We start from the raw sequence: 115,343 nt of genomic DNA, 5'->3' as shown, positions 1-115,343 counted from the left end.
TTGGTTTTGCGCCAAGGCTTCAAGGTTAGCTTTTTCTAACTGTTGTAAGCGTACAGATTGGTCTTTGACCATTGCTTTGACTTTGGCATCTTGTAGCGCTTTATTTTTTGCCAATTGTTCAATGGTCAATGGATTCGCATCTTGAGGTTGACCATTGGGATTGACGGTTGCCGCCACTTTAATGATGCCCGGTTTATTGGCAGGAATGGTATGCGGCACAGGATTGGGAGGAGGTGTTGCAGTCGTTGCTTGAGCAGCAGGGGCTACAGCAGGTGCAGGAGCCGGTTCTTCAGCCCATGCAGTTGAACAAATTAAAGATAAGCCCAGTAAACTAGAAACAACGACGCGCATGAACCTTATCCTTTAGGAAATGCTTTGTTAAATGGTTTGACATCAATTTGGCCATAAACCCCTTCTTTGAGGAAAGGTTCATCTGCCAACCATTGGTCTAGGGCTTCACGACTATCAAAATCGACAATGATCGTACTGCCATAAAAACCAGCTTGCGGGTTTGCCGGATCTTTAGGCATCGCACCTGCAACAATCAGACGACCTTCATCATCAAGTTTTTGTAGACGTTCAAGATGTTGAGGACGAACCGCAAGGCGCTTTTCCACTGTACCTTCATTATCTGTACAGCTTACGACGAATAATGGCATGACTTTTCCTGATTTTTGACCAAATGGATTATTCTGAGGTCTTAAAGTATTTACGCAATACAATAAACTGAATAATGATAAAGGAAAACATCACGATCATGTCACCAAAAGCAGTGAATTCACCCCAATATTTTCCGTCTGCAAACAAATAAGCGAAAAAGGTGTGTAAACATGACATCACCACGAACATTGCAGCCCATGCATAGTTCAATCGTTTCCAACCGACAGCGGTTAAATTTAAGACTGGACCAAATAAACGTTCGATGAGTGGTTTCTTATCTTTACTAAATAGTGGAGAAAGTAAAAACGCCCCTGCGAAAACTAAGTTCAGTAAAACGGCTTTTAAACGAATATAAAAATCATCGCTTAGCATCAGGGTAATACCACCAAATATCACGGTCATGAACAACACAATCCATTGTTGTTTATCTAGACGGAATTTTTGCATGACAAACAATGCACCATAAACCACAAGCATGGAAATGATGAGACCTGATGTTGCCACAAGAATGTTATTGTTATCGACACCCCCAGCAGAACCAATCAATTGTAATAATGGGTGCTGCGTATCTTTTGGATCTACAGTTTTATATAAATAAAAGAAAATAATGAGTGGCACAAAGTCTAAAAGTGCTTTCATGTTAGAGTATCTAAATCTGATCAAATAAATGACATAGTATAGAGATGCAAGGCGTAGATTTACATACACACAGTAATATTTCTGATGGTACTTTGTCACCAGAGGCTCTGGTGCAGGCCGCAAGTGCTATTGGAATTCATACGCTGGCTTTGACTGATCACGATACGATGGACGGATTGTTGGCTGCAGAGCAGGTTGCGCATGAATTAAAGCTGCAATTAATCTCTGGTGTGGAGATTTCTAGCCAGTGGTCGAGACCTGCGACCAAAAAAAGTTATGGTGTGCATATCGTCGCTTTAAATATGCAAAATCCTGCGCCCATACAAGCCTTATTGATGGATCAAAAGCGTATTCGAGCGGAACGTGCTCGGCAGATTTGTGACTTACTGATACCGTTAATTGGTCAAGATATTTATAGCGATGTGATTGCCAAGGTCGACCAGATTCCAGATCGGGTAACACGTACCCATATTGCCAAAACTTTGGTGGAAAAGGGGGTAGTTTCACGTCCACAACAAGCTTTTGATAAATATATTAAAGAAGGCAAAAAAGCTTTTGTAAAATTTGAAGGTCCAAGTCTTGTTGAGACCATTGAGGTGATTCATGCCAGTGGTGGCTTTGCAGTGTTAGCGCATCCAACGCGTTATGATTTATCTGCGACCAATATTCGTTATTTGATTGAAATCTTTGCTGAAGCGGGCGGTGATGCAGTGGAATTACCACCGGCAATTGAGCCATTATCGACTCGTCAAATGGTGGATCGTATGATTGCTGCCTTTAACTTGAAAGTTTCTGTTGGCAGTGATTTTCATGGTGACAATATGCCATGGATTAAACTTGGCAACATCCCTCGAGTGAAAGAGGGGCAAGTTGGAATTTGGGAGAGCTTTGCTTAAAGCTTTGCGCGATGATTGCTCTCACTTACATATCTTCGATATACCAAAAAAGTGTACGACAAAGCTATGTAAGCGAGGGTTTAGACCCATTGATCAATTACAGTAAATTGTGATCTTTGGCTTGAATCGGTGGTGGGGTGGGTTTTCCTAAAGTCCCCAGTAATTCAATTTCAATAGTACGCACCATCGAGTCCAATGGAAGGTCATTACTTTGTGTACCAAAGGGCTCTTCAATCTCTGAACTCAGCGCATCTAAGCCTAAAAAGGTATAGGCCAAAATCCCCACTAAAAGGGGAGTCGCTAGACCTAAAGTAGACCCCAAGCTAAAGGGTAAGACAAAACAGAAAAAATAAACGGTTCGATTCAGCAAGACCGAATAAGCAAACGGTAATGGCGTAGTGGCAATACGGTCACAGCCGGTTTGTACGGTACTGAGTTCCATCACATGCTGATTCATCTGGGTATAAATAATATCTGAAATTTCACCATCTTTGAGCGCCTGCATCAGCTCCCATTGAATCAAACTCAATGTGTACTGCGGTGCATTGGCTTGTTGGTATAACTGAGTGATGGCATTCGCGCTCATGCCGCTGGTTTCAACTAGTTCAGTGGGGTTGGCGGTTTGATGGCGGAGTCGGTCACGCAAAACATTGGCAAACACAATCACATGTTGGATCACACGTTCACGACGGCCTTGACTGAGTAAACGGCAGTCACGGTCAAAATGGCGTGCATTGGCAATCAAAATGCCCCATAAACGCCGAGCTTCCCACCAACGGTCATAGCAGGCTGAGTTTTTAAAGCCTAAGAAAATCGACAGCACGACACCAATTAGGGTAAAGCCGACCAAAGGAAATTCGGTAAAATGAAAGATATCGACATAGGATAAGCCGCCCACAATGGCAGACAGCAACATAACGATCCCGAGCGGCGGTAAAACCTTAGGTAAAATCGTTCCTCGCCAAGAAAATAGCAGTTTAAAAATACTCGGTTGGTCACGGACGATCATGTTCGAATGATAATTTCTAGTTTTAAAAAATTATGATGATCTTCGGGTTTGCTCAAGCACTTGTCAATAACTGTTTCATGCAGATAAGTGTGCTTGGAGCAAGCCATGTTCAGCAAAGGAAAAACTCCCTTCTGTGGAGATAATGCAATGATCGATCAGTTGAATTTCTACCAGCTGACAAGCCTGCTGAATGAGTCGAGTCAATTCCAGATCGGCAGCAGAGGGTTCTGCACGACCGAAAGGATGATTATGTGCAATGACGATACTGCTGGCGTGTTCAGAAATGGCATAACGCAGCAGTTGATTGATGGAAATTTCACAGGTATTGAGGCTGCCATAAAAAAGTTTTTTAAAGTTTATTTTTCTTAAATGCGCATCTAGACAAAGCACGCCAAAGACTTCTTGACGTTCCGATAAAAATTCAAAGCGAAGAAAATTTTGTAATTGTTCAGAATGTTGCAATTCTAAGGCTTCATTTTGAAAATGCTGACTCACATAGCGTTTTCCGAGTTCTTTTACCGCCATGAGCTGAGCATATTTACTGTTTCCAATGCCATGAAACTGGCGTAAATCCTCAAGTGACGCATTCATTAGCGCTTGCAACTGACCAAAATGTTGGATCAGGAGTCGTGCGAGTTCGACAGCAGAGTGCTGCTGGGAACCAGAGCGTAGGAAAATAGCCAGTAGCTCAGCATCGGATAAACTTTGTGCGCCTTGTTGAATCAGGCGCTCACGTGGGCGCTCTTGTTCAGGCCAATTTTTAATTGAATTATTCATTATTCTTAGACTTTTTTATTATCAGTCAATCGGCTTTTTCACAGCAGATTGTTGGGTCAGTGCATATTTAATGCTATTGTGAGCGCCACTGCAACAGATAGGTAGCCTGTTCGTGAGCTTTGATTTAAGTGTAATGCCCACAAAAAATATTCTTTTAGGTGTCACTGGTGGTATCGCAGCCTATAAAAGTGCCATTCTTGTCCGTCGGTTAAAAGATGCCGGATTTGATGTGCGCGTGGTGATGACTCAAGGTGCGCAAGCCTTTGTGACCCCGCTAACGTTTCAGGCGCTTTCAGGCAACCCTGTACATACCGAATTACTCAATCCTGAAGCAGAAGCGGGCATGGGGCATATTGAATTGGCACGTTGGGCTGATTTGGTGTTGGTTGCTCCTGCAAGTTGCGACACGCTGGCAAAATTTGCGGCGGGTTTAGCAGATGATCTTCTTTCGACACTTTATCTTGCTACAAAAGCACCCGTCTGGGTTGCCCCAGCAATGAATCAGCAAATGTGGGCAGCCAAAGCGACACAGCGTAATTTAAATACACTGGTTGAAGATGGCGTACATGTGATAATGCCCGATGCCGGTTCTCAAGCATGTGGAGATGTGGGCTTAGGACGCATGCCTGAGCCAGAAGATTTGGCAGATCAAGTGGCGGCCTATTTTCATCAAGCACAGCGAGCCATTGCTGAAAAATTTGGCATGCTTGCTGGCAAACATGTGGCGATTACAGCTGGTCCTACACGTGAGTCGATAGATCCTGTACGTTATATTTCCAACCATAGCACAGGTAAAATGGGGTTCGCACTGGCAGCGGCTTGTTATGCGGCTGGGGCTAAAGTAACGCTGATCGCAGGACCCGTAAGTTTAGATACACCAAATGGTGTACGACGGATTAATGTGCAGTCTGCAATTAAAATGTTAGAGACCAGTCTGCAAATGTTAGATGAAGGCTGTGATATTTTTATCGCAACAGCAGCTGTTGCCGATTATCGCGTGGCAGAAGTTGCAGAGCATAAAATCAAAAAAGCTGGTGATGAACTCAATGTAGCATTAATTAAAAACCCAGATATCGTTGCAACAATTGCGCAGCAGTCAAAACGTCCATTTATGGTTGGATTTGCTGCCGAGACACGCAATGTCGAGGAGTATGCCGCAGGCAAACTTGTGGCGAAAAAACTCGATATGATCGCTTGCAATGATGTCTCACGTAAAGATATTGGTTTTGCTTCTGATGAAAACGCCATGACCGTGTTCTTCGCAGATCAATATCAAATGGAAAAGCGTGATTTAGAGAAAGCGTCAAAACAAGAAATTGCACAGCAATTGGTGGAAGCCATACATGATGCGCTACATCATGAGCCTGAAACGGACGATGAATAATTTCAGTTGATTCCTCAAAATCCCCGCAATGTTCGGGGATTTTTTATGGCGCTTTTATGATGTTTTGTTTAAGGCTCTATATTGGATAAATTACGATGGGTTCAGTTTCATGTTGAAAATTTGAAGGCTAGGAAACCACTACCAAAATGGTCATTTTCAACAAAAATATGTCAGCAAAAGACCAAGGCTGTCAGTGTTTTAAAACATCAAAAATGCAATTTAAGTGATTGATATCAAAATTAAATATAAAATTGAGAAATCTTGATAATTTGGCTTGTACTGTGTGTTTTATTAGCTATTATGAAGCAAACAATGAGGAATGTTTGGATCGGAATTTGTGATCGGTCTGACTTTTTCATCAAGAATAAATGCATCATGGGGGATGCAATATGTTTCGATGGCTCACCATTTTTTTACTGTTAAGTTTGGCTGGTTGTAGTTATTTTGTCTCGACAGATGAATTATCTCGGCAGATTGAGCAGCAGATGCAGCACGAGTTTGATCAGAATCCAGATTATCGGCAGTACCATTTACGGATTCAAAATATAAAAGTATTAGAACGTAAGGGATTAAGTTTTAAGGCTCAGGCGACGTTGCAATACGATGGTCAGCCTTATACTGTTTTGGTCGATATTTACAAAGATTTGCAAGGTTATGCATGGAAAATAGATGAAGAACAATTTGCCTTCATTGACGAAGCTGAAATCGCAAAATATCAGGCGCAGTTAGATCAAGAGTTGAATCATTTGGTTGAGGAATTGGAACAGCCAACCGAGGAGGTTGAGCCTGTTACATCGGCGCCTGAGAGCTATGTGGGTTTGCGTGAGGAAGAAGATCCATCCGATTATCAATGGACTGGCTATGATGATGAACCTTTTCCCAAAGGGAACATTACGGTCAATAGTCATTGAGCAATGATGTGACTGTTTAGATGATTTAGCTGAGTTGTGACGATGTTGCTAAACACGTAATTTGTGAAGCTTGACAAATAAAAAAGCCCGCAAAGTAGTGGGCTTTTACTTTTAGAAGATTAATCTTCTAAAACGACTTTAGGATGATCACGTAAATAGTCTTCTGTACGTTGCATTGCATCCTTAATATTTTGGATGGCATTTTCCACATCGGCAAAGGTTTTGGCATTGCCACCACTTAAAGCCTGACGCCATTTTCGAGCACCCGGCAGGTTCTGGAATAAACCTAAAATATGACGGGTAATGATAGAAAGCGGCGCACCTTCTTCCATACGTTTAGCAATATATGGCAGCATCTGATCAATAATATCGAAACGGTTGGGTAATTCGAGATCCCAAAGCTGACCGATCTCAGCCAATAAGTACGGGTTGTGATAAGCCTCACGGCCAATCATCACGCCATCAACATGTTGTAAATGTTGCTGTGTTTCAGCAAAGGTTTTCACCCCGCCATTAATTTCGATCAATAAATTTGGACGTTCTTGTTTCAGACGATAAACATCTTCATAACGTAAAGGTGGCACATCACGGTTTTCTTTTGGCGACAAACCTTGCAGCAGGGCAATACGAGCATGCACGATAAAATTGTTACAGCCAGTCTTTGCAACCGTATCAACAAAATGCAGCATTTCTTCATAAGACTGCATGTCATCAATCCCGATGCGGTGTTTCACAGTCACTGGAATATCAACAGCATTTCGCATTTCAGTAATACATTCTGCCACCAAATCAGGCTCTGCCATCAAGCATGCGCCAATTTTATTGTTCTGAACGCGGTCACTTGGGCAGCCGACATTGAGGTTCACTTCATCATAGCCCCAGTCCTGTGCCATCTTGGTACAGGTCGCTAAATCTTTAGGATTTGAACCGCCAAGTTGTAACACAATCGGGTGTTCTTCGTTGTTATAGTCCAAATGACGATTGGCACCGCCAAATAAAATCGCACCTGTGGTGACCATCTCGGTGTAGAGAATCACATTGGGGTTAAACAAACGTGCAAAGAAACGATAGTCACGAGTCGTCCAATCCATCATTGGCGCAACACTAATTCGTGGTTGAAGTTTATTTTCAATGGGTTGGAGATCAGTCATTAAAAAAACACGCCTTAAAAGAACAAGATGGAAGAACGAAATGGAAAATGGTGAAAAAATTACAAAAGCAGTCCGAAATACGATGAAAAAAACCGCATTTCAAGACGCGCGCAATATTAGCATAAATTGTGGTTTGGGACATGGTCTTGCTAGCGTGACGAATTCAAGGTCAGGCTAGAAAGAGTCGGAAGTGTTGCTTAAGTAATTTAAATTTTTATGTGATTAATCTATAATTTTATAAACTTTATTGTATGGTTTCTCAGCAGATTTAACTGCCTGCCTTTATGTCTTTATTTTCCCAATATCTATTGCAACGCCAGTTTTGTATCTCGTTTGAATATCTAACGACGCAAAAACCGCATTGTGTCCCAACGACATTTGCAGGCTTTCCTGTGTGCATGACATTGGCTGACCGAGTACAAAGTGACACGGATATTGCTCCTTTAGAAGCAATGCAAGACTACCCTCAAAGCATTGAAAAAATTCTGCATTATTCGGGGAAAGGTCGAGATATCTCAGATTTTCAAACTTTTCTGAAAGATGCTCAGCAGCACGGGGTAGAGAATTTACTTTTGCTCAGTGGTGATAAACTCAAGCAGCATCAGGATGGGGCAAATGATCCGACTCTACGGAGCCGTTATTTAGAGTCTGTCAATCAAGTCATGGCAGCCAAAGACTATGGCGGGTTTTATTTAGGGGTAGCATTTAATCCTTTTAAATATGCAGAAGCAGAAAAGGATGCGCAGTATTTTAAACTGAATAAAAAAATTCAAGCTGGCGCTGACTATGTGATTACACAGTTGGGCTTTGACATGGATGTGTTGATTAGTTACCAACGCTACATGCAGCAATATTATCCACGTATACCTGTATTGGCTTGTGTCATGCCGCTGACATTTGCCCGTGCCCGTTTTATGGCCAAGCAAAAAGTTGCAGGCATCGTGCTTTCAGCAGATGTATTAAATTTTTTGCAACAAGAACAGCAAACTGATGTCATACAAGCTGAACAAAATGTCTATGACCGCTGTGCCTTACAAATATTAATGTGTCAGCATTTGGGCTATGCAGGGGTTCATTTATCGGCTTGCCATAAAGCAGAAGAACAAGAGAAGTTGCAAAAAGCAATTTTGCAATTTGCCACATTAACGTTTGCACAATGTTTAGCAAAATGGAAAATGCTTTGGCGCTCTAGTGTTGAGGTGAACTTCCAACCGACGGGCGCAAATAACCATAAGGCTCCAGTTGAACAGGTTTTGAAATATAAAAGTATGCATGTCATGCATGAGTTATTTTTTAGTTCAAAACTGGCCAAAGGGGCGGGATCTTATATTTTTTCGGCCAAATTATGGCAAAAACCGAAAGCCGATGCGGCCTTGCTGAAAACAGAATTTATTAGTAAACATGGCATTGTAGGCTGTGAAAGTTGTGGACAATGTCGTTTAGGCGAAACCTTATATATTTGTCCTGAAACCTGTCCCAAAGGATTAGCCAATGGACCCTGTGGTGGCTCCAACCTTGACCGCTGTGAGTTTGAAGACCGTGAGTGTATACACTCGGTCAAAGCGCGGTTGGCGAAAGCCGTCGGTCAAGAAAAAATGCTGAAGCAAGAGCTCATCCCTACCGTTGCAATTGAAACTCGGCACAGTAGTTCTTGGAAAAACTGGTTCGTTCCACCGACATCGCCACCAACAGAACATTAATTCACTTAAAGCATTATTCAGTCTGAAACTTTATAAATGTGAATCTTTCAGGCGCTAATCATTCTAAAAATCAGACGAATAGTCGTATAAAAAAATGAAAAAGATGAAATAAACAATTAAGATCAACAGCAGATGAAAATCAAAAATTAAAAATAGAAATGTGAAGAATTTGGGGAATACCACATGATGAAACAAACCTGCTTAGGATTAGCTTTAGTTTTTACATTGTCAGGCACAACAGGCTGTTCAGTTGTCATGGCAAGCAAGCAGCCAAACAAGAAAAATACCGAAATGATTCAACAAGGGCTATCTCGTAACTTGGTGATTGCTGAATTTGGCGCACCAATCACCTCTGAATATAAAAATGGCAAACGTTATGAAATTTATACCTTTACCCAAGGTTATTCGACTGCCAGTAAAGTCGGACGTGCATTTTGGCATGGTGCTGCAGATGTGGCGACCGTGGGGTTATGGGAACTTTTAGGAACACCTACCGAATCCGTTTTTAATGGAAAGAAAATGTCCTATGAATTGATTTTTGATGAAAATGATCTGTTAGAACGTTATACCTATCTCACACAAGATGAAACCAAATAGTTGAATACAGAGATATTTTGATTGCATGCCGGTAAACAATTGCGCTAAGTTCAAATGGTAGAAAAATAAACGAATTATCCATTGGAATTTAGCAGGCATGATGCTACTTGAAGAAATATTTAAAAGTAAAAAGTCGGAACATAACGACCAATTTAATTTACGCATTCATCGAGGTTTAAGTTGGCTGAAAAAGTCGATTGATCTTCAAGATGACCTCGATTTGCAATTTATCAGTTTGTGGGTGTCCTTCAACGCAATATATGCGCAAGACTTACAGATTGCGCAGGACAAGCAAAGCTTAAGGCAGTTTTTATATGTGATTTGCCAAAAGGATGCAGAGCATAAAATCAATAATATTTTATGGGAGCGTTTTAGTCAGCCGATACGGTTGTTTTTGGATAATCTCTATGTTTATCAGGGTTTTTGGGATTATCAAAATCAAAAAATTAGCCATGACGCATGCAAAGAGGGCTTGGCGCATGAAAAACAGAAAGTACTACGCGCGCTTAAAGAAAAAGATTCCGTTGATATTTTAATGGTGCTGTTCAATCGCATGTATACGCTACACAATCAAATGGTTCATGGCGGCGCGACCTATAAAAGTTCGGTCAATCGGAAACAGCTTCAAGATGGCTGCACAATACTGTCGGCACTCTTACCGGTGTTTATGGTGATTCTTTTGGAAAATGCAGAAACCTTAAATTTAGGCAAACCCTTTTATCCTGTGGTGCAGGTCAGTTAATTTCAAAAACATAAAGCCACAGTAATGTGGCTTTAGAGTAATGATCCATACATTTCATTGTGGATATTTTAGTTGACGCGCAGTATAGAGTTGATCGATCAAGACAAAAAATCCAGCAACAATGACTAAGGCAATCCCTGTCATGCAGGTGGTGGTCCAGCCGCCATGATGCCATGCAAATACGCCCAAAGCTGAGCCACATGCACCACCGACAAAATAAAAAGTCATGTAAATTGAATTAATTCGAGATCGTGCAATCGGGTTGAGTTGGAAAATAATATTTTGATTACAGCTATGCACCATTGCCAAACCGAGGTTGATTAGACCATAGCCCAAAATATAAAAGGCGAGGGAGCTTCCACCCATATACAGCAGTCCCCAACTGAGGGCTAAGATGCTACAACCGAGCCAGGTTAATTTTCGGTTGAAACCCAAATCCGCCCAACGCCCAATCCATTGTGTTGATAGGGCACCAAACACACCAACTAACGTTACAACACCGACCCAAACATCTGCCAAATGAAAAGGTGGCTCAGTCAGTAACATGGCAATGGTGGAAAACAGCATACTCATCGCAGCAAAGACACAGCCCCCAATCAGAGATCGGAAAATTAACAGTGGCTCATGTTTGAGTAATGCGCCCATGGATTGGAAAACTTGGCTGTAGGGCATCCGTGTGATGCTGACCACAGGCAGACGCTTTTTAAGTAAGACGGCTAATACCAACATCAAGAGAGCACTGAGGATGTAAATCGATTTCCAATGAAACAGATAGGACAATAAGCCAGAGAGACTGGTCGATAACAGAATGCCGACCAATAACCCACTCATTAAAAAGCCAACAACTGCCCCAATTTTTTCAGGTCGAATCGCAACCGTGACCAAAGGGATGAGGACCTGAGCAGCCACTGAAAATAGCCCGGTGATAATGGTTCCTGCCCAAAGCATGTATAGATTGGTTGAAAAAGCACAGAGGGCTAAACCGACAGTTGCACCAAGCATGAGCAGAGGAATAAATTTGGCTTTATTCACAATATCGCCAATCGGCACAATAAACAGTAGACCCAAAGCATAAGAAATTTGCGCAAAGGTGACGGTTAGCGCCACCTCTGATTGTGGAATTTGAAAGCTTTGTTGGATAGAAGCGACTAAAGGTTGGCAATAATAATTGGCACCCGCACATAAACCACATGCAGCAGCCATAAGCCACAACAAAGTTTTATCATGGCTAATGTCGATCGAGGCTTTCATAAATTTTCCAGATTTTGGGCGGAAGCGTATGCAAAGAATTTGCTGCCACGCTGTTGTGGTCACTATAAGGAAAATCAAACAGGTCTTAAAGTGTTTCTCTGTGAATAGTATCCAAGTAGGGGTTTAGGATTTCTTACTGAGACTGATCATCAAGACACCCAGCATATTCAGACCGCAACCGACCCATTGCCATAGGTTTAAATGTTCATTCAACAACGCGACAGCCAGTAAAATCGTTAAAATGGGCCCGATAGAGGCAATCATAGCCGATTGTGCAGCCCCAAGTCGGACGATACTTTGCATCATCAAAATGGTTGGAAGTACGGTAACCAATAGTCCGAGCGCTAAACCATACAGCCAGACATGACTCGGGAGTTGTTGAAGCAAAGCAATGGGCTGCGATGTTGCAAATAGAAAATGAATAATCGTCCCAACGCAGGCAATGCTCAGGGCTAGACCGGTAAAGTGTAAAGAACCAAACTTTTGCATGAGGCCAGGCGTGAGCAATAAGTAAATTGCAAATAGCACGGCGCTGGCAAAAACCAAACTACATCCGAGCCAAAAGTACTGATCATGTGGTGTGGCATTTTGTTCTTGTAGCATCACTAAAACTGTCCCGCCATAACTTAAAATCAGGGCAAGAATGGTTTTAAAACTTAGTGGCTTTTTGAATAAAACAGCGGAAGCCAGCACGGTTAATGTGGGATATAGGAAAAGTATAATTCGTTCAAGCGAAGCACTGATATACATCAAGCCACGGAAGTCGAGCCAGCTCGAAAAGTAATAGCCGATTAATCCTGAAATGAGTAAGAGCACCCAATCTTTTCGTTGAATCGTTTGATAAGAACGTCGACTCAGCCATGCAATGACCAAGAAAAACGGCAATGCACTCATCATGCGTAAAGCCATGAGGACTGTGGCATCGACAAGAGGAGAAAGTGCATAGGCTTGCTTAATAAAAATTGCTTTGGTACTAAACAAGAAGGCAGCAATCAGCGCAAAAATTGCACCGATGAAGTGCGGACTAAGGTTTCTTGACATAAGTTAAGGTGTGCCTAATAACGACTGAACGAATTCGACAGCATTGTTCCGATAAATTTGAACTGTCATTTTGATTATAAAAAATGCATCGTGTGAGTAAAAATGCAAAAAAAGAATAGTACTTATTCCTTTATGCATAAGGGATTGCTAGATCAAACATGAAAAACAGCGGAAGAAATGACCAATTTGGTTTTGACTTTTTTAATATCAACATGACTCGGGAGGTCAAATATATCAGGCTGAAACATTTAAGGTGAAAATTGCACATAAATGGTGCAATAGTGTTTTTTTGGGATAGAAAGTCAGTAGCGATATCATGATGCTAAATATTCAAAAAATTATTTTTTTAGCTAAAAACGTCAATTCTAAGTTAAGGCGAAGCATCAGGTGGGGAGAGCAAGATCTCAATAAACCCGAAACGTGCGCAAAAATCCATCGGATATTCAAGCTGACCGATTTGACGAGACTGTGGCAGAAAAAAGTCAGTTTTCAATGCAGGTCAGCACGTCAAAACTGTCAAATGAGTCAACGAGCTGATGCAGTCTGCATGAAAGAGTGGCTTTACCTGACTTAAGTCGATTTTTCACGACACGTTCAGGTCATTAGTTGTCGAATGAAAATGTCACAATGATCAACGCACTGAAACAATCAGCACTAAAATCAGCGAAATTATTTATGTTTTTGGTCTTAAGTAATATTAAAAAGTTATAAATAGGATAAAAATGAGTAATAAATCGACAAATAAAACTGAATAAATGAAATATCGCACTATTCTTTTCATGAATCATGAGTTCAAAATATGGGTATTTATTAAATAAATATTGGGTAGTATTTTAAAAAAGTTCAATTAGAATCCAAAAATTGTACAAAAACACATCCTGAGGGGAGACATCGCGGATTGCGATGTTTACTTAAGAAAAATTAGCTTGAGGAACGCTCATGCAGATCGGAATTCCAGCCGAAACTGTTGTCGGTGAAAATCGCGTCGCTGCGACGCCTGAAACAGTAAAGAAGTTGATCAGCGCTGGTCATAGCGTCGTTATTGAACGTGGAGCAGGGGTAAACGCTGCTTACATCGATAGTGCCTATGAACAAGTTGGTGCCAAAATTACGGATGATGCCTATACCGGTAGTCAAATGATTTTGAAAGTTCGTGCGCCTAAAGGTGACGAAATTCAAAAACTCACAGCGGGTACCACCGTTGTGGGGATGTTTGACCCTTACCGCAACACCGAACTTGACCAATTTGCGTCACAAAACGTGTCTGCATTTGCATTGGAACTTTTGCCACGAACCCTTTCTCGTGCGCAAAACATGGACGTACTTTCATCTCAAGCCAACCTTTCAGGTTATAAATCTGTGCTTTTGGCTGCGGCTGAATATCAACGTATGTTCCCAATGCTGATGACAGCAGCAGGTACAGTAAAACCTGCACGTGTTGTGATCATGGGCGTAGGTGTTGCAGGATTACAAGCCATTGCAACAGCGAAACGTTTAGGTGCCGTAGTTGAAGCAACTGACTTACGTCCTACAGCACGTGACCAAGTTGAATCTTTGGGTGGTAAATGGTTAGACGTACCAATGTCACCAGAAGAGCAACAAAAAGCAGCTGATGCTGCGAAAAATGGTTATGGCTGGATGCCGGGTGAAGACTACATTCGCGACCAAGCGATTATTGTTGATAAAGCCGTATCGAATGCTGACATCGTGATTACGACTGCATTATTGCCGGGTCGTGACGCACCACGTTTAATCAAAGCAGAAACTGTTGCCAAAATGAAACCAGGCTCAATCATTTTAGATATGGCGGTTGAAACAGGCGGGAACGTTGAAGGTTCTGTCTGCGGCGAAAATGTTGTGACTGCAAATGGTGTGAAAATTCTTGGTATTCCAAATATTCCTTCAACAGTTTCGACTGAAGCGTCGGCACTGTACGCACGTAACGTTTTGAATTTCATTGAAACCCTGTTTGATAGCGAAAAGAACTTCGCAATTAACCCTGAAGAAGAAATTCAAAAAGCACTACTTGTCACTCATGGCGGCCAAGTGCTGCTGAAACGTGGTTAAGGAGAATCATCATGGTTGAAACGATTACTATTTTTGTCTTGGCAATCTTTGTTGGTTACTACGTGGTTTGGGGGGTAACACCTGCGCTACACACACCATTAATGGCTGTAACCAATGCTTTGTCATCGATCATTATCGTTGGTGCGATGATTCAAACCGTTGGTATCCCAGGTATTGTGGATGCAAGCGTACAGTTCCAAAGCATTAACGTAGTGAGTATTTTAGGTGCAATTGCCGTTTTCCTTGCAAGTATCAACATTTTTGGTGGCTTTGCAGTGACTGCACGTATGCTTGAAATGTTCAAACCTAAGCAAAAGAAAAAAGAGGGTTAATCCATGGAATTCATTAAAGAATATGCGGATTGGTTCTATTTGATTGGTGCCGTTCTTTTTATCTTAACGTTGCGCGGTTTGTCTGGTCCAAAAACTGCGATTCAGGGTAACCGTTACGGCATGATCGCAATGGCGATTGCTGTAATCACCACATTCTTTGTCGCAGATCATCCCGTGATTTGGATGATTGTGGGTGCAATGGTGTTGGGTGCAGTCGTTGGTATTGCACGTGCAAAAACAGTTCCGATGACGCAAATGCCTGAAACTGTGGCACTGATGCACTCATTGGTCGGTTTGGCTGCGGTACTGATTGCGATCGCTGCGATTCTACACAACAACCTATTGACTGCGGCATTCGCGGAGAATGAAGCGGTATTAACAGCAGCGGGTGTAGAACATGCCCACATGAGCAAAGTTCATTTATTTGAATTGTTTGTAGGCTGTTTCGTTGGTGCGATTACATTCACAGCGTCGGTATTTGCTTACGGTAAATTGGCTGCGAAGAAATGGGCAAAAACCATTTCAGGTGGATGGGTAAAACCTGTTCAAGCCTTAATTTTCCTTGCGATGTTGGCGTGTGGTATCTACTTCTTTACCACAGGCAACATGAACGCATTCTGGGCAATGACTGTTCTTGCACTTGCATTTGGTTGGGTATGGATTGCACCTGTAGGCGGTGGTGATATGCCAGTGGTGGTATCGCTACTGAACTCATTCTCAGGCTGGGCTGCAGCAGGGATTGGTTTCACGCTTGAAAACAACATGCTGATTGTTGCAGGTTCACTGGTTGGTTCATCGGGTGCAATTCTGTCTTACATCATGTGTAAAGCCATGAACCGTTCAATCATCAACGTTTTGTTTGGTGGTGCAATGGGTGGTACAGCAGTAGCGGCGACAGATAATGGTGAAAAAGCACAGCGTAATCACCGTTCAGGTTCTGCAGACGATGCTGGCTTCTTGATGTCAAATGCGGACAGCGTGGTGATCGTACCGGGTTATGGTATGGCGCAAGGTCGTGCACAAAATGCCGTGAAGGAATTGTGTGAAATCTTAAAAGAGCAAGGTGTAAAAGTTCGTTTTGCGATTCACCCTGTGGCAGGTCGTATGCCGGGCCACATGAACGTACTTTTAGCTGAAGCTGACGTTGCATATGAAGACATTCTTGAAATGGACGAGATCAACTCAGACTTCCCAGCAACAGATGTAGTACTGGTGATTGGTGCGAATGACGTTGTGAACCCAGCGGCAAAAGACGATCCAAGTTCTCCAATTTACGGCATGCCAATCCTTGAAGCACATAAAGCACGTACCATTATGGTGATCAAACGCTCTATGGCTACAGGTTACGCAGGTCTAGATAATGACTTGTTCTATAACGATAAAACGATGATGATCTTCGGTGATGCGAAGAAAGTTGTGGAAGATATGACAAAAGCCATTAATGGCGGTGGTCATTAATCCATATTGCCAAAGTCCCGCTGTGATAAAGCGGGATTGAGGAAGATTTAAACCACCTTCGGGTGGTTTTTTGTTTTCTTCGCTTTTATTTTCTTGGCTTTTGATTAATGAATGCTTCACACTAAAAGTGCACAAATATTTAGCGCATCAGGTGCTTGAATCAAATTGATGCGTGTTTTGAAACCAAGGTACAGATCGATGAGCTGTTTTGTTCCATTAAATTCGATCTCAGTGATTCAAAATATTGTCGCGAACTGGTTTTGTGACGCAATGCATTGAAAAATAATTAATTGTCTGAAATTTGGTATTCTTTTTGCACAGCATGGTTATTCTTGGGGGAATAATCATGAAAAAAACATACTTGATGGCACTGTTTCTGAGTGTCCTGACATCGACTGCATGGGCAGTTGACCCGCAAATCGCCAGTAATATTCAAGAAATTCGTATCTCGCTCGACAGTATTTGGGTGGTAATGGGCGGTATCTTGGTGTTCTTTATGCAAGCCGGATTTGCCATGATCGAAAGTGGTTCAGTTCGCAGTAAAAATACCGTGAATGTACTCATGAAAAACTACATGGATGCCTGCTTGGGTGGTCTGGTGTTTTGGTTGGTGGGTTTTGGTCTGATGTTTGGGGTCAATACCACGGGCTGGTTTGGCTTCAGTTATTTTGCACCCGATCAACTGGATGATTGGCACTGGAACCTTCTATTTTTCCAAATGATGTTTGCTGCAACGGCAACCACTATTGCCAGTGGTGCAATGGCGGAGCGGATTCATTTTGTGGCTTATGTGGTGAGTGCGGCCGTTGTGTCAGGTCTGATTTATCCTGTCTTCGGTAGTTGGGCATGGGGCAGTTTATTTGGCGGAGACGGTTGGTTAAAAGCACTCGGGTTTATCGACTTTGCAGGTTCGACCGTGGTGCATTCTATGGGCGGCTGGGTGGCTTTAGCTGGCATCATCGTACTGGGCCCACGTTTGGGACGATTTAGACGCAATGGGCAAAGCCATTATTTACCGGGGCATAACTTACCTTTAGTGGCATTAGGTGGTTTTATTTTATGGTTAGCATGGTTTGGTTTTAATGCAGGCTCGACCATTAATGCCAATGTCAGCGTAGGACGTATTGCTTTAAATACGCATCTTGCTGCGTGTGCGGCAGCGGTTGCATATATGTTGCTCTGCCTCATTCGATCTAAAGCGATTTTGATCCGCAGTACGATCAATGCCTCACTGGGTGGCTTGGTTGCCATTACGGCAGGCTGTGCAACGATGTCTCCACTGTATGCGGTCATCACCGGTTTATGTGCAGGTGTCATGGTGACCTTCCTGCCAATGCTCATGGAAAAAATGAAACTGGATGATGTGGTGGATGCGGTGACGGTACATGGTTTCTGTGGCGCATGGGGAACATTGGCGGCAGGGATATTCCTTGAAAATAATATGTTTAATGGCGATGTCATCGCGATACAAGGGCTTGGGGTGATTGCAGCCTTTTTATGGGGTTTTGGCGTTGCGTTCATTGTATTTAAGGTCTTGGACAAATTGTTGGGTGGCTTACGGGTGAGTAAGCAACATGAACAACGGGGTTTGGACTATACCGAACATGCTGAATTGTCTTATCCCGAGTTTCAAAAAGATGTGACTTTTGAAACGGATGATATGACCAAGCGTCATTAACAGGAGTAAAGCAATGAGCACCGAACTGTTGAATTTGGCACAACGCCGCGAAGCTTTAGAAAAAGGCTTACAACAATTTATTCATGGGACGTTACTCGACAGTGCGCTACGGCACTGGGAGCAGCAGTACAGCATGAAACCGTCATTTGTCTTGAATCGCTTCTTAAATGATATCTGTACCACAGAGGAGCTTCGCTTTTATCGTAAAGATATGCTGAAGCAAGTTTTGTATGAGTTATCTACTTTAGAAAAGCAGGAACTGTTAAGGGTTGAAAAACCGCAGGAGCAGGTGCAAGAAGACGAGCTCATTGCAGAGACCATTAGCGAGGCCTTTTTAGGCTTTATCGAGTCAGTCATGCTGACGGTGAAATCTACAGATCAGGCTGATTTCACCCAAGATGTGATTGAGCAATTAGAAGAAATCGGGCTGGCAATTGCGGCAAATGCACATATTAATTCAGCGAATTTTGTCGAGTTTTTGCCCTTGACTAGTTATGCCAAAGTTTTAACGAGCATTTATGAAGTGTATTGTGACTTTTATGGCCCGATGCGTGCAGACCAAGTTTATGCACAAACCAAGCTGAAAATTAAAGCCAATTATCCTGAGGTGGATTTACATCAACTGCTTTAGTGCAGTGGTAAAACACCATGAAGCTGATCGTTCGTGGTGTATAAAATCAAGGGATAAAAAAAGCGACCTAATTAGGTCGCTTTTTTCTGGAAGCTTAAGCTACAGTTTCTGGAGCTGTACGCCATAAGCTTTCTAAATCATAGAATTTACGTGCTGTAGGTAACATCACATGTACCACTACAAAACCGAGATCAATCAGGATCCATTCTGCATCACGTTCACCTTCAACGCCAATCGGGCGGAATCCAGCTTTACGTGCTTCTTCTGCCACGTTGTCTGCAAGAGACTTAATGTGACGAGTTGAAGTACCGCTCGCAATTACAATCGCATCTGCGACATTGCTGATTGCTTTGATATCAAGTTCAACAATATCTTTGGCTTTTACATCTTCAAGTGCTTCACGTACAACAGCTAAACAAGCTTGTACATCTTTGATATTTGCGAGATCGTGAGAATTAGAAGCGCTGGGCGATGGTTCTAAATTCATAGAGGGTATGATTTCCTGACAATTTTACATGTTCTAATATAGCGGTTTTGTTGATGAATTTCAAATCAACACGTCATTGACCATTGGCTAAATGAGGGAAGTATTTGTCTTTCCACGCAAAAGAATGTGATGAGTTGCTTCGTGGTCGGTATTCAGCCGCGATGTAACCTGTATATTGGCTTTGATCTAACCATTTAAAAATCTCAGCAAATGGAATCTGCGCTGAGTCAGGTTCATGTCGCCCCGGACAGTCAGCAAACTGTATGTGACCGATATCCTGAATATTTTCTGCCAAAGTACTGAGAATATCTTCACCCATCATCGCCATGTGGTAGCAGTCATATTGCATCTTCAAAGTAGAGTGTTGTACAGCTTCAAGCATTTCCTGAGCTTGGGCAATATTTTGCACCAAAAAGCGCGGCATATCAGTGCCATTAATCATTTCAAATACCGGTTGAATATGATGTTCAGACAACATGTGGCACGCCAGTTTGAGGTTGCTCGACAAGGTATTTAAACATGGGAGCAGGTCAGCATCTTGTGGCTGTTTGCCGGCTAAAATATTGACACTTGGTACATTTAACGCAGTGGCATAGCGAATGCATTGTTCTAAGGCTTGATGAAATTGATTTTCACGCCCCGGAACTCCCGCAAGACCATCACCACCTTGCATCAAATCACCCGCAGGGACATTGATTAAACACAGGCTTAAATCATTGATGGTGAGTTGGGTTTGGATTTGCTCAATACTCAGCTCATACGGAAACTGAATTTCTACATGCTTAAAACCGTGTTCACGAGCCAAAGCAAAACGCTCTAACAACGGCACTTCGGTAAAAATCATGGATAAATTAACCGCGAGCTGTGTCATGTATATCGTCCTTGAAGCAATTCACTTCTAAAGTGGGAGTTGTTAGTTTTGTTCGACATGTTGAATGATGGTGGCTAAATCTTTTTCTGCAAAACCATTGTCCTGATGGGCTTTGAGTTGCGATAAAGCAAGGCTGGCAACAGGGATGCTTAATTCAAACTGGGCAGCCAGTTGGACTGCATTATTCAGGTCTTTAGATAAAGTTTGAACTTTCCATTGCACAGGCTCGAACTGATGCGTTGCCATGCGTGGGGTTAAAATCTGAAAAGGCTTTGAATCTGCAAAACCACCAGCAAGTGCTGGTGCTAATAAAGAGGTGTCTACACCTGATTTCTCGGCCAGTGCGACAGCTTCTGCGATTAACGTGCTATTGGCAGCGACGATTAGCTGATTACAAATTTTGGTGGCTTGACCTGTACCTGAGTCGCCCATGCGAGTAACACGTTGAGATAAAACATTGTAGATCAGACTCAAATCTTGAATCGTTTGAGCATCACCACCGGCAAAGATGACCAAGGTGCCTTGTTCAGCACCTGCTGTGCCCCCCGAAACAGGAGAGTCAATCCAAGTGACTTGTTTCAACTTTGCAGCATGAGCCAATTGATGGGTTTGATTCACAGAAAGACTCGAAAAATCGACAATAATTTGTCCTGCCGCTAAATGATTTTCGATGCTTGCATACACCGCGGCAACAGCAGCATCATCTGCGAGACAAGATAAAACCACAGGATAATGGGCAATCTTGTCCAATTGAAGCGCCGTCGCGCCAATCGCAACCAACTCATCACACGCAGCGGCAGTTCTGTTCCACACCGCAACTTCAAATCCTGCCTGAATGAGGCGCGTGGCCATGCGGCTACCCATCAGCCCCATACCTAGAAATGCAATTTTTGTATTACGATCAAACGCCATGTGCTGTACTCAATCTATCCTGTGTGACTATTTTACTTATATTGGCGTGGTAAAAACTGAACCTCTGGGTTCTTGTCTTTTTTACGTGCCAATTGGCTGTTTTTGCCGAGCAGTAATTTAAATTGCCAGATTTTTTCTAAGCGTAAAGACCGTTTTGGACTATGTTCCATGGCATCTAGCACTTGTTTTGCTGCTGCCAAAGCATCTGGAGAACGTTGTGATAATTCTTCGGCTAACTGCTGTGCCTGAAGCAAGGGCTGTTCATTTAAATGCGTCACTAAGCCAATATTCTTGGCATATTCTGCGTCAAAAATACGTGCTGTAAGGGTTAATTCCTTGGCTAAATCCAGTCCAATCACACCTTTCAGTGAGCGAGTTAAGCCCATGTCGGGTACTAAGCCCCAACGACTTTCCATAATCGACATTTGCGTTTTCGGGTGGGCAATACGGATATCGGCAGCCAAGGCAAGTTGCATGCCTGCACCAAAACAAAAGCCTTCAAGTGCGGCAATCACCGGCACAGGAAGTTGTTGCCAAATCAGAAAGGCTTTTTGAAATAAACTTTGACCGGGTTTTAATAGTTCCCATGCGGCGTAGGCACGATTTTTCGGATCATTGAGGTCAGCCAAATCAATGCCAGCACTAAATACATTGGCTTCACCCGTTAAAATGACACAGCGTAAGCTACGATCTTTTTTTAATTTTTCAGCAATGCTGACCAATTCTTTGAGCAATGCAAAGCTCATTGCATTACGTTTTTCTGGACGGTTTAAGTAAACCGTTGCAATGCCATTATTTTTTTCTACACGTAATAAAGCCATGGTAATTACTCTTGTTGTTTCTGCGCCCGAGCATAGCATGCACCCTGACAGGATACATGACAGTGCAGTCACAACAGAAGCTAGACGGCACTGACTTTAGTCGGACTGCGCTTAATTATTTTGTTTGGCTAAGATTTGTTGAGCTGCGTGTTCAACTTGCGCCATGACATTTTTTAACTCATCGAAACGGTTCAGGGTTTCTTGGACAAAAGCGTCATCCGCTTTACGGCGTTCCTTACGTAAGGTCGATACAAATTGCTCAAATTGACCTGAAACCTCTTGGAGGGTCGGAGCGCCCACATAGCGGGTTGCGCCATAAAGCCGATGTAGCACATGCTCTAATTGTGGAAAATCTTCATCTTCGATGAGCTGTGCCATTTCATGGATTTCTTGCTCAAAGCTATCGACGAGCATTTTCAGTAAATCGACTGCAAGATCTTCTTTATTCGCGGCCAACTGCAAGCTTTGCTGCCAATCTAAAATACTCGGCTCTAGGGCTTCAATCACCGAACTGCGCTCTAAAACCGGCACTTTCTTAAAGTTATCAGTAGTCCACTGGGTCAAGATTTGAATAATTTGATCCATTTGAATGGGCTTGGTGACATAGTCATCCATACCACTTTGCAGAAGCTTTTGTTTTTCATCAGAGAGCGCATGTGCCGTCAATGCAATAATTGGAAGGCGCTTATGATTTTCAAAAGTCGACTCAAGCGAACGAATGGCACGCGTGGTATCGACACCTGACATCACTGGCATTTGAATATCCATAAAGATGAGGTCAAAAGCCGTCAAACCTTGCTCTTGGCGAGCTTGAATGATTTCAATGGCTTCTTGTCCACTCAAAGCCTTGGTGGTTTTCACATTCAACTCAGAGAGCAGGGCTTCAAGCACAATCAGGTTTGGCAAATGGTCGTCGACAGCTAAAATGTGCAGACCTTGACCATTAAATTCTTCATGTTGCTCCTGATCAAACCAAGGCTCATTACTCAACAACTGAATCAGCGCTGTACGGCTGAGCGGTTGATGCAATGGACGTGCACGGTACTCGTTCAACATGTTTGGATCGAGCATCATTTGGTAGCCATAAACTGCTAAGTTACCGCTATAACGATGACGAATTTCTTTCAGTAAGGCTTCGGAGTCACCACTGTGATCGACGATCAACCAGGTATTTTCATTGGTTTTTAGCTGATTGAGTCGACTAAATAAATCAAGGATCGACTGCGTTTCAATATGTTCAACATCATAATTTTCTAAGTAATGACGCAGGACATTGGCGGTTGCTGGATGTGCTAAGTAGGAAACGACTTGTAGATTGCTAAATTGTGGATGCACAATTTCAATTTCTTCATCGACCACAAAGCGCGCAGTAAACCAGAAGGTTGAACCTTTTTCCGTTGGGGCACGTTCTTGGTTATCTTCAAAACCAATTTGTCCATGCATCAGGCTGACCAATTGTTTGGAGATGGCAAGGCCTAAACCTGTACCACCAAATTGGCGGGTCACAGATGCATCACCTTGCGAAAAGGATTCAAACAGTTTCTTACGGTCGGTACCGCTTAAGCCAATTCCACTGTCTTGGACACTAAAGTGCAGCAGACATTGACCGATGTCATCGTGCTCCATACGGACACGGACAATAATTTCACCATCTGGAGTGAATTTAATTGCATTTGAGATTAAGTTGGTCAAAATTTGCTTGAAGCGTAGGACATCACCAACCACAAATTTCGGCACATTGTCCGCATAGTAGAAGGTCATATCGATGTGTTTTTGTGCTGCCAATGGCGACAACATATCCATCACATCAAAGACGGCTTCTTCTAAGTCGAATTGCGCAGTTTCGAGTTCTAGTTTGCCTGCATCGATTTTCGAGAAATCAAGCACGTCATTAATTAAAGCCAATAAATGCGCAGAAGATTTACGAATCGTTTGTAGATATAAATTTTGTTCATTACTGAGGTTGCCTTGGCGCAGTAAAAGATGAATAAAGCCATCAATACTGTTCAGCGGTGTGCGCAGTTCATGGGAAATATTGGCCAAAAACACCGATTTTGATTGGTTGGCTTGAATTGCTTGGTCACGTGCTTGACGGTAGGTAATATTTTGCACTTCTAAAGTATCAAGCGTGCGTCTTAAGTCATCTTCCGTTTGTTCGGTATGTTCACGTAGCTCTAAGAAACTGAAATGTAAGCGTTTAACCACATTGGCTATATCACGCTGTAATAACCGGAGTTCTCCAGTACTGTTAATGATCATGTGCTGATCTAGAGTGTCGGCATTTAAACGTTGTAACTGCATGCGAATTTCGTACATTGGTGCGATCCAACGACGTGAATAAAAATTCAAACACAGCAAAAGTAATAAGAGCGTCAATAAACCCGTTGCAATCAACACGATTAACACGCGATAGCGGGCAATTTGCAGCGGTTGATTGTCCAGTTCAATGCTTAACCATGCTGGGGTCTGGGTTGAATCTGAAATTTTCAGGGCATAAATATGGTTACCCTGATGTGCAATCGGTCCAATAAAAGATGCTTTACTGTTTAAAGCAGGCCAAATATCTTGATCTTGAAAGCCAATGCTCAGGCGGTTGTTGCCTTTGAGATCTAAAATCGCGGCACGAATCAAATGTTTTTCGTTCAACATGCTTTGCATGGCATTACGAGCTTGATCAAACTGCCAAGGGTAATGATTCAGCAAATCAATCGCAGATTCTGACGTGGGTTGATAGCGTGTCAGAATCGCGACAGCCATTTGTTTTTGTTGTGCTTTGGCTGCATTGGAGGTTTCTGTTATTACCAACATCGCACCGACACAAGCCAAAATGGTGATCGGCACGAAAATAAGTGCAATCAACTGACCATAGGCATGATTTAAGTGTAGGCGTTTAAAAAGCTTTTTGTTGATATTTGACATGGTTTAAGCAGTTTATTCCTTATGCCCCGAATATTAGCATGGATTATTTAAAACTGATTGTGCTTTAATCACTTTCGCGAAAAAGCGAGGCAAATGGGTGCAGGCAAAGGCATTTTTTCATACAATAGGCGCACCTCGATATAGGTGTGAATAATGAGTAATACAACCCCTGATTTTCAAGCAGACGATTTTTTATTAGACCATTATGTCGGCAACACGCCGTTAGTGCGTTTACAGCGTCTGGCAAGTCATACTCAAGCAACAGTATTAGCCAAGTTAGAAGGCAATAACCCAGCGGGTTCGGTCAAAGATCGCCCTGCATATAACATGATTATGCAAGCGGAAAAGCGTGGTCAGATTAAACCGGGTGATACGTTGATTGAAGCGACGAGCGGAAACACAGGGATTGCTTTAGCTATGGTTGCAGCAATGCGTGGCTATAAAATGACCTTGATCATGCCTGCAAGTTCTAGCCAAGAGCGTAAAGATGCCATGCGTGCCTACGGCGCTGAACTGATCGAATCAGAAAACATGGAAGAAGCACGTGATCTTGCCCTTCAAATGGAAAAAGACGGCAAAGGTTTAGTCCTAAACCAGTTTGGTAACCCAGACAATGTGGAAGCACATTACCTTACTACTGGGCCTGAAATTTGGAAACAAACAGGCGGTAAAATTACACATTTCGTCAGCTCAATGGGAACCACTGGGACCATTATGGGGATTTCGAAATATTTAAAAGAACAAAATCCGGATATTCAAATTGTCGGTTTACAACCGTCTGAAGGCTCAAATATTGCTGGTATTCGCCGTTGGCCACAAGAATATCTTCCTACGATTTTTGACCCTTCACGTGTTGATCGCATTATGGATATTCCGCAAATTGAAGCGGAAAAAACGGCTCGTCGTTTAGCACGTACAGAAGGTATCAGTGCAGGTACATCATCGGGTGGTGCGGTATGGGCTTCAGTTAAATTGGCTGAAGAAAATCCGGATGCCGTGATTGTTTGCATCGTATGTGACCGTGGTGACCGCTACTTGTCTACTGGTCTATTCTCTGTTGTTGATCCTGAATAATTACAGTGGCCGATCGGCACTGGTGAGTACTTATGCGTTTACCTGTTTTAATTTTTGATATCGAAACACTGACAGATTTGAAGTCAGGTGCGCATTTGTATGGACTGGATCTGCCTGAGGTGGATCTAGATGCTGCGCTGACTAAACTGCGTCGCCAAGAGGCGGGCACGGATTTTCAGCGTTTGGCCTTGCATGAAATTGTCTGTATCTCTGGACTATGGATTGATGAAAAGGGCATGAAGTTGTTTTCATTTAGCCGTGAAGACAATAGCGAAGCTGAAATTTTAAAAAAATTCGTTTCTATTTTTGAAAAGCGTCATCCGACCTTGGTTAGTTGGAACGGTTCGCAGTTTGATTTGCCTGTAATTTTGTTCCGTGCCATGTATCACGGACTATCTGCACCAAGTTTGTTCGATCAGGGCGAGATTGATACGCAAAAGCGCTATAATAACTACCAGAATCGTTATCATCATCGTCATGTAGATTTGATGGATGTCATGGCCATGTTCCATGGTCGTCATTTTCAAAAACTTGATGATGCAGCACATTTACTTGGTTTCCCCGGTAAACGTGGTGATGGTGGCTACCATGTGCCTGAATATGTACGTGAACAACAGTGGACAGAACTGACCAGCTACTGTGAAGGCGATGTGCTCAATACATGGTTGATTTATTTACGCTGGCTGTTGCTGAAAGGACAGTTATTGTTAAATGATCATCAGCACTTGATTCAAAGTACGATTCAATATTTACAAACTCAGCCGCAACACGCTGACTTTTTATTGGTATGGCAGCAAACCTCGCAACGTACCGAATTCACCCAATCTGATTTCCCATCTTCCACACATTAGGTACGCATGAAACACAAAGCCAAACCCCAAAAAGCCCAACAACCCATTTATACATTTCAGGTTGAATCGCTTTCACATGAGGGGCGAGGCATAGCGCACTTTGGGACGCATCCAGATCATCCTGCAGAAAAACACGGTAAGAAAGTCTTTATCCGTTATGCCTTGCCGGGTGAAACAGTGCGTACGCGTATTACCAATGTCGTTAAGCGTCTTGAAGAAGCAGACAGTCTGGAATTGCTGAGTGAAGAGTCGTCTCTACGGGTAAAACCAGCCTGTCCACATTATGGGGTCTGTGGTGGTTGTAGCATGCAGCATATTCATCCCGACGAGCAAATTCGTTTAAAACAAGACGTTTTACAATCACATTTGCAACATTTTGCAGGGATACAACCTGATCAATGGTTAGCTCCGTTACGTTCATTGCGTGAAGATTACCGTCGCAAAGCGCGTATCGGTGTGCGTTACCTACCTGCAAAAGATAAGCTCGTGGTCGGCTTTCGTGAGAGCCAGTCAAATAAACTGACTTCGATTGACCGTTGTATGGTGTTGGATCGTGAGTTTGGCTCAATCACCACACTCAAACAATTGTTACAAAGTTTGCAAGGTAAAGCAGATATTGGGCATATGGAACTGGCCATGGGAGATCAAGAAATTGCCCTCCTGATTCGTCATACGGCGGAACTTTGCGCGGAAGATGTCAACCAATTAGTAAAATTTGCGTTACATAAAGAGTGGCAACTGTACTTACAACCTGAAGGGCCAGACAGCTTACATCGTGTGGATCATCCCGATGCACCGATGCGTCTGCACTATGGTCTAAGTGACTTTGCTGTGGAATTTGGCTTTAATCCTCAGGACTTCACACAAGTGAATTCCACGATTAATCCGCAAATGGTGAAACTGGCATGTGAATTGCTTCAGTTACAACAAGGTGAGCGAGTTCTAGATCTGTTTTGTGGTTTAGGAAACTTTTCTTTACCACTTGCTCAATGTGTGGGTTCAACGGGTCAAGTCGTTGCAGTTGAAGGGAGTGAAGAAATGGTTCAGCGTGGTGCAGAAAATGCACAAAACAATGGCCTTTCGCAACTGAAATTTTATTCACAAGATTTAACAAAAGATTTTTCGCATCATTCTTGGGCAAAACAAGGATTTGATGCATTATTGATAGACCCACCACGATCTGGTGCAGAAGAAATAATGCGTTATGTGCCCAAATTTGGTGCAAAAAGAATCGTTTATGTGTCATGTAATCCTGCAACACTAGCACGCGATGCTGGAATGCTGGTACAACAAGGCTACCGTTTGAAAAAAGCGGGTGTCATGGACATGTTTACCCATACAGGGCATGTCGAATCGATTGCTTTGTTCGAAAAAGAAAATCAGATAAACGATTAAAAGTTATGAAGCGTAGAAAACTAGGAGTAGGGTATGGTCACAGTACGTGAACAATTACCTGGACGTCTCAATGAGCTGTCTCAGGAAACGACTGTAGAACATGCCGAGCAAGCACAGCATGATTTAGCTGAATGGCTAGAGCGTGTGAGTGGCATGTTTGACGGGGCTCCTCTAAAGCAACTCGAAGAAGTTGCACATCTGACCTTACAGAATGAACTTGAAACAACGGTCAACCATCGCTCAAATACCTTCTATACGGGTATTGAAATGGCGGATATTCTTGCTCATCTGTATGCGGATGAAGATACGTTATCAGCAGCCATGCTGTATCGAAGTGTTCGTGAAGGCGTAACCAGTTTAGAAGAAGTCCAAAGCAAATTTGGCGATCAAGTGCATGCTTTGGTCAAAGGCACGCTTGCCATGGGTAAGTTGTCTGATTTGATTGAGCAAAATAAACGTCTAGAAGATCATTTTAATAATAACCAACGTGAACATTTGACCGGCATTTATAAAATGCTGATTTCGGTGACCGAAGATGTTCGTGTTGTATTAATCAAACTTTCTGAACGTACCTATGCATTACGTGAGTTGGCGCACTCAACCAAAGAGCGACAAGAGCGTGTCGCACGAGAAATTTTAACTATTTACTCGCCGCTCGCGCACCGTTTAGGGATTGCACAGCTCAAGTGGGAGCTTGAAGATCTTGCTTTCCGTTATCTAGCACCTGAACGCTATAAAGAAATTGCCTCTTTACTGAATGAAAAACGTTTAGAGCGTGAGCAATATATTCAGTTCGTGACAGAAAAGTTGCGTAAAGAACTATTAGATCATGGCATTGAGGCCGAGATTAATGGTCGGGTGAAACACATTTATTCGATTTATCGAAAAATGAAGAGTAAGAACCTGAGCTTTGATCAGCTTTATGACATTCGAGCAGTTCGCGTTTTGGTGGATAATGTACCTGAGTGTTATCACACACTGGGGATCGTTCATCAGATTTGGCGTCATATTCCGCATCAGTTCGATGATTATATTACTAACCCGAAAGCCAATGGCTATCGCTCACTGCATACGGCCGTGATTGCAGAGAACAAATCTTTAGAAGTGCAAATTCGTACGCATAATATGCACGAAGAAGCTGAACTCGGGGTGTGTTCGCACTTTAACTATAAAGAAGGTTCTAAAACCACAGATTATTCATTTAATCATCGCTTACATTCTTTACGTGCAGTGCTTGAACATTATCAAGAACGAAATGATGCTAGCGCCCATAAAGAAGATGAGGCTTCTGAAAACTTCGAACAAATCCAAGAGTTTGAAGATTTTGAGAAAATCTATGTGTTCAGTCGTGATGGTGATATCAAAGAATTACCACGCGGTTCGACCGTGCTTGACTTTGCCTATCATGTGCATACTGAAGTGGGCAACAAATGCTATGCAGCACGGGTGAACCAACGTTATGTACCTTTAACCTATACCCTAAAAACTGGGGAACAGGTCGAGATTTTAACCAAGAAAGATCGTGAGCCTAACCGAGATTGGTTGGTAAACTCGCTGGGTTATATCAAGACGGCTCGTGCACGTGATAAGTTGCGTCATTGGTTCCGTCAGCAAGACCGTAGTAAAAACTTGGAAGTGGGACGTGAGATTCTTAATAAAGAATTGTCACGTTTGGCGATTCACCCGAAAAGTATCGATTTGAATGATTACTGCAATCATTTTAATGTGAAATTGGGTGAAGATATATTGATTGGCTTGGTGAGTGGTGACATTAGCTTGCATGCCTTAATCAATCAGGTTAACCGTCATATGCACCTCGATCAGGATGAGCCTGAACTGGTGTTAAAACCAACCTTGAACCCACGTGCAAGTCATACGCTTTCGGCGCATGGTATTTTGATTGATGGTTTGGACAATGTAGAACTACACATTGCTCAGTGTTGTCAGCCTGTGCATGGTGAATCGATTGCTGGTTATATCACCCTGAATCGTGGCGTAAGTATCCATAAGGTCGCATGTCCGGATTATATCCGTATGATTGGGCAAGAGCCTGAACGTGCGGTTGAAGCGGATTGGGAAATGCAGCCAACTCGTGGTCAAAGTGTGCAAATCGTGGTGGAAGCTTATGACCGTCGTGGTTTGCTTAAAGATCTGACTCAGGTGATTTTCTCAGACCAAATCAATATTCGTCAGGTGAATACGATTTCCGAAAGTGATGGTATTGCCAATATGAAACTGTTGATTGAAGTAAAGGGCTTGGCGCAGTTGTCGAAACTGTTGGCACGTCTAGAACAACAACCGGGCATTATCAGCGCACGTCGATTGGTACAAGGTAGCTAAAAATAAAGCTGTATAAAAAACCCGCTGCGTGCGGGTTTTTTATTATATTGGGGGAGAGAAATTATAAAATTGAATGCTTATGCTACCTTCAGAGCTTTTTGAAAAGCGTCGACAGAATCTAACACAAGCCATTGACCATTGGGTTGCAACAGGCCCCTTTAAAAATGGTAAAGCTGTGTGTGAACATTTTGGCTTAGCGGTTCCTTTAATTTCCCAATTATTAAATAGTCATCGGCAGATTGGAGAGAAATTTGCACGTGAATTAGAGTCACAATTGGGACTCATTAAGGGAAGTTTAGATAATGAGGTTCAGTTTATAGAACAAGACAAGTGCACTGAGGAGCAAGCAAGCTTGGTCCTTTTTGAAATGCAGGTGGTTGAGACACAGGCATTTTCTTTAAAACCGATTTCAAATGATTCATCTCAATATTCAGCATTATTTAAAAACACTCAAGACCTGTATTTGATTCGCATCACAGCATCGTATTATGCCCCTGTATTACAAGAGGGTTGGCTTGTGGTCTGTGATGAACGGCGAGAGGTAGAGAGATCGGATCTAGCCTGTGTATATTTGCGAAATGGCTTAAATTTAATTTTAAACGTGATACAGCAAACAGATGATACGTGGCAATTTGCAAGTCTAGACCAAAAACGACAGGTGGAATTCCTGCAATCCGATATTGAAAAATTAGATTCTATTATTGCGATTTTGCCTAGCTCATTTATTTAAGGTAGTCGCATAAAAAAACCCATCCGAAGATGGGTTTTGATCTGAACTATAAGTCGAAAAGCTTAAGGAATCTCTTCTTCTTCAAATTCAGGCTTCACTTGTACAATGAAGTCTTGACGGTTCAGGCCACGCCATAACGCGAAGGCTGTACCAATGTAGATTGATGAATATGTACCCACAAATACACCAACAAACATTGCAACAGAGAACCATTTCAGACCATCACCGCCCAGTACCATCATCGCTACAACAACCAGTAACAGTGTCATAGAGGTGTGAATGGTACGGCGAAGTGTTTCAGTCAAAGCACTGTTCACAACTTCAAGAGGTTCAGCACCGCGAATCTTACGGAAGTTTTCACGAATACGGTCAGATACAACGATGTTATCGTTGAGCGAGAAACCAATAATCGCGAGTAGCGCAGCCAAAACTGTTAAGTCAAACGGCCACTGCATCATGGCAAAGATACCAATGGTCACCACGATATCGTGGAATAAAGACAGTACAGCACCCATCGCAAGTTTGAATTCAAAGCGAATAGTGACATAAACCAACATGAGCAGTAGGGCAAGACCTACAGCGCCAGCAGAACGCACGTAGAGTTCATTACCGACTTGACCGCCAACCACATCAACTTTATGTACTTCTGCTTTATTGCCCGGCAATTGAGCAGCAGTCGTAATGGCTTTGGTTAGGTCTTCAGCTTCAATGTCTTTTTGAACTGGCATACGAACCATCAGGTCGCGGTCAGATCCTAAGGTTTGTACCACTGGGTCTTTAAAACCAGCTTTTGTCAGCGCTGAGCTCACATCGGTAGATTTTACTGGTTGACTATAGTTCAACTCTGCTGCCACACCGCCAGTAAAGTCCAAACCGAGGTTTAGACCTTTGGTGCAAATAAAAAAGATACTTGCGAGCGTTAAAATAATCGATATCAAGGCTGCCGGTTTGGCAATCTTCATAAACGGAATAATGCGCTCGTTGTCAGGACGGCCGTATTGTTTCGGTTGAGTATTTTCAGTCATCTTAGATCTCCTAAATGCTCAACTTCTTCAGGTTACGTTTTTTACCATAAATGATTTGTACGATTGCACGTGTCACAGTAATTGCTGTGAACATTGAGCAGACAATACCAATCATTAGGGTAACCGCGAAGCCTTTAATTGGGCCTGTACCAATTGCGAACAGAATGAAAGCCACTAAGAATGTGGTTAAGTTGGAGTCAAAGATGGTGTTATACGCACGATCATAACCCGCAACAATCGCCTGTTTCGGCGAGGCACCCCATTTAATTTCCTCTCGTATCCGCTCACAGATCAGTACGTTGGCATCGACCGCCATACCAATGGTAATTACGATACCTGCAATACCCGGAAGGGTGAGGGACGCGCCAATCCAAGACATGATGGTTAAAATCATGGCAAGGTTAACCACGAGAGCAAAGTTGGCAATCAAACCGAACACACGGAAGAAGACCACCATCCAAATCGCAACCAATAAGAAACCGATTTGAGTTGATAATACGCCTTTGTCGATGTTTTCTTGACCGAGACTCGGACCAATCACACGTTCTTCAACAAAGTACATTGGCGCTGCTAATGCACCTGCACGTAACATCAATGCAAGTTCAGACGCTTCTTGAGGTGAATCTAGACCAGTAATACGGAACTGGGAACCCAATACGGCTTGAATCGTTGCCGCATTGATGACCACAGATTCGGTATAAGGTGTACGAACTTCAGTTTGTGTGCCTGTTGTAGGATCTGCAACATAACTAATTTTTTGTTTGTTCTCGATGAACAGAACAGCCATTCGTTTGCCTACAGCATTACGAGTGGCTTCAGACATCAACTTACCGCCCGCAGTATCCAAAGTAATATTTACTTCAGCACCACCTGTATCTTGGCTAAAGCCTGAAGACGCGTTTTGTACACGTTCACCCGTTAAGATACGGTTACGGTTAAGCAATAATTGACGACCGCTGTCCAAAGATTCATAAGCAAAAGCTTCGGTACCCGGCGGTAATGAGCCTTTTGCTTGACCTGTGTATGGATCGATATATTGATCGTTTAAGTCAGAAACTAAGCGGAACTCAAGGTTTGCAGTACGACCAAGTACACGTTTTGCTTCAGCAGTATCTTGTACACCCGGTAATTCAACCACAATACGGTTGCTACCTTGGGTTTGCACCAATGCTTCAGCTACACCTAACTCGTTAATACGGTTACGTAAAGTCGTTAAGTTTTGGTTAACAGCATAAGACTGAATTTCTTGTTTACGTGTATCTGTGTAGCTTAAACGTAGTGTTGAACCTTCAGTTGTTGCAACCGCTTGTTGAGTATATTCATTGCCGTTACGACGAAGGAAATCCATAGCTGCAGAACGGTCATCATTATTTGCAAATTGCATCGTAATGGTGTTGTTGTTCAAAGATAAGCTATTGAATTTTAATTTATTGTCACGAAGTTGGCGACGTAAGTCAGCCGCGGACGTTTCCATACGTTGTGAAATGGCTTTGTCCATATCCACTTCAAGTAGGAAATGTACACCACCACGTAAATCCAGACCCAGCTTCATTGGTTTAGCACCAATTTTTTGTAGCCATTCTGGCGTAGTAGGCGCAAGGTTCAGTGCGACGACATAATTTTCACCGAGCCCACGACGCAGTGCTTCTTTCGCTTTTAATTGTTGTTCGCTCGAATCAACACGTAATAAAGCGGCATTATTGGTGAAGCTATTGTCATGGCTGGCAATATTTTCAGATTTTAAAATCTGCTCTGCTTTTTGTACGATGCTTTGGTCAATCTGGGTACCGGCTTTGGCACCTGAAATTTGAACAGCAGGTTCATCAGGATACAAACTTGGCAGGGCATATAATGTACTGATGACTAGTACCACTAGAATCAGTAGATATTTCCATGCTGGGTAACGCATTCGTTTTCTTCTTAAAATGAAAAAAGCCGTGCGGGTGCACGACTTATTTTTTGATTAAAGGTTATTTAGAGTGCCTTCAGGCAGAACTGAAATCACACTTGCGCGTTGTACTTTTACTTCTACGCCACGGTTCAGTTCAACAACTGCAAAATCACCTTCGATTTTTGTGATTTTACCCATTAAACCGCCCGCAAAAACAACTTCACTACCAACACCTAGGCTTTCAATTAGTGCACGATGTTCTTTTGCACGTTTTGATTGAGGGCGCCAGATCAAGAAGTAGAAGATTGCGACAAATACCGCAATCATCAACAGGTTTGCCATCATGCTTGGTTGCTGTGCAGCTTCACCTGCCGCGTGAGCAGTAGAAATAAAAAGGCTCATTTCATTTTCCTAAACTAAAAAAACTGGTTATCAATACTTTGATAAATAAATTGGACTTGTTCAGCAATTTACCTTGTCTTTTTCTTCAGCGCAAATGCTGAAAGAATTAATCTTGAGGACAAGGTGGCACTTCCATGCCGCGACGACGATAAAAGTCTTCAACAAACTCATCAAAAGTGCCATGATCGAGAGCATCACGCATCGCTTCAGTCAGACGCAGGTAATAACGTAAGTTATGAATAGTACCGAGCATCGAACCGAGCATTTCGCCGCATTTCTCAAGATGGAAGAGATAAGATTTGGTGAAATTTGTACAGGTATAACAGTCGCAATGTGGGTCAAGCGGACTTTGATCATGACGATATTTGGCATTGCGAATACGCACTAAACCGTCGGTCACAAAATAATGACCATTACGTGCATTTCGAGTTGGCATCACACAGTCAAACATATCGACACCGCGACGAACCGCTTCTACGATATCTTCTGGTTTACCGACACCCATCAAGTAACGTGGTTTATCTGCAGGCATTTTCTCTGGAAGATAATCCAATACTTTGATCATTTCTTCTTTAGGTTCGCCAACAGACAAGCCGCCAATGGCATAACCATCAAAATCAATTTCTTTCAGACCATTTAAAGATTCATCACGTAAATCTTCATACATGCCGCCTTGGATAATACCAAATAGTGCATTACGGTTTTTCAGCACGTCATGATGTTGAGTCTTACAACGTTTCGCCCAACGTAATGAAAGCTGCAGTGATTTTTGCGCTTCTTCATGTGTCGCAGGATAAGGCGTACATTCATCAAAAATCATCACGATGTCTGAATTCAGCGTGTGCTGAATATCCATCGAAATTTCAGGAGATAAAAAGACTTTAGAGCCATCAATCGGAGAGCGGAAAGTCACGCCCTCTTCTTTAATTTTGCGCATAGCGCCAAGACTGAAGACTTGGAAACCGCCTGAATCTGTCAAAATCGGGTTATTCCATTTCATGAATTGGTGTAAACCACCATGTTCACGAATGACATCTAGGCCTGGGCGAAGATATAAATGGAAGGTATTGCCCAAAATAACTTGGGATTTAATTTCTTTAATGTCACGTGGGAGCATGCCTTTTACAGTACCGTAAGTACCGACAGGCATGAACATAGGTGTTTCAACAACACCATGTTCAAGGGTTAAACGGCCGCGACGAGCACGGCCCGATTGCGCCAATTTTTCAAACTTCATACAAGGTCCAGATCAAGGCGAAAAAACAGTTCGCTGATGGTAAGAGTGCTAAAAGTGCTCTATTTTCCTTGATTCTGCGGTTAAACGCTAGCTTTGTCGGGTGTTAAGTCTGTAAATTTATAGATCGCATCTTGTGACAGGGCTTCATCTGAACTCTTGGCATTAAAATAAAACTGGTTAATTCGCTGCAAAATTTCTTCTTTATCCATCGCAAACGTACCTTTCGGGTCCGATGTCATGGCTACGATGCTGTCAATGAGCTTTTGAATATAGGGGTTCGTGGTTGCATAACTTTTTTCTAAGCTTAAAAGATAGACTTCATTGGCTACATGTAAATAGTTATAAGGTTGTATTTCAACGATTTGAGCCAAATCAATCAGCAGGTCTTTATCATACTGAGACAGCTTCATACGCTTGGGTAAACTGTCGAGCTTGAGGGGGTGTTTGGATTTGAGAAAATCGTCAAGTTGTGTACTTGGAGGATTTAAAAGCTGAGCTGAATAAATTTCTATTTCGGGCTGTGTCGGGACCGTGATAAAAAACAGAATATTTTCCAATTCAATGCCGTAGGACTGAACCAAGTCGAATTTTGTTTGTTGTATGGCATTGAGCAAGATTGAAAGATGGTTAGCCGATTCAGACTTTATCGTACTTTTTTTAGAAGATGGATCAAGGTCTAAAAGACCCACTTCATTTACCGATGTCATTTTGAACTGCGACAAGTCTTGACTTAAAGACGGTAGGCTACGATAGCGCCATTTCGACACATTCCATCGATCATGCGCTGCAAGATATTGAGCAGAATCTTCATCTTCGGCAAAAATACTACGCTGCGTAGAGATAGCGATATAGTCCATAGATAAATAAGAGTTGAACACCAACGTACATGCGTAAATATGGTCGTCTTGGTGCTGCTCATAGAGTTTGAAAAACGCCTGAATCAGCACATTTTTCAGTGCATTAATTTGATTTTGCATATTTTATTTTTCTTTCTAGTTTTGGAGGTGCTTGATCACCTCATCATTATTTTTTTTTAATTTTGTGCATTAAAGCCCGAACTTAAAAGTTCGGACGATAATCAAAATTTTGGCTGGCAGCTTGATCGCGGAAAGGGCGAACCGCTTTTTTACTCAGCAATAGCGTATTAATAATATTGTTAGGAAACACTTGAATGTGGTTGTTGAACAACTCAACGTTGCGGTTAAAAATAGTAATCGCCGCACCGACATTTTCGTTTTGTTCTTCAATTTCATTCATCATTTTCAGATAAATATCATTGGCTTTGAGCTCTGGATAGTTTTCAACCACAACATTCAGGCTGCGCATTAGATCTTGATTTAAGGCTTCAATACGCTGTAATTGGCTGACATCGGTACTGTTTACGTTCAAATTCATAATGTTTTGACGGAGTTCAGTGACTTTTGCCAAAGTCCCTTGTTCAAAATTGGAATATTGCTCAACCAAAGGCTGTAATCCATCTAAAATTTTGATTTTTTGACGTTCATAGCTAGCTACATCTGACCATGCACGAATGGTTGCATTGTGATGTCGGACAATATTGTTGCGAATCATGATTGCACCAATCACCAATGCAATGATGATTAAAACAAAGATCAAAAGCCCCATAAAATTTTATCCTCAAGATAAAAGGTCGTAAGTTAAAACATTATTGTATGAAATCTATTTTAAAAACTGCGTTAAATCGTTTTTCAAATTTTCTAAAGCATTTAATTTAAAGGTTCTGAGATGTCCACGCAATGCCGAAACATCCTGAATTCGTTTTGCTTTACTACTGACTTTAAATAAATCTGTAGAGCCAAGATAGCACATTACTCGGTGGCTCGGATGAAATAGCAGATCACCTTCACGGTTTTGAAAAAAATCCGCTAGTCGGAGGACAAAGCCCGGGCTGAGCAATTTAGCGATTTCCATTTGGTTCTCGCCATAAAACTTTAATTTTTGATTAGTTTGAATGTCGCTGCTGTGCCAAGGAAAACTATAAGGATAGCCAAAGTTTTTGCCTGTTGCAGATACGGCAAGACCATGGATGCCAATATCAAAAACAAATATGCCCCACAGGTCTTTATGAATTTCTTTGACGGTGACTTCATCACCGTCTTTGTCACGTACCTTCAGTTCATTTACATAGTGATAATGAAAGACCATGACTTGATGCTGTTGCTGATTTTCATCTTCCCAAACAGTGCTCGCAAAGGTCTGAATATCATTCGAAAGGCTGCCTTGCTTAAACACGGGGAACATGCGTTTAAGATTGCCAATAAATTGCAGATTATTCAGTGGCATCGAAATGTATTGAGGCTGTCGGTTAAAAGCCAATTGGTATTTTCTGGCAATGCATTCGGTTTCTAAAAACGCAATAACTTCTTCGAGCGGATCATCTTTTTCATAGCTGATATAAGCCCAGAACACCATGGCCAAGCCCGCAGCAAAGAAGAGCTGTGCCCAGCCATGATCGGGCTGAATCACAATAAACAGCATGAAGCCGATACCCAGCGCAGCTAAAGCTAAGGGGAGTAAATTTTCAAATTTGAGCGTAATGGGTGCATTCCATGGATGCAGCCCATCGAGGAGTTCTTGGTGAGTTTTTGCGTTTCGGCCTATATCCCAAAGCCGAGCGATATTCTGAAAAACCACAGCATTCTTTTTTCGACGAATATGGATGGAGTGCTTTACAGAATCGATCGGCATGGGGACTAAGTCATCGCATGGTTATTGATGGTTAATATTATCAATTAACATCGCATCACCATAACTAAAGAAGCGATATTGGCTTTTGACGGCATGGTGATAGGCATTCAAAATATTGTCTCGACTGGACAACGCTGACACTAACATGAGCAGGGTAGACTCAGGTAAATGGAAGTTGGTAATTAAACGATCGACTACTTTGAACTCATAACCTGGGTAGATAAAGATTTGTGTATCACCAGTCCAACCCTTGAGTTCGCCGCCATTGGCTTGAGCGGCACTTTCAGTCGCACGAGTCGCTGTAGTACCGACAGCAATAACTTTATTGCCACGTGCTTTTGTCTCACGGATTAAAGCCATAGATTCTTCTGATACGTCACACCATTCGCTGTGCATGATGTGGTTTTCAATGTCATTGGTACGTACGGGTAAGAATGTACCTGCACCCACATGCAAGGTAACAAAGGTTTTATTTACGCCTTTGTCCGCCAATTTTTTGAGTAGCGCTTCATCAAAATGTAAGCTTGCTGTTGGTGCTGCAACTGAAGCCAATTTGGTCGGATCGTTAAAAACAGTTTGGTAACGTTCAGTATCAATCGCTTCTGCTTCACGGTTAAAGTAAGGCGGAATCGGTAATGCGCCGTATAAATCTAAAACTTGTAAAATAGGCTGTGAAAATTCCACAACAAATAAGTTTTCATGACGGCCTTGAACGGTCACTTTAACTTCGTCTGGACCAATAAATAATTCCGCACCTTCTTTAGGCGTATTGCTGGCTTTAATGTGGCAATGTGCGGTTTTTGGGTCAAGAATACGTTCAACCAAGACTTCAACTGCACCACCAGTTGCACGTTTGCCTTTCAAGCGGGCTTTCATCACTTTGGTATCGTTCAGTACCAACAAGTCACCTTCATTGAGCAAGTCTAGAATGTCAGTGAAATGATGGTCGTGATATTCGCCATTGAGGTCGAGATGGAGTAGGCGTGATGCACTACGTGTTTCAAGCGGATAGCGGGCAATGAGTTCGTCGGGGAGATTGAAGTTAAAGTCAGAAAGTTGCATGTTAAGAAATCTGAAAAGGGGATAATGAAATTTGGCTTAGTATAAGCTTTTTTAGGTTTTAACGCTGAAATTGATGGATTATCCATCTAAAAATTCTTATACGGTTTATTTTTAATCAAATGAGAACATCATGCGTTGACAAGTTTTTGAAACAGTTTATTATACGTTTCAACACCTTCCCGAGGTGGTGAAATTGGTAGACGCGGTGGATTCAAAATCCACTATCAGAGATGATGTGTCGGTTCGAGTCCGACCCTCGGGACCAAAATTCTAAAAAACCCCAAGCTTATTAAGACTTGGGGTTTTTTATTGCCTGAAGGAAATTAAAAATAAGATATTTGGTAATTATGCTCTAAAGCTTTTGGATAACTTATAAATGATTTGAGAAATAAATTTTTAATAAAAAATAGGGGTGTATATGTCAGCAAATTTAAATGCAGAACTAAACTTGAATCAATTTGCATTATAATTATTGGAAAGTATTTATGGGTTGGAATTTATTTGTGTACTTATTTTTCTTGTGGTGATGGTCTCTAGTATTTAATTTCTTGCTAAATCTGGCGTGATTTCAGGGTTAAGAGATTATAGTGATTACAAGCGGCGAAAAAAGAATGAATATATTGATGAACAAGAAAATCTTCTCAAGGAAGATACTTTAACTGAGTTTTCTAATGAGTTGAAATATCATTTGAAAGTCGCAAAGTTAGCAAATTATTTAAATGTTAAAAATAAAAATAAAAATAAAAATAAAAATAAAAATAAAAATAAAAATAAAGATATAGATTTGCTTAAATACATTTTGTCTTGCTGTGATAAAGATAGGGCCGTTAGATTATATAAAAGGGGGCAGGAGTATTTGGAAAAAGATGAAGTAAGTCGTAAATATGAGCTGAAGAAAAAATATACAAAGAATAAGATAAAATGGTATGGGTATTGCGGGACGATTTTATATTTTTTCATTAATGCTATTGGTTGTGCTCCATATATTGTTATTACTTATATTAGTTTTGTTTATAGTGAGAGTATCTCAACGTTACCTAGTGAATTGAATTACCTTTTAATTTGTTTTTTTATGACATTTTTTATCATTTCAATGTTTGTTTTATGGCATTTCCTAAAACCTGAAGCATCTAAGAATTTCTTGGAATTAGAGAAAATTAATCTCAGTTCCTAAAAAAAGGTTTATTCAGGGATAAAAAAACCAGCGCTTTCGCGCTGGTTTTTTACATCACTAACTCGCGTTAGTTTTGCATCAACTTATTGAGCAGCCTCAAGAGCAGCATTTAAAGTTGCGCTTGGACGCATTACAGCATTTACTTTTGCTGTATCTACAGCGTAGTAACCACCGATGTCCGCGGCTTTACCTTGAACTTCAGCAAGTTCTGCAACGATTTTTTCTTCGTTTTCAGCAAGTGCTTGAGCAAGAGGGGCGAATTTCGCTTTAAGCTCTGCATCTTCGTCTTGCGCAGCAAGTTCTTCAGCCCAGTATTTAGCAAGGTAGAAGTGGCTGCCACGGTTGTCAAGTTCGCCAGTACGACGTGATGGAGACTTGTCATTGTCAAGCAATTTACCAGTCGCAGCATCAAGTGTATTTGCAAGAAGTTTAGCTTTCGCGTTGTCTTCTTTAATGCCCATTTCTTCTAGAGAAACCGCAAGCGCCAAGAACTCACCTAAAGAATCCCAACGTAAGTGGTTTTCTTCAACAAGCTGTTGTACGTGTTTAGGCGCAGAACCACCGGCACCAGTTTCGTACATGCCGCCACCTGCCATTAAAGGCACGATAGAAAGCATTTTCGCAGAAGTACCAAGCTCCATGATTGGGAACAAGTCAGTGAGGTAGTCACGTAAAATGTTACCAGTTACAGAAATTGTATCTAGGCCGCGAGCAACACGTTCAAGTGTGTAACGCATCGCACGTACTTGAGACATGATTTGAATGTCTAAACCAGTAGTGTCGTGGTCTTTCAAGTAAGTTTGAACTTTCTTGATGAGTTCGTTTTCGTGTGGACGGTATGGGTCAAGCCAGAAGATCGCAGGCATGCCAGAGTTACGTGCACGAGTTACTGCAAGTTTCACCCAGTCGCGGATCGGAGCGTCTTTCACCTGACACATACGCCAGATGTCGCCTTCTTCCACGTTTTGAGACATCAACACTTCACCTGTTTCAAGGTCAGTGATGTTTGCAATACCTGCTTCAGGAATTTCGAAAGTCTTGTCGTGTGAACCGTATTCTTCAGCTTTTTGCGCCATCAAACCAACGTTAGGTACAGTACCCATAGTGCGTGGGTCAAAGTTACCATTCCATTTACAGAAATTGATCATTTCTTGGTAGATACGCGCGAAAGTAGATTCAGGCATTACAGCTTTACAGTCGTACTGTTTGCCGTCAGCACCCCACATTTTACCGCCACCACGGATCATTGCAGGCATAGATGCATCTACAATTACGTCATTAGGTGAGTGGAAGTTAGTGATACCTTTTGCAGAATCAACCATTGCAAGTGCAGGACGGTGTTCTTGGCAAGCATGTAAGTCAGCAATGATTTCTTCACGAAGAGAAGTCGGAAGAGTTTCAATTTTTTCGTAAAGACCAGACATACCGTTGTTGATGTTAATACCTAACTCATCAAACAATTTGCCGTGTTTTTCGAATGCATCTTTGTAGTAAATCTTCACACAGTGACCGAAAACGATTGGGTGAGACACCTTCATCATGGTCGCTTTTACGTGTAGAGAGAACAAAATGCCTGCTTCTTTACAATCATCTAATTCTTTTTCATAGAAGTCGCAAAGTGCTTTTTTGCTCATGAACATTGAGTCGATGATTTCGCCGTCTTGAAGCGCAACTTTAGGCTTAAGAACAATAGTTTCACCAGACTTCGTGATCAATTCCATTTTTACATTGCGAGCGCGGTCTAAAGTCATAGACTTTTCGCCGTGGTAGAAGTCACCTTCATCCATGTGAGAAACGTGAGTTTGTGACCACTGTTTCCATTCGCTCATAGAGTGCGGATGTTTCTTCGCGTAATTTTTTACTGCAGTAGGCGCACGACGGTCAGAGTTACCTTCACGAAGTACAGGATTTACAGCAGAACCTAGGCATTTGCTATAACGTGCCTTGATTTCTTTTTCTTCCTCAGTCGCTGGGTTTTCTGGGTAGTTCGGAATTGCAAAACCTTTAGACTGTAATTCTTTAATGCAAGCAGTTAATTGGCCAACTGAAGCACTGATGTTCGGAAGTTTGATAATGTTTGTGCTTGGATCTTGGGTTAATTGTCCAAGCTCTGCCAAGTTATTTGGCACCTTTTGTTCTTCGCTTAGATAGTCTGAAAATTCAGCGAGTACACGTGCTGCAACTGAGATATCGCGTTTAACGATTTCAACGCCAGCAGGTTTAGTAAAGGTTTCAATGATCGGCAGCAGAGAGTAAGTCGCCAATAATGGCGCCTCGTCGGTCAGTGTGTAGATGATAGTTGACTTTCCACCAGCCATATATAGCCCCTTGCTTTAGATTGTGTCTTTGAGGTTCGAGCTTGTGGCTCGCCTCTATGAACCGATTTGCTTAAATAAAACTATGAAAGTATCGGGGTTCATTGCTTTTCAGTCAACGCAAGATCCTGTGATGTGGTCATTTCGTAGAAAAATGATACAAAAGAAGTGCAGTTTGACGCCCAATTTTAGCGCAAAACCGAAAAGGAAATATTGAAAGCTTGTTATTCATAGCTTAAAGCTATTGAACAATTAAATTTATATCATTTTTTTGGGGCTGATCTCTTCTTTATGGCTCGTTCAAGTTTTAGTTGTAAAGCAAAGCGTTTGATAGGTCAAACCGAATGCCTTAACTTTTAGGTGTAGATTTGGTGCGGAAGTTCGAAAATTAGTCAGGATTGGGGACTTTATTAAAGAACGACGTGAGTTTGATGCTCCGTTTGACTTTGAACGCTCGCGGAATGTTTATGCGATAACTTATATATCTGATGAATAAAGCATGGCACTTATTCAGCTTTAGTCATTTGGGTGAATGAGTTCATGTGCATTAGAAGCATGAAACGAATCTTTAGCTCAGTTTAATAAAGTAAAAGCGAGCAAGTATGGTTTAATGCTCAAATGACACACACAACTGATAAAAACTAATAAATTAGTCTAATAGAAAAGATTAATAATAGATTCATTTAGTGTAGCTGACTGAAACGAGCATCCTGATGAGTTATCTGGTCCTAGAATAGTCATAAAACTCACTATTTTTTGTGATGTATTTAAAGAAAATTAAACCCAGTTTTTTAGGTCTTATGTAAATGAATATTTCTTTTGGTCATGTTTTTAGTTTGAATAAAACGCGAAAAGTACGATTTAAAATAAACAGTCAATAAAATTTAAATTAATTTAAGTTTCTAATTTTATTGTTTTAATTTTTGTATTGCATTTAATATGATGTTCTTTATAGATATTTTTATTTTCTAATTGGATGAAAGTTCGATTAAATAGCGCATTCGTAAATGATGTTTGTCTTTTTGTTGGGTTTTGTTATTGAGTGTTTGGGCTATTTTTGCTATTAATCTTGAACATAACAGTTGGTTTTTATCTTTAAGATAAACCCTGAGGAGAGCAACGGGATGGCTTTACGTTTACTGGATATTGGTACACAAACCGAATTATTAACTGCCTGTCGTTTGTCTTTATTGATGGGGGTTTATACCGACGACAACCGCATTGCAGAATTTTTAAAGTTCGCGCGTGGTATTGTGCAAGTCGATAATGCTGTCCTCGCATTTAAAAATGAACCTTATATATGGTATGCGTCAGAGCACATATTTAAGGCCTTTATGGCCGAAGCTGATGATGATCGTCTAGATCAGTTTTTTGCTGAACATTCTCGTATAGACCGAGACGCTGAAAATTACCAAGCTTATTCCGACTATATGCAAGAACTTGGATTAGGGCATCAGCGTTTAGTCGCTTTCGATTTAAAATATGATCAAGAATCTATCGGTAAAGTGATTTTATTCGATGATCAAGTCACTGCATTTGAAGCCAAACAATTAAAGATCGTTGAAGAATTTGTACAAAGTCTAGTCAATATTATTCAACTTCGTGTTGAAAATGCCGAATTAAAAGAAGCCTATGAACAGCAGTCGGCACTGAATTTTAGTAATACTAAATTTTTCCAAATTATTGCGCATGATTTAAGAGCACCTTTTCATGGTCTACTTGGATTTTCTGAAGTTTTGGCACAGGAGCGTCATACCTTAGATGATTCGAGTGTGCAAAATATTGCAGACTATTTATATGACACCACACAATCGACGTATAACCTCTTAGAAAGCCTGTTGAACTGGGCCATGGCAGAAGGTGGTCGCTTTGTTTATCATCCGATTAATTTTGATTTACATCAGTCTGCAAAAATCGTAAGTGATGTCTTAAATAGCTTGGCTGTGAAGAAAAATATTCGACTGATCAATGCCGTGCCTGAAGGCATTAAAGTCAATGCAGATATCAATATGATCACATCCGTGATACAAAACTTGGTGTCAAACGCATTGAAATTTACCCATACCGATGGTAGAGGTGTGGTGACGATTTCAGCCGATCGAGATGGAGAACGGGTTGTATTCACTATTCAAGATACTGGATTGGGGATGACCCAAGCTCAGATAGATGATTTATTTCAGCAAAAACTGACGGTTAGTATTAAAGGTACGGCAGGAGAACGTGGTACGGGGTTGGGTTTAGTCCTTTGTAAACGTTTTGTGGACTTAAATCAGGGTGAAATTGTGGTGAACTCGAAAGAAGGTGAAGGCACACAATTTAAAGTCTGGTTGCCACAGGCGACGAGCCTGCATCAAACCCTAAATACCGAGAGTAGCAGTGCACAGAAAGATGCGACCTTATAAAGATGGGACCTTAAGTGAACTTTAATACGCATCTATTGGTATAAAAGCCTAAAAATACTTTTCCCTAAGCGTTATCAACTGTTATAACTAGAAAAAAATCACGCTAGGGTTTGTGAAATGAATGCGGAGCAATTGCAGAAAACATTACGTGCCAGTCAATATGCTGAACAGGTGCTCGGAATCCATCAGGCCAGTTTAGAACAAGACTATGCAATTGATCAGTTTCAAACCTCGCTCAGTACAGCACAAATTCAACATTTTGTCGCAAGCAGCCTTGCCGATATCCAAGATGAAAATAGTTGGATGCGTGCAATTCGTGTGCTGCGCGCACGTCTCATGTTTCGTTGGATTTGGCAAGATGCCAATCAACTCACCGATGTCGTCACCTTAACGCGAGAGCTTTCAGACTTTGCCGATGCGTCCATCTGTGCGGCAAAAGATTTTGCGCTGAATCCGTTGATTGCGAAATATGGCGAACCGCTAGGCTATAAGGGGAAAGTTCAAGACCTAATTGTGGTTGCCATGGGAAAACTTGGTGCACAGGAACTTAATCTTTCAAGTGATATTGATCTTATTTTTGCCTTTGATGAACAGGGCGAAACCAATGGTCGAAAATGTATCGATGTACAGCAGTTCTGTATTTTGTGGGGACAAAAATTAATTTACCTGCTTGACCATATTACCGCAGATGGTTTTGTCTTCCGTGTAGATATGCGCCTTCGCCCATGGGGTGATGGTTCTGCCTTGGCAATCAGTCATGCGGCATTAGAAAAATATTTAAGCCAGCATGGACGCGAATGGGAACGCTATGCCTGGATTAAGGCACGTATCGTCACGGGCGGTAAAGAAGGCGCCGAGTTATTGGAAATGACCCGACCTTTCGTCTTCCGCAAATATGTCGATTACACCGCTTTCGAAGCCATGCGTGAAATGAAAGCCATGATCGAGCGTGAAGTGCTGCGTCGTAATATCGAAGATGACATTAAACTCGGTGCAGGCGGAATTCGTGAAGTAGAGTTTATTGTTCAAGTCTTTCAGCTCATCTATGGCGGTTCAAAACTCGAGCTGCAAGACCGTCAATGTTTAGTGAGTCTGCATCATTTAGGTGAAGTTGGATTATTAGAAAAAACCGCGGTTGCTGATTTAGAGGATGCATATTTATTTTTACGTCGTATTGAACATGCGATTCAAGCACTCAATGATCAGCAAACCCAATCGTTGCCACATGAGCCTGAACCCCGCCAACGTATCTTAGATACTTTAGGTTTTGTATCTTGGGATGACTTTTTGAATGTGCTCAATCAGAAACGCGCCAAAGTCATTTACCAATTTGAGCATCTTATTAAAGAAAAAGAACCCGATCCATTACTAGAAAGTTTTAGTCATTTAGAAGCACAGTTGAACGATGTTCTAGATGATGATGCCAAAAACTTAATTCACGAATTTTGGTATGGACATGCACTGAAAAAATTACCTGCCAAGGCGGTACAGCGCTTAAAAACCTTTTGGCCACATCTCATTGAAGCGATATTACAGTCAGATAAACCTCAGGTGGCCTTACTACGTCTCATGCCTTTGGTGGAGTCGGTGCTGCGCCGTACGGTCTATTTGGTGATGCTGATTGAGAGCAAAGGGGCATTACAACGATTAGTGAAAATGGCAACAGTGAGTCCGTGGATCTGCGAAGAATTGACGCATTATCCCGTGCTGTTGGATGAGTTTTTATCGATGGATTTTGAGCTGCCAAAGCGTAAAGATTTAGAAGACTCTCTACGTCAACAACTGCTTCGAATTGAAATTGATCAAGTTGAAGATCAGATGCGTGTTCTTCGATTATTTAAAAAATCCAATGTCTTAGCAGTAGCTGCTAGTGATGTTTTGGCCGAAAGCCCATTGATGAAAGTATCGGATGCATTGACCGATATTGCTGAAGTGTCGGTGAATGCAACCTTGCATTTGGCATATCAAATTGTTGCCAAAAAACATGGCTATCCAATTGATGCAGAAGGGCAGCGTTGTTCGATTGATCACACGGCTTTCGCGGTAATTGGCTATGGCAAGGTGGGTGGCATTGAGCTGGGTTATGGTTCGGACTTGGATTTGGTGTTTATTCACTATATGGACGAACAAGCCGATACCGATGGACAGAAACCAATTAGTGGCTTTGAATTTGCCATGCGGGTGGCACAAAAATTTATGTCCTTAATGACCACGCAAACCCTAGATGGTCGAGTGTATGAGGTGGATACACGTTTACGACCTTCGGGAGAGGCGGGATTATTGGTGACCAGCTTAAAAGCTTTTGAGCAATATCAACATAAAAATGCTTGGGTCTGGGAGCATCAAGCTTTGGTACGTGCCAGAACGATTGCAGGTGAGCACAGTTTACGGATTGAAATTGAAAACTTGCGCTGCAATATTTTGACTCAGCCACGAGATGAGAACAATGTTCGTGCAGAAGTGCTAAAAATGCGACAAAAAATGAAAGACCATCTAGGTTCTTCTAAAGAGCAGCAAAAAGATGGAATTTTTCATTTAAAACAAGATGCAGGTGGTATCGTTGACATCGAATTTATGGCACAGTATGCAGTATTAGCATGGAGTGGGTCGAATCCCGATCTCGCCCATTACTCTGACAACGTACGAATCCTTGAGGATGCCGCAAGAACGGATTGCTTATCCAGCGCCGATGCGACAGCATTGATTCAAGCTTATCTCCGTGAACGAGCCGAGAGCCACCGTTTAGCACTTGCGAATCAATCCATGCAAGTTTCAGCTGACGATTGGCACGATACCCGAGTGGTCGTTTGCAAGCTATGGCAAAGATTAATTGATCCAACTGCAACGTTTGCATTGGATAAAAATGACTGTGTATAAAAATTTGGAGTGTGTGCCATGAACTTGGCTGATCGTGATGGTTTTATTTGGCAAGATGGACAATTGGTTGACTGGCGTGAGGCGAAAACTCACGTATTAACACATACATTGCATTACAGCATGGGTGTGTTTGAAGGCGTCCGTGCTTATGAAACTCCGAATGGAACGGCTATTTTCCGTTTAAAAGAACACACTAAGCGTTTATTAAATTCTGCAAAAATTTATCAAATGAAAGTCCCATTTGATCATGCAGCATTAGAACAAGCTCAAATTGATGTGGTTCGTGAAAACAAATTGGCTTCTTGCTACCTACGTCCAATTATTTTTATTGGTTCAGAAAAATTAGGTATTGCAGCAACTGACAATACAATTCATGCCGTTGTTGCTGCATGGAGCTGGGGTGCTTACCTTGGTGATGAAGCGATGGCGAAGGGTATCCGTGTTAAAACGTCTTCATTTACGCACCATCATCCAAACGTGACCATGTGTAAAGCAAAAGCATCTGGTAACTATACTTTGTCCATTCTTGCACACCAAGAAGTGGCACATGCTGGCTATGACGAAGCAATGTTACTCGACCCACAAGGTTATGTATGTCAAGGTTCAGGCGAAAACGTATTCTTAGTTCGTGATGGCGTGATTCATACTCCTGACATCGCGGGTGGTGCACTTGATGGTATTACCCGTCAAACCATTATTACGATTGCGAAAGACCTTGGTTTTGAAGTGGTTGAACGTCGTATTACACGTGACGAATTCTATATCGCTGATGAAGCATTCTTCACAGGTACTGCTGCTGAAGTGACGCCAATCCGTGAATATGATGACCGTCAAATTGGTGAAGGTTGTCGTGGTCCAATCACTGAGCAAATCCAAACTGCATTCTTTAATGCGGTTCAGGGTAAAGACCCTAAATATGCGCACTGGTTAACTTACGTAAAATAAGCTGATCGGTTAAGATGAAAAGGCGAAACTAAGTTTCGCCTTTTTTATTGGCTTGAAGATATTGAATTTTTGGGAACGTGACTATGCATATTGTTTATGTCAGTGATGGTAAAGCAGGACATCGCTCACAGGCTCTAGGTTTATTTAAGGCCATGCAGCGCCAATCTCAGGAAGCAGTCACATTTCAAGAAATTTCAATTGATGATTTGCCTATAGTGACACTTATTTCTGCGCTATTTAGCCATCAGCTTCATGCCGTAGAACACGAGCCAACTTATATTTTTGGCGTCGGCAGCCATACACATTTTCGAGTATGGCTGTTGGGCAAAGTGTATAACAAAGCCAAAACCATTATTTTAATGAAGCCAAGCTTGCCGTTTGCATGGTTTGATTATGCGGTGATTCCACAGCACGATGGTATTCAGGCATCTAATAAAGTACTAACCACACAGGGTGCGTTAAATCCTATTGTGAATGAGGAGCGACATCAGCATGGTCGAATCCTGATCGCTTTGGGTGGCTCTTCGAAACGCCATCAGTGGAATGCGGCTAAAGTACTCCAACGAATTGAACAAATAGTCGAGCAAAATCCAAATTCACAAATCCTTTTGACCACTTCACGGCGCACACCAAAAGCGTTTTTAGCAGAATTAAAACAGTTAAAGAATATTGAAAAAGTACAGATTTTCCCAGTTGAAGTCACTCCGCAAGGTTGGATTTTCGAAGAAATGCAAAAAGCTGAAGCGGTTTGGGTAACTGAAGATAGTGTTTCAATGATTTACGAGGCACTCACCGCGGGTTGTAAAGTCGGGGTAATTGAAGTGGATCGGTTGAAGGAAGATCGGATTACCAAGTCTGTAGATGAAATTTTAAGACAAGGTTTGGTGTCATTACAGACGACTTTAACTGACTTGAATCTCGCTAGCGAATTTAAAGAAACTGACCGTATCGCCAAAAAGATTGTACTCGGTCCCTAAAGTATAGATAATACCCGACGAAAAATTTCTACCAACATTTCAGCTTATCTTGGAAATGTTTGAATAATATTACAGGGTTGTCGGGTCAATGCTAAAAACCTATTTGTTTCCATTTTTGCTTTCAATTGGGTTTTGCGTTGGCTTAGGTTTTTGGGACTATTTATCTGAAATCAAAGATGCACCTTTATTCTTTGTTTTGGTTCTTTCGAGTACGTTTTTTTTTATTGCAGTAAAACAACTACATAGTTCTATTTTTAAGTACATTTTCCTTGCGCTATTTTTTGTCATTAGCCTGTATATTGCAAGTGGGACAGGGTTCTTACAAGGGCATATGTCTTTGGGAATCGTGGCATCGATGTTTCAGAGTAATACCAATGAAGCCTTTGAATTTTTATCTGTAGTTGACCCTAAATATATTGTTTTTGCCTTTGTTATTTTCTTAAGCCTTTGTTTTTATATTTTATTTTTTAATCCAACCCGTCAGAGAAATTATCGCAAGCTGATTTTGGCTCTTATCTTTATTGCTAACGGCGTTAGTGTGTTTGGTATTCAAACTGCAATAGCGACGGTTAAATATAAACAAGAAGAGGCCAAACTCCTTGAGGACAATGTGCAAGATATCGATTGGGAAATTCAGCAAGTGAATGCTAGCTATGATAATCAAGTGATTATCATTGGTGAGAGTGTTCAGCGAGATCATTTATCACTCTACGGTTCGAAAGACGATACCACACCTTTTTTAAATGAGATGCCACTGGATGTTGTAGATCATTACATCGCAACTGCACCGAATACAGTAACTAGTCTGACTCGAACGCTGACTCTGGTTGATCAAAATCGTGAACCGCAGATTGCAAAAAATGTTGTGACGCTAGCAAAACAAGCGGGCTATAACACCATTTGGATTTCAAATCAGGGATTTATGGGGAAAAATGATACGGCGATTTCTAAAATTGCCATTCATGCCGATCATCAGTTCTTCCTGAAAAGTGGTAACTATATGTCGAGTAATATTGATGACGACAAAATGGTCGAAATATTACAGGCCCAGTTAAAAAAATATGCTAATCAAAAAAATGTGATTTTTATTCATATGATGGGTTCACATCCGGATGCGTGTGAACGTCTGTTTAAGGCACCACGTATGTATGCGAATAAACCTGAAACGATTAATTGTTATTTATCTTCGATCAATAAGTTGGATCACTTTATAGAACAGATATATACCTCTTTGAAGGCTGATCAGCGTAGTTTCAGTGTGACCTATTTTTCTGATCATGGTATGACCGTGGATGAAGATTCATATCATGTAGATAATGAATTTAAAGATAATTATCAGGTTCCATTTTTTGTATTACGTAGCGATGCGCAGGCCAAAAACTACTATAACAAGACTGTGAGTGCCTATGATTATATGCATATTTATGCAGATTTATTGGGGGTGAAAACACCATTATTAGATCCTAAAAAATCGTTGGCGAATATCGAAGATAATCAAAATGTCACCGTTTTTGATTGGGATGATTATGTGCCATATCAGTCTTTAAAAGGTCTGTAGTAATCGACTCAAGCTTATTTATATGGGGTTAAATACTGCTAACGAAATCTTTTACAATCAAGGAAATTATAGGCGTGTACTTTTAAAGCTTCAGAGCGTGTGGCAACATAGCCTGAGTGTGCTTAAAGGCTTATCCCTGTGATTTATATTGTTCTTATTCTTCTGTTATTGGTGATTGCATTCAGCTATAAATATGCTTGGTGGAAACCTGCAGTCGATTGGAAGAAACCGCGTGTATTGATGTATCACATGGTTCGTCAGCATATTGATGGTGCAAAATTTAATAAGCTGCGAGTAACGCCAGAAGCGTTTGAAAAGCAAGTGGCGTGGATGAAGTCCGAAGGTTTTCATTTTGTGACCATGCAAGAACTACAAGACGACTGGGGAAAACACCCAGAAAAAACCGTTGCGATTACCTTTGATGATGGATATCTAGATAATTTAGAACATGCCTTTCCGATTTTAGAAAAATATCAAGCGAAAGCCACGATTTACGTGGTGGTAGATCGACATGACCGGGATTGGTCAACCTATAAGAAAGCCCATCATAACAGTGGTGAGTTAGCACGTGAGCCTAAGTTGAATGATGAGCAAGTCAAACAGTTGGCAGCCAGTGGTTTAGTCGAAATTGGCTCACATACCATGACGCATGCAAATTTAGATAAATTGAGTGATGAAGCGTGTCTTTCTGAGTTAACTCAATCGAAGCAGCAATTAGAAGAAATGACAGGAAAACCAGTACATAGTTTTGCTTATCCATTTGGAATATATTCGGAACGTGATGTCGTACTCGCAAAACAAGCTGGCTATACCAATGCTGTGACCACCATAGAAGGCATTGATGACTTCAGTCCTGATTTTATGCAATTACGTCGTATTAAAATTAGTGGTAAAGACTCGATGTTTGCAGTGAAGTTAAGACTCAAATTAGGTAAGCGAGAGGGTTGAGCATGCGTATTACATTAGTCATGGCCAGTGCTGAAGATGGTGGTCTAGAAAAGCATGTGATTGAATTGGCGAATGGGTTAAGCCAAAACAATCAGGTCAGCTTGATTGCGCATGAGCGTTTTGCTCATTTACTCGATGCAAAAGTGAATGTTGTAAAAATGGATTTGAGCGGAAGTCGGCATAATCCTTGGACAAAGTATCAGTTAAAAAAGAAAATTATTGAAACTCAGCCAGATGTATTACATGTACATGCAGCAAAAACAGCCCAATTTGTGCATGGAATGGTTAAATCATTTACTTTCCCCAGTGTCGTAACGGTTCATGGTCAAAAGAAAAAGAATCAGATGAATCAATCATTTGATCATATTGTTGTAGTGAGTGAACAGTTAAAACATCAATTGGAAAATCCATCCAAAACTTCAGTGGTATATAACGGCGTTGAACTGAAGATCGTTCCTCAAGAATTTCAAAAGAATCGTAAGTTCATTGCAGTTGGTCGCTTAAATGAGGTGAAAGGTTTCGACGTTTTACTTCAAGCTTGGCAAGATATTCCTCATCAGTTGACGATTGCAGGCGAAGGGGAACAGCGTCCGTTATTAGAGCAGCTTATTCAAGGTTTAAATTTATCCGATCGAGTTCAGCTCATCGGATTTTGTGAAGAGATACAACAGCAGATCAGTGAGCATGAAGCACTTATCGTCTCGTCCTTACGGGAAGGTGGTCCTTACACTTTGGGTGAAGCTTTATTATTAAACCGACCTGTTTTTGGAACCTGTGTTGGGATGATGCCTGAGTTTATTTCCGAAACATGGTTATGTGAAACGAATGATGTCGATGCTTTACAACAACTGATCAAACGCTATTGCGCCTTGGAGCATCCTGAGTCTGTTTTTCAAGATGCATTTAACTTGGCACAACAGCATTTAACCATCGAGCATATGCTATTGAATACAGAACAAGTATATAGGCAGGCGATTGCGAGTCAGGCTGCTTAAACTTGTTTATAGTTAGTGACTTCGATGAACTTTTTAAAGAAAGGCTGAAATACTGGTGGCATGTAGGCTGAACTAATAAATTTGGTGCTTACTTCTGTAATGCCGTAAATTTTACAGAACATAATACGATGATGTCCTTGATTCAGCTTATCTTTTACGCCCATAGAACGGCATAACATAATGTGCATTGGAAAGTTAAAGTCATAACCAGAATCTTTAAAAGAGTTTTCCAGTTTACTGTAGCGTTCCTGACGTTTATCTTCATCCAGCTTCCAACGACGGCTCGTCCAGTTGTATGCTGTTTCAGGTGTTTTGATATTCCGCTCTAACGCATTTTCTGTAATGTCACTGAGTAAAATACGATAGCTATGAGAACCAAAATTTTGGCGACGAGAGCGAATTTTTTTAATAAAAGAACCAAAAAAGTTAAATATAAAACCTTCGGTTTGAAACGCAAAACGTGTACGTATACGATCTTGCTCCAATGAGGTCTCTGACTTTAAATAGATGATACAGTCTTGATGCTGGTTTGCTTCACACGCTAAAAGAACAACCGCATCACAACCTAAATGATCACCTTGAAAAGAAAAATCACGCTGCGATAAAGTGATTAAGCTTTCTGGATGAACATGATAAGTTTCTGAAGATAGGCCGAAATTTGTTTGCATGTGGACTCACATCAAATGAAATAAATTTGAACGATTCACGATAGTGTAACATGGCTGATTTTGTAGCGTATAATGTCGTATTCGCTGAGATTGGAAAAAAGAATGGGCAATCCACTTCGTTATGTTGCTTTAGGTGGTTGTAATACCGCTGGTGAAGTACACAACATCGGTAATGCATATCCTGAACGTATTGCACAGGCACAAGGCTGGGCACTTGAAAACTATGGTTATACCATGTCGAGTACACGTGAAGGCATTCAATTTTTTAATCTGAAAAATGTCGCTGAAGCTGATGTGATTAGCATTCAATTTGGTGGGGTAGACAGTTGGTTGACATTCAAAGGTTCACCTTTTGTCCTGTATTATCCAGATTCACCATGGCGTAAATTCCTGAGAAAAATCGTCAAAAAAATCAAGAAATATGCACGAAAAATTCATTGGCATAATGTTGTAGGCGAAACGAATGTTGTGCCATATCAAGAGTATATCGATAATATTCGTTATATGATTGATCATAGCAAAGCTCAATATATTCTTTTAGTAGAAACTTATCCGAACAAAGATAAATCACGTGAACCACGTATTCTTAAATACAACCAAGCACTGAAAGATTTGAGTGATGGTAAACGTGTACTGTATGTCCCTAATTATGAAATATTGAATCAAGACCTAGTTAACAACTATGATGATTCAACCCATTTATCATCTCAAGGTCAGCAAGTTGTGACGGATGCTGCATTAGCTGCGATTCGACAAGCTGAAGCGCAATAAAAAAAGCCGCTCAATGAGCGGCATTTTTTAGGCACAAATTTGGCTAAAAATCTGTTCATGTTTTAACTTAGTTTTCTGATCAAAGGACTGAAGTTTGAGCTTTTCTTCATCGCTATATTTAGCCTTTGCATAAAGTTGTTCAAGACTCAGTTGATTTAAATCTTCTAGACGAATATGGCGATCTGTTACCTGTGCATCACTGAGGAGGTTATGTGTTTTAGAGGTATTTGATGCCACGATCAGCACTGGAATTTGCATCTGTAAACAAAAACATAAGCAGTGATAACGACCAGTGATCACTAAATCACTTTCGAGCATTTTTTGCTTAAACGCCTGTGTGTCGTCAATACAATAATTAAAGTCTTGATAATAACGACGTGGTTTATACAGCCCGAAGGTGAGTTTAGAAAGAAGATTATATTGTTTTAACTTCTTCATTTTTTTTGGATTGTAGCCAATCGTATGCGCATCTAAGGGCAAATTTTTGGTGATCGGATGATAGTCAAAGTGCTGCTTTTCAGCGTAGGCAAATAGGGCATCACTGACATGGCTATACACCGAATCATTCACAATGACTTGAGCAGGACGTGTTAATGCAGATTCTGTTGTATGGGCTGTAAATTGATGACTCGAATAAAAGGTTAAATCGGCAGCATATTCACAATGTGGATGCTGCGGCTTCAACGTTGCTAAACTTTTCTGATCGCGTACATAGAGCCCATCAAAATCTTGAATCAGTTCATTCCAGAACATTGGGTTATTTTCCCAAGTGCTATTCAATAGAAATACAGGTTTGCCTTGTTGTTTGGCGATAGATCCAAGTTTGAGTAGAAATTCACCAAAAGGTGCTGCATCATGCAGTGTACCTTCTCCATTGATTAGGACAATATCGATATCTTTTAATAACTCAAGCCATTTTTCTTCAGAAATCGTTTGCCCCGTACAAAGTTGAGAAAACTTCGCATCAGGATGATTTTTCTGTATTAGACTGTACAGATTATTCATTACGACTTCGCAACCATGGTGTAGGTTGGTACGGGTATCATTGAGAATAAAAAAGTGTTTCAAAAAGGTTACCTATTGTTCAAGATCAAAATGGCATTGGAAATCATAACGTTTAATTTTGGTGGGCAAATCATTCTGCCTCAACCCTTAATATAGTGTAATAGTGATGATAAAACGATTGTTTATTGTGCGGACCCCATTACAGTTATTTAATGCCTTTGAGGCAATGCAACGGTTTCATCAAGCCGATACGCAAAATGAACTGTTAGTAGTTTATGGTTCACTGCGAGACCATCGCATGATGCAACAGATGTTACAGACACTTCAGGGCTGGAATCGTATTGTATATCAACCTTTTATGGGGTGGAAAAAGAAGTTTTATGCATTTCAGTTGAAAAAGCATTTTCCAGATCATAGTCAATATGACGATATTTTTACAGGGATGATTCAGCATATTCCACTGCATCTCATGAATAGTTTAAATGCAAAAAATTATTGGTTAATCGATGATGGTAATGAAACTCGGATGATTGTGGAACATCTAAATCAGGGCACTTACTACACAAAAGATCGATCACAAGGGTTGTTCGGCATTAAACAAAACCCTGAAGTTTTAAAAAAAATTCAATTATTTACCTTGTATGACGATTTAGAAACTACACATCAGGTGACGATTAATGATTATCGGATCTTTAAACAAAACGCTCGTGCGCTAGAGACAAAAAATGGTTACGACTTAGTCATTGGTTCGAATCTTGTGGGAACGTATCTTAAGTCAGAAGCTGAATATTTAAGTATTTTAAAATCGCTTAAACAGCAAATGGCGGATCGACATTTATACTATGCACCACATCGATATCTGAGTGAAAGTACCGTTCAAGCGATTGAAAGCATGGGCTATGAAATTTTGAAATATGATACGATTTTAGAGCTTTTTCAGTATGAGCAGGGCTGGTGTTTTGAGCGTTATTATTCGATACGTTCGACTGCTATCGACACCCTGACACAGCTTTATGGTGCAGCAGGGGCATTTATACGTTTAGATGAGTCGCACTTTGTAAATCATGCGAAATGGCAAGAATGCAATGAAATTTGGAATACAGCACAGCATGTGATCAGTTTGGAAACAACCGAGAGAGCACTGAATTAATCTTCAGTGCGATCCGCATTACCTTTCAACACCATATAAATCAAACCGACAAAGATTAATAATGCACCTGCAAGGCTGCTGACACAGAATAAAACGATTCGGTTATAGGTGGTTAAGTTGAATAATTCATTGGCTAAAATGTAGCGCATGAACAACCATTGTACGACAGAAAAAACAATCAACACGATTGCACGACGACGGACTTCAGGACGCATAGCCATAGGAGAATCACTTAAAGTGGAAATTGAGGTTATTATGCCACTGTCGATAATCGATCTCAATTCAATAAGATTAATCCAAGCCTGTGGAACACAAATCTACAGGTTGAGATGTTCTCAGATCACCTTTATTTGCGGTACATATTGATATTGCCAAAGCAGACCCGAAAGCGTTTATAAGACCAGATATACTGTTCTGGTGCTTGGTTAATGGTGTCTTGCATCGCGATGTTGAGGGTGTCGACAGAGGATTGTAAGTCTTTAGATAAAATCTGGTCTGATAAGGTTTGGCAATGCACATCAAAGTACTGTAGGTTAGGTTGTCGGATACAACTTAAGCCGATGATATTGCATTGGGTTTTTGCAGCAAGCTTTGAAACCAGTGTAATTGATAAAGTATTTTGCCCAAAAAAATTGGAATAAATACCGCCTGAAGGCTTCGGTAAATGGTCAGGTAAAATGACCGTCAGACCACCTTGTTTCAAATGTTTAAAAATAGCACGGATCCCAGTTTCATCTGTCGGGACTAAGGTCGCATTAAACTTTTCTCGTGCTTCTAACAGATAACGATTGATCCCTTTATTTTTATTCGGTTTATACATAATCATCGGTTCTGTATACAAGTTCAGCCATGCATTGAGTAATTCCCAGCAGCCAAAATGAGGAACCACCACGATCACACCTTTTTTATTCGCAAGTGCTTCCGTGAGGATATTTTCACCATAAATATTTTTCAGTAAGCTCAGGCTATAACTTGGTGGCATACCCCAACATTTAATAAATTCAATATAGGTCAAGCATTGGCTGCGGATACTTTGACTGACGAGCTGTCTCTTCGCTGTCGCTGACATATCTGGGTAGGCCAGTTGAATATTGATGCTGGTGATACGTTTGATTGATGAGTTAAACAGGTTAAGAATAAACGCGATCATCAAGGCCAAGTTTTGTAACAGCCAAAGTGGCAATAGCGCGATGATTTTGAATATAAAGTACATGGATCACAAGGTCTCAAAATTTACAGCATGGAATAAAATAAATTTTGCCAAGAGACCGGACTTATTCAGTGAAAAGTACAAAAAGATCTGAATCTAAAAACAAAATAATTGGAAGTGGAAAATTGAGCTGTCCATTGCTCAAAGGATGTAGTGAAACATCATAACGTACTTGAAGCGTTTTGATATTAGCAAAGTACATCAAATCTTAAATTTATGTTTTGTAGGTTTTCTACCACCTTTTGTAGGTTGACATAAAAAACCCTGCATAGCGCAGGGTTTTTTTAAACCTTTAAATCTAAATCTAAAAATGTAAGATTATTTAGATTCTTCAGCTTTTGGTTTTTCACGTAAGCGAATACCTAAGTCACGTAATTGGTTCGCTTCAACTGGCGCAGGCGCTTGAGTTAAAGGACATTCCGCAGTCTTAGTTTTCGGGAATGCAATCACGTCACGGATAGAAGATGCACCAGTCATCAACATCACTAAACGGTCAAGACCGAATGCTAAACCACCGTGAGGAGGCGCACCGAATTTCAACGCATTTAACAAGAAGCTGAATTTCTCTTCTGCTTCTTCTTCAGAAATACCAAGCGCTTCGAAGATCGCTTTTTGCATTTCTAGGTTATAAATACGAAGTGAACCACCACCGATTTCAGTACCGTTCAATACCATATCGTAAGCAACAGAAAGTGCAGCACCTGGGTTGTTCTTCACTTCTTCAACGCTTGATTTTGGCAGCGTGAATGGGTGGTGAACAGACGTCCATTTACCGTCATCAGTTTCTTCGAACATTGGGAAGTCAACAACCCAAAGTGGCGCCCACTCGCAAGTTGCAAGTTTCATGTCGTGACCGATTTTAATACGTAAAGCACCCATCGCATCATTTACGATTTTCGCTTTGTCCGCACCAAAGAACACGATGTCGCCATTTTCAGCACCAACGCGTTTCAATAGATCAAGTACGATAGGCTCGATGAATTTAACGATTGGAGATTGAAGACCTTCAATACCTTTTTCAAGCTCGTTGACTTTGATGTAAGCCAAACCTTTCGCGCCATAGATACCCACGAATTTAGTGTATTCGTCGATTTGGCTGCGTGGAAGCGCGCCAGCACCTGGTACGCGAAGCGCAACAATACGGCCTTTAGGATCTTTAGCAGGACCTGCGAATACTTTGAACTCAACGTCTTGCATCATGTCTGCAACGTCAACCAATTTCAAAGGAATACGTAAGTCAGGTTTATCAGATGCATAGTCACGCATTGCATCTGCATACGTCATACGTGGGAACTTGTCGAACTGAACGTTTAGAAGTTCTTTGAACATCTTAACCGTTAAACGTTCCATTAAATCCATGATGTCATCGTCACTCATGAACGATGTTTCAACGTCGATTTGTGTGAATTCAGGCTGACGGTCAGCACGTAAGTCTTCATCACGGAAACATTTAGCAATTTGGTAGTAACGATCGATACCGCCAACCATTAACAACTGTTTGAACAATTGTGGAGATTGTGGAAGTGCGTAGAAGCTACCGTTAGAAACACGACTTGGTACTAAATAGTCACGCGCACCTTCAGGAGTCGCACGAGTCAAAATCGGTGTTTCCACGTCTAAGAAACCATTTTCTTCGAAGTAGTTACGAATTAGGTTAGTCAATTTAGAACGGAAACGAAGACGATCTAACATTTCTGGACGACGGATATCCAAGAAACGATATTTCAAACGTACTTCTTCAGAAATATTTGTGTTGTCGTCATTCAATGGGAATGGCGGAGTTTCTGAACCAGCAAGCACTTCGATTTCTTTACCAAGAACTTCGATTTGACCGCTAGTCATATTCGCGTTTTCAGTACCTGCGTAACGACGACGTACACGGCCTGTAATTTTTAATACGAATTCTGAACGTGCTTTGTCCGCAGTTGCGAATGCTTCAGGAGTATCTGGGTCAATAACCACTTGAACAAGACCATCACGGTCACGCATGTCAAGGAAGATTACACCACCGTGGTCACGGCGACGGTGAACCCAACCGCATAATGTAACGGTTTGGTCAATTTGAGCTTCGGTTAAAGAACCGCAGTAATGAGTTCGCATCATAGCGTTAGAAATCCAACTATATGGGTTAAGGTCAGCGAATACGTAAACAGCGTACCGCTTTTATTCGAATAGGGGATTATGCCTCTTTTTGGCTGTTTTGTCACAAGGACTTATTGCTAAAACAGCCAAATTTACAGCAAATTTTCGGTCAATGATGGGCTTAAGCCGATGACGTTGAAAAAATATTGGTGCTCTTGCTTAAGATCAGAAATATCAGACTACCGAAGCTAAACGTGGCTAAAAATGCACGGAAAAAATAATTAATGGCTTTGCCGACATAGGCATACAAGTCGTGTACAAAGGCATCAGAATAAATACTGTCAGCAAAATAAAAATAACTTGCGATGCCCGCAGCTAAAGACAGGGCCGCTAAACCATATACATAGACTTTGATGGATGTGGGGATGCTTACTGTACTTCGATAATGAAGATGATGACGATAAATCATCCATGCCAAAACGGGGAGTGCCAAGCCAGATAATCCAATTTGCAACACACGATGTAAGGGATATGAATGACCGAAAAATTGAATCGGTAGACTCAATAGATCCTTAAATGCAAAGGTACGAAAGTCAACATGGGTCAAGCCATCCCAAACAATATGCGTCGAAGTTCCAATGATGAGTGCGAGGATGAGACTGAGCATAAACCCACAGCAGTGATTGAAATTCTGTAGATTCAGCGGCTTATTTAAACCAAAAAAAGCAAATAACATCGGGCGATAGAGCACATACCACAGCACACAAAACAGCAAACCAAGGATTAAGTTTGGAACAATTAACCCCGACCATTGATGTGAACCTGCATAGTCAGCATTAGTAAATAAACGGAATAAATCTGGCACCATGCTACCAATTGCGAGTGCTGCAATAGGCAGGCGATTTCCGCTTAATTTGGAAATAGGCGGTGCGAGTACAGCATGGGATATGGTAAAAGGCATTGAACTAAAATAAATATATGAATAAATACAATGTGGTATCGGTGAGTCTATATGATTTGGGCAGATTAGAATGTTTTTTATTGCAAAAGTAATGAAATGTTATATTATAACATTATTCAAAATTAGCCAGATTTGAGTCTCTCCAAATGTCTTTTCATAAGAATTTAATCACAATCTCAATTTTTGCAGTGATTGCACCCAATATTTATGCTGATGATCAGCAACAACAGGTACAAACTTTAGAGGCGATTAATGTTCAGGTTCATCCTTTAAATCAAAGTGCTGCAGATTTTGCGGTTGCAGATAACATTATTAAGCATAAAGATTTGGCACAAGGTGGAGTCACTATTGGTGATGCCATTGCCGGACAACCTGGAGTGTATTCAAATCAGTTTGGTGCAGGCTCAAGTCGACCTGTAATACGTGGGCAAGATGGGCCACGTATCAAAGTTTTGGAGCATGCATCTGAAACAGCAGATGTTTCAACTTTATCCCCTGACCATGCAGTGACGGTTGATCCAATTTTAGCGAAACAAGTAGAAGTGATTCGTGGGCCATCCACTTTATTATATGCAGCTGGGACGGTTGGTGGGTTGGTGAATGTTACCGATCAAAAGATTCCTACCTCTATTCCTGATAAAGGTTATGAAGGGCAAGTTGGGGTTCGTTATAACTCAGGCAGTGATGAAAAATTGGCGAGTGCCGGTGTGACGGCTGCTTTAGGTGAGCAATTTGCCATCCGTGTAGAAGGCTCGAAACGTAAAGCCAATGACTATATTGCACCCAATTATTTTCATGATCATGATGGCGAATTAGAAAAAGAACGCCGTGTCGGCAACACCTTTGCAGAAGGGCAAAATGTCAGTGTAGGTGCGTCATGGATTCATGATCGAGGTTTTGCGGGTCTGTCTTATACGAATCGTCAAGACCAATATGGCTTGCCGGGGCATAGTCATGAATATGAAAGCTGTCATCCACATGATGACCATCTACACTGTGATGGTCATGATAACCATGGGCATACCGATGAACATGATCATTCAGCGCATGACGAACATGATCACGATCATGATGCCGCAGGCCCATGGGTCGACTTAAAGTCAGAACGCTATGATTTCCGTACTGAATTGGCTGAGCCGTTTGCAGGATTCCAAAAACTACGTGCGCATGCGAGTTATACGGACTATAAACATGATGAAATTGAAGGTAACACCGCAGCAACCACTTTTAAAAGTAAAGGTTATGATGGCCGTTTAGAATTGGTCCATAACCCAATTGCTGAATGGGAAGGGGTAATCGGTACCCAGTACAATCAACAAAAGCTCAATATCAGTGGTGAAGAATCATTGATGAGCCCAAACAAAACGCAAAAATGGAGCGTATTTGGTTTAGAACATAAACAATTTGGTGATTTCCATGTCGAGCTGGGCGCACGTGTCGATCAGCAGAAAATTCAGATCGATTCTGCACAAAAAGATTATGACGATTATGGTATTTCCTACTCAGGTGCTGTGAACTGGGCGTTTGCACCCAATTATAAATTATCCTTGGTGGGTTCTCATCAAGAGCGTTTGCCATTGGCGCAAGAGCTCTATGCAAACGGTAAGCACTTTGCGACCAATACCTATGAACGTGGAAATGAAAATCTAGATGTTGAAAAATCCAATAATCTCGAATTAGGTTTCCATTATGAAAAAGATCAGTTGGATTATCACGTTCATGTGTATCACAACTGGTATGACAACTACATTTATGCTGCAACCAAAGATAATTTTGAAAACTTCCGCTTAGTTGATTACACCCAAGACAAAGCCAAGTTCTATGGCGCGGAAGCTCAAGTGGGTTATGCAGTAAATGACATGTATAAACTCAGTGTCTTTGGTGATTATGTTCGCGGCAAAATTGATGGTGAAAATGCGCCACGTGTGCCTGCAGGGCGCGTAGGAACCAAGGTCGATGTTGACTTTGCCGATGGTTGGTCAGGTCTTGCAGAATATTCACATGTATTCAAACAAGACAAAATTACTGCATTTGAGCGTGAAACAGATGGCTACAACATGGTGAATTTGGGTGTGGCCTATAGTGGTCAATTGAAAGATCAAAATGATTATCGAGTCTATTTCAAAGCCAATAATTTATTGGATGAAGATGTTTACTCTCATACGTCATTCCTTGCCAATATTCCACAAGTCGGTCGTAATTTTACGGTTGGTCTTGAATTTGGTTTCTAATTGAATTTGCACAGACTTCTCTAAGTAAGTCTAGGTAAAGTCACAGAAATCCTCTTGAAAAATCAATGAATAAAACCTAGTCTGAGCGCATTAGACTAGGTTTTTTCTTATGCGCATCATTCAACGAATACATCACAAGCTCAATTGGTCACGTCGTCGCTATGTGGGTGTGGTCATTGGTTTATTGGTTTTAGGTTATTTGGCCTCGGCAACCTATCACACGCTAAAGCCACTCCCAGAAGGGTTGAACTACACAGGAAAACTTCGCCATGCTGAAGTGAACTTTTTAGTGGATGAAACCTATATCGATGCGCAAGGAAAGCAGCAACAGGAACATCGCATTTTTAAAGAAATGCTGAAAATGATTGAGGAAGCACAGTCGACCATTGTGTTGGATATGTTTCTCTTTAATCCGCAAGTTGGTGACTCTCAATTAAAACATGAACAATTAACACAGGAGTTGACCGATGCGCTGATTTTGAAGCGTCGACTATCTCCTCAAGTGGAAATTTTTGTGATTACTGACCCGGTCAATTCGGTCTATGGCGGCATTCAACCCGAGCATTATCGTCAATTACGACAAGGGGGCATTGAGTTGATCGAAACCAATTTGGTACCGCTTCGTGCATCCAACCCAGCATGGTCAGGTTTTTGGTATATCTGCTGTCAAGATATTGGCAATAATCCTGAACAAGGCTGGTTACCGAATCCATTAGGTACGGAAAAAGTGACGATTCGTAGTTATATGGATCTTTTCAACTTTAAAGCGAATCACCGAAAAACTTTGGTGGTAGATACCATCGATGGCTGGAAAGGTTTAGTCACCTCTATGAATCCACATGATGGTAGCTCACGACATTCCAATGTGGCCTTAACCGTCAAAGGCATGACCGCGATTGATCTGTTAAAGACCGAGCAAGCCGTAGGCATGATGTCCAAAGCCAATATTCCATTTGTGGTGATTAAGGATGTTGAAGCCGCGAAAACTCAGCCACAGGTTCAAGTGCTGACTGAAAAAACAATTTATGATGCCACACTCGACTTAATTGATAGCGCGAAGAAAGCTGGAACTGAAATTGATATCGCGATGTTCTACTTGTCAGAACGTAAAATTATCAAAGCACTCATTGCTGCGCATGAACGTGGCGTGAAAGTTCGGGTATTACTCGATCCAAACAAAGATGCCTTTGGTCGAACCAAAAATGGTATTCCAAACCGTCCTGTTGCTTCAGAACTACATAATGCCGGTATTGATGTACGTTGGTGTAATACCCAAGGTGAGCAGTGCCATAGCAAGATGATTTTAAAACGAACTGCTTATCAAGCCGATATGATTTTAGGTTCGGCAAATTTCACCGCGCGCAACTTGAAAAACTATAATTTAGAAACGGATTTACGCGTGATTGGTCTGAAAAATGCGCAAGTTTTTAAAGATGCATCGCAGTACTTTAATACGGCTTGGTCAAATCTGGATGGTAAACAAATGAGTGTCGATTATAGTAAATATGCGGATGAATCGACCTTGAAATATATGTTGTATCGCTTTATGGAATGGAGCGGAATATCTACTTTTTAGAATTGTCTTAATCTCCCAAATCCCTCTTTTAAAAAGAGGGACTTTCCTCCCTTTTTTAAAGGGAGGTTAGGAGGAATTTAATCAGTTTTAATTCTTCGGTACAGGATTCGGCGGAACGATTTGATCTAAATCTTTATCTGACATTTGATCCAATTCTTTAATATCGGTTTTGATTTTCCATTTATCGGCATCATCTACTGGTTGTGGCAAACGAGCTTCTAACCAGTCACAGATGACATCTGGTGGAAAATCGGCGTGGTTACATTGAATCACCCAAGACAAGAATTGTTTTGCTTCGCCATTCATATATGGTGGCGGAGAAACCGGTAAAAATTGAGTCGGTAAGCGTTCATTTTTAGAAATATAGTTCAATACATGACCCAATTCTTGAACGGTTTGCCATGCTAAAGGGTGATCTACATTAATTTGAAATTTGAACCACCACGCATTTTTGCCATCGGTGCCATATGAGTCGATTAAGGCTTCTTGGATACTTGGTACTTTCGAAAAAAATTGATGAAGTCGGTCAAAACTTAATTCAGACACAGCGTTTGATCCACTACGAAATAAAATCAATCTTAGCATAATCCAATCAAAAACAGGCTAGCATGAAGGTGCGATCAGCTTGGTCGGAAAATTAACAAATTCTTGCATTTGATGGATTTTTATTCATTTTTTCTCCTAAAATGGGTTTTATACTTAATCTATATACCGTGAAGGAGAGCTTGAGTGAAAGCAACATTATTCTATGCAATGGCAGGTGTGATGCTGATAATGACTTCAGCCAGTACTTTTGCGGAAAACAAATGGTCAAACTATCAAAGTGTGGATACATCAAAACCACAACACCGCCCACCGTCGATGAATCGGCCTGGCTATCCGCAGCATGCGCCGAATTATCCTCAACATTATCCTCATTATCCAAGTCGCCCGCCGGTTTATCCGCAATATCCAAATCGACCTTATCCGCAGTATCCACAAAGTGGCATTAGTATTCAATACAATGCGCCGACCACCATTACTCAAAATTCGCAGAGCTATAGTTGGGTGAATGGTGATCCTGCCAGCGCGAGTATTTCGAGTTCGACCTATACGTTTATCAGTGATTGGCAGCGTTTAGGTTTACCTGCACCCCCAAGTGGCATGTACTGGATCTTTGAAAATGGTCGCTATGTGCTGGTGCCTAATCGATAAGGTTTATAACCTCTCCCTTGCGTAGCAGTGCTACTCATCTCCTAAAAGGAGAGGGAACGATTTAGTGTTTAAGCCAATTCATCATCTTGTGGGCGAGGGGTTTTTCCTTCAGGCAGTGGCTTTTCGGAATGCTTGTCTCGAATAACCGAAGGGTAAGTCCAAGAGGCATAGCGCACAATCAAAATGGCCACAGCAAGAATGAGGATCGAACCTGTAGTAATGACCAAGCCCATATCTGCTTTATGGTCATGTTGAATGTCCGAAATCAGTAAACGGGTCAGGGCAGTAATGGCAATATAAATCAGGAAGCGTACTGGCATGTGGTTGGTTTTAAAATAAATACCGACCATGGCACCGAGTTCAAGGTAAATAAACAATAATAAAATATCGTCAATCGTGGCGAATTGTTTAACCGTAATAATTTCAAAAATGGTATGACCCGCAGACCATAAAATCATACAGCCGATGACAAACAGCGCAAGATAATGAAAACCTTCTACAGCAATATTGCCAAGTCGGTCGAGGAGGGCTTCGATTTTTTCTACTTTGGGATCACGATGTGTCATATATATTCCTCCTGTGTAAATTGCGTGAATATTCAATGAAGAACAAGTCATTAAATACCAAGCAAATTTCATGCACATGAAGCGCATATGACAAAAATATTTTTTAGGTTCAATAAAGGTTTTAATGTTAAGTTTGAGCTTAAATTTTGTCCTATAAGAATGAAGCGACGATGTATCAACCAACGCATTTTAAACATGATGAACTCCCTGATCTGATTGATCTTATGCGTAAGTATGCTTTGGCGACAGTAATACTGACTGCACCCAATGGTGAGTTGGAAGTGAATCATTTACCACTAGAATATGACGCTGAGTCAGGCGAATTGGGCATATTGCGCGGTCATATTGCCAAGGCTAATCCAATGTTTGAATTGCTAAATCAGTCAGCGCAAGCCTATGTGATTTTTCATGCCGATGATGCATATATTTCGCCAAGCTGGTATGAGGGAAAACAGGAGCATCATCGCGTTGTACCGACATGGAATTACCGCGTGGTACATGTCAAAGGCAAGATACGTAAAGTTGCAGATGAAAAATATATACGAGGTGTTTTGGCTCGATTGACTCGACAACATGAAGCTAGCCAACCCGTGCCATGGAAAATGGGTGATGCACCGAATGATTTTATTGCAGAACAACTGGAAAAAATTGTAGCAATTGAAATCGATATTCAGTCGATGATCGGGAAATTTAAATTGTGTCAAAATCGCAGCGCTATAGATGCGATGAATGTGGAAAAAGCTTTGGAAAGGTCAAATGCTGAAATGGTTGAGTCGATCAAAAAATTTTATCCCATGAAATAACAGGCTAAAAAATCATGCCCAATAGGATTGAAACTGAACGTTTATGCATGAGAAAGTATCAGTTAGGAGATGAAATTTCATTATTTGATACATATTTTTCGAATATAGAAGCAACTCGTTATCTGCAGCGGTTACCACATTTAACGATTCAACAGACCAAGAGTGTTTTAGAAAAGTGGGCGGATCATTGTTGGTCGACAGATAATCCTGATTTTGCATGGGTGATTAGTGATAAGAATACGCAGTTAGCGATGGGCTTACTGTATTTCTTCAATCAAGAAAACCATGGAGAAATACATTTTGGGTTAGGGGTGAATTTTCATGGTTGTGGTTATATGACTGAGGCCTTAATTGGGGTAATTAAGTATTTAAAGCAGAATCATGTCACGAATGTTGTTTCATCTTTTTGTGCTGAGGAACATCTAGTATCACAAAATGTCTTAATGAAGGCAGGATTTAAACAAGATAAAGATACAACGCATTGGGCTACATTTCCAATGCTAGACGATCAGCTCCATTCTTGTTTTACATATCGAATGGAATTATGAGATTATGAATAAGTAAATATGCTTATGATTTTTTGAAAAAGTTGCACCCAGTGTTTATGTAATAAGAGCAGTAAAATAAAAAAATGCCCGATAAATCGGGCATTTTTGATTTTGTGTATTTAATTAAGCTTGGTTGGTAAAGTAATCTTCAGAGAAGTTCATGATCACTTCAGAACCTGCTTTCACTTTAGCAATGCGTAAAGCCAATTCAGGCAAAATACGCTGCGTGAAGTAAAGAGTCAGTGCAAGTTTGTTTTGGTAGAACTCGCCATCTTTGTCTTTTGCTGCATCTGCAATGCGGGCAAACATATAGGCAAAGCTGAGTAGGCCTACAGCATGTAAGTAATCAACTGCTGCTGAGTTCGGGAACTCAATGTTTTCACGAGCAGCTTCGAGTACATATTGAGTCACTGCTTCAACTTCAGCTGCTGCATCTAATGTTGCATCTTTAATGTAGTTCAAGCTAGCATCTAAGTTGTTTGTAAAATCACGGATTTCTTGGATATATTCAGCAATGAATTCACCATTGCACTTAATGGTTTTACGACCAATTAAGTCTTGAGATTGAACGCCGTTGGTCCCTTCGTAAATCTGTGCGATACGCAGGTCACGAATACATTGTTCCATACCCCATTCACGAATAAAGCCATGACCACCGAAGACCATTTGCGCATCGAGTGTTGCTTGGAAAGCTGTATCTGTTAAATACGCTTTCGCAATCGGTGTTAATAGCGCAACACGGTTATTGGCTGCTTTGACTGCTTCTGGGTCAGTAGAGAACTTGGTAATGTCTAATTGTTGACCGACATAAACCGCAAATGCACGAGACGCTTCATTGTTGGCACGTGCGTTCAGCAACATACGACGTACATCACCATGAACTAAGATGCTGTCTGCAGGTTTTGCAGGTGATTGAACGCCAGAAGCGCTGCGACCTTGTAAACGATCAGTCGCATATTGCGCTGCATTTTGATAAGCAAATTCAGAAGCACCTAGGCCTTGAATACCCATAGACAGACGTTCGTAGTTCATCATGACGAACATCGCTGCAAGGCCTTCATTTTCTTTACCAACCAGGTAGCCTTTCGCGCCATCAAAGTTCATCACACATGTTGCAGACGCTTTGATCCCCATTTTATGTTCAATTGAACCAGGGCCTACAGCATTACGCTCTCCCAATGACCCATCTGCATTCACCAAGAATTTTGGTACGATGAATAGTGAAATTCCGCGTGAGCCCGCAGGCGCATCAGGCGTTTTCGCTAAAACTAAGTGGATGATATTTTCAGAAAGGTCGTGGTCACCGCCAGTGATGAAGATTTTCGTACCTGTAATGTTATAAGTACCGTCTTCATTACGTTCGGCTTTAGTTTTGATAATACCTAAATCTGTGCCTGCATGCGGTTCAGTTAAGCACATGGTGCCTGACCATTCGCCTGTATACATTTTTGGCAAATAAGTTTCTTTTTGCTCTTGTGATGCATAGCTGTTTAATGCCATGCCTGCACCTACAGAAAGAAGCGGGTAGAGCATGAATGATGGGTTGGTTGCAAACAGCATTTCGTCAGACAGAACAGTCAGCATTTTTGGCATGCCTTGACCACCCCATTCTTCATCTGCGCCTAGACCAATCCAACCGCCTTCTGCATATTGTTTAAATGCTTCTTTGAAACCAGCAGGAGTCGTGACATTGCCATTGCTATAGGTTGCGCCTTCTTCATCACCTGTACGGTTTAAAGGATGAGTGACGTTTTGCGCAAATTTTGCCATTTCTTCAAGAATGGCTTCTGCAGTAGCAGCATCAACGTGAGCAAGATTTTCGTTGTTTTGCCAGAATTGTTCTGCTTTAAAAACATCATTTAAGATGAATTTCATATCTGCAAGCGGCGCATTATAAATTGGCATGTTCGTTCACCTGTTTATTGTTTGAATCTGTGGACTTGGGGCAATTTGTATCGACATAAAGCGTGGAGAAAATTGACCAAAGTAAAATTATGAGACTATTTATAAAGAAAAAGGACTGCCAATGCTATGACCGTCCTTTCTCTATTTCTGCACTCAAGAGTACAATTTTTTGAATATGTTTTAGATATTCACATTAGAATGCAAAGTGTTCTGCATCCAATGCCATAAGAGGATCTAGGCCACCTGCGATCACTTCTACATGAGAGCGAACGCGCGGTAAGATTTTCTTGAAGTAGAAGCGAGCAGTCGTTACTTTCGCATTGTAGAAATCAACATCTGTTGTTCCTGCAGCTAAAGTTTCTTGTGCAACTAGCGCCATGCGAGCCCATAAATAAGCAAGCGTTACATAACCAGAGAAGTAGAGGTAATCGACTGCAGCAGCACCCACTTCTTCAGGGTTTTGCATTGCTTTCATACCAATCTGCATGGTTAAGTCGCCCCATTCTTTGTTTAGCGCAGCAAGCGGCTCAACAAATTCTTTCATGGCAGCGTTGTCTTTGTTAGCTTCAACAAATTTATGGATGATCTTGGTGAAGTCTTTCAACATTGCACCTTGAGTACCCAATACTTTACGGCCTAACAAGTCAATTGCTTGAATTTCAGTCGTACCTTCGTACAAGCAAGAGATACGTGTATCACGTACGATTTGCTCCATACCGTGTTCTGAAATGAAGCCGTGGCCACCAAATACTTGAACACCGTGTTTTGCAGATTCAGAACCTGTTTCAGTCAAGAATGCTTTAGCAATTGGAGTTAATAATGACAAGATATTGTCAGAGAACTTACGTTCTTCTTCAGTTGCACCTTGTTCCACGATATCGGCATGGAAAGACAATAAGTAAACCAGAGCACGACCAGCTTCAGCAAATGATTTTTGCGTAAGCAGCATGTTGCGCACTGCAGGGTGCACGATAATTGGATCTGCTTCTTTTTCAGGTGCTTTAGGGCCTGAAAGTGAACGCATTGCCAAACGGTCTTTTGCGTAAGCAAGTGCACCTTGGAAAGCGCCTTCAGAAGCTGAAAGACCTTGTACAGCAGTACCGATACGTGCAGTGTTCATGAATGTGAACATGCAGTTTAGACCGCGGTTTTCAGGGCCAATCAAGAAGCCTTTTGCGTTATCAAAGTTGATGACACAAGTCGCGTTACCATGGATACCCATTTTGTGTTCAATCGAACCACAACGTACCGCATTGCGCTCACCAATTGAGCCATCAGCATTTACATTGAATTTAGGTACGATGAATAATGAAATACCTTTCGTGCCTTTTGGTGCACCTGGAAGACGAGCAAGGACGATATGGATGATGTTTTCAGCCATGTCGTGTTCACCAGCAGAGATAAAGATTTTCTCGCCAGAAATTGCATAGCTGCCATCCGCTTGTGGTTCAGCTTTAGAACGGATAATACCTAAGTCAGAACCTGCATGAGATTCTGTTAAGCACATCGTACCTGTCCATTCACCTGAAACAAGTTTAGGCAGGTAAGTGTCTTTTTGTTCTTGAGAACCGTGATGTTCTAATGTGCGGACAGCACCGTGAGACAGACCAGGGTACATACCCCATGCCCAGTTCGAAGTACCCACCATTTCTGAAATGATGTTACCTAGTGAAACTGGTAGACCTTGACCGCCGTATTGTTCTTCAGCAGATAAAGATGGGAAACCCAGTTCGATATATTTTTGATACGCTTCTTTAAAACCAGTTGGTGTTGTTACAACGCCATCATTCCAAGTACAACCTTCACGGTCGCCGACTTGGTTAAGAGGAGAAAGTTCATTTTCACAGAAGTCAGCAGCAGCTTCTAGATATTGGTCAACCAACTCACGACTTACGGTGTCTGAAAATGCAGGCAGTTGTGCATAGTGATCTTCTGCTTTTAAAAGTTCATGCAGAACAAATTGCATATCACGTAAGGGCGCTTTGTATTGTGGCATATCGTTTTCCTCAATACTGGTTTCTACCAGCGTTAGTAATCCTAAATAACATTTGAACGTGTCTTCAATGACACGTATTGGAATGGTTCTAATCGTGCAACATCTTCTTATTGGGTACAAGCATTTCAGGGTGATTTGTTGGTGACTGTAAAGTCAAAGAAATATCCCTTGAAAAAGCTAAGTGCATTGAGTGTAAACGCTTTTAGATGAAAATGAATGACACAAATAGTCAAAAAGCGTAAAAAGATATGTCCAATAAAAAAGGCACTCATGGGAGTGCCTTTTTTAAGCAATGATATTGCGATCTAAGTTTGGATTATTTTACTGGTGCTGGCGTTGGGGCAACAGGGGCTTTAGGTTGGAAGCGCACTTCACATTTACCATTGATTTGCTGTTCGCCAACTTTAATGGCAACCGCACTGCCATCGGTTTTGCCTTGGCATGCTTTCATAATGGCTTGTTGCTTCGCTTGGCGTTCAGCTAAACGTTGATCAAACTGTTTAGTCAGTTCTGCACGTTTTGCATCAGTCAGTGGCTCACTGCGTTGCATCTGACCACGCATGTCGCCACGCATTGGACGATGTTCACCGCGCATTGGTTTGTGTTCACCACGTGCTTTTTTCATGTCTTGACGGTCTGCTTTGAACACCATGGTACATGTACCATCAATGTTTTTATCGCCAGCTTTTACTTGAACTGTTGAACCTGTAGCCTTGCTATTACAAGCTTTTTGCATATCAGCAAACACTTGACGTTGCTCGGCACGCATTTGTTTAAAATGTTCACGTTGCTCAGGTGACATACGACGATCTTGATCACCATGATGTTGTTTCATCATACGGCCATGATCGTTATCTTTTGGTGCGGTTGTCGATTGACAGGCAGTTAATGCACCCATGCTCAGTACGCTTGCACCGATTAAAGCAATTTTGGTCATTTGTTTCATAGTCTTTACCCCACCAGATTAGATCTTTTTCCGATGGTTAAAGATTAAATAATAAAGATGTAGAAACAATGGAGAGTTTTTTAGTTGCGTGTTCGCTACAATAATGAATATAGAAGAAAAATGAGAGCTCTCTTTTGAAAATACGTCGTATCCCGATTGCCCTACGCTTGTTTCTGACTGTGCTGTTGACGACGCTCGTCATCACAACGGTAAGTCTTGGCGTTTTGCATTGGAATATGCAGCGTAATTTCACCAAATATGTGGCCGATGTCGAGATGCAAAAGCTTGACCATGTCATTGAAAATTTAGCCGATGTGTATACGGTCTATCATGATTGGGGCAATGCGATTCAGGCACAGATTCTGCAAATTGAAGGGCAGGCAGCGCCAGATGACTATGATCGTCTCTCTCGGTGGTGGCTACGTCGTCAATATGACATTGCATTGCAGCAGCGCTATTTCCAAGATCATAGTTTAAATGCAGCATCGATGCTGGCAACACCACAGCAAACGGCAGAGCAAAAAATTGAAGAGCTGAAATGGCTGGAACAAAACTTACCATCTGAGTTCCAACCCTTTGAAGGTTTAAAATTTCCTTTAAGTACGAACCAAAATGTATTCCGTCCAAAAGAGTCGAACACGGATGAAAAAGATGCAGATCAATCCTCACAAAGTAACAGTAATAATGGTGGTAAGAAACAATTTATCCAAATGCCTGACCGCTTGGGCTTGAGTTCGCGTTTATCTTTATATGATGCACATCGCCAATTTGTTGTGGGTGAGCCGACAGATGAACAAATCTCTTATCGTCCGATTATGGTGAATAATCAAATCGTGGGATATTTGGGGCTCAAACCTGTCCTCGATCAAGATGATGCGATCAGTATTAACTTCTTTAGTAAGCAAAAACGTTATTTATTATTGGTTTATGCACTTACGTTTATTGCAAGTTTGATTGCAGCATTGTTATTGGCAACATACTTTAAAAAACCGATTCAGCGTTTGTTAATGGGAACACGTGAATTAACCAAGGGCAATTATCAACATCAAGTTGCAGTGAACCGTAATGATGAGCTTGGTGATTTATCGAATGAATTGAATCAGTTGGCCGTAATTCTCGATCAGCATGAAACGTCACGTCGTCAATGGGTGGCCGATACTTCACATGAATTAAAAACACCTTTAGCAGTATTACAGGCACAGATTGAAGCGATGCAAGATGGCATCCGCAAACCAACGCCTGAACATTTTACTTCGATGCTGAATCAAGTGAGTAGTTTGAAAAAATTGACCAAAGATTTGGCAGATTTGGCGCAAGCTGATGCACAGCAATTAAATTGTTATCTCACTACGATTAATCCGTGGGATGTCGTTGTGCAGGAAGTTGAAAGCTTTAAGCCGAAGTTTGAGCAAGCAGATTTGAAAATTACCGCAATGGGCGAAGGGACTTCATTACAATTAGATATAGACCGTTTTAAACAGATTATGGTCAACTTATTGGGTAACAGTATTCGTTATACGGAAGCTGGTGGTGAAGTGCATGTTCATACTGAGCAAGATGAAACCCAGTGGACCGTGTATGTTGATGATAGCCCATTTGGTTTAACTGATGAACAGTTGGCACGTTTAGGTGAGCGTTTCTATCGTGTGGATGATTCACGTACGCGTGCAACTGGTGGTACAGGATTAGGATTGGCGTTATCCGTAAAAATAGCTAGAGCATTGGGTGGAGAGTTGAGTTTTGATCATTCTCCATTGGGCGGTTTGCGTTGCAAATTGACATTTCCCAAACAGATGAAATATTAAAAGGAAGCATGCATGAAACATATCATGTTGGTTGAAGATGAAGTGGAACTTGCACAGCTAGTGCGTGATTATCTAGAGGCTGCAGGCTTTGAAGTCAGCATGTTTCATGATGGTCAAGAAGCCTATGAGAGCTTCACGCAGCGTAAGCCGAGTCTAATGATTTTGGACCTAATGGTGCCACGTATGGATGGCTTAACCATTTGCCGTAAAGTCCGTGAGCAGTCTGATTTGCCGATTATTATGGTGACTGCACGCACTGAAGAAATTGACCGTGTATTGGGGCTTAATATGGGTGCTGACGATTATGTCTGCAAACCGTTTAGTCCGAAAGAATTGGTGGCACGTGTGCAAGCAGTATTACGTCGTTTAGAACGTAAAGCAGAGCCAGAGGTGAATGATTTATTCCGTATGGACAAAGCACAGCAACGCATTTGGTATCAACAAAAAGCGTTGAGCTTAACGCCAACAGAGTTTCGTTTACTAGAGTTGTTTTTAGAGCATGTAGGGCAGGTGTATTCACGTGCGCAATTGCTTGATCATATTAACCCAGACAGTTTTGAAGTGGCTGACCGTGTGATTGATAGTCATATTAAAAATTTACGTCGTAAGATTTCAGATGCAGCGGAAACCGGCAACCGTCATGAGTGGATTCAAGCCGTGTATGGCGTTGGTTATCGTTTTGAATATCCAGAAGATTAAAATAGATTGTAAATACTATAAGGACAGGCTTCGGCCTGTTTTTTTTGCTACGTGTATAGCTAGTTGCATTAATTTTAAATACAAGAAGAACCGAAAGCCATAAAGATATAAAATGTGAAATTTGCGCATTTAATGAAAATTGGTTATTATTTTGCTGGAATTTTAACCAGTATGTTTGGGCTGGCAGAGTTCAATGTAGACATAACAATTTTTAAAAATGGAACAGCCAGAGGGCAGAACAGATGAAAAATAGCGCTTTTGTAAAAATAATAATGGTCACGGGTGTCTTGGGTTTAACGGCATGTGGTGGTAGTGATCGTGACGAGACAGGGAGTGTACCGCCAGAGCCAGTTGCCGATGCTATGGTACAAAAGAGCGTAGAAGAGCTGACTTTATTAGATGTGAATAATCTTGCTTTAAATGCTGCGTCGATTCAGATTTTAAGTGATGAAGAATGGCAAAAAGTACAAGCAGGCAGTCCGAAAACAGCAACAAATACAATCACAGCAGATGATTCTGAACAGTTCTTTCCACCGATCAATAGTTTACCGACAGCAACTCATTTTAAAGGTCAAAGTTATCTTGCCAATGCTCAAGGCATCGTTAAACTGCCTAAATTGGCTACAGGCACATATTATGTTTTGGTCACTAAAAATGGACAGTCTGCAGTTTCGGCATTCTTGATCCATCCTAAAAATACCAATAAGAGCATTGTGTTGAATGTGGTTCTCAACTGCTTAGACCAAGACTGTCAGACACTAAGTGATGCACCAGTCAATGATGCAGTGGTCGGAACATTGTCTGGTCAAGTGATTTTTAAAGGGAAGCCTTTGGCGAATGCGCAAGTGTCATTGTCTGGCGGTACAGCGACCAATGGCGCATTTGTTAGTGCTTTGACTGATGCCAATGGATATTTCACGCTTTCATTTAATGTATCCAGTGCGCTGCTTGAAGCATTGAAAAATGCCACGCTCACTATTAACGGTGCAGGAATTAATACTATTACGAAAAAAGTTACGGTCATTGCTTCTTCTGCATCGGGCTATCAATTTGAAGTGCTGCCTGAAACGGCATCTGCAGATGTGGTATGGCGTGAAACTTTTGAAGTGGACTCTGCAACCCGCAATGCATGGACAAGGTCGCAACCAAGTGTGGCTAATGTCGACTGGCAGTTGCTAAACAAAGGTCACAACATTCGTAATAATCAAGTAAATCAGCGTGTGCGCTTAGCGCCGAATGATCAGAGCCAAGGCAAGGTGCCTGAGCCACTGCAAGGCAATACAGCATATTGGTATGGTGACAAAGTAAATGGTAATTTTATTGGCGCTTTAAGTGATTCATCCACGGCTCTAGAGTTTGATGGCGGCACCTCGCAGTATGACAATAGGGGTGAATTGATTTCACCTGCCATTAATCTAAGCCAGTATCAGGCGCCTTTGAGTTTAAGCTTTAAAACATGGTGGGAAATTGAGTCGGTCAATCCAAATAATCAGGGATTCGATTTGATGAATATTTTAGTTTCTACCGACGGCGGCAATAGCTTTAAGACTTTGGCTCGTTTAAACCCGCTGGCAGATCCATCCTCTGCATATGAGCGCGCGCCGATTCCATACAGTAATTTAGGCTTTAACCTCGCACCGGCTGCTGTTCAGCAAGAAGCAATTTCATTAGATGAATATGCAGGCAAGGCCAATGTTCAGCTGAAATTCCAATTTAGAACGGTCGATGGACTTTATAATGGTTTCCGTGGCTGGATGATTGATGATGTGGTGATTCAGAAAAAAGCCGGAACTTTCCCATTATTTGATGGTGTGAGTTTTGATGAAAATTCAGATAGTTTCTCTCAGGACTATAGTGGCTTCGCTGCAAAACAAGCGGGCACTGTGCTGAAAAGCACGAAGAGTTATGCACGGTGGGCTGATGTTCCACAGCGTAAATAACGATTTACATGACACCGCAGCATAAATAAATAGGTTTAGACGTACTGCATTCACTATCAATCATCCATCAAGTGAAGTGAATGCTAAAAAGCAGCTCTCTATTGAGGGCTGTTTATATTTAAAGGGACAATATATTCAGCCACTTAAGTATGCTGGCAGCTAAATTTTCTGGCTGTTCTAATAGAACCATATGGCCTATATTGTCCATCCTATCAAGTTGACTATGTGCTATAGATTGATGCAGCTCACGTACTGTATTCCATAATGATTCATACAGAAATGATCTGCGAATATTTGGCTGCAAAGAGCTGCACAGGCTACAATCCACTTTTTTATAAGATGAGAACGTGTTGTGAGCAGCGAAATGCCTCAACTGCAGCGCCGATTAAAGAACCGTCATATTCAGCTGATTGCAATGGGTGGCGCAATCGGGACAGGGCTATTTTTAGGCTCTGCGCATATTATTGAGTCGGCTGGACCATCGATAATTCTGGGCTATTTGATTGGTGGTTTGATTGCTTTTCTGATTATGCGCCAGTTGGGCGAGATGATTGTACAAGAGCCAGTCACAGGTTCATTCAGTCATTTTGCTTTTAAGTATTGGGGCAAGTTTGCGGGCTTTTTAACGGGCTGGAACTACTGGATTCTGTATATTTTAGTGGTGATGACTGAGCTGACCGCGATAGGCAAATATGTCAATTACTGGTGGCCGCATGTGCCTGCTTGGGTTTCAGTTTTGGTGTTTTTTGCTGTGATTACGCTAGCCAATTTAGCCAATGTCAAACTGTATGCAGAATCTGAATTTTGGCTGTCGATGATTAAGGTTGTGGCGATTGTTGCCATGATTATTTTTGGTGTGTATCTGCTACTTACAGCAGGCGCAGATTCTACCGCTTCGATTAGTAATTTATGGGTACATGGCGGCTTCTTCCCGCACGGTTTTGAAGGCTTATTCTACATGCTGGCCTTTATGATGTTTGCTTTTGGCGGCATTGAATTAATCAGCATGGCGGCGGCTGAAACTGAAAATCCTGATCAAAATATCCCGAAAGCGGTGAATCAGACCGTAATCCGCGTGTTCTTATTTTATATCTGTTCTTTGGCTGTATTGCTGTCGCTGGTGCCGTGGAACCAGTTGAAACTTGGCGGTCTGGATCATAGTCCTTTTGTGATGATTTTTAATCAGATGGGGATTGATTGGGCGGCGCATTTGCTGAATTTTATTATTTTGACGGCATCCGTTTCGGTCTGTAATAGCGGCATGTATGCCAATAGCCGCATGCTGCTCGGTTTGGCAGAACAGGGCAATGCGCCAAAAGCATTTAAACAGGTGAATAAATACGGTACGCCGATTGCTGCAGTTTTATTTTCTGCTTTGCTGATTTTTGGCTGTGTGCTGCTGAATTACTTCTTGCCTGAAAAAGCATTGAGTTATTTGATTTATATCGTGGTGAGCGCTGCGGTGCTGAATTGGATGCTGATCAGCTTGATTCACCTGAAGTTTAGAAAAGCGATGCAGCAGCAGGGCATACAAACTAAGTTTCCTGCTTTATTTGCACCGTTCACCAACTACTTTGTTTTGGTGTTCATGCTGATGATTTTATACATCATGTGGAATCAGGGCTTTATGCTGTCGGTGCTGATGCAGCCCGTATGGATTTTACTGCTGTATGTGCTGTTTAGAGTGATGCAAGCGAAGAAGGTTTAATACTATGAGGGCTTAGGGACGAGCCTTTGTTCATTGCCACTAAAGAATGATTTTGAAAATTCTGACAAAATACGCAAATTGAGTGAGTATTAATATAAAGACTGCTCTAGTGTATTAAATTCTAGGACAGCTTTTTATAAGAATATGATTTGTATTGGATAAAATAAATTATTTCGTATAACGTGTATTATGTTAATTTTATGAAATTTAAATAACGGATTTTAAATAAATATCCAGAATTGAATATATGAAATAAAGTACTGCACCTAAAAAAAGAAACATTTTCTGCCATTTACTTGTTGATGTTAATTTATTTGCTGCATTTTCAAAATTCTTAACTAATAATTTAGCTTCATCCATAGTACTAGACTTTTTAGATAATAGACTTAAGTATTCAGAATTAAATTTTAAAAAATTTGCCTTATGCCCTAATTGAGCAGATCCGAAAATGAAACTTAATGCTAAAAAAAGCAATGATCCTATAATTAACCAAATTAAATCACTCCAAATGACCTGCTTTAGCTGAGTCAAAATAAAACCAATTGAAGCTGTTGCTGCTGTAAGAAACATAAAAGTAGTTTTTTCAACTAAAGCTGTATGTTGTTTGTGTAGCTCAACTTGTTTAGAATTATCATCCATAATAAATTATTAAAATTCTTAATGTTAAGAAAAATATTAACATAAAAAATCAGGATTAAACGAGACTAATAAATAATAAAGTTTCTAACTCGTTATTTTATAAACAGTGGGGCACCAAACAACTATCTAATTAACATAATAGTGATTATTTGAAATTCTCAATATTAACTTAATTGTAAGGGAAGTGTTATCTAAACACTTCTCAGCAATTCAATCCTCTGCCGTTGTCCTTTCTTTAACTTCGACACCACCAATTCATAAGAATTTAGCACCAAATCTTGCAGCAGTTCTTCTTCCAATTCTTCATCTGCAAATACAGAAATCCAATGCTGCTTATTCATATGCCAACCCGCACGAATAAAGGGATAAATATCTCTAAACATTGCGCCATTGTCTGGCAGCACTTTTAAATTGATCGCTGCTTTGCCTTCTAAATGAAAACTCAGCATAAAAACCTTATCCATCACTTTAAACACATCACAGCCTTCACCAAAAGGCTGGCTGCACGTGGTTTCTGGCAGGACTAAGGCTGTCTTCGCAGCTACAGCATGTAATGCAATCATAGGGGATACCCAAAAATAAGCCTGAGCGTTAAAGCCTAAGGATGAATATTAATCGCTGTATCATTATTCACCAGTTGCCAAATTTCATCCATATCAATATTGCGCACTGCAATACAGCCCCAAGTCCAATCTTTTTGTGGGAAATACGTCATCAGTTGTGGTGCAGCTTTCATTTGTAAACTGGTCGCCGAACCATGAATCATAATGTCACCACCTGCAGAAACCCCTAGATTTTTAGCCTTCTGTTTATCGGCCGCATTGGGGTAAGAGATATGCAAAGATTTATAAAATGCGCTTTGCGGATTGCGCCAATCTATATGATAAGTTCCTTCTGGCGTCTTGCCATCACCTTCTTGAACTTTATGCCCAAGCGGTTGAAAACCCAGACGCATCGGGTAACGCCGAATGACCTGATCCTGATGTTTTAACTCTAAATAACGCTCAGCTTTATGTACCTGAATATTGTCGATCGGCGTTTCTGTGCGAATTTTTTGAATTTGTGCATCGCTTAATTCAGGTGGAAAGGCCAGTACATTGGTAGGTGTAGGTAGATATTTTTCAAATTTTTGATAGGCAAAGTAGGCTACCGCAATACAGAAGAGGGTAGCGAAACTAAAAATGGCGATACGTTTTCTTGTCATTATTTTTGAGAGGATGAAGTGCTTTCGCAGTCCATCGATTTCTGAATTGTGGATAATGTTTAAATTATCCACAATTTTGATTCGAGTGAAATGTGGATTTGTGGATAATTTTTTAAGACGAGCAGCTGACCATCACTTCAGGCACATCACTTGGCAAAGGTCCTAAATCTTCTGTTGTCTCCAGTTCAGGCTGTTTAATAAATGGTTTACTGAGCAATGTAAATAAACGTTCTACCTCTGAAAAATCATTGCGTTCAGCAAGCTCAATCGCCTTTTGCGCCATATGGTTACGCAAGATATATTGCGGATTGGCCTGTGCCATTTCCGCATCTAAAGCATCGGTGTCCTGATGTTCACGGATACTTTCATATTGTGCCAAGAAACCTTCAAAGGCGCGGCGGTCTAAGCAGTCATCTTTAATGGCTTCATATTCATGATTTTGCAGACGAATAAAGCTTTGCGTGTAGTCCAGCTGTTCACTTTGCAGAATACGCAAAAAGGCCATGGCGCAGTCAAAGCTGTCTTTATGGAAACTTGGCAAACCCATTTTCTGAGCTAAGCCCAATTTATAATGTTCCAAGAAGGTCGGTTCATAATGCTCTAAGCACTTAGCTAAATCGTCTTTCCATTGTTCTTTGTCATAATTCGCAGGGCAGAGCGGAATGAGATTATTCAGCCATTGCCATAAATTCCAATGCCCAATGCTCGGCTGCTGCTGATAGGTATAGCGGCCTTGGTAATCCGAATGGTTATTGATCCAGTTTGGGCGGAAGCGCTCCATAAATCCATAAGGTCCAAAATCGAGCGTTGAACCAGTAATATTCAGATTGTCAGTATTCATCACGCCATGTGCGAAACCAATGAGCTGCCATTTGGCAATCATCACTGCGGTACGCTGAATGACTTGAGTGGCAAAAGCTAAAATCGGTTGTTCGGCATCCAAGCATTCAGGGTAGTGCCATTCAATGCATTTTTGCGTGAATTCATGTAGTAAATCACCCTGATATTGATTGATCCATTCAAAATGTCCCAATCGGATATGACAGTCAGATGTACGTAGCATCATCGCACCGAGCTCGAGTTTTTCACGCTGTACGCCTTGTTCAGAGCTGGTAAAACCCATGGCATTACTTGATGCAACACCTAAGCTGTTCAGCGCATGTCCTGCAAGATATTCCCGAATTACTGAACGTAGCACCGCACGGCCATCACCCATGCGTGAATAAGGCGTAGAACCTGCACCTTTGAGATGGAGGTCAATGGTTTGCCCATGTTTATCTACTATTTGCGCAATCAATAAGCCGCGACCATCGCCCAATTGGCCGGCCCATTGACCAAACTGATGACCAGCATAGACCATCGCTAGCGGCTCAAATTCCTCAAAGGTTTTTTGCCCACTGCAAATCTCTACCCATTGAGCTTTATCTTCATCCGACCATTGTAACTGTTCAGCCAAAGCAGCATTGAAATGTCCTGCTTTTGAACCTTTTAAGGGTACAGGCTGCTGATAATGGTACAAGCGAGGTGGCAGGGTGGTATATCGGGCATTGAACAGCATAATGATCTTTAAAAATTCAAATTATGTTGAAACTATAGCAAAGACCAGATAGAAAAACTGTAGCTTAAAATGATAAAGCCTCCACAAGGGAGGCTATATCATTTGAGAAGCTTAAAACAATTAAGCGGTTCTCTTTTTCAAATTACGCATTAATTGATTCAGTGTTTCACGGTGCTGAGATAGGCGTTGTTCAACTTGCTGGAATTCAAGTTTGAGTTTGTCATCCATTTGATGAATTTTTTCAGCAACTGCTGTTTTCTTCGCTTGAATTTCCTGTTCTTTTAATTTTGCCCAGTCATTCAAGGTTTGCGAAAACGCATCATATTCTTGAGAAATACGTTGTTTTGCTGTGGCGATGTCATCGGTCATATTCAGACCATAAATCGCAAGGTCTTGTTCAGCATATTTAAACTTCATTGCCAACTCAGCTTTTTTAATATTAAAGCTTGGAATACGGCGTAAGTTCTTTGCCAAACCTAATTTAGAACATGACCAAATTAGCCATTTAGTTGGGTCATATTGCCACCATTTCACACCATTACGGTAGTCGTATTGAAAAATGTGGTGATAGTTATGATAACCCTCACCCCAAGTAGCAATAGCTAGAACAAAGTTGTCGCGTGCTGTATTTTCATCAGTATACGGACGTTTTCCCCACATATGGCAAAGTGAGTTAATAAAGAAAGTTACGTGATGGCTTAAGATTAAACGCATTAAACCGCCCAATAATAGAACGCCCCACATATCACCTACAGCCCAACCAATTGGCAACAAAATAGCTGCGTGAACGGCAATCACTAGAGGGATGTAATATTTGTCTTGGAACATCACGACTTTATCTTTTAATAAGTCAGGTGCATTTTTATAGTTTGGTGCTGCTGCTGGATAATCACGAAGCATCCAACCAATGTGTGCATACCAAAAACCACGGTTGATTGAGTATGGATCTTGATCCACATCATCAACATGACGGTGATGTGTACGGTGGCCTGAAGCCCAAAATAAAATACTATTTTGAACTGCAAAAGTACCCATGAGCATTAAAATGATTTTTAAAGGCAAGGTTGCTTCATAAGCACGGTGTGCCCATAAGCGGTGATAACCTGCGGTAATACCTAAACTACTAACACCCAGTAAAACAAACATACTGATCCAAGCAGCGGCACTAAAATCATGATTAATGGCATATAACGGAATTGCAATAACTGCGACAATAGGTAAAAACACCAATGCAAAAATGGCAATCCAGTTCATTGGGGCTTTGGGTAGGGGAGCATTCATCTCCAACAGCACTCCTGAAACCTTGGGAGGTATAGATAGGACGAATCCCATTAAATTTTTAAGGGATTTTAAACGTACAGAATAGTAGCACGGGAAAACCCGTTTTCACCACTGTTATTGTACAGTTGTATTGTTCTAAACAGTAACATAATACGACTGAAGTTATTTGACTTTTTGTGGAGTAAAAAGATGCCAAAAAATCAGCAAATTTGTCAAAATAATCTGAAATTACTTATCAAATACTGCATCTGGGGCAGCTTTCTGATCAGTTGTCTTGGACTGATGGCTTGTCAAAATTCTCCTACACGGACAGTGACTACAAAGTTACACGGAAAATCACTGGGCAACAGTATTGAGCAGCCATTAAAACTTATTCGCGTGAACGATGGGATACAAGATATTCCATGGACGATTGTGAAAATCGCTGGACAAAAAGCTAAGTTCTTTCATCATCAACCTTATCTTCAGTTCAATTCGCAATTTCGCCAAATTCAGGGAAATACGGGATGTAACACTATCAGTGGCACTTATGTGATCGATACATTAAAACACAGCATTGATCTGAATGCCCGAGCAGGTTATTTCAGCTGTGATTCGGCTTTGGCTCAAGAGGCTGAACTTTCAGATGCCTTGCAAGCCGCAACACAATTCCAAATAAAAGGGAAACACATGACGATGCAAAACAGTCGGGGACAAACTGTATTGGTTTTGGAAAGAAAATAGACCGATTGAAATAGCGACGTGTTGATTGAGAAGTGAATTACACAAATCTAGGTGAACAAAGCAGCATTAAAAATGCTGCATCATTAATTTAGGATAGTCGGTAATTAAACCGTTGATGCCCCAATCTTTAAGCTGTTTAGCACGATCAACGTCGTTGACGGTCCATACACTCACATTTAATTTTGCCTGCTGTGTGGCCTGAATAATGTCTGAATTGGCAAGTTGGTTCATCCAACCGATTTGGATACAACCTAATTCAAGTGCTTGTTCAATCGCTTTAAATTTTACGTCCGTTTCAACCAAAAGCCCGCGTTTGAAGCCGGATTTTTTTTGTTGCAAAGCAAGATGAATTTTAGGGTCAAAACTGGTGATCACCGCGGAATGTTCGAAACCTTGGAGCTGTTGTTCCAAGGTTTCAGTCAGCGCTTCAGCTTCAGTCTGTGTCTTCACTGCTTTCACTTCGACTTCAATATGATCGAAGTTATGAATAATTTTGAGCGTTTGTTCGAGCAGTGGCGTCGGCTCAACTTTATTCCATTCTGACCATGTCACTGCATGGTTATACGGTTCTAACTCTTGTGAACTACATTCATATAGATGTTTATCTTGACCTGCCGTTCGCATAAATTGGTCATCATGCATGATCACTAGGGCACGATCTTTCAGTTGCCGAACGTCAAATTCGACCGCACGAATCCCTAAATCTTGAATATATTGGAAACCACCTAGGGTATTTTCAGGTGCTTCACCACGAGCGCCACGGTGACCGATTATGCGCATACGAGGCCTACAAAAAAGGATGTTAAGAACATAATGTCCTGTAAGCATGACAGGGAGATGACACTGTTATTTTGATCCGATCATCCTGAAATACAAGAATGATCGGACGAAATGTTTCGATTTATTTCAATGTAAAATAGACTTTTAATTGGTCAAAGGATTTGAGCAATTTTTGAATCCAAAAATTATTGATCAATCGTGTCGTTAATATTTTTCTGCCACAGCACCTCAGAACCACCTTCAGCGCGTTGTAATGTACGCGATGCGACAAATAACCAGTCTGAAAGTCGGTTCAAAAGCTGCAATGACGGTGCTTGAATGTTCTGGTCACGGTTATGTACAGCCATTAAACGACGTTCTGCACGGCGGCAAACTGCACGAGCTTGATGGGCAAAGCTGCACACCAATGTTCCTGATGGCAGGATAAAGTCTTTGAGCATTGGCAGCGCTTCATTCATACGGTCAATGTCATTTTCCAAAAACTCAATTGACACAGGTTGTACCAAGTTGAAGTTTGGAATGCAGACTTCACCGCCCAAATCGAATAACCAATGCTGAATCAGACTAAGAGATTTGTCCCAAGCTGCTTTGTCTTCAATGCTGCTAAGTGCAATCTGCGAACGCAGTATTCCGATACTTGAATTGAGTTCATCGACACCGCCTAGGGCTTCGATGCGTAAATCATCTTTAGCTACGCGAGAACCGTCGCCAAGACCTGTCGTGCCTGAATCGCCTGTGCGGGTATAAATTTTACTTAAACGGTGGCCCATTTTAATTGTCCATTTTTTGATTAAAAGTTGAATAAATCAGTGTGAAATTAATATCTAACTGTGATGCCAAAGGAAGCCAAACGGCCGCCGTTCATATAATACAAACCTGAACCATACGATGAGGTTTTGTATTCGACATCACCGATATTTTGTAAATTGGTAAAGACTTTGAGGTTGGGATTGATATTCCAAAATGCACTCATATCAATAGTGGCATAACCGGGATTGCGTGCCTGATAATCTACGGTATCTGACTTGGCATTCAAGGTTGCATTCATGCCATAAATGTCATTGCTCCAACCTGTAGTCAAGCTTAAATTCTGACGTGGGCGACGCTGTAAATCTTGTTTTTTCTCATCATCTTGTGCTTTCACATAATGATAGCTAAGTTTGCTTGACCATTCGCCATTTTGCCATTGCAGATAGGTTTCCACGCCTTGATAAACCGCTGTATTTAGATTTTCTAAAGTGTAATGAGGACCGTTCACAATCAGATGGTCGATTTTGGTATGGTACACGGATAGACCGGTACTTAGCCCATGATTCAGCTTTTGGTCGACGCCAATCTCATAAGAAATACTTTCTTCAGGCTTTAAGTTTGGATTGCCTGACCAGCTGTTATAGCGTTCATCTAAGGTTGGCGATTTAAACGCAGTACCAATATTGGCATATACACTGGTAAGAGGCAGTGCTTGCAGACGAATTGCAGCTTGACCAATGGTATGGCTGCCATACTTTGCATCGTCTTCTAGGCGAATTCCGAGCTGTGTATTAAGACCATCTTGATGATATTGATGCTGTAAGTAATAACCTGTGCTGCGGTTATCATCTTGATAAGCCGTGCCATAAGACACAATATCACCGCTGATTTTGCGGTGTGTAATCCCGCTTAAAAGCGTTTGCTTTGGCGTCAGCTCAAATTTGGAATAGATTTCCGCTTCTTGGGTTTTATTGTGTGTGAAGTCGGTGGTTGAGACCTGATCTAGCTCATCTTTAAACTGAGAAAGTCGAGCGTGCAGTTCTAAAGCAGGTAACAGATGCACTTCACCACGGAGGTTGATCATTTCATTGTTAAAGTCTTGCGCGACATTGCTGTAGTTCAAGCAGTTATAGTCTTTATCTTCATTGCTACAACTGACATAAAAGCTGCGACCATCGTTATGACTATAGTCCAATGAATATGCATGATTTTCTTGTTTTGATCCGACTTTTGCACTCCAGCCTTTTTGGTCATAGCTTGCTGTGCTCAGTTCATCTAAATCAAAAACTTTGGTGGCATCTGATTCTAAGCGTTGCCCTCGAATCTGTGCGTAATAACCATGTTTTGCGGCATCTGCGCCAATAATACTTTTATAGGTTTTGTGTTCACCCACTTCTGTACTGGCAAAGGCGATATTTTCTGAGGGCGTCTTGGAAATAATTTGTACCACACCACCAATCGCATCTGAGCCATACAATACAGAAGCTGGCCCTTTTAAAACTTCGATTTGCTGGATATCGGTAGTATCTAAAAACTGTAATGGCGCCATGCCTGATGTTGCTGAGTTCAAGCGCACGCCATCGCGCAGTACGAGGGTATGGTCGGATTCTGTGCCACGCACAAAAATGGAAGCCACTTGTCCTAAACCGCCGTTTTGCACCATATTGATAGATGCATCGTTACGCAGTAAATCACTCATTTGGGAAATAGGGGATTGCGCTATGGTTGCAGGTTCAATAATAGATATACGCGCAGGCACATTTTCTAATTTTTCTGCAGAACGTGTTGCTGTGACGACAATGGTGTCCATTTTAGGTTGTGCAATGAAATCTGCTGCAACAGACATTTGGGAGCTAAAAATACAAAGCGCAGATATGCCAGCTGCAAGCGCAGTCGGCTGAAAAGGAAAAGGCATACAAAGCTCCATGCATTTACCCCACGTAAATGATTGAGTGATAGAACACAGTGAGCAGGTATCGGACTGGCAAGGCATTGCTTGCACACCGTTGCGGGGGCAGTGTTGTGGAAACTTCCCATGCCAACTGTTGTGAATGGCTTAAGTATAGAGAACTCCGATTTATCGAACAATCGAACTATGGGGTATTTGAAGATAGGTACATATACAGCTTGACTTGCTGTGGAGCAGAAATTAATCTGCCTGCGCTTCAGGTGCTTCCTTAATTGAGAAGTGAAACTGGGAAGTCAGTCCAGCAGTATAGAGCTGTTGTTATCTGACACTGCCCCCGCAACGGTGAATCGTTATTCATAACGTAAGTCCGGAGACCGGCCTGATGCAGACCTATTCATAATGCGGCGGGCGTTATAGCGGGATTGCATGCTTTTGTCTGAAAAATGGCAAGCCATCGCTTACCCAAAAACCGCCACGCGTTAACCACTTTTATTTCGCACGGGCGGTGCGATCGGGGAATACAGCATGCATTCTTTCTCTAAGACTCTTATCGGGTCGCTTTTTGTTTTATCTCCACTTTCTGCTGCGATGGCAGAAGACCAAGTTCATCAACTTCCAGTCATTACCAACACGGTTGCCAATATTGTTGAGCAAGACTCACAAAAAACTTTGGCAGCAGTCACAGTCATTAATCGTGAAGAAATTGAACGTAAGCAATTTACTTCTTTACAAGAATTGCTTCGTACAGTGCCGGGCGTAACGTATACCAACTCTGGTGGTTTAGGTCAGCCAACCAGTATTTCAATTCGTGGTACAGGTTCTACTGCGGTATTGGTATTGGTGGATGGTCAAAAACTGGGTTCGGCAACTTCAGGCCAAACTTCATTTGAGCATTTGCCAGTTGATCAAATTGAACGTGTAGAAGTGGTCAAAGGTCCGCGCTCAAGTTTATATGGTTCTGAAGCTGTAGGCGGTGTGATTCAAATCTTTACCCGTAAAGGAACGCAAAATGGCGTAAAACCATTTGCTTCGCTCAAGTATGGTTCACATGAAACTTACGATGCAAATGTCGGTGTGAATATTCGTCAGGATAATTCTTGGGCGACGCTGAGTTTGGCTGGCTTGAAAACACAAGGTTTAGATGTAACGACTTTGCCGACTGAAACAGATAAAGATGGTTATAAAAACTATTCTGGGTCAATCAAAGCGGGTCATCAGTTTAATGATCAATTTGCAGCTGATTTTAATGTTCTCTATGTAAATGGCGAAACAAATTACGATAGTCCATATAACGTAAATCCTTATAACAAGGTGGAGCAAAATGTGTATGGCGTTGGCTTTAGCTATTCTCCTGTAGATCTTTGGAAAATGCAGCTTAAATTTGGCCGTTCAGAAGATAAATACGAAACCTTTAGTGCAGATAAATCAACTGGTGTATTTGATACCACAAAAGACAGCATCAGCTGGTTAAACACATTATCTTTCAATGCAAACAACACACTATTGGTGGGTGTGGATTACTTAAATGATCAAGTCGACAGCACCACCAATTACGATGAAAAAGAGCGTGATAATGTCGGTTACTATGCGCAATATCTTGGCGATTTTGGTCGAGTTAACCTACAAGCTGCTATTCGTTTAGATGATAACGAACAGTTTGGTGATCACACCACAGGCAATGCCGCTGTTGGTTATTCATTTAATGACAACTACAGCACTTTTGTTTCATACGGTACAGCTTTCCGCTCACCGACATTTAATGACTTATATTATCCGGGTTGGTCAAATCCAAATCTAGTACCTGAAGAGTCTGAAAACATTGAAATTGGATTCAAAGGGTCGCAATGGCTGAACTGGTCTGTTTCTACCTTCCATAATGAAATTGATAATATGATTTCAGGCGGAACCAATATTGCAAAAGCAAAAATTAAGGGTGTGGAAGCTGAGTTCGGACAGTCACTGGGCAACTTCACGTGGAACTTAAACTATACTTATCAAGAGCCTGAATATAATTCTGGGGCGACCAAAGGTAATCAAATTGCGGGTCGTGCAGGCCAATTATTGAATGTATCTGCAGATTATACGATGGATAAATGGACGCTAGGTGGCTCTGTACACGCAGAAGACCAGCGTTATAAGGATGCCGCTAATACAACAAGCTTTGGCAGTTTTGCGACAGCAGATGTACGTTTAACCTATCAAGCGACCCCTGAATTTTCTGTACAAGCCAAACTTGCCAATATGTTTGATAAAGAATATTACACCGTGTATGACTCATTTGATGACTATTACTACCGTCAAGACGGCCGTACTGCTTGGCTAACCTTACGTTATGCAATGAAATAATTGAATCAATTATTCAAAAAGCTCTGATCATTCAGGGCTTTTTATTTTTGCGCAGTAATCATGCTGAAAATCCACGCAATGCATGAAAATTGCATTACAATGATTCGCCTTCATATTCATAGATGGGCTATGAATAGGGCGGAGTTAGAGCCAAAACAACATGCGAACCCGTGCCAAAATCTGCGGAATTACACGTATTCAAGATATTCAATCTGTCGTCCAAGCTGGCGTAGATGCGATCGGATTTGTATTCTTTGCGCCAAGTCCGCGCAGTGTAACGGCAGTGCAGGCTGCTGAACTGATTCAGCATGTGCCGCCGTATGTGCAGACCGTCGGTTTATTCGTGAATGCATCGGCTGCAGACATACAGGATATTTTAAAAAATTCGCCTGTAGACATCCTGCAGTTTCATGGTGATGAAAGCCCTGAACAGTGCCAAACGATTGCGCAGTCCGTTGGGCGCCGCTGGTATAAAGCCATTCAGATGAAACCTGAACTGGATGTGATTGCCGAAATCCAAGCCTTTCAACAGGCTGGGGCAAGCGCCGTACTATTGGATGCATGGCATCCAGAACTGAAAGGCGGTACAGGGCATAGCTTTGACTGGGCACAGTTCCCAAAACTCGATATTCCTTTAATTTTGGCAGGCGGTTTAACTCCGACCAATATTGAAGATGCGATTCAGACCACAGGCGCTTACGCCGTAGATGTGAGTGGTGGTGTAGAATCGGCAAAAGGTATTAAAGACCAACAACTCATAGAACGCTTTATGCAAGGAGTCCATCGTGGATCAGCAAAATAAGATTGACTATACCCAATTCCCTGACGCACAAGGGCATTTCGGTATTCATGGCGGGCGTTTTGTGTCAGAAACTCTAATGGCAGCACTTAAGGACTTAGAAAAGCTCTATTTCCGCATGAAAGATGATGCCCAGTTTTTGGCAGAATTCGACCGTGACTTGGCGTATTACGTCGGTCGTCCTAGTCCTTTGTATTATGCTGAACGATGGTCGAAAGAGTTGGGTGGTGCGCAAATTTATTTAAAACGTGAAGACCTGAACCATACAGGTTCACATAAAGTGAATAACACCATTGGTCAGGCTTTGCTGGCTAAGCTTTCAGGTAAAAAACGTATTATTGCCGAAACAGGTGCGGGTCAGCACGGTGTAGCAACGGCAACGATTGCAGCGCGTTTAGGCCTTGAGTGTGTGGTGTTTATGGGGGCGGAAGACGTAAAACGTCAAGCCATGAACGTGTACCGTATGCGTTTATTGGGTGCGACTGTTGTACCTGTGGAAAGCGGTTCAAAAACATTGAAAGATGCGATGAACGAAGCAATGCGTGACTGGGTAACCAATGTTGACTCTACTTATTATGTGATTGGTACTGTGGCTGGCCCACACCCATATCCGCAATTGGTTCGTGATTTCCAATCGATCATTGGCCGTGAAGCACGTAAACAGATTCAAGAACAAGCAGGCCGTCTGCCAGATGCCTTGGTGGCATGTGTGGGCGGCGGTTCAAATGCAATGGGCTTATTCTATCCATTCTTAAATGATGAAGATGTGAAAATGTACGGTGTTGAAGCGGCAGGCTACGGCATTGAAACGGGCAAGCATTCTGCACCATTAAACGCAGGTCATGTCGGTGTACTTCACGGTAACCGTACGTACTTGATGTCAGATGATCAAGGTCAAATCATTGAAACACATTCAATTTCTGCAGGTCTAGATTATCCAGGTGTAGGCCCTGAGCATAGTTTCCTCAAAGATATGCACCGTGTGAACTATGTGCCAATCAATGACACTGAAGCGCTACAAGGCTTCCGTGATTTAACCCAAATTGAAGGTATTATCCCTGCATTGGAAAGCTCACATGCGATGGCTTATGTGACGAAACTTGCGCCGACCATGGACAAAGACCAAATCATTATTGCGACTGTATCAGGCCGTGGTGATAAAGACTTAATGACCGTTGCCCGCATTGATGGCGTGGAAATGGTTGAGATGTAAACTCCTTTAAACCTCTCCCTTTGGGAGAGGTTTGGAGAGGGTGAATTAAAAATCGCGAAGAAGTCATTCCGCGCGATTTTTTTTGGGCTGAAAATTTTATTAAGGCAAATCACTACAAAACTGATGCAGAATAAAAGTGTGAAATAAATCACAATACTGTGTAAATTTTATTGCTTTAGAAAGACTTTATAACAATGACGTTTACCCAATTGGTTCGTGCAGAATCCTTTCCAACCCATATTTATTGGCAATGGCGTGATACTTTTGCGCTGTGCATTCTTCCGCTGATCTTGTTCAACAGTTATGTCTTAGACCAATATTTTGGTGTTTCAGCTCAGGTTGCTTTGGGTGATTCGATCTTTCGCGGTATTTTATTTATTGCCGTGTGTTGGCTCTATAAAACGATGCTGTATACGCACTGGCAAAAGTATAAACAGGCCTTTTGGCGTTCAAGCCTGTTGGTGGTTGTCGGTGCAGTCGTCTTACAAGTAGTGATTTCTTTTACACGCAGTCTGTTGCCAGTGGGAGAGAGCATTGAAAAAGAATCGACCATTGATCCTAATACGATTGCGTTTTTTAGCTTGCTGATCATCAGCCTTGGGCCATTATTTACCGCTTTGCTTGAAGATATTATTTTCCGCTATACCTTGCTGCAAAAGCTGTTTGTACAGCCGTGTCTATGGCGAGTGATTTTGGTCTTACTGAACTCAATCTTATTCGGCTTGATTCATTATCATAATTTCGATGGCGATTTGATTGCGACCATCAGTTTTATGGCGGCAGGCCTATTTCTCAACCTCATCTATTTGTGGACGCGTAACATTTGGCATGTCTTACTCATTCATTTCGTTAACAATGCAGTACTATCGCTAGGCGGCGTGATTTTATTGAAATTGCTTCAGCCCTATGTGGGCAGTTGAAGTCAAAAATAGGGGGAAGATTGTGTCCAGTTTATTTATGGTGATGCTCGGCGGACGCCATCCAAGAGCAAATATTGAAGTGCATGACGTCATTCTTGCAGTGGGTAACGCATTAGAAGAGGTTTATCCGCAACTGAGAACGGCATGGTTTGGTGAGCAAAAAGGCTTACATATTGATGCTTGGGCACAAGTACATACAGTCAGCACTGAAAATCGACATTATCGCATCCAATTTTGTGATGCTGCGCCCCGAGCTGAAGATGAAAAATTATGGCTGATTAATCTCGGGGGATATGATGCTCGCGAATTTGGTGAATCACATCGTTATGTTTTGGTGACAGGACAAAATGCCAGCGTTGCAAAACAACGGGGCAAAGCTTTTTTTGAGTCACATTGGCAAAAACAACATACCGACCGAACCCTAGATGTCGATGATTGTATTGCGATTGATCATGTCTATGGGCGCTATATCGAATTGGTTGAAACGCCGCATAGCCAACAAAATTCATGGAAAAATGATTACATCTTAATAAATGAACATTTGTGATGATTAAGAGCTGAAATGTCAGCTTTTATATTTTTTTGTGATATTCGCCTGAAATCAGATGGATTGTCTTTTCAGGCGTTAAATAATAGGCATAATAACATTCAGGATTTAGACCTTAAACCTCAATGGAATGGCGTATATGGATTTAATACGGCCGAATGGACAGCCGCATTATGGGCGTTTTAGTGAACTTCCCAATCGCATCGATTTAAGTAAGTATGAATATAAGACACCGTATGGAAAACGACTTGAAGGTTGGCGTAAGCGTTTAAAATATAAAAAATTTAAATTTTGTTGTATTCAGCATGAACATTATACGATTGGTCTAGCAATTGCCGATATCGCGTGGGCGGGGCACGGTTTTGTCTATGTGTATGATCATATTACGAATGAAGTGTTGGAATGGAATTCGATTAATTTCCTGTCACGTAATACCGTTTTAGATGAACAACCTTTATTTAATCAAAGTCATTTTATTAAGTCAGGGATTCAACTGGATATTCAGCATGCCAATGGTGTGCGATACATTCAAATGTCAAAACATGGCGAACTCAAACTGAGCGCTCGAGTGTTTTGCGCAGGGACTGATCCGCTGAGTATGTGTAGCCCCACAGGGATTAATGGTTGGACCTATACTCAAAAATTGACGACGTTAGGGTGTGAAGGTTTCTTTATCAATAAGCAAGGCAAAACCATTCAATTCCATGACCGGACATTGGTGTCTTTAGATGATACCTGTGGTTTTCTTCGTCCTGAAACCGCATGGTTTTGGTTGTCGTGTAACTTTTGGGATAGTCAAAATCGACGCGTTGGGATCAATCTTGCCTCTGGTGTAAATGAAAGCTTTGGCAATGAAAATTGTCTGTGGGTCAATGGACATCTATATGCCATGTCTGATGTGCTGTTCCAGCAACAAGGCGATAATCAATGGAATATTAGTTCATTAGACAACAGCTTAAATTTGATCGTCAGCACAGGTTGGCGGCGCTATGAAAACCTGAATTTAAGATTGGTCGGTAGTCAGTTCAGTCAATGGCAGGCAAAAATTAGCGGTACAATTCAACGTGATGGCGAAGAAATTGTATTCTTAAATGAATATGGTTTACTTGAGCAGCACTATGCCAAATGGTGAGTGTAAGCCTATAAAAAAGCCGCAATCGATGCGGCTTTTTTATTCAGTTTTTATTTTGCAGCTTGCCAAAACACTTCAGCAGCTTGAATTGGATCATTGGTTTCTTCATAAGTTTTTAACCAAAGATCATAATTTTGCACAATGGGATGCTGACTCGGATGGAAGTCTTTTTTAAACCAATCTCGATATGGTTTGCTCATTCGGGTGAGGGTGCCATTTTTACCAAAGAACCACGGTAAGCCTTTCATGTTTAATTTTAAACGTTCAGTGAAGCTGAACCCGTCATGTTTCAGCATCACATTAGCACGGTATAAGGTAAAGCCGAGCATCAATCCACTGGTCCAAACCAAAGTGAATTTCTTTAAATTTTCATCGACCTTAGCCACATCTTTCATCACATCAAAAGCCACATCGCGATGTTCCATTTCTTCTATCGCATGCCAAATAAATAATGCACGGACATAAGGATGCGCAGATTCTAGTACGGACTTTTGGCTACAGAACGTTTCAGCCATCAGCGCAGTCAAATGCTCGGCAGAAGCCGTCATGGCAATGTTGTATTCAGGTGAGCGCTTGCTCAGTTCAAATTTAAAAATTTTATTTAGACGTTTAATGAACGCATCGACAGGCATGCCTTGTTGTTTCATCAACATATTCATTTTGTCATGCGCCATACCGTGCTGCGCTTCTTGACGAATAAAGTCAGCGACACGTTGCTGTAAATCAGGGTCTTGAATTTGACTGCGGAACAGACGTACAGATTCAATAAAATAGCGCTCGCCATCAGGAAAGGTCAGGCTCAAGGCATCAAACATACGAGTTAAAAAGGGGTCTCCGCCAAACCAATAGCGCGGGATTTCTTCTAACTTAAAATTCAGTTTTGTGCGAACAATAGGTTCGACTTGATATTTGACGATAGCATTCATGATATTTTTTCTGTGCGAGTCGTATTGATTGCAGTATGTCGGAGAAATTGCACTTTGTTTTGACAGATATTGCCAATTTTTATACATTTTACGCCATGATGAAAATATAAAATGTCAGAATTGGCAGGTCAGAAAGAGGGGCGAGATGGCTGAAATTCAGATCCCAAATGGTTACTTCCAACTGTGGAATATGGTCTTAATTGAGCGTGAATTAAACTATACACAGCTCGAATGGATTGCGCCGTATGCTGCGCAAATTCAGCATGTGCTGTCTTTGCCGATCGACTCTCAATCGCCGAATTCTTTTTTTAACAGCATCATGCAACTGACTCAGCAGCATCTGGATTGTCCGCAATTGGTTTTTGAAATGGCCAAGTATATTCGTGCGGAGCATTTTGGGGTGTTAGGCTATATGGCGACACTGAGTAATAGCGTTGCAGATGCTTTGCAATATGTGATGCGATTTAGTCGTTTGGTGATTGATGGGGCGCAAATTGTGCCAATGAATATGAGCCATCAAGATCATCAAATTATTCTGTCTTGGCCACAGCATGATGATGAATATGCTTTGGTGAATGAGTTGACCATGGCCTGTATGGCACATTTGGCCAAGCAAATTTTTCCAGATTCTTTAAAGTTACTCCGCATTCATTTTGCCCATGCGCCGCGGATGGCACGTTATCACTATGAAAAGTTTTATGGCTGCCAAATGGAATTTTCGACCCTTAAATATTCATTTGTGATTCATGCCGATAGTTTGGATTTAAAGTCAGAACTTGCTGATCCGTCACTGATGCAATTGTTATTACGTCAAGCCGAAGAGGCGATAGCTGCTCGTTCGCAACATTCAGATCCAATTCAACAGATGCAACAATGCATAGCAGATTATCTCAAATTACAGCAGCAAGCCCCTAAAATAGAATGGTTAGCAGAGGAGTTACATCTGTCAGTCAGAACCCTGCAACGACAGTTACAGGAGAAAGACACTTCGTTTAAACGGCTTTTGGAGCTTGAACGGATGAAACGCTGTGAATATCTACTTTCACAACAAACCCATTTGACAGATATCGCTTTACAGCTAGGTTATTCAGATCAGTCTGCTTTGGCACGTGCTTTTAAGGCATATAGCGGAGAGACATTATTAGCGCGAAAAAAAGCCTTGAGATTAGAATAAAACTTGCAGATTGCTCGTTAAGAAAAGCCTTTCAAACAACATTAAAAAAAGCGGTCAAACGACCGCTTTTCTTTAAAGCCAAACTTATGCCGCAGCTTTTAATTTTGGATACCGAAGTAAAATGGCAAGGATGGCAAAGATTGCCAAGACCCAACAGTAATACACACTACCAATCAGTTCTACAGGCGAAAGTTTTGCGATCGAACAAGCCAGTAACAGCTGTGCACCATAAGGAATGAGACCTTGGACTACGCAAGAGAAAATATCCAAGAGCGCAGCAGCACGTTTAGGGTCTACACCATATTCTTTGGCGACTTCACGTGCCATGTCACCAGATAAAATAATTGCGACAGTGTTATTTGCTACAAATAGGTTGGAGAAAATCACCAAGAAACTGATACCAATTTCACCTGCGCGTTCAGCACCAACTTTAAAGCAGCGTGTCATGCTGTAAATACGTTGAATCAGCCATTCTAAACCGCCTTCTTTTTGCATAATGGCAGAAATACCACCCAAGAAAATAGAAAGCAGGGCAACTTCAAACATGCCGGTAAAGCCGTCATAAATAGAATTATTTAAGCTTAAAAAATTAAATTCAGGTTGAATCACCAAACCAATCAAACCAGACAGTAAGACACCAATAGTCAGCACAGCAAGCACGTGCAAACGTGAAAAGGCCAAAATAAATACGGCTAAATACGGCAGGATTAGCCACGCATTATAAGCTTTGTGTTCAATCGCTTGTGAACCTTGACTCATAATTAAATAGATACAAATGCTAACGATCGATGCAGGAACAGCAATCCAAACATTGACCTTAAATTTATCGCGAAGCTGAACTTTTTGACTATTCGTTGCAGCAATGGTGGTATCTGAAATCATCGACAGATTATCACCAAACATAGCACCGCCGACCACAGCACCAATGGCATACACCACTTCAATTTCGGTGACTTGAGTAAAACCAAAGGCAATTGGTGCACAGGCTGCAATAGTGCCCATGGAGGTTCCCATCGCTGTGGCAATAAAGGCCGCAATAATAAACAGCATGGGCAGCACGAACTCAGGCGCAATCATCGATAGTCCCAACTGCACTGTTGCATCGACACTACCGATGGCACTGCTGACACTGGCAAAAGCACCAGCGAGCATAAAGACCATGAACATTAAGATCAAATTCGGGTGGCTAGCACCTTTCATAAATGTATCAATCGCGTCATTTATCTTGCCGCGATAGAGCAAAATTGCCAATACAATTGCAGGAAGAGCAGCGACAGGGGCTTTCACTTGATAGAACGCAAACTCAGTTCCAATGATGGAATGGTAAATACCACTGCCCAAAAAAATGGTCAGAAAAACAATAAGCGGGAGCAGTGCAAATGCCCGAGCAGGCACTTTCACTTGTGAATCGGAGGACATAGGAGATAAAAAAATAAAAGTATGCGGCTAGTATAAAGCAGGTTTTGCAATTTAAGGAAAATTAAAATGTAAATGCTAAGCCTGTTATTTTTAACATTTTTTTGATGATAAAATTAAGTTAATCTAAAACCTTATAATTTTGCCAGATCCTAAAATTAGGCATCTTTGATCATTGTGAAAAAAACTGAAATATCGGTAAATGATGCTTTCGGGTTGTTCTGGAAAATTATGTTTGCATGAGAAATGCCGACTGAGGATTGTATACCCTGTTCAATGGGTAAAAAATAGCGTTACAATGCGATGTCTTGTATTTCGACAAAACCCACATCATAGTTTTGATTCATTCAAGGAAAGTATAACCCTATGTCACGTTTAGCCACTCGATTTGGAACGCTTAAATCTCAACAGCGTAAGGCCTTGGTTTCTTATGTTATGGCTGGTGACCCTCATCCACAAGTAACGGTACCTTTGTTACATCAAATGGTTGAGGCAGGTGTAGATGTGATCGAATTGGGTCTTCCATTTTCAGACCCAATGGCGGATGGTCCTGTTATTGCACTTGCCGCTGAGCGTGCGCTTGCTGCAGGAACCAATACTCTAGATGCCTTGAACATGGTGAAAGAGTTCCGTAAAAACGATACAGAAACACCCGTGGTACTGATGGGCTATTTAAACCCTGTTGAAGTAATCGGCTATGAAAAGTTTGTTGCCTATGCACATGAATGCGGTGTAGATGGCGTGCTCTTGGTGGACCTTCCACCAGAAGAAGCAAAAGATCTAGATGCAGTATTGAAAAAATACGACATGGATCAAATCTTCTTACTTGCGCCAACATCCACTGATGAACGTATTCAGCATGTGGTGAAACAAGCCAGTGGATTTATCTACTATGTTTCTTTGAAAGGTGTGACAGGTGCAGCGACTTTAGACGTTGCTGAAGCTGCGGCACGTATTCAAAAAATCAAATCGTATACTCAGGTACCAGTTGGTGTTGGCTTTGGTATCAGTGATGCAGCATCGGCGAAAGCCATGGGTGTGGCTGCAGATGCGGTGATTGTAGGTAGTGCTTTTGTTAAACAATTTGCAAACTTAGCGCCAGAACAAGCTGTAATCGAAACAGTGAATAAAGTGAAGGAGCTTCGAGCTGCGCTCGATGAGTTAGTATGAGTCAAGACGCAAAAACAGGCAAAATTCTGAGCGCATCTACGCCATGGACAGAGCGTGCGGTACCAGGTATTCATGTACCTGATGAACAGCAAGCATTAAAGGCGACATTTACTGAGCCGACGATTGAATGTCCTGAGTGTCATGCACTTGTGACTCGTACTGCAATGTCATTTAATGCCTACGTTTGTCCGCAGTGTGATGAACACTTGCGAATGAAAGCGCGTGATCGTTTGAACTGGTTCTTTGACCAAGTACAAAAAGAATTGGGTCAAGAATTTAAAGCCAAAGATCCACTTAAATTTGTAGATAGCAAAGCGTATCCAGACCGTATGTCTGAAGCGCAGAAGAAAACCGGTGAAACAGAAGCTTTAGTGGTGATGCAAGGAACGCTGAAAGGCATTCCAATGATTGCGACTGCTTTCGAATTTGATTTCATGGGCGGTTCAATGGGCACTGTGGTTGGTGACCGTTTTGTTCAAGCGGCTGAACTTGCGATTAAAGCAAAACAACCGCTTATTTGCTTCGCTGCCTCTGGCGGTGCACGTATGCAAGAAGGCATGTTGTCACTCATGCAAATGGCGCGTACTTCTGCTGCCATCCAAAAAATGAAAGATGCTGGCTTGCCTTATCTAGTGGTGCTGACACATCCAGTCTATGGTGGTGTGACTGCATCATTGGCAATGCTCGGTGATGTTCACTTGGCTGAACCGAAAGCCATGATTGGTTTTGCTGGTAAGCGTGTGATTGAGCAAACTGTACGTGAAAAATTGGAAGAACCGTTCCAACGTGCAGAATACTTGCTTGATCATGGTGTAGTCGATCAAATTGTTCACCGTCATGCATTACGTGATACAGTTTATCGTATTGTAGCGAAATTGATGAACTTGCCTTGAACACAGCACCACTTGCAACTGATTCTTTAAACACATGGCTCGATTATTGGAGCCATGTTCATGTTACGGGTATTGATTTAGGTCTGGAACGGGTGATTCCTGTTGCGGAACGACTCGGTGTAACCCAGCCTGATGCGAAAGTGCTGACGGTCGCGGGAACAAACGGTAAAGGTTCAACCACAACGACATTGGCTGCCATTTTAAATGCGCAAGGTTATAATGTGGGTTTATACCAATCACCGCATATCTATCGATTCAATGAACGTGTAAAGCTTCAAGGTGTTGAAGTGGCCGACCAAACCCTGATTGATGCTTTTGTGGCCGTTGATCAGGCGCGTCGTGAATGTGAATTAAGTTTATCTTTTTTTGAAGCGACCACTTTGGCCGCTTTTGTTATTTTTAAACAGCAACATTGCGATGTATGGGTCCTCGAAGTGGGCCTTGGCGGTCGACTTGATGTGGTCAATGTCGTCGATCCAGATGTTGCAGTGATTACCAATATTGGTTTAGACCATACCGATTGGTTGGGCGACACTATTGAAAAAATTGCTTTTGAGAAAGCAGGAATTATTCGTCCAAATATTCCCGTAATTTTTGGTGGGCAGCAAGTTTTGCCTGAAGCCATTCGTCAAAAAGCAGAAGATTGCCAAGCCGCTTTACATGTACTCAATCGTGATTATTTTTATCAGTACAGTGATGATGGACAATCTTGGATGTTTGCCTCATCAGGTTCAACCTTAAAACTACCCGTGGGTTCTTTGGCACTCGAAAATATCTCTACGGCTGTAGCGGCAATCTTGGCCAGTGGTTTGGTGGTCTCTCAGCAGTCGATCGCTCAGGGGATTATCAATGCCAAGTTACAAGGCCGTTTTGAAGTTAGAGAAATTGCGGGTAAAACGGTGATTTTCGATGCGGGACATAACCCGCATGGTGTTGAATTTTTGTTAAAGCAATTGCGAAATTTCCTCCAGTACAATAAACAATACACAGAAGTGATCAGCGTTTTCTCCATGCTGACTGATAAAGACATAAATTCTGTCGTTAACTTATTGAAAGATACGGTAAGAATGTGGAAAATTGCACAATTAAATGTGCCACGTGCGGCATCTATCACACAATTGGATAGCGCACTGCAGCATCAAGTCGTAGAACATTATGACAATGTGCAATTAGCTTTTAAGTCCGCGCTGGAAGAAACAAAGAATAATCAGCTGATTCTGGTATGTGGTTCATTTCATACCTTAGAAGCGGTATGGGAGTATCTGGAAGAATGTCAATGAATAACAAACAACGCTGGATGGGTGGTGTTGTTTTATTAGGTGGTGGTGTACTGCTGGCCGCACTTTTACTTAAAGGCAAAGAAGAAATACATCAAAATCAAAGCCAAACTCCTGAAATGGCTCAAGTTGAGCAACAAGGTCAGGGTGCGGGTAAAATGTCATCATTGACAGTTGATGTTGAAACTGAAAAGCGCTTGCTCGAAGAACAACGACGTACCCGTGAAAAATCGGTTGCGGAGCAAGAAGCACGCGCAGCAGAATTTTTAGCGATGCAACAACAAGCGGAAGCTGATGCAGCACGTAAAGCAGCAGAAGAATATGCAGCTTTAAACGCACATCGTTCAGCTCAACAAAGTTCGGATAATATTCCTCCCGAATTGGTTGAAGATGAAAAAGCCAAGCAAAAGCGTTTAGCTGAGGATAAGTTGGCGGCTCAAAAAAAGTTAGAGACTCAGTCGGCGCAGCAAAAGGCTGATCAGGCACGTATCGCAGCAGATAAACAAAAAGCCGAAGCAAAACGTAAAGCGGATGCTCAAAAAGAAGCTGAACGTAAAGCACATGCTGAAGCTGAGAAAAAAGCAGCAGATAAGAAAGCAGCCGAAGCGAAGCAACAAGCTGAAGAAAAGCGTAAAGCCGAAGAAAAACACAAGGCAGAAGAAAAGCGTAAAGCAGAAGCTAAGAAAAAAGCTGAAGCTGAAAAAGCACGTGATCTGTTGGAAAATGGCGATAAGCAATGGATGGTGCAAGTTGCACTGGCTGCCAATGAAGCCAATGCAGATGCCGTCGCTGCAAAATTACGTGCAAAAGGCTATAAAGTGACGAAGAGTCCGACATCTAAAGGCATTCGTATTATGGTCGGTCCTTCGAAGGACCGTGATGCTGCGGACGCAACACGTAAAAAGATCAATTCAGATGCAAGTTTGAATATGAAATCTGCGTGGGTGATTGATTGGGTACCACTCGATAAACGCTAAGTTTATTTGAGGAATGACCTTTAATAAGATGGATTCAGTAGTTGCTGCTGAATCCATTTTACATTTTCAGGGCTGAATAAACGGTCAATATTTTTCCAAATAGGGTGGAAGCCATAGCCACCTTGTTTCATTTCACGTTTTGCTTCCTCAATGGACCAATGCTGAAAAATAATACGGTACATGGCCACACTCGCGCCTGTACGGTCTGAGCCGTGGTAGCAATGGATTAAAACTTTTTGCTGCTGTTGTTCAGCTTCTTTTATGGTTTTCATCACCGTCAGTAAATCTTCACGATCGATTTGCCACGTGTGTATCGGAATATGTACAAATTTAATCTTTTGCATATCAATAGCATTTTTTAAGCGTTCTGGGTCATGGTGCCGTGAACGTAAATTTATGATCACATCGATTTGCTGTTCTCGTAGAACAGGGGCGAGATCTGTATCAGGTTGTTCACTGCGAAATAGCGTTGGGCTGATTTGATAAAAATTATGCTGTTGATGAACGACTTTCCCCCAATGCTGAGGACGTTCATTTAACGGTAATGGATTTGATGTCATGCAACCCGTGAAGCTGAAGCTAACACTGAGTAGGATCATTGGTAGGATTTTAGCGGTCATAGCTTGTATTCTGATAGCGAGCGAATTCGAATGGGTCATGTGCACAGATGAGATCGATGTCCGGATGCTGCGCTAACTGCTGAATCTTATGAAGGGAGTGCAGTCGCTGTGTATTGTCGGTGGCAAATAAACGCTCAAGCTGATTTAAGGCCCGCGAATGAAAATTTGGATTTAATTGATGCTGTGAGTAATAAGCATCGCCACAATATAACAACCAGCGCTGGTTATTTTTAATCGCAATACCGGCATGACCCGCGGTATGTCCCAAAAGTGGAAGCATTAAAATGTCATCTTGAAAAATAGACAGACTGGCAGTGTGTTCTAAGTTAAACCATGCTTGCGTCCCGATGCTTTCGATAAAATTCCAATAACGATGCAGTTGGAATTGCTGTGGTCGATAGCGCAGTCGTGATTTTAAGCTATGAAGGTTTTGAGTGGCGTTATATTCACTGGCTAAGACATGCACAGTCGCCTGCGGAAAATCAGAGATCCCGCCAGCATGATCAAAATCTAAGTGTGACAACAAAATGTGTTGAACATCTTGAGCCTTAAAGCCTAATTTTTGAATTTGATGAATCGCACTCAGTTGCGAATTAAATTTGATTTGCGCTGTGCGTGAAATAAACCGACCTAAACGATTTTGTGGATGCAAATAATCTTGTAAGCCCAGTCCTGTATCGACTAAGACGAGCCCTTTATCGGTTTCAATGAGCAGGCAATGACAGACCAAATGTGCGCGAAAGCCTTTCTGTCCAAATAAAGGGGCACACGTTGGACAAAAACTACCACAATGTAAATGATGAATTTGATGAATCACGGTTTGTTATTTTCAAGTTTTTATTAGTTATAACGGAATTGTGATGTTTAACCAATCTAATCCCTGAGAGGAATTTGTAATCAAAAAAAGCTCATCCAGAGATGAGCAGGTTGGAGACTGCCAGAACGGGCTCGTCATTCGTTCTGAAGGGGGAAAACTATATTAACTATGGTTATGATACTTAGTTTGCTTAGGTGCTGCGCTTAAAAATAGTTAAATTTGTACCTTCGCTTTGGTCACTCACAGCAGAGCTTCTTATCTTGCGCTCGGACAGCGTAATGCTCCGTTTTATCCTCACTTAGGTTGAGGCGTTAAACGAAGGTAAGGCGTAACTGCGTTATATCCTTGAGGAAAGCGTTGTTTGATTTCCTCTTCATCTTTTAATGACGGCACAATCACCACATCTTCACCTTGTTGCCAGTTGGCCGGTGTTGCAACTTTATGGTTGTCTGTCAGTTGCAAAGAGTCAATGACACGTAAAATTTCATGGAAGTTACGCCCTGTAGATGCAGGATAAGTAATGATTAAACGGACTTTTTTATTTGGATCGATGATCACCAAAGAGCGAACAGTTAATGTTTCGCTGGCATTGGGGTGAATGAAATCATAAAGGGTGGACACTTTACGGTCTTTGTCTGCAATGATCGGGAAGTTGACCGTGGTATTTTGAGTATTATTAATGTCGTTAATCCAACCATGATGCGACTCAACATCATCAACAGACAGGGCAATGGCCTTGACACCACGTTTGCTAAATTCATCTTTTAGTTTTGCGGTAAATCCAAGTTCTGTGGTGCAGACTGGGGTGTAATCGGCAGGATGCGAAAATAAAATGCCCCAACTGTCACCTAAAAAGTCATAAAAATGAATGCTGCCTTCGCTTGAGTCTTGAGTAAAGTCTGGTGCAGTATCACCTAAACGAATCGTCATGGAATATCCCCGTATTTATTGAATTTGTTTAACTTGAAAATAAATATGAAGGATTTTTTTTATGATTAAAAATAGTGTTTTTTCATTTCTTTATGAATATATTTCATATAAAACAGTTTTATTGGGGGATAAATGCGAAATATCTCACGACAGAGTCACTATGTTGTCTGCAGAAAATTTGTTACATTAGCTTGCCTTAAGTCTCCGGGGCTAGAACCCGAGCGCAGAATATTTAAGGGGATTTTTGTGCAAAACCCTTGTACTTCGAATTTCTAGCACCATAATAACGACTAAGAAAATATATTCATTTGACAAGCAAGATTTAGAGAGTCTATTCATGTTGGCAAGTCTGATCGGAGGAATCTTCGGTACCAAAAATGAGCGCGAACTCAAACGCATGCGTAAAATCGTAGAGAAGATTAATGCGCTCGAGCCGACGATATCTGTTCTAAGCGATGCAGACTTATCTGCAAAAACTGAAGAATTCAAAGAACGTTATAAAAAAGGCGACAGCCTTGATAAATTATTACCTGAAGCGTTTGCTGTTTGTCGTGAAGCTGCAAAGCGTGTCATGGGCATGCGTCATTATGATGTACAGCTGATTGGTGGTATTACTTTACATGAAGGTAAGATCGCAGAGATGCGTACCGGTGAAGGTAAAACCCTCATGGGAACGCTTGCTTGTTACCTCAATGCGATTAGTGGTGAAGGTGTTCACGTGATTACGGTGAACGACTATCTCGCACAGCGTGATGCTGAATTAAACCGTCCATTATTCGAATTTTTAGGTTTAAGCATTGGGATTATTTACTCAATGCAAGACCCAACTGAAAAAGCTCAAGCGTATCGAGCTGACATTACTTACGGTACCAACAACGAATTCGGTTTCGATTACTTGCGTGACAACATGGTGTTTTCTGCTGCTGAGAAAAAACAGCGCAGCTTAACCTATGCCATCATCGATGAGGTCGATTCGATCCTGATTGATGAAGCGCGTACACCGTTGATCATTTCTGGTCAATCAGAAGACTCATCTCAGTTGTATGCTGCAATTAACAGCATTCCACCAAAACTTCATGCACAAAAAGAAGAAAAGGTACCAGATGGCGGTCACTTCTGGATTGACGAAAAACAGCGCTCTGTAGAAATGACCGAAGTCGGTTATGAAACTGTTGAAGCTGAATTGATTCAAATGGGCTTGCTTGCTGAAGGTGAAAGTTTATATTCATCTGCTAATTTAAACTTGGTACACCATGTTTCTGCGGCCATTCGTGCGCATTACCTATACCAACGCAACGTGCATTACATCATCCACGAAGGTGAAGTGATCATTGTCGATGAAAACACTGGTCGTACAATGCCGGGTCGCCGTTGGTCAGAAGGTTTGCATCAAGCAGTAGAAGCAAAAGAAGGTTTGGAAATTCAGCCTGAAAACCAAACTTTAGCAACTACAACATTCCAGAACTATTTCCGTCTATACAAAAAATTATCGGGTATGACGGGTACTGCAGATACTGAAGCTGCAGAGATGAAAGAAATTTATGGCTTGGATGTTGTACTTATTCCAACCCATCGCCCAATGATTCGTAATGACCAAAACGATTTAATCTATTTAAACCGTGAAGGTAAATACAACGCCATCATTCAAGAAATTCAACGTATTCATGAAGCGGGTGTTGCGCCGATTCTGATTGGTACAGCAACCATTGAAGCCTCTGAAATTTTATCAGATAAGCTGAAAGAAGCTGGTATTCAACATGAAGTACTTAATGCGAAACAACATGAGCGCGAAGCGGATATTATTGCGCAAGCGGGTTCACCTCGTGCAGTAACCATTGCGACTAACATGGCTGGTCGTGGTACTGATATTCTGTTAGGTGGTAACTGGAAAGCTTTGCTGGCGAAGATTGAAGAGCCGACTGAAGCAGATGAAGCACGTTTGAAAGCAGAGTGGGAACAAAATCATGAAATGGTGCTGAACTCTGGTGGTTTACACATCATTGGTTCAGAACGTCATGAATCTCGTCGTATCGATAACCAGTTACGTGGTCGTGCGGGCCGTCAAGGTGACCCAGGTGTATCACGTTTCTACTTGTCGCTTGAAGATGACTTGATGCGTATCTTCGCAGGTGATCGCGTGGTTGCAATGATGCGTGCCATGGGGCTGAAAGAAGATGAAGCCATTGAGCATAAAATGGTTTCACGCTCGATTGAAAATGCACAACGTAAAGTTGAAGCACGTAACTTCGATATTCGTAAAAATCTATTGAAATACGATGACGTAAACAACGAACAACGTAAGATTATTTACTCTCAGCGTGATGAAATTCTTGTTGAACCGTCTTTACAAGATTACATCGAAACGATGATTCAGGATGTGACTAAAGGCATGATCGAAATATATATTCCACCTGAGTCTATTCACGATCAGTGGGATATAGAAGGTCTTGAAAAGGCGCTACGTGAAGATCTATCGATTGAATTGCCAATTTCGCAGTGGTTAGAGCAAGATCGTCGTTTGGATGCAGAGGCTTTGGTTGAACGTATTACTGATGAAGTTCTTCAGCACTACCGTTCACGTCGTACGCAAATGGGTGACGAAACGGCTGCAATGCTCGAACGTCACTTTATGTTGAATTCATTGGACCGCCATTGGAAAGAGCATTTGGCAGCAATGGATTACTTACGTCAGGGGATTCATTTACGTGGTTATGCGCAGAAAAATCCTGAGCAAGAATACAAAAAAGAAGCCTTTAATTTATTTGTAAACATGCTTGCTGTGATTAAGTCCGATGTCGTGACAGATTTATCTCGTATTCATGTGCCTACAGCCGAAGAACTTGCAGAAATGGAAGCTCAAAAACAGGCTCAAGCTGAATCAATGAATCTTCAATTGTCACACAATGACTTTGATAATTTGTTGGCTGAAGCCAATGGTAATGATGTTATCGATGCGCAATACACACCTGCAGAGCAAGTGATTGTTCCGCCAGAAAGTCGTAACTCGCCTTGCCCATGTGGTTCAGGTCTAAAATATAAACAATGTCACGGTAAAATCTAAACAGCATTGTTTAATTTCAAATAAATCAGAGCCTTCGCGCTCTGATTTTTTATTTACACTACTAATCTGACCTGAATAGTATTTGCAGTTCAGTAGATTAAATGTTATTTAGTTTCTATCAATAACCGTAAGACGGAAAAGACAATGAAAAAAGTACTAAAACCGTTCATGATTGCTGCTTTGGCTTTGCCAACTTTTGCCTTTGCAAACGCTCCTCAGACGACTTCTTTAGAAAAAGTTCAACAAGCAGTTGGTCCAACAACAACTCAAGTACAGATTGGTACTGACGGTCAAGTGACTGTAGCAAGCCCGCGTACGGGTATTCGTTATACCTTTGCCAATCCAAATCGTCCAATCGTATTGCAAACTGCAAAAATTGCAGCAGCCAATGCGGCGAATGCTGACCGTATTGTGGCTGAAAACCCAGCACTTTCTGCTGCGAGTCAACAAAAAGCGAAACAAGTGCTTCTTGATGAAGCCACTCAGTTGGCGCGTAACTAATTTACGACGAACAGCGATAAAGACCAGTCGAAAGGCTGGTTTTTTTATGTGCAAAAGAAATGCTCAATAAAATTACAGCAAAACCGTGCTTCTGCTCGATTTTTTATAGATTTTGCACTAAGCTGTATTTTTTATAACTCATATAGTTGGACGTTGAAAAATGGCAGTTGGTGACGTATCTATGCCACAGATGCATGTGGTGAAAGGTGTAAAAATCGGTTCGGCTGAAGCGTATGTGCGCTATCAGAACCGACGTGACCTTGTCATTTTTGAATTTGCTGAAGGCTCTAATGTCGCAGGCGTTTTTACTCAAAATGCATTTTGTGCAGCACCGGTGCATATTTCGAAAGCGCACTTATTAGCAGGTAATCCACGTTATTTGGTGATTAACACCGGAAATGCCAATGCCGGTACTGGCAAAATCGGCATGGCAAATGCTGAGGCGACGTGTGCGAAACTGGCAGAACTGACAGGTGTTCAAAATACAGAAGTTCTTCCATTTTCAACAGGTGTAATTGGTGAGCAATTACCTATTGATCGTTTGGTTCAAGGCTTGCAACCAGCATTAGATAGTTTGCAGGAAGATGCATGGTTGGATGCGGCAACGGGCATTATGACCACTGATACAACACCTAAAGGTGCATCTGAACAATTTGAGTTAGATGGCGTCCTGTATACCATGACAGGTATTTCTAAAGGCGCAGGCATGATTCGTCCAAATATGGCGACCATGTTGAGTTATGTGGCAACTGATGCACCCATTAGCCGTGAGCTGGTGCAACAGCTTTTGAAAACCACAGTTAACCTGTCGTTTAACCGTATTACGGTGGATGGTGATACCTCAACGAATGACTCATGTATTTTGATTGCAACGGGCCAAGCTGGTGGCGTAGAAATTACTTCAGAATCAGATTCCCGTTATGCTGCTGTTTTAGACGTGTTAACACGTGTAATGAAACGTCTTGCACAGCTCATTGTCCGTGATGGTGAAGGTGCGACGAAGTTTATTACTGTGGCGGTAGAAGGCGGCGCAGATACTCAAGAATGTTGTGATATTGCTTATAGCATTGCACATTCACCGTTGGTTAAAACTGCAATCTTCGCATCAGATCCAAACTGGGGCCGTATTTTGGCAGCTATTGGTTATGCAGGTGTGCCAAATTTAGATGTTGAAAAAATTCAGGTCTGGTTAGGTGATGTTCAAATCTGTAAAGACGGTGGTGCCGCAGCAGATTATACCGAAGCAGCAGGGGCTGCAGAGATGGAGAAATCTGAGATCACGATCCGTGTAGATTTAGGACGTGGCAGTGCGCGAGATACTGTGTATACCTGTGACCTGTCGTATGACTATGTTAAGATTAACGCAGATTACCGTTCATAAGATATTTGATGTTTTTGAAAAGCCTCCGTTGTGAGGCTTTTTTATAAGTGGAACTTTTTAATGACCGGTAAAAAATAGCCAAGTGCCATATTTATGGGTCAGTTGTGAAGCACCTGTGTAGTAGCAGGCATTAAGGATAGAGAAGACGTTGTAATGAATAATGCAAACAACTTAATTGCAAATGAAGCAAAATCAATTGTACAAGCGCATTTGGATCGTTTGGGTGATGTTAAAGAGCATCACTTAACGGAAGCTGCAAAGCTTGAAAAGTTTGAATTAATTAAAGCGGAACTCAAAAAACGTAACGCTGTCCTTGTTGCACACTATTATTGTGATCCTGAAGTGCAGGAACTAGCAGAACAGACCGGTGGATGCGTTTCGGATTCACTTGAAATGGCACGTTTTGGTCGGGATCATGAAGCAACGACGTTGGTGGTTGCAGGAGTGAAATTCATGGGGGAGACCTCGAAGATTTTATCTCCTGAGAAAACCGTACTGATGCCTACTCTAGAGGCAACATGCTCACTTGATTTGGGGTGTCCTGTCGATGAATTTACCAAATTTTGCGATGCACATCCGGATCATACGGTTGTGGTATATGCCAATACCTCGGCGGCAGTGAAAGCACGTGCAGACTGGGTGGTAACCTCGAGCTGTGCTGTTGAAATTGTTGAGTATTTAGATAGTTTAGGCGAAAAAATTATTTGGGCACCTGATCAGCATCTCGGTCGTTATATTCAAAAGAAAACCGGTGCAGACATGTTGCTGTGGGATGGGGCATGTATAGTTCATGAAGAATTCCGTGCACGTGGTATTGCCAATATGAAAGCGTTGTATCCTGATGCAGCAGTTTTGGTGCATCCCGAGTCACCAGAATCTGTCGTGGATATTGCAGATGCCGTCGGTAGCACCTCGCAATTGATCAAGGCTGCACAAACCTTGCCACACGAACGTTTAATCGTGGCAACAGATCGCGGTATTTTTTATAAAATGCAGCAAGCTGTGCCGAATAAAATTCTCATCGAAGCACCGACGGCGGGTGAGGGAGCGACTTGTCGTTCATGTGCGCATTGCCCTTGGATGGCGATGAATGAATTAGATGGAATTCTCGAAGTTTTACAAAAAGGCGATCAGGAAATTTTTGTAGATCCGGCATTGGCTGAACGTGCTAAATTGCCTTTAGATCGGATGTTGAATTTCAGTGCCAGTTTAAAACGTTAATTTTTGCTTGAAAAATGATTAAAGTGCTTGATAAATAATCGCTTGAAATGATTTTTTATGTTTTTTTGAAGATAGGTGTTGACGTTAATCAACGTCACGCCTAGAATGCACACCGTACCGCACGATATGCGATACAGCGAAAGCTGAGATGAAACGGAGCATAGCACAGCCTGGTAGTGCACCTGGTTTGGGACCAGGGGGTCGTAGGTTCGAATCCTACTGCTCCGACCAATTTCTCAAGGCAAAAATCGCGTGATAGTCTATGTCATCGGTAATGCGCCTGTAGCTCAGTTGGATAGAGCATCCGCCTTCTAAGCGGATGGTCACAGGTTCGAATCCTGTCAGGCGCGCCATTTTAATGGTGTTCTGATAATAGAATCTGAAACTTGTTGTGATGGTGGATGTAGCTCAGTTGGTAGAGCCCCGGATTGTGATTCCGGTTGTCGTGGGTTCGAATCCCATCATTCACCCCAATTCGGAGCATAGCACAGCCTGGTAGTGCACCTGGTTTGGGACCAGGGGGTCGTAGGTTCGAATCCTACTGCTCCGACCATTTTCTTAAAGAAAACGGTCGATAAAAGATACCGCATACAGCGGTTTTTTTATGCCTGTAATTTAAAATGCGTTATATTGGTTATTCACAAGCAAGAACATGATGGTGGATGTAGCTCAGTTGGTAGAGCCCCGGATTGTGATTCCGGTTGTCGTGGGTTCGAATCCCATCATTCACCCCAACTTTTAAAGTTGAAAGCGGAGCATAGCACAGCCTGGTAGTGCACCTGGTTTGGGACCAGGGGGTCGTAGGTTCGAATCCTACTGCTCCGACCATTTATCTCAAAAGTAATACTATGAAAAAGATGCCGCATTTAGCGGTTTTTTTATGCCTGAAATTTATAAAAAATAAAAAAGCCACCATAAGGTGGCTTTTTTATATTCTGCTATTTAGGGAATGATGGTGACATTTACACGACGGTTGATGGCACGATTGGTTTCAGTGTCATTAGAGACTATCGGTTGTTCAGCACCACGGCCAATAATTTGAATATTTGAACTGTTATAACCTTGCTTTAAAAAGACGTTTGCGACGCTTTGCGCACGTTTTTCTGACAGTTGTTGGTTGTAATTGGCTTGTCCAACATTATCCGTATGACCAATAAACTTAATTTTGTTTAGGTCATATTTAATCAGTTGAGTGGCAAGTGTATTTAACTTGACTTGTTGGTGGGGGTGAATTTGATAATCATCAAAACCAAATAAAAGTCGTTCTGGTAGGGCAAGTGTCCAACCATCATTGGTCAAGACAAACCCTTCTTTTTTAAGCATGCGTGCTTGTTTGTAACTTAAGTTACCTAAACTCATGCAGGCTGTCATAGTGGCTGTGAATGCAATTATAAATAAAACTTTAAATGCGTTCTTTAACATAGCAAATCCTATGAGTTGGGGCGTTGTGGTGCAATGCACCAATGATTATTCGAAAGTTTAGCATCATACATGGCGCGATCCGCATCTGCGATTAGATCTTCTGGCGATTTCGCATTTTGGATCAGTGCCACACCAATATTAGCTTGTAATGCAATATTATGTTGCTCATAAACAAATGTGGAACCATAGCAGTCATGTATTTTGTGACAAAAGACTTCGAGTTCTGTCAGGAAGTTTAAGCGATTGATAATAATTGCAAATTCATCACCACCGAGTCGCGCAACGAAAGCATCATCTGGAAGTGCTTGTTTTAAACAATGTGATGAGGCACGCAGTACTGCATCTCCAGCTAAGTGTCCATATTGGTCATTCACATGTTTAAAGTTTTCAATATCGACAAAGAACACAGCAGCGTTCGCTTTTAAGTCAAATAGCTCAAACAGCTTTTCATAAAAATAATTACGATTTGGCAATTGGGTTAATGCATCATGACGTGCTAGATGAATTAGCTTGTCATTTTCTGAAATCAAGTTTTTATTTGACTGTTCAATTTCACTAAGTAAACCATTAAAGGCGGTACTGAGTGCGTGTAATTCTTGAATATCAGAGTTTGAAACCCGCATTTTATAATCTTTCTTAATGCTAATGGTTTGGGCTGATTCAACAATAGAGCGAACAGATTGCATTAAGTATTGATAAACAGAATTCACCGACCAAAACACAGTAGCCAATAAAAGAATAAAACCTAAAAACAAGCCCAGCAAAATTTTATGGAAGAAACTAACTAAATCTGAAGAGTTTCCATATACGACCAGTTCGCCGTAACTTTTCTGATCATGATGAATATCTAAACGAATCGGTTGGCTAAAAAAGAAATAATCTAAAATCGCTTGGCTAGAGAATGTTGAAATTTCTTTTTGCTCAGCATGAGCAAGCGACGCATTTTGAAGGTTGGTAATTTCTATTGAACGGATAGGATATAGTTGGGTGTATTCATTTAAAATTTGACCCATCGTTATTTGGTCATTAAACACCACAGCCGGTTGAACACGTTCGTTAATTGCATTTGATAAAATCGTTAAGCTGTTTTTTGCATAGGTATGCATTGTATAGGTGGAAATCACCAAAAAAATCGCAGAACAAATCGTAAATGTTAAAGCAAAGATGGTGAGCTGCGAACGCGTAAATAATTGGTGTAATGTAATTGGGTTATAGAGTTGTTTCATTCAGCTGACTCCGATGACTTCGCCAGTAATAAAACGCGTGGATCAATATGTATTTGTGACTGCGTTAAACTTTCCATATTAATTTTAAACGAATAACTCTGATTTTTTTTATACAAACAAAATGCACTGCCAGACTCACACTCACTATTGTTACTACTTAGAGAGAGGGCGGGGAAATTAACATGGTTGTTTAAAATACTTTGTTCTTCTTTTGCTGATAGATTGGAAAAAAATAAAACTTGGCAATGACTAGATTTGATGTCATTTACATTGATGGCTGTAATTTTATAAGTGCTGTGGGTTGGCGCAAGTTTTTTAAAATCATTGACTAAACTTGAATTATTAATCACACAAAATTTGGGTGAAGTGGTTTCCCACTTGGCATAACTCAAAATAGAGAAAGTGGTTGTGAAAATATTTGCTGTGGGAGCTGCATATAATATGGGTGAAATGGAGCACGCCATTATTAAATAGGCAGTTTTTTTAAAAACAACCATATGAAATCAAAAAGTCTTAAATTAAATGGAATGAAAATTGGGTGTATATACGTTTTATTATATGAAATAGGGCGTATATAGCCCAATAATAATACAAAAGAATGTTTGTGTGTTTAAAAAATCGACATGCGTAAAATAAATCATAAAAAAGGTGTTGCAACGATCCTGAAATGCTGTAGAATGCACATCCATCGGCGGTGATGAAGATTAAAACTTCTGATAAAACAATGACTTGGTTGAATTGATTAGGTTGGGTTTTATTTGATAGGTTTAAAAAATAATTTGAATTACTGGTTGACTTTTTAGAAATAAAGAGTAATATAGCCGACCTAGCTTGCTGGTGACGAACCAACAAGAAGATCATTAAGAGATTATGAAGAACAACTTGTGTGGATTTTTACTGATTGATTGATCGAAATTATTTTCAT

Annotated in this window: 100 protein-coding genes, 7 tRNA genes and 1 riboswitch (1 of these 108 running past the window's edge); of the genes, 58 read left to right on the top strand and 49 right to left on the bottom strand. The window is 41.4% G+C overall.

Annotation, left to right across the window (positions count from 1 at the left end):
* The 3 genes in view from FTU29_RS11470 to FTU29_RS11460 are tightly spaced (at most 28 nt apart) and all read right to left on the bottom strand, a layout consistent with a single transcriptional unit that may run on beyond the window.
* Positions 1 to 351: the 5' portion of a hypothetical protein gene (locus FTU29_RS11470; protein ID WP_078191313.1), read on the bottom strand. 165 nt of this gene lie to the left of the window's left edge; the window shows 351 of its 516 coding nt (coding positions 1–351); it begins with the start codon at positions 349 to 351; its stop codon lies beyond the left edge, outside the window.
* 5 nt (positions 352 to 356) lie between these two features.
* Complete coding sequence (locus tag FTU29_RS11465; RefSeq protein WP_078191312.1) at positions 357 to 659, bottom strand: YciI family protein; 303 nt, start codon at positions 657 to 659, stop codon at positions 357 to 359.
* 28 nt (positions 660 to 687) lie between these two features.
* A complete protein-coding gene (locus tag FTU29_RS11460) occupies positions 688 to 1,299 on the bottom strand; it encodes an inner membrane-spanning protein YciB (protein WP_078191311.1) in 612 nt (203 codons plus the stop codon).
* Between the two features lie 44 nt (positions 1,300 to 1,343).
* Between FTU29_RS11460 and FTU29_RS11455 the strand changes: the two genes are divergently transcribed.
* Positions 1,344 to 2,195, top strand: coding sequence for a PHP domain-containing protein (locus FTU29_RS11455; protein ID WP_180121933.1), 852 nt, complete (start codon positions 1,344 to 1,346; stop codon positions 2,193 to 2,195).
* 97 nt (positions 2,196 to 2,292) lie between these two features.
* Here the strand turns inward: FTU29_RS11455 and FTU29_RS11450 are convergent, their stop codons facing one another.
* Entirely contained in the window at positions 2,293 to 3,204 is a 912-nt protein-coding gene (locus FTU29_RS11450; RefSeq protein ID WP_078191309.1) for a bestrophin family protein, read from the bottom strand.
* A 75-nt stretch (positions 3,205 to 3,279) separates the two neighbouring features.
* The gene (gene radC / locus FTU29_RS11445; protein WP_180121931.1) at positions 3,280 to 3,981 is read right to left on the bottom strand and encodes a DNA repair protein RadC; all 702 of its coding nucleotides are present in this window, start codon (positions 3,979 to 3,981) and stop codon (positions 3,280 to 3,282) included.
* A gap of 112 nt (positions 3,982 to 4,093) precedes the next feature.
* Here radC and coaBC point away from each other — a divergent pair, with 112 nt between their 5' ends.
* Both coaBC and FTU29_RS11435 read left to right on the top strand, forming a co-directional pair.
* Complete coding sequence (gene coaBC, locus FTU29_RS11440; protein ID WP_180024576.1) at positions 4,094 to 5,365, top strand: bifunctional phosphopantothenoylcysteine decarboxylase/phosphopantothenate--cysteine ligase CoaBC; 1,272 nt, start codon at positions 4,094 to 4,096, stop codon at positions 5,363 to 5,365.
* Between the two features lie 389 nt (positions 5,366 to 5,754).
* Positions 5,755 to 6,276 (top strand): Asp-tRNA(Asn)/Glu-tRNA(Gln) amidotransferase subunit GatC, encoded by a 522-nt coding sequence (locus FTU29_RS11435; protein ID WP_078191306.1) that lies wholly within the window; start codon positions 5,755 to 5,757, stop codon positions 6,274 to 6,276.
* 119 nt (positions 6,277 to 6,395) lie between these two features.
* Here the strand turns inward: FTU29_RS11435 and dusA are convergent, their stop codons facing one another.
* Complete coding sequence (gene dusA / locus FTU29_RS11430; protein ID WP_180024574.1) at positions 6,396 to 7,427, bottom strand: tRNA dihydrouridine(20/20a) synthase DusA; 1,032 nt, start codon at positions 7,425 to 7,427, stop codon at positions 6,396 to 6,398.
* 284 nt (positions 7,428 to 7,711) lie between these two features.
* Here dusA and FTU29_RS11425 point away from each other — a divergent pair, with 284 nt between their 5' ends.
* The 3 genes from FTU29_RS11425 (at position 7,712) to FTU29_RS11415 (ending at position 10,466) form a co-directional block, all read left to right on the top strand.
* Complete coding sequence (locus FTU29_RS11425; protein WP_180121929.1) at positions 7,712 to 9,127, top strand: methylenetetrahydrofolate reductase C-terminal domain-containing protein; 1,416 nt, start codon at positions 7,712 to 7,714, stop codon at positions 9,125 to 9,127.
* A 186-nt stretch (positions 9,128 to 9,313) separates the two neighbouring features.
* A complete protein-coding gene (locus FTU29_RS11420; protein ID WP_180121951.1) occupies positions 9,314 to 9,724 on the top strand; it encodes a hypothetical protein in 411 nt (136 codons plus the stop codon).
* A gap of 97 nt (positions 9,725 to 9,821) precedes the next feature.
* Positions 9,822 to 10,466, top strand: coding sequence for a HEPN domain-containing protein (locus tag FTU29_RS11415; RefSeq protein WP_180121927.1), 645 nt, complete (start codon positions 9,822 to 9,824; stop codon positions 10,464 to 10,466).
* A gap of 54 nt (positions 10,467 to 10,520) precedes the next feature.
* On the opposite strand, the gene FTU29_RS11410 is transcribed toward FTU29_RS11415, so the two are convergent.
* Both FTU29_RS11410 and FTU29_RS11405 read right to left on the bottom strand, forming a co-directional pair.
* On the bottom strand, positions 10,521 to 11,717 hold the full coding sequence (locus FTU29_RS11410; RefSeq protein WP_180121925.1) for an MFS transporter: 1,197 nt from the start codon (positions 11,715 to 11,717) through the stop codon (positions 10,521 to 10,523).
* 123 nt (positions 11,718 to 11,840) lie between these two features.
* Positions 11,841 to 12,758 (bottom strand): DMT family transporter, encoded by a 918-nt coding sequence (locus FTU29_RS11405; RefSeq protein WP_180121923.1) that lies wholly within the window; start codon positions 12,756 to 12,758, stop codon positions 11,841 to 11,843.
* Positions 12,759 to 13,697: 939 nt separating this feature from the next.
* On the opposite strand from FTU29_RS11405, the gene FTU29_RS11400 reads away from it, so the two are divergent.
* The 5 genes from FTU29_RS11400 (at position 13,698) to FTU29_RS11380 (ending at position 18,924) form a co-directional block, all read left to right on the top strand.
* Entirely contained in the window at positions 13,698 to 14,825 is a 1,128-nt protein-coding gene (locus FTU29_RS11400) for a Re/Si-specific NAD(P)(+) transhydrogenase subunit alpha (protein ID WP_111885447.1), read from the top strand.
* Between the two features lie 11 nt (positions 14,826 to 14,836).
* Positions 14,837 to 15,157 (top strand): proton-translocating transhydrogenase family protein, encoded by a 321-nt coding sequence (locus FTU29_RS11395; RefSeq protein WP_078191287.1) that lies wholly within the window; start codon positions 14,837 to 14,839, stop codon positions 15,155 to 15,157.
* 3 nt (positions 15,158 to 15,160) lie between these two features.
* Positions 15,161 to 16,615 carry an NAD(P)(+) transhydrogenase (Re/Si-specific) subunit beta gene (locus tag FTU29_RS11390; RefSeq protein WP_180121921.1) on the top strand — a complete coding sequence of 485 codons (1,455 nt, stop codon included), beginning with the start codon at positions 15,161 to 15,163 and terminating at the stop codon, positions 16,613 to 16,615.
* Between the two features lie 346 nt (positions 16,616 to 16,961).
* On the top strand, positions 16,962 to 18,293 hold the full coding sequence (locus FTU29_RS11385; RefSeq protein ID WP_180121919.1) for an ammonium transporter: 1,332 nt from the start codon (positions 16,962 to 16,964) through the stop codon (positions 18,291 to 18,293).
* Positions 18,294 to 18,306: 13 nt separating this feature from the next.
* A complete protein-coding gene (locus FTU29_RS11380) occupies positions 18,307 to 18,924 on the top strand; it encodes a hypothetical protein (protein WP_180121917.1) in 618 nt (205 codons plus the stop codon).
* Between the two features lie 94 nt (positions 18,925 to 19,018).
* Here the strand turns inward: FTU29_RS11380 and rsfS are convergent, their stop codons facing one another.
* From rsfS to FTU29_RS11355, 5 genes are all read right to left on the bottom strand, one after another.
* A complete protein-coding gene (gene rsfS / locus FTU29_RS11375; RefSeq protein WP_086178424.1) occupies positions 19,019 to 19,411 on the bottom strand; it encodes a ribosome silencing factor in 393 nt (130 codons plus the stop codon).
* Positions 19,412 to 19,484: 73 nt separating this feature from the next.
* Positions 19,485 to 20,282, bottom strand: coding sequence for a hydroxypyruvate isomerase family protein (locus FTU29_RS11370; RefSeq protein ID WP_078191282.1), 798 nt, complete (start codon positions 20,280 to 20,282; stop codon positions 19,485 to 19,487).
* Positions 20,283 to 20,324: 42 nt separating this feature from the next.
* A complete protein-coding gene (locus FTU29_RS11365) occupies positions 20,325 to 21,194 on the bottom strand; it encodes an NAD(P)-dependent oxidoreductase (RefSeq protein WP_180121915.1) in 870 nt (289 codons plus the stop codon).
* Between the two features lie 32 nt (positions 21,195 to 21,226).
* Positions 21,227 to 22,015, bottom strand: a complete 789-nt coding sequence (locus FTU29_RS11360) for a crotonase/enoyl-CoA hydratase family protein (RefSeq protein WP_180121913.1) — start codon at positions 22,013 to 22,015, stop codon at positions 21,227 to 21,229.
* Positions 22,016 to 22,126: 111 nt separating this feature from the next.
* On the bottom strand, positions 22,127 to 24,934 hold the full coding sequence (locus FTU29_RS11355) for an ATP-binding protein (RefSeq protein WP_180085555.1): 2,808 nt from the start codon (positions 24,932 to 24,934) through the stop codon (positions 22,127 to 22,129).
* A 153-nt stretch (positions 24,935 to 25,087) separates the two neighbouring features.
* Here FTU29_RS11355 and cysM point away from each other — a divergent pair, with 153 nt between their 5' ends.
* From cysM to FTU29_RS11330, 5 genes are all read left to right on the top strand, one after another.
* Positions 25,088 to 26,008 (top strand): cysteine synthase CysM, encoded by a 921-nt coding sequence (gene cysM / locus FTU29_RS11350; protein ID WP_078191278.1) that lies wholly within the window; start codon positions 25,088 to 25,090, stop codon positions 26,006 to 26,008.
* A gap of 32 nt (positions 26,009 to 26,040) precedes the next feature.
* Positions 26,041 to 26,859 (top strand): 3'-5' exonuclease, encoded by an 819-nt coding sequence (locus FTU29_RS11345; RefSeq protein WP_078194185.1) that lies wholly within the window; start codon positions 26,041 to 26,043, stop codon positions 26,857 to 26,859.
* Between the two features lie 6 nt (positions 26,860 to 26,865).
* Entirely contained in the window at positions 26,866 to 28,254 is a 1,389-nt protein-coding gene (gene rlmD / locus FTU29_RS11340) for a 23S rRNA (uracil(1939)-C(5))-methyltransferase RlmD (protein WP_180121911.1), read from the top strand.
* Positions 28,255 to 28,287: 33 nt separating this feature from the next.
* Positions 28,288 to 30,594 carry a bifunctional (p)ppGpp synthetase/guanosine-3',5'-bis(diphosphate) 3'-pyrophosphohydrolase gene (locus FTU29_RS11335; RefSeq protein WP_078194183.1) on the top strand — a complete coding sequence of 769 codons (2,307 nt, stop codon included), beginning with the start codon at positions 28,288 to 28,290 and terminating at the stop codon, positions 30,592 to 30,594.
* 79 nt (positions 30,595 to 30,673) lie between these two features.
* A complete protein-coding gene (locus tag FTU29_RS11330; RefSeq protein WP_180121904.1) occupies positions 30,674 to 31,324 on the top strand; it encodes a hypothetical protein in 651 nt (216 codons plus the stop codon).
* A gap of 62 nt (positions 31,325 to 31,386) precedes the next feature.
* Here FTU29_RS11330 and secF read toward each other — a convergent pair whose 3' ends face one another.
* The 8 genes from secF to queA form a co-directional block, all read right to left on the bottom strand.
* Positions 31,387 to 32,349 carry a protein translocase subunit SecF gene (gene secF / locus FTU29_RS11325; RefSeq protein WP_111885820.1) on the bottom strand — a complete coding sequence of 321 codons (963 nt, stop codon included), beginning with the start codon at positions 32,347 to 32,349 and terminating at the stop codon, positions 31,387 to 31,389.
* Positions 32,350 to 32,359: 10 nt separating this feature from the next.
* Entirely contained in the window at positions 32,360 to 34,258 is a 1,899-nt protein-coding gene (gene secD / locus FTU29_RS11320; RefSeq protein ID WP_078194180.1) for a protein translocase subunit SecD, read from the bottom strand.
* A 54-nt stretch (positions 34,259 to 34,312) separates the two neighbouring features.
* Entirely contained in the window at positions 34,313 to 34,642 is a 330-nt protein-coding gene (yajC, locus tag FTU29_RS11315) for a preprotein translocase subunit YajC (protein WP_078191271.1), read from the bottom strand.
* A gap of 106 nt (positions 34,643 to 34,748) precedes the next feature.
* Entirely contained in the window at positions 34,749 to 35,879 is a 1,131-nt protein-coding gene (gene tgt, locus FTU29_RS11310) for a tRNA guanosine(34) transglycosylase Tgt (RefSeq protein WP_078194179.1), read from the bottom strand.
* A gap of 80 nt (positions 35,880 to 35,959) precedes the next feature.
* Positions 35,960 to 36,856, bottom strand: coding sequence for a DUF4303 domain-containing protein (locus FTU29_RS11305; RefSeq protein WP_180121902.1), 897 nt, complete (start codon positions 36,854 to 36,856; stop codon positions 35,960 to 35,962).
* 82 nt (positions 36,857 to 36,938) lie between these two features.
* Entirely contained in the window at positions 36,939 to 37,505 is a 567-nt protein-coding gene (locus tag FTU29_RS11300) for a LemA family protein (RefSeq protein WP_078191268.1), read from the bottom strand.
* A 54-nt stretch (positions 37,506 to 37,559) separates the two neighbouring features.
* Positions 37,560 to 38,588, bottom strand: a complete 1,029-nt coding sequence (locus FTU29_RS11295) for a hypothetical protein (protein ID WP_180121900.1) — start codon at positions 38,586 to 38,588, stop codon at positions 37,560 to 37,562.
* Positions 38,589 to 38,609: 21 nt separating this feature from the next.
* Positions 38,610 to 39,650, bottom strand: a complete 1,041-nt coding sequence (gene queA / locus FTU29_RS11290; RefSeq protein WP_180121898.1) for a tRNA preQ1(34) S-adenosylmethionine ribosyltransferase-isomerase QueA — start codon at positions 39,648 to 39,650, stop codon at positions 38,610 to 38,612.
* 178 nt (positions 39,651 to 39,828) lie between these two features.
* Here queA and FTU29_RS11285 point away from each other — a divergent pair.
* Positions 39,829 to 39,915, top strand: a tRNA-Leu gene (locus FTU29_RS11285).
* 297 nt (positions 39,916 to 40,212) lie between these two features.
* Positions 40,213 to 40,824: a hypothetical protein gene (locus FTU29_RS11280; RefSeq protein WP_180121896.1), complete on the top strand. Its 612-nt coding sequence runs from the start codon at positions 40,213 to 40,215 to the stop codon at positions 40,822 to 40,824.
* Positions 40,825 to 40,907: 83 nt separating this feature from the next.
* On the opposite strand, the gene FTU29_RS11275 is transcribed toward FTU29_RS11280, so the two are convergent.
* Positions 40,908 to 43,142, bottom strand: coding sequence for an NADP-dependent isocitrate dehydrogenase (locus FTU29_RS11275; protein WP_180121895.1), 2,235 nt, complete (start codon positions 43,140 to 43,142; stop codon positions 40,908 to 40,910).
* Positions 43,143 to 44,263: 1,121 nt separating this feature from the next.
* Between FTU29_RS11275 and FTU29_RS11270 the strand changes: the two genes are divergently transcribed.
* The 7 genes from FTU29_RS11270 to FTU29_RS11240 all read left to right on the top strand — a co-directional run bounded on the left by FTU29_RS11270 (position 44,264) and on the right by FTU29_RS11240 (position 53,841).
* Positions 44,264 to 45,541, top strand: coding sequence for a sensor histidine kinase KdpD (locus tag FTU29_RS11270; RefSeq protein WP_180121893.1), 1,278 nt, complete (start codon positions 44,264 to 44,266; stop codon positions 45,539 to 45,541).
* Between the two features lie 117 nt (positions 45,542 to 45,658).
* Positions 45,659 to 48,418 (top strand): bifunctional [glutamate--ammonia ligase]-adenylyl-L-tyrosine phosphorylase/[glutamate--ammonia-ligase] adenylyltransferase, encoded by a 2,760-nt coding sequence (glnE, locus tag FTU29_RS11265; protein WP_180121891.1) that lies wholly within the window; start codon positions 45,659 to 45,661, stop codon positions 48,416 to 48,418.
* 18 nt (positions 48,419 to 48,436) lie between these two features.
* The gene (locus tag FTU29_RS11260; protein WP_078191262.1) at positions 48,437 to 49,363 is read left to right on the top strand and encodes a branched-chain amino acid transaminase; all 927 of its coding nucleotides are present in this window, start codon (positions 48,437 to 48,439) and stop codon (positions 49,361 to 49,363) included.
* 83 nt (positions 49,364 to 49,446) lie between these two features.
* Complete coding sequence (locus FTU29_RS11255; protein ID WP_180121889.1) at positions 49,447 to 50,340, top strand: mitochondrial fission ELM1 family protein; 894 nt, start codon at positions 49,447 to 49,449, stop codon at positions 50,338 to 50,340.
* Positions 50,341 to 50,428: 88 nt separating this feature from the next.
* Positions 50,429 to 51,898, top strand: coding sequence for a phosphoethanolamine transferase (locus FTU29_RS11250; RefSeq protein WP_180121887.1), 1,470 nt, complete (start codon positions 50,429 to 50,431; stop codon positions 51,896 to 51,898).
* Positions 51,899 to 52,036: 138 nt separating this feature from the next.
* Positions 52,037 to 52,846 carry a polysaccharide deacetylase family protein gene (locus FTU29_RS11245; RefSeq protein WP_180121885.1) on the top strand — a complete coding sequence of 270 codons (810 nt, stop codon included), beginning with the start codon at positions 52,037 to 52,039 and terminating at the stop codon, positions 52,844 to 52,846.
* A 2-nt stretch (positions 52,847 to 52,848) separates the two neighbouring features.
* On the top strand, positions 52,849 to 53,841 hold the full coding sequence (locus FTU29_RS11240; protein WP_180121883.1) for a glycosyltransferase: 993 nt from the start codon (positions 52,849 to 52,851) through the stop codon (positions 53,839 to 53,841).
* Here the strand turns inward: FTU29_RS11240 and FTU29_RS11235 are convergent.
* A complete protein-coding gene (locus tag FTU29_RS11235; RefSeq protein WP_180121881.1) occupies positions 53,838 to 54,509 on the bottom strand; it encodes a hypothetical protein in 672 nt (223 codons plus the stop codon). The two genes, FTU29_RS11240 and FTU29_RS11235, sit on opposite strands and share 4 nt — an antisense overlap.
* Before the next feature lie 102 nt (positions 54,510 to 54,611).
* Here FTU29_RS11235 and FTU29_RS11230 point away from each other — a divergent pair, with 102 nt between their 5' ends.
* A complete protein-coding gene (locus FTU29_RS11230) occupies positions 54,612 to 55,280 on the top strand; it encodes an SGNH/GDSL hydrolase family protein (protein WP_078194165.1) in 669 nt (222 codons plus the stop codon).
* A 27-nt stretch (positions 55,281 to 55,307) separates the two neighbouring features.
* Here FTU29_RS11230 and FTU29_RS11225 read toward each other — a convergent pair whose 3' ends face one another.
* Complete coding sequence (locus FTU29_RS11225; RefSeq protein WP_180121879.1) at positions 55,308 to 56,348, bottom strand: polysaccharide pyruvyl transferase family protein; 1,041 nt, start codon at positions 56,346 to 56,348, stop codon at positions 55,308 to 55,310.
* 124 nt (positions 56,349 to 56,472) lie between these two features.
* On the opposite strand from FTU29_RS11225, the gene FTU29_RS11220 reads away from it, so the two are divergent.
* Positions 56,473 to 57,435, top strand: coding sequence for a hypothetical protein (locus FTU29_RS11220; RefSeq protein WP_180121877.1), 963 nt, complete (start codon positions 56,473 to 56,475; stop codon positions 57,433 to 57,435).
* Here the strand turns inward: FTU29_RS11220 and FTU29_RS11215 are convergent.
* The 4 genes from FTU29_RS11215 to FTU29_RS11200 all read right to left on the bottom strand — a co-directional run bounded on the left by FTU29_RS11215 (position 57,432) and on the right by FTU29_RS11200 (position 61,688).
* Positions 57,432 to 57,656 carry a hypothetical protein gene (locus FTU29_RS11215; protein ID WP_067767767.1) on the bottom strand — a complete coding sequence of 75 codons (225 nt, stop codon included), beginning with the start codon at positions 57,654 to 57,656 and terminating at the stop codon, positions 57,432 to 57,434. The two genes, FTU29_RS11220 and FTU29_RS11215, sit on opposite strands and share 4 nt — an antisense overlap.
* 125 nt (positions 57,657 to 57,781) lie before the next feature.
* Positions 57,782 to 58,648 (bottom strand): lysophospholipid acyltransferase family protein, encoded by an 867-nt coding sequence (locus FTU29_RS11210; protein WP_180121875.1) that lies wholly within the window; start codon positions 58,646 to 58,648, stop codon positions 57,782 to 57,784.
* 315 nt (positions 58,649 to 58,963) lie between these two features.
* Positions 58,964 to 60,748 carry an aspartate--tRNA ligase gene (aspS, locus tag FTU29_RS11205; protein WP_180024547.1) on the bottom strand — a complete coding sequence of 595 codons (1,785 nt, stop codon included), beginning with the start codon at positions 60,746 to 60,748 and terminating at the stop codon, positions 58,964 to 58,966.
* Between the two features lie 160 nt (positions 60,749 to 60,908).
* The gene (locus FTU29_RS11200) at positions 60,909 to 61,688 is read right to left on the bottom strand and encodes a DUF4184 family protein (RefSeq protein WP_180024546.1); all 780 of its coding nucleotides are present in this window, start codon (positions 61,686 to 61,688) and stop codon (positions 60,909 to 60,911) included.
* A gap of 146 nt (positions 61,689 to 61,834) precedes the next feature.
* On the opposite strand from FTU29_RS11200, the gene znuD reads away from it, so the two are divergent.
* Positions 61,835 to 63,919: a zinc piracy TonB-dependent receptor ZnuD gene (znuD, locus tag FTU29_RS11195; protein WP_180121873.1), complete on the top strand. Its 2,085-nt coding sequence runs from the start codon at positions 61,835 to 61,837 to the stop codon at positions 63,917 to 63,919.
* 109 nt (positions 63,920 to 64,028) lie between these two features.
* Positions 64,029 to 65,495, top strand: coding sequence for a phospholipase D family protein (locus FTU29_RS11190; protein ID WP_180121871.1), 1,467 nt, complete (start codon positions 64,029 to 64,031; stop codon positions 65,493 to 65,495).
* An 87-nt stretch (positions 65,496 to 65,582) separates the two neighbouring features.
* Here the strand turns inward: FTU29_RS11190 and FTU29_RS11185 are convergent, their stop codons facing one another.
* Entirely contained in the window at positions 65,583 to 66,041 is a 459-nt protein-coding gene (locus FTU29_RS11185) for a hypothetical protein (RefSeq protein ID WP_180035824.1), read from the bottom strand.
* Positions 66,042 to 66,224: 183 nt separating this feature from the next.
* Between FTU29_RS11185 and FTU29_RS11180 the strand changes: the two genes are divergently transcribed.
* Positions 66,225 to 66,689 (top strand): RcnB family protein, encoded by a 465-nt coding sequence (locus tag FTU29_RS11180; RefSeq protein ID WP_372491155.1) that lies wholly within the window; start codon positions 66,225 to 66,227, stop codon positions 66,687 to 66,689.
* 68 nt (positions 66,690 to 66,757) lie between these two features.
* On the opposite strand, the gene FTU29_RS11175 is transcribed toward FTU29_RS11180, so the two are convergent.
* The gene (locus FTU29_RS11175) at positions 66,758 to 67,255 is read right to left on the bottom strand and encodes a phosphate-starvation-inducible protein PsiE (RefSeq protein ID WP_078194156.1); all 498 of its coding nucleotides are present in this window, start codon (positions 67,253 to 67,255) and stop codon (positions 66,758 to 66,760) included.
* Between the two features lie 170 nt (positions 67,256 to 67,425).
* Between FTU29_RS11175 and FTU29_RS11170 the strand changes: the two genes are divergently transcribed.
* Positions 67,426 to 68,058, top strand: coding sequence for an FMN-binding negative transcriptional regulator (locus FTU29_RS11170; RefSeq protein WP_180121869.1), 633 nt, complete (start codon positions 67,426 to 67,428; stop codon positions 68,056 to 68,058).
* A gap of 14 nt (positions 68,059 to 68,072) precedes the next feature.
* A complete protein-coding gene (locus tag FTU29_RS11165) occupies positions 68,073 to 68,606 on the top strand; it encodes a GNAT family N-acetyltransferase (protein ID WP_180121867.1) in 534 nt (177 codons plus the stop codon).
* 123 nt (positions 68,607 to 68,729) lie between these two features.
* Here the strand turns inward: FTU29_RS11165 and FTU29_RS11160 are convergent, their stop codons facing one another.
* The 3 genes from FTU29_RS11160 to FTU29_RS11150 all read right to left on the bottom strand — a co-directional run bounded on the left by FTU29_RS11160 (position 68,730) and on the right by FTU29_RS11150 (position 73,453).
* Positions 68,730 to 70,511 carry an acyl-CoA dehydrogenase C-terminal domain-containing protein gene (locus FTU29_RS11160; RefSeq protein ID WP_180035826.1) on the bottom strand — a complete coding sequence of 594 codons (1,782 nt, stop codon included), beginning with the start codon at positions 70,509 to 70,511 and terminating at the stop codon, positions 68,730 to 68,732.
* A gap of 193 nt (positions 70,512 to 70,704) precedes the next feature.
* Entirely contained in the window at positions 70,705 to 72,507 is a 1,803-nt protein-coding gene (locus tag FTU29_RS11155) for an acyl-CoA dehydrogenase C-terminal domain-containing protein (protein WP_078194152.1), read from the bottom strand.
* A gap of 316 nt (positions 72,508 to 72,823) precedes the next feature.
* The gene (locus tag FTU29_RS11150; protein WP_180121865.1) at positions 72,824 to 73,453 is read right to left on the bottom strand and encodes a hypothetical protein; all 630 of its coding nucleotides are present in this window, start codon (positions 73,451 to 73,453) and stop codon (positions 72,824 to 72,826) included.
* A 134-nt stretch (positions 73,454 to 73,587) separates the two neighbouring features.
* Here FTU29_RS11150 and baeS point away from each other — a divergent pair, with 134 nt between their 5' ends.
* From baeS to FTU29_RS11130, 4 genes are all read left to right on the top strand, one after another.
* Positions 73,588 to 75,258, top strand: coding sequence for a sensor histidine kinase efflux regulator BaeS (gene baeS / locus FTU29_RS11145; protein WP_180121863.1), 1,671 nt, complete (start codon positions 73,588 to 73,590; stop codon positions 75,256 to 75,258).
* A gap of 12 nt (positions 75,259 to 75,270) precedes the next feature.
* Positions 75,271 to 75,957 (top strand): response regulator, encoded by a 687-nt coding sequence (locus tag FTU29_RS11140; RefSeq protein ID WP_111885370.1) that lies wholly within the window; start codon positions 75,271 to 75,273, stop codon positions 75,955 to 75,957.
* 242 nt (positions 75,958 to 76,199) lie between these two features.
* Positions 76,200 to 77,897, top strand: coding sequence for a carboxypeptidase regulatory-like domain-containing protein (locus tag FTU29_RS11135; RefSeq protein ID WP_180121861.1), 1,698 nt, complete (start codon positions 76,200 to 76,202; stop codon positions 77,895 to 77,897).
* Positions 77,898 to 78,249: 352 nt separating this feature from the next.
* On the top strand, positions 78,250 to 79,605 hold the full coding sequence (locus FTU29_RS11130; protein ID WP_180024537.1) for an amino acid permease: 1,356 nt from the start codon (positions 78,250 to 78,252) through the stop codon (positions 79,603 to 79,605).
* Between the two features lie 207 nt (positions 79,606 to 79,812).
* On the opposite strand, the gene FTU29_RS11125 is transcribed toward FTU29_RS11130, so the two are convergent.
* The 5 genes from FTU29_RS11125 to FTU29_RS11105 all read right to left on the bottom strand — a co-directional run bounded on the left by FTU29_RS11125 (position 79,813) and on the right by FTU29_RS11105 (position 84,287).
* Positions 79,813 to 80,244, bottom strand: coding sequence for a hypothetical protein (locus FTU29_RS11125; protein WP_180010991.1), 432 nt, complete (start codon positions 80,242 to 80,244; stop codon positions 79,813 to 79,815).
* Positions 80,245 to 80,435: 191 nt separating this feature from the next.
* Entirely contained in the window at positions 80,436 to 80,807 is a 372-nt protein-coding gene (locus FTU29_RS11120) for an MmcQ/YjbR family DNA-binding protein (protein WP_218954884.1), read from the bottom strand.
* 35 nt (positions 80,808 to 80,842) lie between these two features.
* Positions 80,843 to 81,448: a murein L,D-transpeptidase family protein gene (locus FTU29_RS11115; RefSeq protein ID WP_180121859.1), complete on the bottom strand. Its 606-nt coding sequence runs from the start codon at positions 81,446 to 81,448 to the stop codon at positions 80,843 to 80,845.
* 112 nt (positions 81,449 to 81,560) lie between these two features.
* Positions 81,561 to 83,006, bottom strand: a complete 1,446-nt coding sequence (locus FTU29_RS11110) for a YdiU family protein (protein WP_180121857.1) — start codon at positions 83,004 to 83,006, stop codon at positions 81,561 to 81,563.
* Between the two features lie 120 nt (positions 83,007 to 83,126).
* Complete coding sequence (locus FTU29_RS11105) at positions 83,127 to 84,287, bottom strand: acyl-CoA desaturase (RefSeq protein WP_180024534.1); 1,161 nt, start codon at positions 84,285 to 84,287, stop codon at positions 83,127 to 83,129.
* Positions 84,288 to 84,476: 189 nt separating this feature from the next.
* On the opposite strand from FTU29_RS11105, the gene FTU29_RS11100 reads away from it, so the two are divergent.
* Positions 84,477 to 85,010 (top strand): META domain-containing protein, encoded by a 534-nt coding sequence (locus FTU29_RS11100; protein WP_180121855.1) that lies wholly within the window; start codon positions 84,477 to 84,479, stop codon positions 85,008 to 85,010.
* Positions 85,011 to 85,076: 66 nt separating this feature from the next.
* Here the strand turns inward: FTU29_RS11100 and FTU29_RS11095 are convergent, their stop codons facing one another.
* The 3 genes from FTU29_RS11095 to FTU29_RS11085 all read right to left on the bottom strand — a co-directional run bounded on the left by FTU29_RS11095 (position 85,077) and on the right by FTU29_RS11085 (position 88,455).
* Positions 85,077 to 85,790, bottom strand: coding sequence for a glycerophosphodiester phosphodiesterase (locus tag FTU29_RS11095; RefSeq protein WP_180078781.1), 714 nt, complete (start codon positions 85,788 to 85,790; stop codon positions 85,077 to 85,079).
* Positions 85,791 to 85,975: 185 nt separating this feature from the next.
* A complete protein-coding gene (locus FTU29_RS11090) occupies positions 85,976 to 86,560 on the bottom strand; it encodes a cob(I)yrinic acid a,c-diamide adenosyltransferase (protein WP_180121853.1) in 585 nt (194 codons plus the stop codon).
* Between the two features lie 47 nt (positions 86,561 to 86,607).
* Positions 86,608 to 88,455 carry a TonB-dependent receptor plug domain-containing protein gene (locus FTU29_RS11085; RefSeq protein WP_373423614.1) on the bottom strand — a complete coding sequence of 616 codons (1,848 nt, stop codon included), beginning with the start codon at positions 88,453 to 88,455 and terminating at the stop codon, positions 86,608 to 86,610.
* A gap of 235 nt (positions 88,456 to 88,690) precedes the next feature.
* Positions 88,691 to 88,847, top strand: a riboswitch (cobalamin riboswitch).
* Between the two features lie 127 nt (positions 88,848 to 88,974).
* Here FTU29_RS11085 and FTU29_RS11080 point away from each other — a divergent pair.
* The 6 genes from FTU29_RS11080 (at position 88,975) to FTU29_RS11055 (ending at position 95,406) form a co-directional block, all read left to right on the top strand.
* A complete protein-coding gene (locus FTU29_RS11080; protein ID WP_180121849.1) occupies positions 88,975 to 90,795 on the top strand; it encodes a TonB-dependent receptor domain-containing protein in 1,821 nt (606 codons plus the stop codon).
* Between the two features lie 160 nt (positions 90,796 to 90,955).
* Positions 90,956 to 91,597, top strand: a complete 642-nt coding sequence (locus FTU29_RS11075; RefSeq protein ID WP_180085477.1) for a phosphoribosylanthranilate isomerase — start codon at positions 90,956 to 90,958, stop codon at positions 91,595 to 91,597.
* Positions 91,581 to 92,807, top strand: a complete 1,227-nt coding sequence (trpB, locus tag FTU29_RS11070) for a tryptophan synthase subunit beta (protein WP_180024528.1) — start codon at positions 91,581 to 91,583, stop codon at positions 92,805 to 92,807. Before FTU29_RS11075 ends, trpB begins: the two co-directional genes overlap by 17 nt.
* 194 nt (positions 92,808 to 93,001) lie before the next feature.
* Positions 93,002 to 93,727, top strand: a complete 726-nt coding sequence (locus FTU29_RS11065) for a CPBP family intramembrane glutamic endopeptidase (RefSeq protein WP_180085475.1) — start codon at positions 93,002 to 93,004, stop codon at positions 93,725 to 93,727.
* A gap of 22 nt (positions 93,728 to 93,749) precedes the next feature.
* Entirely contained in the window at positions 93,750 to 94,274 is a 525-nt protein-coding gene (locus tag FTU29_RS11060) for a DUF1543 domain-containing protein (protein WP_180085473.1), read from the top strand.
* A 139-nt stretch (positions 94,275 to 94,413) separates the two neighbouring features.
* Positions 94,414 to 95,406: a DUF2804 domain-containing protein gene (locus FTU29_RS11055; protein WP_180022405.1), complete on the top strand. Its 993-nt coding sequence runs from the start codon at positions 94,414 to 94,416 to the stop codon at positions 95,404 to 95,406.
* A gap of 50 nt (positions 95,407 to 95,456) precedes the next feature.
* Here FTU29_RS11055 and FTU29_RS11050 read toward each other — a convergent pair whose 3' ends face one another.
* On the bottom strand, positions 95,457 to 96,332 hold the full coding sequence (locus FTU29_RS11050) for a metal-dependent hydrolase (RefSeq protein ID WP_078191325.1): 876 nt from the start codon (positions 96,330 to 96,332) through the stop codon (positions 95,457 to 95,459).
* Positions 96,333 to 96,477: 145 nt separating this feature from the next.
* Here FTU29_RS11050 and FTU29_RS11045 point away from each other — a divergent pair, with 145 nt between their 5' ends.
* The gene (locus FTU29_RS11045) at positions 96,478 to 97,506 is read left to right on the top strand and encodes an AraC family transcriptional regulator (RefSeq protein WP_180121847.1); all 1,029 of its coding nucleotides are present in this window, start codon (positions 96,478 to 96,480) and stop codon (positions 97,504 to 97,506) included.
* Between the two features lie 84 nt (positions 97,507 to 97,590).
* On the opposite strand, the gene FTU29_RS11040 is transcribed toward FTU29_RS11045, so the two are convergent.
* A complete protein-coding gene (locus FTU29_RS11040) occupies positions 97,591 to 98,925 on the bottom strand; it encodes a Na+/H+ antiporter NhaC family protein (protein WP_180022402.1) in 1,335 nt (444 codons plus the stop codon).
* A gap of 363 nt (positions 98,926 to 99,288) precedes the next feature.
* Between FTU29_RS11040 and trpA the strand changes: the two genes are divergently transcribed.
* From trpA to FTU29_RS11020, 4 genes are read left to right on the top strand one after another with little or no spacing between them, the layout of a single operon-like run.
* The gene (gene trpA, locus FTU29_RS11035; protein ID WP_078191221.1) at positions 99,289 to 100,092 is read left to right on the top strand and encodes a tryptophan synthase subunit alpha; all 804 of its coding nucleotides are present in this window, start codon (positions 99,289 to 99,291) and stop codon (positions 100,090 to 100,092) included.
* Positions 100,089 to 100,985, top strand: a complete 897-nt coding sequence (gene accD, locus FTU29_RS11030; RefSeq protein ID WP_180005414.1) for an acetyl-CoA carboxylase, carboxyltransferase subunit beta — start codon at positions 100,089 to 100,091, stop codon at positions 100,983 to 100,985. The genes trpA and accD overlap by 4 nt, the downstream gene beginning before the upstream one ends.
* Positions 100,982 to 102,265 (top strand): bifunctional tetrahydrofolate synthase/dihydrofolate synthase, encoded by a 1,284-nt coding sequence (folC, locus tag FTU29_RS11025; protein WP_180027139.1) that lies wholly within the window; start codon positions 100,982 to 100,984, stop codon positions 102,263 to 102,265. Before accD ends, folC begins: the two co-directional genes overlap by 4 nt.
* Entirely contained in the window at positions 102,262 to 103,239 is a 978-nt protein-coding gene (locus FTU29_RS11020; RefSeq protein ID WP_078191218.1) for an SPOR domain-containing protein, read from the top strand. The genes folC and FTU29_RS11020 overlap by 4 nt, the downstream gene beginning before the upstream one ends.
* Positions 103,240 to 103,259: 20 nt before the next feature.
* Here FTU29_RS11020 and FTU29_RS11015 read toward each other — a convergent pair whose 3' ends face one another.
* From FTU29_RS11015 to FTU29_RS11005, 3 genes are all read right to left on the bottom strand, one after another.
* On the bottom strand, positions 103,260 to 103,859 hold the full coding sequence (locus FTU29_RS11015) for a dual specificity protein phosphatase family protein (RefSeq protein ID WP_180121845.1): 600 nt from the start codon (positions 103,857 to 103,859) through the stop codon (positions 103,260 to 103,262).
* Complete coding sequence (locus tag FTU29_RS11010; protein WP_180121843.1) at positions 103,849 to 104,676, bottom strand: MBL fold metallo-hydrolase; 828 nt, start codon at positions 104,674 to 104,676, stop codon at positions 103,849 to 103,851. Before FTU29_RS11010 ends, FTU29_RS11015 begins: the two co-directional genes overlap by 11 nt.
* A gap of 294 nt (positions 104,677 to 104,970) precedes the next feature.
* Positions 104,971 to 105,606: a peroxiredoxin gene (locus FTU29_RS11005; protein WP_078194127.1), complete on the bottom strand. Its 636-nt coding sequence runs from the start codon at positions 105,604 to 105,606 to the stop codon at positions 104,971 to 104,973.
* A gap of 337 nt (positions 105,607 to 105,943) precedes the next feature.
* Here FTU29_RS11005 and secA point away from each other — a divergent pair, with 337 nt between their 5' ends.
* The 10 genes from secA (at position 105,944) to FTU29_RS10955 (ending at position 112,598) form a co-directional block, all read left to right on the top strand.
* Complete coding sequence (secA, locus tag FTU29_RS11000; RefSeq protein WP_180121841.1) at positions 105,944 to 108,667, top strand: preprotein translocase subunit SecA; 2,724 nt, start codon at positions 105,944 to 105,946, stop codon at positions 108,665 to 108,667.
* 144 nt (positions 108,668 to 108,811) lie between these two features.
* Positions 108,812 to 109,168 carry a hypothetical protein gene (locus tag FTU29_RS10995; protein ID WP_180035848.1) on the top strand — a complete coding sequence of 119 codons (357 nt, stop codon included), beginning with the start codon at positions 108,812 to 108,814 and terminating at the stop codon, positions 109,166 to 109,168.
* A 160-nt stretch (positions 109,169 to 109,328) separates the two neighbouring features.
* The gene (gene argJ, locus FTU29_RS10990; RefSeq protein ID WP_180085460.1) at positions 109,329 to 110,549 is read left to right on the top strand and encodes a bifunctional glutamate N-acetyltransferase/amino-acid acetyltransferase ArgJ; all 1,221 of its coding nucleotides are present in this window, start codon (positions 109,329 to 109,331) and stop codon (positions 110,547 to 110,549) included.
* Between the two features lie 153 nt (positions 110,550 to 110,702).
* The gene (gene nadA, locus FTU29_RS10985; protein ID WP_180121835.1) at positions 110,703 to 111,770 is read left to right on the top strand and encodes a quinolinate synthase NadA; all 1,068 of its coding nucleotides are present in this window, start codon (positions 110,703 to 110,705) and stop codon (positions 111,768 to 111,770) included.
* A 154-nt stretch (positions 111,771 to 111,924) separates the two neighbouring features.
* Positions 111,925 to 112,001 (top strand) — tRNA-Pro (locus FTU29_RS10980).
* 45 nt (positions 112,002 to 112,046) lie between these two features.
* Positions 112,047 to 112,123, top strand: a tRNA-Arg gene (locus tag FTU29_RS10975).
* Between the two features lie 44 nt (positions 112,124 to 112,167).
* A tRNA-His gene (locus tag FTU29_RS10970) sits at positions 112,168 to 112,243 on the top strand.
* Positions 112,244 to 112,246: 3 nt separating this feature from the next.
* A tRNA-Pro gene (locus FTU29_RS10965) sits at positions 112,247 to 112,323 on the top strand.
* A gap of 105 nt (positions 112,324 to 112,428) precedes the next feature.
* Positions 112,429 to 112,504, top strand: a tRNA-His gene (locus FTU29_RS10960).
* 17 nt (positions 112,505 to 112,521) lie between these two features.
* Positions 112,522 to 112,598, top strand: a tRNA-Pro gene (locus FTU29_RS10955).
* A gap of 114 nt (positions 112,599 to 112,712) precedes the next feature.
* Here the strand turns inward: FTU29_RS10955 and FTU29_RS10950 are convergent.
* From FTU29_RS10950 to FTU29_RS10940, 3 genes are read right to left on the bottom strand one after another with little or no spacing between them, the layout of a single operon-like run.
* On the bottom strand, positions 112,713 to 113,192 hold the full coding sequence (locus FTU29_RS10950; protein ID WP_180121834.1) for an OmpA family protein: 480 nt from the start codon (positions 113,190 to 113,192) through the stop codon (positions 112,713 to 112,715).
* 8 nt (positions 113,193 to 113,200) lie between these two features.
* Positions 113,201 to 114,418 (bottom strand): diguanylate cyclase domain-containing protein, encoded by a 1,218-nt coding sequence (locus FTU29_RS10945; RefSeq protein ID WP_180035851.1) that lies wholly within the window; start codon positions 114,416 to 114,418, stop codon positions 113,201 to 113,203.
* Complete coding sequence (locus tag FTU29_RS10940; protein ID WP_180035852.1) at positions 114,415 to 114,915, bottom strand: YfiR family protein; 501 nt, start codon at positions 114,913 to 114,915, stop codon at positions 114,415 to 114,417. The genes FTU29_RS10945 and FTU29_RS10940 overlap by 4 nt, the downstream gene beginning before the upstream one ends.
* Between the last annotated feature and the right edge of the window lie 428 nt (positions 114,916 to 115,343).

Origin of the sequence: Acinetobacter sp. YH12086, from assembly GCF_013419345.1 — a bacterium.
Classification (GTDB): Bacteria; Pseudomonadota; Gammaproteobacteria; order Pseudomonadales; family Moraxellaceae; genus Acinetobacter; species Acinetobacter amyesii.
The sequence above is the reverse complement of the archived record's forward strand: the minus strand, read 5'-3'. Positions and strand labels throughout refer to the sequence as shown.

Bases quoted from the DNA above. Each gene is read 5' to 3' on its own strand.
- FTU29_RS11190 (WP_180121871.1), top strand. From the start codon at position 64,029: ATGCGCATCATTCAACGAATACATCACAAGCTCAATTGGTCACGTCGT.
- secF (WP_111885820.1), bottom strand. From the start codon at position 32,349: ATGACTGAAAATACTCAACCGAAACAATACGGCCGTCCTGACAACGAG.
- FTU29_RS11270 (WP_180121893.1), top strand. From the start codon at position 44,264: ATGGCTTTACGTTTACTGGATATTGGTACACAAACCGAATTATTAACT.
- FTU29_RS11385 (WP_180121919.1), top strand. From the start codon at position 16,962: ATGAAAAAAACATACTTGATGGCACTGTTTCTGAGTGTCCTGACATCG.
- FTU29_RS11370 (WP_078191282.1), bottom strand. From the start codon at position 20,282: ATGACACAGCTCGCGGTTAATTTATCCATGATTTTTACCGAAGTGCCG.
- FTU29_RS11230 (WP_078194165.1), top strand. From the start codon at position 54,612: ATGGGCAATCCACTTCGTTATGTTGCTTTAGGTGGTTGTAATACCGCT.
- FTU29_RS11405 (WP_180121923.1), bottom strand. From the start codon at position 12,758: ATGTCAAGAAACCTTAGTCCGCACTTCATCGGTGCAATTTTTGCGCTG.
- FTU29_RS11120 (WP_218954884.1), bottom strand. From the start codon at position 80,807: ATGATTGCATTACATGCTGTAGCTGCGAAGACAGCCTTAGTCCTGCCA.
- radC (WP_180121931.1), bottom strand. From the start codon at position 3,981: ATGAATAATTCAATTAAAAATTGGCCTGAACAAGAGCGCCCACGTGAG.
- FTU29_RS11305 (WP_180121902.1), bottom strand. From the start codon at position 36,856: ATGCAAAATCAAATTAATGCACTGAAAAATGTGCTGATTCAGGCGTTT.
- FTU29_RS11365 (WP_180121915.1), bottom strand. From the start codon at position 21,194: ATGGCGTTTGATCGTAATACAAAAATTGCATTTCTAGGTATGGGGCTG.
- FTU29_RS11455 (WP_180121933.1), top strand. From the start codon at position 1,344: ATGCAAGGCGTAGATTTACATACACACAGTAATATTTCTGATGGTACT.
- FTU29_RS11260 (WP_078191262.1), top strand. From the start codon at position 48,437: ATGAACTTGGCTGATCGTGATGGTTTTATTTGGCAAGATGGACAATTG.
- aspS (WP_180024547.1), bottom strand. From the start codon at position 60,748: ATGATGCGAACTCATTACTGCGGTTCTTTAACCGAAGCTCAAATTGAC.
- FTU29_RS11235 (WP_180121881.1), bottom strand. From the start codon at position 54,509: ATGCAAACAAATTTCGGCCTATCTTCAGAAACTTATCATGTTCATCCA.
- FTU29_RS11460 (WP_078191311.1), bottom strand. From the start codon at position 1,299: ATGAAAGCACTTTTAGACTTTGTGCCACTCATTATTTTCTTTTATTTA.
- FTU29_RS11250 (WP_180121887.1), top strand. From the start codon at position 50,429: ATGCTAAAAACCTATTTGTTTCCATTTTTGCTTTCAATTGGGTTTTGC.
- FTU29_RS11105 (WP_180024534.1), bottom strand. From the start codon at position 84,287: ATGAATGCTCCCCTACCCAAAGCCCCAATGAACTGGATTGCCATTTTT.
- FTU29_RS11335 (WP_078194183.1), top strand. From the start codon at position 28,288: ATGGTCACAGTACGTGAACAATTACCTGGACGTCTCAATGAGCTGTCT.
- argJ (WP_180085460.1), top strand. From the start codon at position 109,329: ATGGCAGTTGGTGACGTATCTATGCCACAGATGCATGTGGTGAAAGGT.
- znuD (WP_180121873.1), top strand. From the start codon at position 61,835: ATGTCTTTTCATAAGAATTTAATCACAATCTCAATTTTTGCAGTGATT.
- FTU29_RS11345 (WP_078194185.1), top strand. From the start codon at position 26,041: ATGCGTTTACCTGTTTTAATTTTTGATATCGAAACACTGACAGATTTG.
- FTU29_RS11390 (WP_180121921.1), top strand. From the start codon at position 15,161: ATGGAATTCATTAAAGAATATGCGGATTGGTTCTATTTGATTGGTGCC.
- FTU29_RS10945 (WP_180035851.1), bottom strand. From the start codon at position 114,418: ATGAAACAACTCTATAACCCAATTACATTACACCAATTATTTACGCGT.
- FTU29_RS11090 (WP_180121853.1), bottom strand. From the start codon at position 86,560: ATGGGCCACCGTTTAAGTAAAATTTATACCCGCACAGGCGATTCAGGC.
- FTU29_RS11125 (WP_180010991.1), bottom strand. From the start codon at position 80,244: ATGGATGATAATTCTAAACAAGTTGAGCTACACAAACAACATACAGCT.
- FTU29_RS11160 (WP_180035826.1), bottom strand. From the start codon at position 70,511: ATGCCAATTTATAATGCGCCGCTTGCAGATATGAAATTCATCTTAAAT.
- FTU29_RS11100 (WP_180121855.1), top strand. From the start codon at position 84,477: ATGCCAAAAAATCAGCAAATTTGTCAAAATAATCTGAAATTACTTATC.
- FTU29_RS11435 (WP_078191306.1), top strand. From the start codon at position 5,755: ATGTTTCGATGGCTCACCATTTTTTTACTGTTAAGTTTGGCTGGTTGT.
- FTU29_RS11420 (WP_180121951.1), top strand. From the start codon at position 9,314: ATGAAACAAACCTGCTTAGGATTAGCTTTAGTTTTTACATTGTCAGGC.
- glnE (WP_180121891.1), top strand. From the start codon at position 45,659: ATGAATGCGGAGCAATTGCAGAAAACATTACGTGCCAGTCAATATGCT.
- FTU29_RS11425 (WP_180121929.1), top strand. From the start codon at position 7,712: ATGTCTTTATTTTCCCAATATCTATTGCAACGCCAGTTTTGTATCTCG.
- FTU29_RS11450 (WP_078191309.1), bottom strand. From the start codon at position 3,204: ATGATCGTCCGTGACCAACCGAGTATTTTTAAACTGCTATTTTCTTGG.
- FTU29_RS11135 (WP_180121861.1), top strand. From the start codon at position 76,200: ATGAAAAATAGCGCTTTTGTAAAAATAATAATGGTCACGGGTGTCTTG.
- cysM (WP_078191278.1), top strand. From the start codon at position 25,088: ATGAGTAATACAACCCCTGATTTTCAAGCAGACGATTTTTTATTAGAC.
- nadA (WP_180121835.1), top strand. From the start codon at position 110,703: ATGAATAATGCAAACAACTTAATTGCAAATGAAGCAAAATCAATTGTA.
- FTU29_RS11005 (WP_078194127.1), bottom strand. From the start codon at position 105,606: ATGACGATTCGTTTAGGTGATACTGCACCAGACTTTACTCAAGACTCA.
- FTU29_RS11300 (WP_078191268.1), bottom strand. From the start codon at position 37,505: ATGGGGCTTTTGATCTTTGTTTTAATCATCATTGCATTGGTGATTGGT.
- FTU29_RS11215 (WP_067767767.1), bottom strand. From the start codon at position 57,656: ATGGCTATGCGTCCTGAAGTCCGTCGTCGTGCAATCGTGTTGATTGTT.
- FTU29_RS11115 (WP_180121859.1), bottom strand. From the start codon at position 81,448: ATGACAAGAAAACGTATCGCCATTTTTAGTTTCGCTACCCTCTTCTGT.
- FTU29_RS11050 (WP_078191325.1), bottom strand. From the start codon at position 96,332: ATGAATGCTATCGTCAAATATCAAGTCGAACCTATTGTTCGCACAAAA.
- FTU29_RS11275 (WP_180121895.1), bottom strand. From the start codon at position 43,142: ATGGCTGGTGGAAAGTCAACTATCATCTACACACTGACCGACGAGGCG.
- FTU29_RS10995 (WP_180035848.1), top strand. From the start codon at position 108,812: ATGAAAAAAGTACTAAAACCGTTCATGATTGCTGCTTTGGCTTTGCCA.
- FTU29_RS11045 (WP_180121847.1), top strand. From the start codon at position 96,478: ATGGCTGAAATTCAGATCCCAAATGGTTACTTCCAACTGTGGAATATG.
- FTU29_RS11155 (WP_078194152.1), bottom strand. From the start codon at position 72,507: ATGCCACAATACAAAGCGCCCTTACGTGATATGCAATTTGTTCTGCAT.
- FTU29_RS11075 (WP_180085477.1), top strand. From the start codon at position 90,956: ATGCGAACCCGTGCCAAAATCTGCGGAATTACACGTATTCAAGATATT.
- FTU29_RS10940 (WP_180035852.1), bottom strand. From the start codon at position 114,915: ATGGTTGTTTTTAAAAAAACTGCCTATTTAATAATGGCGTGCTCCATT.
- FTU29_RS11095 (WP_180078781.1), bottom strand. From the start codon at position 85,790: ATGCGCATAATCGGTCACCGTGGCGCTCGTGGTGAAGCACCTGAAAAT.
- FTU29_RS11020 (WP_078191218.1), top strand. From the start codon at position 102,262: ATGAATAACAAACAACGCTGGATGGGTGGTGTTGTTTTATTAGGTGGT.
- FTU29_RS11415 (WP_180121927.1), top strand. From the start codon at position 9,822: ATGATGCTACTTGAAGAAATATTTAAAAGTAAAAAGTCGGAACATAAC.
- FTU29_RS11210 (WP_180121875.1), bottom strand. From the start codon at position 58,648: ATGTACTTTATATTCAAAATCATCGCGCTATTGCCACTTTGGCTGTTA.
- FTU29_RS11200 (WP_180024546.1), bottom strand. From the start codon at position 61,688: ATGCCTTTTACCATATCCCATGCTGTACTCGCACCGCCTATTTCCAAA.
- FTU29_RS11040 (WP_180022402.1), bottom strand. From the start codon at position 98,925: ATGTCCTCCGATTCACAAGTGAAAGTGCCTGCTCGGGCATTTGCACTG.
- rlmD (WP_180121911.1), top strand. From the start codon at position 26,866: ATGAAACACAAAGCCAAACCCCAAAAAGCCCAACAACCCATTTATACA.
- FTU29_RS11110 (WP_180121857.1), bottom strand. From the start codon at position 83,006: ATGCTGTTCAATGCCCGATATACCACCCTGCCACCTCGCTTGTACCAT.
- rsfS (WP_086178424.1), bottom strand. From the start codon at position 19,411: ATGAATTTAGAACCATCGCCCAGCGCTTCTAATTCTCACGATCTCGCA.
- accD (WP_180005414.1), top strand. From the start codon at position 100,089: ATGAGTCAAGACGCAAAAACAGGCAAAATTCTGAGCGCATCTACGCCA.
- dusA (WP_180024574.1), bottom strand. From the start codon at position 7,427: ATGACTGATCTCCAACCCATTGAAAATAAACTTCAACCACGAATTAGT.
- FTU29_RS11140 (WP_111885370.1), top strand. From the start codon at position 75,271: ATGAAACATATCATGTTGGTTGAAGATGAAGTGGAACTTGCACAGCTA.
- FTU29_RS11015 (WP_180121845.1), bottom strand. From the start codon at position 103,859: ATGACCGCTAAAATCCTACCAATGATCCTACTCAGTGTTAGCTTCAGC.
- FTU29_RS11395 (WP_078191287.1), top strand. From the start codon at position 14,837: ATGGTTGAAACGATTACTATTTTTGTCTTGGCAATCTTTGTTGGTTAC.
- FTU29_RS11380 (WP_180121917.1), top strand. From the start codon at position 18,307: ATGAGCACCGAACTGTTGAATTTGGCACAACGCCGCGAAGCTTTAGAA.
- FTU29_RS11255 (WP_180121889.1), top strand. From the start codon at position 49,447: ATGCATATTGTTTATGTCAGTGATGGTAAAGCAGGACATCGCTCACAG.
- trpA (WP_078191221.1), top strand. From the start codon at position 99,289: ATGTCACGTTTAGCCACTCGATTTGGAACGCTTAAATCTCAACAGCGT.
- secA (WP_180121841.1), top strand. From the start codon at position 105,944: ATGTTGGCAAGTCTGATCGGAGGAATCTTCGGTACCAAAAATGAGCGC.
- FTU29_RS11170 (WP_180121869.1), top strand. From the start codon at position 67,426: ATGTATCAACCAACGCATTTTAAACATGATGAACTCCCTGATCTGATT.
- yajC (WP_078191271.1), bottom strand. From the start codon at position 34,642: ATGAGCCTTTTTATTTCTACTGCTCACGCGGCAGGTGAAGCTGCACAG.
- FTU29_RS11355 (WP_180085555.1), bottom strand. From the start codon at position 24,934: ATGTCAAATATCAACAAAAAGCTTTTTAAACGCCTACACTTAAATCAT.
- tgt (WP_078194179.1), bottom strand. From the start codon at position 35,879: ATGAAGTTTGAAAAATTGGCGCAATCGGGCCGTGCTCGTCGCGGCCGT.
- FTU29_RS11410 (WP_180121925.1), bottom strand. From the start codon at position 11,717: ATGAAAGCCTCGATCGACATTAGCCATGATAAAACTTTGTTGTGGCTT.
- FTU29_RS11085 (WP_373423614.1), bottom strand. From the start codon at position 88,455: ATGCCTTTTCCTTTTCAGCCGACTGCGCTTGCAGCTGGCATATCTGCG.
- FTU29_RS11055 (WP_180022405.1), top strand. From the start codon at position 94,414: ATGGATTTAATACGGCCGAATGGACAGCCGCATTATGGGCGTTTTAGT.
- FTU29_RS11150 (WP_180121865.1), bottom strand. From the start codon at position 73,453: ATGAAACAAATGACCAAAATTGCTTTAATCGGTGCAAGCGTACTGAGC.
- FTU29_RS11175 (WP_078194156.1), bottom strand. From the start codon at position 67,255: ATGACACATCGTGATCCCAAAGTAGAAAAAATCGAAGCCCTCCTCGAC.
- FTU29_RS11465 (WP_078191312.1), bottom strand. From the start codon at position 659: ATGCCATTATTCGTCGTAAGCTGTACAGATAATGAAGGTACAGTGGAA.
- FTU29_RS10950 (WP_180121834.1), bottom strand. From the start codon at position 113,192: ATGTTAAAGAACGCATTTAAAGTTTTATTTATAATTGCATTCACAGCC.
- FTU29_RS11330 (WP_180121904.1), top strand. From the start codon at position 30,674: ATGCTACCTTCAGAGCTTTTTGAAAAGCGTCGACAGAATCTAACACAA.
- queA (WP_180121898.1), bottom strand. From the start codon at position 39,650: ATGCAACTTTCTGACTTTAACTTCAATCTCCCCGACGAACTCATTGCC.
- FTU29_RS11080 (WP_180121849.1), top strand. From the start codon at position 88,975: ATGCATTCTTTCTCTAAGACTCTTATCGGGTCGCTTTTTGTTTTATCT.
- FTU29_RS11165 (WP_180121867.1), top strand. From the start codon at position 68,073: ATGCCCAATAGGATTGAAACTGAACGTTTATGCATGAGAAAGTATCAG.
- FTU29_RS11240 (WP_180121883.1), top strand. From the start codon at position 52,849: ATGCGTATTACATTAGTCATGGCCAGTGCTGAAGATGGTGGTCTAGAA.
- FTU29_RS11295 (WP_180121900.1), bottom strand. From the start codon at position 38,588: ATGCCGATCGATTCTGTAAAGCACTCCATCCATATTCGTCGAAAAAAG.
- FTU29_RS11400 (WP_111885447.1), top strand. From the start codon at position 13,698: ATGCAGATCGGAATTCCAGCCGAAACTGTTGTCGGTGAAAATCGCGTC.
- FTU29_RS11360 (WP_180121913.1), bottom strand. From the start codon at position 22,015: ATGGCTTTATTACGTGTAGAAAAAAATAATGGCATTGCAACGGTTTAC.
- FTU29_RS11065 (WP_180085475.1), top strand. From the start codon at position 93,002: ATGACGTTTACCCAATTGGTTCGTGCAGAATCCTTTCCAACCCATATT.
- secD (WP_078194180.1), bottom strand. From the start codon at position 34,258: ATGCGTTACCCAGCATGGAAATATCTACTGATTCTAGTGGTACTAGTC.